The sequence below is a fragment of the Lancefieldella parvula DNF00906 genome (genome assembly GCF_000758945.1).
In the GTDB taxonomy this organism is placed as follows: Bacteria; Actinomycetota; Coriobacteriia; order Coriobacteriales; family Atopobiaceae; genus Lancefieldella; species Lancefieldella parvula_C.
This window is the reverse complement of sequence record NZ_JRND01000014.1, coordinates 1-115,343: the sequence shown is the minus strand read 5'-3', so window position 1 is coordinate 115,343 and position 115,343 is coordinate 1. Positions and strand designations below refer to the sequence as shown.

General features: G+C 48.5%; 96 protein-coding genes, 7 tRNA genes and 1 riboswitch (1 of these 104 running past the window's edge). Of the genes, 85 read left to right on the top strand and 18 right to left on the bottom strand.

Annotated features, from left to right (window positions below):
• The 38 genes from alaS to HMPREF1647_RS02530 form a co-directional block, all read left to right on the top strand.
• Nucleotides 1-1,045, top strand: the 3' end of a protein-coding gene (gene alaS / locus HMPREF1647_RS02715) for an alanine--tRNA ligase (protein ID WP_035431834.1). The gene continues 1,601 nt to the left of window position 1, outside the view; only the last 1,045 of its 2,646 coding nucleotides appear in the window; the start codon falls outside the window, past its left edge; the stop codon is at nt 1,043-1,045.
• Between the two features lie 3 nt (nt 1,046-1,048).
• Complete coding sequence (ruvX, locus tag HMPREF1647_RS02710) at nt 1,049-1,471, top strand: Holliday junction resolvase RuvX (protein WP_035431832.1); 423 nt, start codon at nt 1,049-1,051, stop codon at nt 1,469-1,471.
• Nucleotides 1,472-2,782 carry an endolytic transglycosylase MltG gene (gene mltG / locus HMPREF1647_RS02705; protein WP_035431830.1) on the top strand — a complete coding sequence of 437 codons (1,311 nt, stop codon included), beginning with the start codon at nt 1,472-1,474 and terminating at the stop codon, nt 2,780-2,782.
• Between the two features lie 11 nt (nt 2,783-2,793).
• Nucleotides 2,794-3,291 (top strand): YqeG family HAD IIIA-type phosphatase, encoded by a 498-nt coding sequence (locus HMPREF1647_RS02700; RefSeq protein ID WP_035431828.1) that lies wholly within the window; start codon nt 2,794-2,796, stop codon nt 3,289-3,291.
• 64 nt (nt 3,292-3,355) lie between these two features.
• Complete coding sequence (locus HMPREF1647_RS02695) at nt 3,356-3,904, top strand: shikimate kinase (protein WP_035431826.1); 549 nt, start codon at nt 3,356-3,358, stop codon at nt 3,902-3,904.
• Entirely contained in the window at nt 3,901-5,037 is a 1,137-nt protein-coding gene (locus HMPREF1647_RS02690; protein ID WP_035431824.1) for a 3-dehydroquinate synthase, read from the top strand. The genes HMPREF1647_RS02695 and HMPREF1647_RS02690 overlap by 4 nt, the downstream gene beginning before the upstream one ends.
• A 91-nt stretch (nt 5,038-5,128) precedes the next feature.
• The gene (locus HMPREF1647_RS02685; RefSeq protein ID WP_035431822.1) at nt 5,129-6,253 is read left to right on the top strand and encodes a M24 family metallopeptidase; all 1,125 of its coding nucleotides are present in this window, start codon (nt 5,129-5,131) and stop codon (nt 6,251-6,253) included.
• Nucleotides 6,254-6,502: 249 nt separating this feature from the next.
• Nucleotides 6,503-7,504, top strand: a complete 1,002-nt coding sequence (locus tag HMPREF1647_RS02680) for a PTS sugar transporter subunit IIB (protein ID WP_035431820.1) — start codon at nt 6,503-6,505, stop codon at nt 7,502-7,504.
• A gap of 16 nt (nt 7,505-7,520) precedes the next feature.
• Nucleotides 7,521-8,336, top strand: a complete 816-nt coding sequence (locus HMPREF1647_RS02675; protein WP_035428020.1) for a PTS mannose/fructose/sorbose transporter subunit IIC — start codon at nt 7,521-7,523, stop codon at nt 8,334-8,336.
• A 21-nt stretch (nt 8,337-8,357) separates the two neighbouring features.
• The gene (locus HMPREF1647_RS02670) at nt 8,358-9,275 is read left to right on the top strand and encodes a PTS system mannose/fructose/sorbose family transporter subunit IID (RefSeq protein WP_035431819.1); all 918 of its coding nucleotides are present in this window, start codon (nt 8,358-8,360) and stop codon (nt 9,273-9,275) included.
• Nucleotides 9,276-9,362: 87 nt separating this feature from the next.
• The gene (locus tag HMPREF1647_RS02665; RefSeq protein ID WP_035431818.1) at nt 9,363-9,770 is read left to right on the top strand and encodes a DUF956 family protein; all 408 of its coding nucleotides are present in this window, start codon (nt 9,363-9,365) and stop codon (nt 9,768-9,770) included.
• A gap of 136 nt (nt 9,771-9,906) precedes the next feature.
• Nucleotides 9,907-10,470 (top strand): elongation factor P, encoded by a 564-nt coding sequence (gene efp, locus HMPREF1647_RS02660; RefSeq protein ID WP_012808557.1) that lies wholly within the window; start codon nt 9,907-9,909, stop codon nt 10,468-10,470.
• Nucleotides 10,471-10,550: 80 nt separating this feature from the next.
• A complete protein-coding gene (locus tag HMPREF1647_RS02655) occupies nt 10,551-10,916 on the top strand; it encodes an Asp23/Gls24 family envelope stress response protein (RefSeq protein ID WP_035428027.1) in 366 nt (121 codons plus the stop codon).
• Between the two features lie 2 nt (nt 10,917-10,918).
• Nucleotides 10,919-11,422, top strand: a complete 504-nt coding sequence (nusB, locus tag HMPREF1647_RS02650; protein ID WP_035431817.1) for a transcription antitermination factor NusB — start codon at nt 10,919-10,921, stop codon at nt 11,420-11,422.
• A 2-nt stretch (nt 11,423-11,424) separates the two neighbouring features.
• Complete coding sequence (locus tag HMPREF1647_RS02645) at nt 11,425-11,772, top strand: exodeoxyribonuclease VII small subunit (RefSeq protein ID WP_035431816.1); 348 nt, start codon at nt 11,425-11,427, stop codon at nt 11,770-11,772.
• A complete protein-coding gene (locus HMPREF1647_RS02640) occupies nt 11,772-12,578 on the top strand; it encodes a TlyA family RNA methyltransferase (protein WP_035431815.1) in 807 nt (268 codons plus the stop codon). Before HMPREF1647_RS02645 ends, HMPREF1647_RS02640 begins: the two co-directional genes overlap by 1 nt.
• A gap of 117 nt (nt 12,579-12,695) precedes the next feature.
• The gene (locus HMPREF1647_RS02635) at nt 12,696-13,553 is read left to right on the top strand and encodes an NAD(+)/NADH kinase (protein ID WP_035431814.1); all 858 of its coding nucleotides are present in this window, start codon (nt 12,696-12,698) and stop codon (nt 13,551-13,553) included.
• Between the two features lie 11 nt (nt 13,554-13,564).
• Entirely contained in the window at nt 13,565-15,196 is a 1,632-nt protein-coding gene (locus HMPREF1647_RS02630) for a DNA repair protein RecN (protein ID WP_035431813.1), read from the top strand.
• 134 nt (nt 15,197-15,330) lie between these two features.
• Complete coding sequence (locus HMPREF1647_RS02625; RefSeq protein WP_035431812.1) at nt 15,331-16,980, top strand: CTP synthase; 1,650 nt, start codon at nt 15,331-15,333, stop codon at nt 16,978-16,980.
• 28 nt (nt 16,981-17,008) lie between these two features.
• Nucleotides 17,009-17,917: a site-specific tyrosine recombinase XerD gene (gene xerD, locus HMPREF1647_RS02620; RefSeq protein WP_035431810.1), complete on the top strand. Its 909-nt coding sequence runs from the start codon at nt 17,009-17,011 to the stop codon at nt 17,915-17,917.
• 435 nt (nt 17,918-18,352) lie between these two features.
• Entirely contained in the window at nt 18,353-18,802 is a 450-nt protein-coding gene (locus HMPREF1647_RS02615) for a division/cell wall cluster transcriptional repressor MraZ (protein ID WP_232215582.1), read from the top strand.
• 36 nt (nt 18,803-18,838) lie between these two features.
• The gene (gene rsmH / locus HMPREF1647_RS02610; protein WP_156095539.1) at nt 18,839-19,801 is read left to right on the top strand and encodes a 16S rRNA (cytosine(1402)-N(4))-methyltransferase RsmH; all 963 of its coding nucleotides are present in this window, start codon (nt 18,839-18,841) and stop codon (nt 19,799-19,801) included.
• A 58-nt stretch (nt 19,802-19,859) separates the two neighbouring features.
• Nucleotides 19,860-20,279: an FtsB/FtsL family cell division protein gene (locus HMPREF1647_RS02605; protein WP_035431806.1), complete on the top strand. Its 420-nt coding sequence runs from the start codon at nt 19,860-19,862 to the stop codon at nt 20,277-20,279.
• A 16-nt stretch (nt 20,280-20,295) separates the two neighbouring features.
• On the top strand, nt 20,296-22,095 hold the full coding sequence (locus HMPREF1647_RS02600) for a peptidoglycan D,D-transpeptidase FtsI family protein (protein ID WP_262363795.1): 1,800 nt from the start codon (nt 20,296-20,298) through the stop codon (nt 22,093-22,095).
• An 8-nt stretch (nt 22,096-22,103) separates the two neighbouring features.
• Complete coding sequence (locus tag HMPREF1647_RS02595) at nt 22,104-23,540, top strand: UDP-N-acetylmuramoyl-tripeptide--D-alanyl-D-alanine ligase (protein WP_035431804.1); 1,437 nt, start codon at nt 22,104-22,106, stop codon at nt 23,538-23,540.
• Nucleotides 23,540-24,571 (top strand): phospho-N-acetylmuramoyl-pentapeptide-transferase, encoded by a 1,032-nt coding sequence (gene mraY / locus HMPREF1647_RS02590; RefSeq protein WP_035431802.1) that lies wholly within the window; start codon nt 23,540-23,542, stop codon nt 24,569-24,571. The genes HMPREF1647_RS02595 and mraY overlap by 1 nt, the downstream gene beginning before the upstream one ends.
• A 29-nt stretch (nt 24,572-24,600) precedes the next feature.
• Nucleotides 24,601-26,004, top strand: a complete 1,404-nt coding sequence (gene murD / locus HMPREF1647_RS02585; RefSeq protein WP_035431800.1) for a UDP-N-acetylmuramoyl-L-alanine--D-glutamate ligase — start codon at nt 24,601-24,603, stop codon at nt 26,002-26,004.
• Complete coding sequence (gene ftsW / locus HMPREF1647_RS02580) at nt 26,004-27,533, top strand: putative lipid II flippase FtsW (protein WP_035431798.1); 1,530 nt, start codon at nt 26,004-26,006, stop codon at nt 27,531-27,533. The genes murD and ftsW overlap by 1 nt, the downstream gene beginning before the upstream one ends.
• A 23-nt stretch (nt 27,534-27,556) precedes the next feature.
• Nucleotides 27,557-28,690: an undecaprenyldiphospho-muramoylpentapeptide beta-N-acetylglucosaminyltransferase gene (gene murG, locus HMPREF1647_RS02575; RefSeq protein WP_035431795.1), complete on the top strand. Its 1,134-nt coding sequence runs from the start codon at nt 27,557-27,559 to the stop codon at nt 28,688-28,690.
• 81 nt (nt 28,691-28,771) lie between these two features.
• On the top strand, nt 28,772-30,187 hold the full coding sequence (murC, locus tag HMPREF1647_RS02570) for a UDP-N-acetylmuramate--L-alanine ligase (RefSeq protein WP_052039105.1): 1,416 nt from the start codon (nt 28,772-28,774) through the stop codon (nt 30,185-30,187).
• Nucleotides 30,188-30,197: 10 nt separating this feature from the next.
• Nucleotides 30,198-31,112 carry a UDP-N-acetylmuramate dehydrogenase gene (murB, locus tag HMPREF1647_RS02565; RefSeq protein WP_035431793.1) on the top strand — a complete coding sequence of 305 codons (915 nt, stop codon included), beginning with the start codon at nt 30,198-30,200 and terminating at the stop codon, nt 31,110-31,112.
• Between the two features lie 7 nt (nt 31,113-31,119).
• Nucleotides 31,120-32,178: a cell division protein FtsQ/DivIB gene (locus HMPREF1647_RS02560; RefSeq protein WP_035431791.1), complete on the top strand. Its 1,059-nt coding sequence runs from the start codon at nt 31,120-31,122 to the stop codon at nt 32,176-32,178.
• 247 nt (nt 32,179-32,425) lie between these two features.
• Complete coding sequence (gene ftsZ, locus HMPREF1647_RS02555; protein WP_187468907.1) at nt 32,426-33,562, top strand: cell division protein FtsZ; 1,137 nt, start codon at nt 32,426-32,428, stop codon at nt 33,560-33,562.
• A gap of 35 nt (nt 33,563-33,597) precedes the next feature.
• Nucleotides 33,598-34,374: a purine nucleoside phosphorylase YfiH/LACC1 family protein gene (locus tag HMPREF1647_RS02550; protein ID WP_316244788.1), complete on the top strand. Its 777-nt coding sequence runs from the start codon at nt 33,598-33,600 to the stop codon at nt 34,372-34,374.
• Nucleotides 34,375-34,450: 76 nt separating this feature from the next.
• Nucleotides 34,451-35,212, top strand: coding sequence for a YggS family pyridoxal phosphate-dependent enzyme (locus HMPREF1647_RS02545; protein ID WP_262363794.1), 762 nt, complete (start codon nt 34,451-34,453; stop codon nt 35,210-35,212).
• A gap of 61 nt (nt 35,213-35,273) precedes the next feature.
• Nucleotides 35,274-35,954 (top strand): cell division protein SepF, encoded by a 681-nt coding sequence (locus HMPREF1647_RS02540; protein WP_035428059.1) that lies wholly within the window; start codon nt 35,274-35,276, stop codon nt 35,952-35,954.
• A 12-nt stretch (nt 35,955-35,966) separates the two neighbouring features.
• The gene (locus tag HMPREF1647_RS02535) at nt 35,967-36,245 is read left to right on the top strand and encodes a YggT family protein (RefSeq protein WP_035431786.1); all 279 of its coding nucleotides are present in this window, start codon (nt 35,967-35,969) and stop codon (nt 36,243-36,245) included.
• A gap of 78 nt (nt 36,246-36,323) precedes the next feature.
• Nucleotides 36,324-36,959: a DivIVA domain-containing protein gene (locus tag HMPREF1647_RS02530; protein WP_035431783.1), complete on the top strand. Its 636-nt coding sequence runs from the start codon at nt 36,324-36,326 to the stop codon at nt 36,957-36,959.
• Nucleotides 36,960-37,042: 83 nt separating this feature from the next.
• Here the strand turns inward: HMPREF1647_RS02530 and HMPREF1647_RS02525 are convergent, their stop codons facing one another.
• On the bottom strand, nt 37,043-38,095 hold the full coding sequence (locus tag HMPREF1647_RS02525; RefSeq protein WP_262363793.1) for a TIGR03915 family putative DNA repair protein: 1,053 nt from the start codon (nt 38,093-38,095) through the stop codon (nt 37,043-37,045).
• On the bottom strand, nt 38,028-39,437 hold the full coding sequence (locus HMPREF1647_RS02520; protein ID WP_035431781.1) for a putative DNA modification/repair radical SAM protein: 1,410 nt from the start codon (nt 39,435-39,437) through the stop codon (nt 38,028-38,030). The genes HMPREF1647_RS02525 and HMPREF1647_RS02520 overlap by 68 nt, the downstream gene beginning before the upstream one ends.
• Before the next feature lie 178 nt (nt 39,438-39,615).
• Between HMPREF1647_RS02520 and HMPREF1647_RS02515 the strand changes: the two genes are divergently transcribed.
• The 3 genes from HMPREF1647_RS02515 (at nt 39,616) to metK (ending at nt 43,349) form a co-directional block, all read left to right on the top strand.
• Nucleotides 39,616-41,040, top strand: coding sequence for a CCA tRNA nucleotidyltransferase (locus tag HMPREF1647_RS02515; RefSeq protein WP_262363792.1), 1,425 nt, complete (start codon nt 39,616-39,618; stop codon nt 41,038-41,040).
• Between the two features lie 131 nt (nt 41,041-41,171).
• Nucleotides 41,172-41,897, top strand: a complete 726-nt coding sequence (locus tag HMPREF1647_RS02510; protein WP_262363791.1) for a TetR/AcrR family transcriptional regulator — start codon at nt 41,172-41,174, stop codon at nt 41,895-41,897.
• A 189-nt stretch (nt 41,898-42,086) separates the two neighbouring features.
• Nucleotides 42,087-43,349, top strand: a complete 1,263-nt coding sequence (metK, locus tag HMPREF1647_RS02505; RefSeq protein WP_035431775.1) for a methionine adenosyltransferase — start codon at nt 42,087-42,089, stop codon at nt 43,347-43,349.
• Between the two features lie 5 nt (nt 43,350-43,354).
• Here the strand turns inward: metK and HMPREF1647_RS02500 are convergent, their stop codons facing one another.
• The 6 genes from HMPREF1647_RS02500 to HMPREF1647_RS02475 all read right to left on the bottom strand — a co-directional run bounded on the left by HMPREF1647_RS02500 (nt 43,355) and on the right by HMPREF1647_RS02475 (nt 50,310).
• Nucleotides 43,355-45,511 carry a DUF6541 family protein gene (locus tag HMPREF1647_RS02500; RefSeq protein ID WP_035431773.1) on the bottom strand — a complete coding sequence of 719 codons (2,157 nt, stop codon included), beginning with the start codon at nt 45,509-45,511 and terminating at the stop codon, nt 43,355-43,357.
• Nucleotides 45,512-45,666: 155 nt separating this feature from the next.
• Nucleotides 45,667-45,743 (bottom strand) — tRNA-Glu (locus tag HMPREF1647_RS02495).
• Between the two features lie 19 nt (nt 45,744-45,762).
• Nucleotides 45,763-45,836 (bottom strand) — tRNA-Gln (locus HMPREF1647_RS02490).
• Between the two features lie 117 nt (nt 45,837-45,953).
• Nucleotides 45,954-47,603 (bottom strand): L-serine ammonia-lyase, iron-sulfur-dependent, subunit alpha, encoded by a 1,650-nt coding sequence (gene sdaAA / locus HMPREF1647_RS02485; RefSeq protein ID WP_035431771.1) that lies wholly within the window; start codon nt 47,601-47,603, stop codon nt 45,954-45,956.
• Nucleotides 47,604-47,735: 132 nt separating this feature from the next.
• On the bottom strand, nt 47,736-49,250 hold the full coding sequence (gltX, locus tag HMPREF1647_RS02480) for a glutamate--tRNA ligase (protein ID WP_035431769.1): 1,515 nt from the start codon (nt 49,248-49,250) through the stop codon (nt 47,736-47,738).
• Nucleotides 49,251-49,341: 91 nt separating this feature from the next.
• Nucleotides 49,342-50,310, bottom strand: a complete 969-nt coding sequence (locus tag HMPREF1647_RS02475; RefSeq protein ID WP_035428071.1) for a 3'-5' exonuclease — start codon at nt 50,308-50,310, stop codon at nt 49,342-49,344.
• Nucleotides 50,311-50,463: 153 nt separating this feature from the next.
• Between HMPREF1647_RS02475 and HMPREF1647_RS02470 the strand changes: the two genes are divergently transcribed.
• Together HMPREF1647_RS02470 and HMPREF1647_RS02465 are read left to right on the top strand one after the other, a co-directional pair.
• Complete coding sequence (locus HMPREF1647_RS02470; RefSeq protein ID WP_187468906.1) at nt 50,464-51,822, top strand: M18 family aminopeptidase; 1,359 nt, start codon at nt 50,464-50,466, stop codon at nt 51,820-51,822.
• 73 nt (nt 51,823-51,895) lie between these two features.
• The gene (locus HMPREF1647_RS02465) at nt 51,896-52,651 is read left to right on the top strand and encodes a spermidine synthase (protein ID WP_035431767.1); all 756 of its coding nucleotides are present in this window, start codon (nt 51,896-51,898) and stop codon (nt 52,649-52,651) included.
• Here the strand turns inward: HMPREF1647_RS02465 and HMPREF1647_RS02460 are convergent.
• The 4 genes from HMPREF1647_RS02460 to HMPREF1647_RS02445 form a co-directional block, all read right to left on the bottom strand.
• Nucleotides 52,626-53,888, bottom strand: coding sequence for an MFS transporter (locus tag HMPREF1647_RS02460; protein WP_035431765.1), 1,263 nt, complete (start codon nt 53,886-53,888; stop codon nt 52,626-52,628). The two genes, HMPREF1647_RS02465 and HMPREF1647_RS02460, sit on opposite strands and share 26 nt — an antisense overlap.
• 119 nt (nt 53,889-54,007) lie before the next feature.
• On the bottom strand, nt 54,008-55,600 hold the full coding sequence (locus HMPREF1647_RS02455; RefSeq protein ID WP_035431763.1) for a DUF438 domain-containing protein: 1,593 nt from the start codon (nt 55,598-55,600) through the stop codon (nt 54,008-54,010).
• A 158-nt stretch (nt 55,601-55,758) separates the two neighbouring features.
• Nucleotides 55,759-56,037 (bottom strand): type II toxin-antitoxin system RelB/DinJ family antitoxin, encoded by a 279-nt coding sequence (locus tag HMPREF1647_RS02450; protein WP_035431761.1) that lies wholly within the window; start codon nt 56,035-56,037, stop codon nt 55,759-55,761.
• Between the two features lie 119 nt (nt 56,038-56,156).
• Nucleotides 56,157-57,332, bottom strand: a complete 1,176-nt coding sequence (locus HMPREF1647_RS02445; RefSeq protein WP_156095537.1) for an endonuclease/exonuclease/phosphatase family protein — start codon at nt 57,330-57,332, stop codon at nt 56,157-56,159.
• 77 nt (nt 57,333-57,409) lie between these two features.
• On the opposite strand from HMPREF1647_RS02445, the gene HMPREF1647_RS02440 reads away from it, so the two are divergent.
• The 13 genes from HMPREF1647_RS02440 (at nt 57,410) to rplT (ending at nt 71,950) form a co-directional block, all read left to right on the top strand.
• Nucleotides 57,410-58,561, top strand: a complete 1,152-nt coding sequence (locus HMPREF1647_RS02440) for a pyridoxal phosphate-dependent aminotransferase (protein WP_035431760.1) — start codon at nt 57,410-57,412, stop codon at nt 58,559-58,561.
• A 32-nt stretch (nt 58,562-58,593) separates the two neighbouring features.
• Nucleotides 58,594-58,758: riboswitch (Lysine riboswitch) on the top strand.
• A gap of 31 nt (nt 58,759-58,789) precedes the next feature.
• Nucleotides 58,790-60,094 (top strand): diaminopimelate decarboxylase family protein, encoded by a 1,305-nt coding sequence (locus HMPREF1647_RS02435; protein ID WP_035431758.1) that lies wholly within the window; start codon nt 58,790-58,792, stop codon nt 60,092-60,094.
• 15 nt (nt 60,095-60,109) lie between these two features.
• A complete protein-coding gene (gene dapA / locus HMPREF1647_RS02430) occupies nt 60,110-61,003 on the top strand; it encodes a 4-hydroxy-tetrahydrodipicolinate synthase (protein ID WP_035431756.1) in 894 nt (297 codons plus the stop codon).
• Complete coding sequence (dapB, locus tag HMPREF1647_RS02425; RefSeq protein WP_035431754.1) at nt 60,996-61,712, top strand: 4-hydroxy-tetrahydrodipicolinate reductase; 717 nt, start codon at nt 60,996-60,998, stop codon at nt 61,710-61,712. Before dapA ends, dapB begins: the two co-directional genes overlap by 8 nt.
• 54 nt (nt 61,713-61,766) lie before the next feature.
• The gene (gene dapD, locus HMPREF1647_RS02420; RefSeq protein WP_035431752.1) at nt 61,767-62,468 is read left to right on the top strand and encodes a 2,3,4,5-tetrahydropyridine-2,6-dicarboxylate N-acetyltransferase; all 702 of its coding nucleotides are present in this window, start codon (nt 61,767-61,769) and stop codon (nt 62,466-62,468) included.
• A 10-nt stretch (nt 62,469-62,478) separates the two neighbouring features.
• Nucleotides 62,479-63,696, top strand: a complete 1,218-nt coding sequence (gene tgt, locus HMPREF1647_RS02415) for a tRNA guanosine(34) transglycosylase Tgt (RefSeq protein ID WP_035431750.1) — start codon at nt 62,479-62,481, stop codon at nt 63,694-63,696.
• Between the two features lie 194 nt (nt 63,697-63,890).
• Nucleotides 63,891-67,253 (top strand): single-stranded-DNA-specific exonuclease RecJ, encoded by a 3,363-nt coding sequence (gene recJ / locus HMPREF1647_RS02410; protein ID WP_035431748.1) that lies wholly within the window; start codon nt 63,891-63,893, stop codon nt 67,251-67,253.
• On the top strand, nt 67,246-69,591 hold the full coding sequence (locus tag HMPREF1647_RS02405) for a RelA/SpoT family protein (protein ID WP_035431746.1): 2,346 nt from the start codon (nt 67,246-67,248) through the stop codon (nt 69,589-69,591). Before recJ ends, HMPREF1647_RS02405 begins: the two co-directional genes overlap by 8 nt.
• Nucleotides 69,584-70,360, top strand: coding sequence for an MBL fold metallo-hydrolase (locus tag HMPREF1647_RS02400; RefSeq protein WP_081933304.1), 777 nt, complete (start codon nt 69,584-69,586; stop codon nt 70,358-70,360). The genes HMPREF1647_RS02405 and HMPREF1647_RS02400 overlap by 8 nt, the downstream gene beginning before the upstream one ends.
• Before the next feature lie 73 nt (nt 70,361-70,433).
• Nucleotides 70,434-70,517 (top strand) — tRNA-Leu (locus tag HMPREF1647_RS02395).
• Between the two features lie 248 nt (nt 70,518-70,765).
• Nucleotides 70,766-71,347, top strand: a complete 582-nt coding sequence (infC, locus tag HMPREF1647_RS02390) for a translation initiation factor IF-3 (protein ID WP_035428086.1) — start codon at nt 70,766-70,768, stop codon at nt 71,345-71,347.
• A gap of 1 nt (nt 71,348) precedes the next feature.
• Complete coding sequence (rpmI, locus tag HMPREF1647_RS02385) at nt 71,349-71,549, top strand: 50S ribosomal protein L35 (RefSeq protein ID WP_012808612.1); 201 nt, start codon at nt 71,349-71,351, stop codon at nt 71,547-71,549.
• 41 nt (nt 71,550-71,590) lie between these two features.
• Nucleotides 71,591-71,950 carry a 50S ribosomal protein L20 gene (rplT, locus tag HMPREF1647_RS02380; protein ID WP_035428088.1) on the top strand — a complete coding sequence of 120 codons (360 nt, stop codon included), beginning with the start codon at nt 71,591-71,593 and terminating at the stop codon, nt 71,948-71,950.
• Between the two features lie 574 nt (nt 71,951-72,524).
• Here the strand turns inward: rplT and HMPREF1647_RS02375 are convergent.
• Nucleotides 72,525-73,727: a glycosyltransferase family 4 protein gene (locus tag HMPREF1647_RS02375; RefSeq protein ID WP_052039102.1), complete on the bottom strand. Its 1,203-nt coding sequence runs from the start codon at nt 73,725-73,727 to the stop codon at nt 72,525-72,527.
• Nucleotides 73,728-74,228: 501 nt separating this feature from the next.
• Here HMPREF1647_RS02375 and HMPREF1647_RS02370 point away from each other — a divergent pair.
• The 13 genes from HMPREF1647_RS02370 to HMPREF1647_RS02310 all read left to right on the top strand — a co-directional run bounded on the left by HMPREF1647_RS02370 (nt 74,229) and on the right by HMPREF1647_RS02310 (nt 89,494).
• Nucleotides 74,229-74,304 (top strand) — tRNA-Ala (locus HMPREF1647_RS02370).
• An 81-nt stretch (nt 74,305-74,385) separates the two neighbouring features.
• Nucleotides 74,386-75,423 carry a radical SAM protein gene (locus tag HMPREF1647_RS02365; protein WP_035431742.1) on the top strand — a complete coding sequence of 346 codons (1,038 nt, stop codon included), beginning with the start codon at nt 74,386-74,388 and terminating at the stop codon, nt 75,421-75,423.
• A gap of 2 nt (nt 75,424-75,425) precedes the next feature.
• Nucleotides 75,426-75,869 (top strand): hypothetical protein, encoded by a 444-nt coding sequence (locus HMPREF1647_RS02360; RefSeq protein WP_052039099.1) that lies wholly within the window; start codon nt 75,426-75,428, stop codon nt 75,867-75,869.
• Nucleotides 75,870-75,929: 60 nt separating this feature from the next.
• Nucleotides 75,930-77,426 (top strand): nicotinate phosphoribosyltransferase, encoded by a 1,497-nt coding sequence (locus tag HMPREF1647_RS02355; RefSeq protein ID WP_035431741.1) that lies wholly within the window; start codon nt 75,930-75,932, stop codon nt 77,424-77,426.
• Nucleotides 77,427-77,494: 68 nt separating this feature from the next.
• A complete protein-coding gene (gene argS / locus HMPREF1647_RS02350) occupies nt 77,495-79,339 on the top strand; it encodes an arginine--tRNA ligase (protein ID WP_035431739.1) in 1,845 nt (614 codons plus the stop codon).
• Between the two features lie 329 nt (nt 79,340-79,668).
• Nucleotides 79,669-80,349: a MarR family transcriptional regulator gene (locus tag HMPREF1647_RS02345; RefSeq protein ID WP_035431737.1), complete on the top strand. Its 681-nt coding sequence runs from the start codon at nt 79,669-79,671 to the stop codon at nt 80,347-80,349.
• A 240-nt stretch (nt 80,350-80,589) separates the two neighbouring features.
• Nucleotides 80,590-82,695, top strand: coding sequence for a transcription termination factor Rho (gene rho, locus HMPREF1647_RS06795; RefSeq protein WP_052039098.1), 2,106 nt, complete (start codon nt 80,590-80,592; stop codon nt 82,693-82,695).
• Nucleotides 82,696-82,993: 298 nt separating this feature from the next.
• On the top strand, nt 82,994-84,397 hold the full coding sequence (locus HMPREF1647_RS02335) for a hypothetical protein (protein ID WP_035431735.1): 1,404 nt from the start codon (nt 82,994-82,996) through the stop codon (nt 84,395-84,397).
• Nucleotides 84,398-84,596: 199 nt separating this feature from the next.
• Nucleotides 84,597-85,778: an ABC transporter substrate-binding protein gene (locus tag HMPREF1647_RS02330; RefSeq protein ID WP_035431733.1), complete on the top strand. Its 1,182-nt coding sequence runs from the start codon at nt 84,597-84,599 to the stop codon at nt 85,776-85,778.
• Nucleotides 85,779-85,793: 15 nt separating this feature from the next.
• Nucleotides 85,794-86,666, top strand: coding sequence for a branched-chain amino acid ABC transporter permease (locus HMPREF1647_RS02325; protein WP_035428101.1), 873 nt, complete (start codon nt 85,794-85,796; stop codon nt 86,664-86,666).
• A gap of 10 nt (nt 86,667-86,676) precedes the next feature.
• Nucleotides 86,677-87,894, top strand: a complete 1,218-nt coding sequence (locus HMPREF1647_RS02320) for a branched-chain amino acid ABC transporter permease (RefSeq protein ID WP_035431732.1) — start codon at nt 86,677-86,679, stop codon at nt 87,892-87,894.
• 5 nt (nt 87,895-87,899) lie between these two features.
• Entirely contained in the window at nt 87,900-88,745 is an 846-nt protein-coding gene (locus HMPREF1647_RS02315; RefSeq protein ID WP_035431730.1) for an ABC transporter ATP-binding protein, read from the top strand.
• On the top strand, nt 88,745-89,494 hold the full coding sequence (locus HMPREF1647_RS02310; RefSeq protein ID WP_052039097.1) for an ABC transporter ATP-binding protein: 750 nt from the start codon (nt 88,745-88,747) through the stop codon (nt 89,492-89,494). Before HMPREF1647_RS02315 ends, HMPREF1647_RS02310 begins: the two co-directional genes overlap by 1 nt.
• Before the next feature lie 420 nt (nt 89,495-89,914).
• On the opposite strand, the gene thrB is transcribed toward HMPREF1647_RS02310, so the two are convergent.
• Both thrB and thrC read right to left on the bottom strand, forming a co-directional pair.
• Nucleotides 89,915-90,844, bottom strand: a complete 930-nt coding sequence (gene thrB, locus HMPREF1647_RS02305) for a homoserine kinase (RefSeq protein ID WP_052039096.1) — start codon at nt 90,842-90,844, stop codon at nt 89,915-89,917.
• Between the two features lie 22 nt (nt 90,845-90,866).
• On the bottom strand, nt 90,867-92,411 hold the full coding sequence (gene thrC / locus HMPREF1647_RS02300) for a threonine synthase (protein ID WP_035431728.1): 1,545 nt from the start codon (nt 92,409-92,411) through the stop codon (nt 90,867-90,869).
• A gap of 296 nt (nt 92,412-92,707) precedes the next feature.
• Between thrC and HMPREF1647_RS02295 the strand changes: the two genes are divergently transcribed.
• Genes HMPREF1647_RS02295 through HMPREF1647_RS02285 form a run of 3 tightly spaced genes read left to right on the top strand, consistent with a single transcriptional unit; the run spans nt 92,708 to nt 96,203 of the window.
• Nucleotides 92,708-93,847 carry a homoserine dehydrogenase gene (locus tag HMPREF1647_RS02295; RefSeq protein ID WP_035431726.1) on the top strand — a complete coding sequence of 380 codons (1,140 nt, stop codon included), beginning with the start codon at nt 92,708-92,710 and terminating at the stop codon, nt 93,845-93,847.
• A 2-nt stretch (nt 93,848-93,849) separates the two neighbouring features.
• Nucleotides 93,850-95,178, top strand: coding sequence for an aspartate kinase (locus HMPREF1647_RS02290; protein ID WP_035431724.1), 1,329 nt, complete (start codon nt 93,850-93,852; stop codon nt 95,176-95,178).
• Between the two features lie 2 nt (nt 95,179-95,180).
• Nucleotides 95,181-96,203, top strand: coding sequence for an aspartate-semialdehyde dehydrogenase (locus HMPREF1647_RS02285; RefSeq protein WP_035431722.1), 1,023 nt, complete (start codon nt 95,181-95,183; stop codon nt 96,201-96,203).
• A 531-nt stretch (nt 96,204-96,734) separates the two neighbouring features.
• Here the strand turns inward: HMPREF1647_RS02285 and HMPREF1647_RS02275 are convergent.
• Nucleotides 96,735-96,811: transfer RNA gene (locus tag HMPREF1647_RS02275), tRNA-Arg, on the bottom strand.
• A 146-nt stretch (nt 96,812-96,957) separates the two neighbouring features.
• Between HMPREF1647_RS02275 and HMPREF1647_RS02270 the strand changes: the two genes are divergently transcribed.
• From HMPREF1647_RS02270 to ptsP, 5 genes are all read left to right on the top strand, one after another.
• A complete protein-coding gene (locus HMPREF1647_RS02270) occupies nt 96,958-98,148 on the top strand; it encodes a MalY/PatB family protein (RefSeq protein WP_035431718.1) in 1,191 nt (396 codons plus the stop codon).
• 263 nt (nt 98,149-98,411) lie between these two features.
• A tRNA-His gene (locus HMPREF1647_RS02265) sits at nt 98,412-98,487 on the top strand.
• A gap of 15 nt (nt 98,488-98,502) precedes the next feature.
• Nucleotides 98,503-98,578, top strand: a tRNA-Lys gene (locus HMPREF1647_RS02260).
• A 130-nt stretch (nt 98,579-98,708) separates the two neighbouring features.
• Entirely contained in the window at nt 98,709-99,722 is a 1,014-nt protein-coding gene (locus HMPREF1647_RS02255) for a 1-phosphofructokinase family hexose kinase (RefSeq protein ID WP_035431716.1), read from the top strand.
• Between the two features lie 289 nt (nt 99,723-100,011).
• Entirely contained in the window at nt 100,012-101,715 is a 1,704-nt protein-coding gene (ptsP, locus tag HMPREF1647_RS02250; RefSeq protein WP_035431714.1) for a phosphoenolpyruvate--protein phosphotransferase, read from the top strand.
• 177 nt (nt 101,716-101,892) lie between these two features.
• On the opposite strand, the gene HMPREF1647_RS02245 is transcribed toward ptsP, so the two are convergent.
• Nucleotides 101,893-102,822, bottom strand: a complete 930-nt coding sequence (locus HMPREF1647_RS02245; protein ID WP_035431712.1) for a diacylglycerol/lipid kinase family protein — start codon at nt 102,820-102,822, stop codon at nt 101,893-101,895.
• 173 nt (nt 102,823-102,995) lie between these two features.
• Between HMPREF1647_RS02245 and HMPREF1647_RS02240 the strand changes: the two genes are divergently transcribed.
• Nucleotides 102,996-103,880, top strand: coding sequence for an ABC transporter permease (locus HMPREF1647_RS02240; RefSeq protein ID WP_035431710.1), 885 nt, complete (start codon nt 102,996-102,998; stop codon nt 103,878-103,880).
• Between the two features lie 7 nt (nt 103,881-103,887).
• Here HMPREF1647_RS02240 and HMPREF1647_RS02235 read toward each other — a convergent pair whose 3' ends face one another.
• Nucleotides 103,888-104,607, bottom strand: coding sequence for a GntR family transcriptional regulator (locus tag HMPREF1647_RS02235; RefSeq protein ID WP_035431709.1), 720 nt, complete (start codon nt 104,605-104,607; stop codon nt 103,888-103,890).
• Nucleotides 104,608-104,903: 296 nt separating this feature from the next.
• Here HMPREF1647_RS02235 and HMPREF1647_RS02230 point away from each other — a divergent pair, with 296 nt between their 5' ends.
• The 7 genes from HMPREF1647_RS02230 (at nt 104,904) to HMPREF1647_RS02200 (ending at nt 115,179) form a co-directional block, all read left to right on the top strand.
• Nucleotides 104,904-106,214, top strand: coding sequence for an ABC transporter substrate-binding protein (locus tag HMPREF1647_RS02230; RefSeq protein WP_035431707.1), 1,311 nt, complete (start codon nt 104,904-104,906; stop codon nt 106,212-106,214).
• 83 nt (nt 106,215-106,297) lie between these two features.
• Nucleotides 106,298-107,152: a carbohydrate ABC transporter permease gene (locus tag HMPREF1647_RS02225; RefSeq protein WP_035428119.1), complete on the top strand. Its 855-nt coding sequence runs from the start codon at nt 106,298-106,300 to the stop codon at nt 107,150-107,152.
• The gene (locus HMPREF1647_RS02220; RefSeq protein ID WP_035431705.1) at nt 107,152-107,991 is read left to right on the top strand and encodes a carbohydrate ABC transporter permease; all 840 of its coding nucleotides are present in this window, start codon (nt 107,152-107,154) and stop codon (nt 107,989-107,991) included. The genes HMPREF1647_RS02225 and HMPREF1647_RS02220 overlap by 1 nt, the downstream gene beginning before the upstream one ends.
• A 49-nt stretch (nt 107,992-108,040) precedes the next feature.
• Entirely contained in the window at nt 108,041-109,234 is a 1,194-nt protein-coding gene (locus HMPREF1647_RS02215; protein ID WP_035431703.1) for an ABC transporter ATP-binding protein, read from the top strand.
• A 61-nt stretch (nt 109,235-109,295) separates the two neighbouring features.
• A complete protein-coding gene (gene malQ / locus HMPREF1647_RS02210; RefSeq protein ID WP_035431701.1) occupies nt 109,296-110,789 on the top strand; it encodes a 4-alpha-glucanotransferase in 1,494 nt (497 codons plus the stop codon).
• Nucleotides 110,789-113,053: a glycogen/starch/alpha-glucan phosphorylase gene (locus HMPREF1647_RS02205; RefSeq protein WP_035431699.1), complete on the top strand. Its 2,265-nt coding sequence runs from the start codon at nt 110,789-110,791 to the stop codon at nt 113,051-113,053. The genes malQ and HMPREF1647_RS02205 overlap by 1 nt, the downstream gene beginning before the upstream one ends.
• A 236-nt stretch (nt 113,054-113,289) precedes the next feature.
• Complete coding sequence (locus HMPREF1647_RS02200; protein ID WP_035431697.1) at nt 113,290-115,179, top strand: SpaA isopeptide-forming pilin-related protein; 1,890 nt, start codon at nt 113,290-113,292, stop codon at nt 115,177-115,179.
• Nucleotides 115,180-115,343 lie beyond the last annotated feature (164 nt).

Genomic DNA, 115,343 nt, shown 5'->3' with positions numbered 1-115,343 from the left:
TGGCGTGGTAGAGGAGGGCACCATCTCTGTTGGTGACTCTGTCACCGCAACTATCGACGCTGGTCGTCGTGAACTTATCCGCCGCAACCACACGGCAACTCACCTGCTTGACGCTGCACTTAAGAAGGTTTTGGGCGACCACGTTAACCAGGCTGGTTCTCTTGTTGCTCCAGATCGTATGCGCTTCGACTTTACGCACTTTGAGGCTCTTACTAAAGATGAGCTTGATCGCATTGAGGGCATGGTAAACGCAGAAATCTTTGCTGCTAAGCCTGTTGTTACTCAGATTATGAGCATTGAGGATGCAAAGGCCGCTGGTGCTGTTGCACTCTTTGGCGAGAAGTACGGTGATGTCGTACGCGTTGTCTCTGCTGGTGCAGAAGACACTCCATTCTCTCGTGAGCTCTGCGGTGGTACTCACGCACGTAACACAGCAGACCTTGGCCTCTTTAAGATTATTTCTGAGAGCTCCGTTGGTTCTAACTCAAGGCGTATTGAGGCGGTAACTTCTATGGGCGCTATCGAGTACGTTGATGAGCGTCTGGCTCAGCTTGATGAGGTTGCCGCAGCTCTGAAGGTTCGTCCTTCTGCTGTTGCAGACCGCGTTGAGCAGCTGCAGCAAGATCTTCGCACTGCAAACCATAAGCTTGAGGCCGCTCTTACCGGAGCAGGCAGCAACCAGGTAGCAGAAGCACTTAAGTCTGCTGTTCAGCTTAATGGCTATAGCTGTGTAATTGCTAAGCTTGAGGGCCTTTCTGGCAAAGAGCTCCGCTCTGCTTGGGATGGCATCCGTGATGCATCTGACGGCCAGCCTGTTGCTTGCGTCATTGCATCCGCAACCGCTGGCGGTAAGGTTTCCCTGCTTGCAGGTGCCACTGATTCTGCAGTTGCAGCGGGCTTCTCGGCAGGAGATATTGTCAAAGAGATTGCAGAGCTTGTTGGTGGCCGTGGTGGCGGTAAGCCAGCAATGGCGCAGGCAGGCGGCTCAAATGCTGCAGGAATTGACGCAGCGCTTGAGGCTGCAAGAGCAAAGCTTGGTGCGTAACGTTTGCGTGTTTTAGCTCTAGATATTGGTGAAGTGCGCATCGGGGTTGCTGTAAGTGACCCCGATGGTGCTATTGCGTCACCTGTTTGTGTGCTTCCTGCGCAAGAGGTGCTCTCACATGCGCGTACGTTTAAAGCTGTGCTTGAAGATTGGGAGCCAGAGCTACTTTTGTGCGGTCGTCCTAAAACGCTCGCCGGCGAAGATGGACCACAGGCCCAAAAAATTACCGCTCAAGCTGAGCAAATTGCGAAGAACTGCCAACTTCCATTAGAATTTACTGACGAAAGACTTTCTTCTGCGGAAGCGAAGAAGATTCTTCGAGCGCAAGGTTTATCTGAGAAAGCCATGCGTGGAAAAGTTGACATGGTTGCTGCTTCGCTCTTTTTGCAATCATGGCTTGATGCACAGATGAATAAGGGAGACTAAATGCCCACCCTATCCAATGGTTCTTCTCCGCGTCGTCAAGGCGCACATTTTTCTTCTCCTGTACCAGAAGGACAGGCTCAGGAAGAGCAGACTCAGCAGGAACAGATCACGCAGCCTTCAGTTGAGGCTACAGGATCGCTGCCTGCACTTACTGGTGGCAAGCTTTCTTCAAGAAGCGCTCAAGTCACTCATATGGCAAAGAACAAGCAGGTAAAGCATAGAGATAAGAAGGCTTCAAAGCGTTCTCGTATTTTTGCGGCACTTATTGCTTTTATCATGGTTGCGGCCCTTGGCATCTTTGTATGGAAAGTGGCGCTTCCAGAGCTTTCTCGTGCTAATTCCGACACGCAAGAAATTACCGCTGGTCAGCAAGTTACCGTTACTATTCCAGATGGTGCTGGTGCGCAGGAAGTGGCAAAGATTCTTTTTGAGAACAAGATTATTGCCACTAAGAGTGAGTTCTTAAACCAGGTAAAGCGCCAGGATGCTGAGCAGAAAATTAAGAGCGGTATCTATGTTATTACCACTGGCGCCAAACCAGCTGACATTGTAAATCTGCTTGTTTCTGGTCCTAATGCTCCTGGTAGTGGCTTTGTTGTACCAGAAGGCTATACCGTTTCTCAGGTTGCAGATTTGGTTCAGAACTACTTTGGCATTTCTCGTGATGATTTCTTGAATCAGGCAAAAGCATCCAATTATGTTGCCGACTATCCGTTCCTTGCAGGTGCGGTAGATGCTAATGATTCTCTTGAGGGCTACTTGTTCCCCAAGACCTATACCTTTACAGAAAGCAATGTGACTGCCGATACGGTCATCCGTGCCATGCTTGATCAGTTTGAGACAGAGACAGCTAATCTTAACCTGGATGCCGCTCGTATTACGCTCAATAAGCGTTACAACTTGAATCTTACTAACGAGCAAATCATTATCATGGCATCGATTATTGAGCGAGAAGCCCTGACTGATGATGACCGTCCTAAGGTTGCATCTGTCTTCTACAACCGCCTGTACGATGATATGTACCTGCAGAGTGACGCAACTCTTGCTTATTCCCTGGGTAGGGAAGCTACCGCAGAAGAGCTCAGCTCGATGACAAGCGACCCCTATAACACGTACGCGTTTAAGGGTTTGACTCCTACGCCTATTTGCTCTCCAGGCTATGCCTCCATTAAGGCGGCTATGGATCCAGCAGCAACCAATTATTACTACTTCTGGATTACCTCCGATGAGCACGTCTTCTCTGAGACCTATGACGAGCATCAGCAGGCTATTGAAAACGCACGTGAGCGTGAAGCCGCAAGCAAGCAATAGTTGGTGTGGGCATGAGCTTGATTAAAGCAACACAATACGTTTCTGCTGTTGAGCATATCTCAATAGAGGATTTGGTTCAGCAGGGGATTAAACTTGTGCTCTTAGATCGCGATAATACCTGTGTGCCCCGAGACACCAAGATGGTGCCGCCAGAGGTTTCTGCTTGGTTTGAGAAGGCTCATGCGGCTGGATTAACGCTCTGTCTCATCTCCAATAACATTCACCTCAATGAGGTCCAGCGTAGCGCTCACGAGCTGGGAATTGAAGGAGAAGGCTTTGCGTGTAAGCCGCTTCCTCGCGTGCTAACTGCTGCTATGAAGCGTTTCTCGGCAACTAAAGAGCAAACCGTGATGGTGGGAGACCAGATTTTTACCGATGTTATTGCAGGTAATTTGGCTGGTGTTTCAACTATTTTGGTAAAGCCGCAGTCCAATGAGGATCTTTGGTACACCAATATCATTCGTCACGTCGAGCGCCGCATTTTAAAAAATGTAACTTTTACGTCATAACAAGACGGCTTTAGTTTACTTGCTCCAACTCGATGATAGAATCATCTTGAAAGGCTGGAGGAGTATGGAGCTTCGCGATTCAAGATACGTTGTACATGAGGGCTGTGATCATATCTTTTTTGTAGGCTTTCTGGGTGCCGGAAAGTCCACACTCGCACGTAATTTGGGCGAGCTGTTTCACCGTCGTTATGTTGACACCGATCGCCTAGCAGAGCGTATAGCAGGTAAATCACTGGCAGAAATCTACGAAGATGACGGTGAAGAGCTTTTTAGGCAGGCAGAAACTGAGGTTTTACACACGCTTAAGTCTAAGAAGTCACTGCTCGTAAGCTGCGGCGGTGGAATTGTCGAGAAGGACGTCAATCTTGCGCTTATGCGTGAGATGGGAGTCATTGTGTTTCTCGACGGCGATCTTTCTGACTCGCTTCGCCAAATTCAGCGCACGGATAGGCGTCCCGATCTGGGAAGCTTTGAAAACGCTACTCAGCTCTATAGACGCCTGCGCCCGCGTTATGAGGCCGCTGCTGATATTACTATTGATATTCGTGAGAAAACGTTTGAGCAGGTAGCCATTGATTCTGGCAAGCTGCTTTGGGAAAGAGGTCTTCTATGAGTGACAATGTCCAGGCTGAGCTTGAAGAGGAATTGCCACCTGTTCAGATTAAACAGTGGGTTTCTATTCCTGGTGGCTCTATTGCACTTCGTTCTGGTGCAGGCGTTCTTTCAAACTTTGGTACTGAGCTCAGAACCGCAGTGGGAAGACCTCATCGCTGTGCTTTTCTTGTCAGCAATCAGGCAGACGAAGACCTTGCTGAGCTGCTGCGTAGAGACCTCACCACCATCGGTTTTCTCGTCACACGTGTAGATGTAGAAGATGGCAAGGCAGCAACTACCGTGGCAACTGAGGCACAGGTATTGTCTGCTTTGGCAGAAATGCACCTGACAGCTGATGATTTAGTAGTTGCCGTGGGCCACGAGGGCGTCATTTCTCTTGCTAACCACGTGGCAAACAAGTGGTGTGGGGGAGTCTCCCTTGCTACTGTTCCGCTTGATCTAGCAGCTGTTATTGTCTCGTCCATTACTCCTCGCGCGCTTGATACTGACGCTGAGCATCAGCGTCTTGTTACCACTAAGCCTTGTGCTCGTTTCTGCTTTGCAGATCTTGAGGTTATGGATCTTTGCGATGACAGCGCTAAGGTTGCCCAGGTATGTATGGTTGCAACGGCTATGTCTGATAACGAGGCGGAGTTTGGACGCATTTGGGATAGAGCAGATAACCTCTCCTCTGGAGTTGCCGATATAGTTGCAGAGCAGCTGGCAGAGTCTACTAAGACCCGTGGCCGTCTCTCTGATTCTTCCGCTATTGCTATTCAGCAGTCTGTCCCTTACGGTTGGGTTTTTGTGGAGGCACTTCGCCCGCTCATCCCAGCTGATCAGCCTCTTTCTGCACTTTATGCAGACGCACTGCGTTTCTCGGCAAGAATTGCAGTAGCTAAAGAGGCGCTTTCTTTTGACGATATGCTTGCCCAAGACGAGATTCTTGAGCGCTTGAATATTGGTTTTGTTACCTGTGACATTACTTCTGAGCAGCTTATCGAAGCGCTCAAACAAGAATGTTTCCATTCTACTAATCGTTTTATGTTGCCGATTCCAATGTCTATTGGAAGGGTAAGATTAGCATCGGTCGACGAGGAACTTCTCGCCGAGCATGCCCGCGCTTGGTGTGAGGCTCACGCTTCGCATTAAAGCGCCGCATCTTGCAGTAAGGAGCCTGTTTGCTGATGCGGCTCCACTAGGTGCAACTCTTTGTTGTAAACATCTCGAGAAGGGATTTGAAATGGCAGATTTACAGGCAGCAGCAAAGCGCGTTGCGCGCTTTCGCGAGGTAATGGCTCAGAGGGGTTACGACGCTGTTGTTCTACGTCACAACCCAGACCTTCGTTGGTTGACTGACGCTGAGCGTGTCTTTGACTTTGAGCAGGCACATACTGCATTTATTACGCAGGATGGGCTCTTCATGCACACTGACTCTCGTTACTACAACACATTCCTGGAGCGCCTTGGTGCTGATTCTCCATGGAAGTTTGACCAGGAAGTCGCTACTCCTACCGAGTGGGTTGCCGCTCATATTGCTGAGGCTCGTGCTCGCGTAGTTGCTATTGAGGACACCGTTGATCTTGCGTTCTTTGATGGCCTTGAGCAGGCATTGCGCGATCGTTCTGTTGCTGCTTTGCTTCCACGCATGCATGGTGATATTGCTGAGCTGCGTATTGTTAAAGACCCAGCTGAAATTGAGCTTATGAAGCACGCTCAGTCAATTACTGACAAGGCGTTCCTCCACATCTGCAAGTACATTAAGCCAGGTCTTACTGAGCAGCAGATTCGCGCAGAGCTTGAGAACTACATGCTCTCTAACGGTGCAGATGCCCTGTCCTTTGATTCCATCATTGCTTCTGGTCCTAATGGTGCTAATCCTCATGCACAGCCAGGTGAGCGCGTAGTTCAGACAGGCGACATGATTGTTATGGACTACGGTGCAGGTTACCTGGATTACCACTCAGATATGACCCGTACTGTTGTTGTTGGCGCACCTTCCGAGGAGCAGCAGCACGTCTTTGACGTTGTCCGCAAGGCAAACGAAACTTGCGCGGCAGCTATTCATGCAGGTGTCACTGGTTCTGATATTCATAACCTTGCAGTTAAGGTTATCTCTGAGGCTGGCTATGGTGAGTACTTTGGCCATGGCCTTGGCCACGGTGTTGGCGTTGAGATTCACGAGCGTCCATTCTTCAACCCTCGCTGGAACAAGGTTATTGCAGCAGGTTCTGTTGTTACTGATGAGCCTGGCATTTACCTGCCTGGCAAGTTTGGTATCCGCCTTGAGGACTTTGGTGTTGTTACTGAGGACGGCTATGACGTCTTTACTCAGTCCACGCACGATCTTGTGTCCGTTGGCTGCTAACGAGCTACGATATACAGAATTTTTGCGGTCAGAAGCTTTAGGTTTCTGGCCGCATTTTTTGTTCACCTTTAGGGCGAGAAGGTCTTCTCGCCCTAAAATTGGCTTATAAAACCTAAAAAATCTAAAAAGAGTTAGGTTAGTGAAGACACGCTTCAGATATATGTAATAAAATCAGAAAAGTAAATGTTATTTTCATTGTTATGTTTACAGTTTCATTTGTTTTATTAGGTAGAAAAGAAGGAGGTAGAAGTGGTTAGTATCGTTCTAGCCAGCCATGGCAAATTTGCCGAGGGCATCAAAGATTCTGGCGGCATGATTTTTGGACCACAGGAAGGCGTTGTAGCTGTAACGCTTACTCCTGATATGGGCCCAGATGACCTGCATCAGAAGATTCTCGACGCAATTGCCACGCTTGAAGATCAAGAGCATGTCTTGTTCTTGGTTGACCTATGGGGTGGCACCCCCTTTAACCAGATTTCTCGCGTTCTTGAGGAAGAGGGTAAAGAGGATTGGGTTGCTGTTACTGGCCTTAACCTCCCAATGCTTATTGCAGCTTATGGCTCTCGTCTTGGCGTAGATACTGCGGCTGAGGTAGCAAAAGAGATTTACTCTGAAGCTCGTATGGGCGTAAAGATTAAGCCAGAAGAGCTTGAGCCACAAGAGGCAACACCTACTGATGTTCCTGCTGCTCCAGCAGCACCTCAGGGTGCAATTCCTGCGGGTACTGTTATTGGTGATGGCAAGCTTAAGATTGTTCTTGCTCGTATTGATACCCGTCTTCTGCATGGTCAGGTTGCAACTACGTGGACAAAGATGACCAAGCCAGATCGCATTATTGTCTGCTCTGACGGTGTTGCTCAAGATGAGCTCCGCAAGACCATGATTATTCAGGCAGCTCCTCCAGGAGTACATGTTCACGTTGTCCCTATTAAGAAGATTATTGAGATTGCTCACGACACTCGTTTTGGTAATACCAAGGCAATGCTTCTGTTTGAGACTCCTCAAGATATGCTTCGCGCAATTGAGGGTGGCGTAGAAATCAAGGAAGCAAACCTTGGTTCTATGGCTCACTCTGTTGGCAAAGTTGTTGTTACCAACGCAGTTGCTATGGATGAGGACGACGTAAAGACCCTTGAGGCCATCCGCGAGTGCGGTACAAAGTTTGATGTTCGTAAGGTTCCTGCAGACAGCGCAGAGAACTTTGAGGCAATGCTTAAAAAAGCTAAGTCCGAGCTTGGCGCCCGTAAGTAACTAGAAGGAGGTAGAAATGACACCTATCACAATACTGCTTGTCGTAATTGTTGCTCTTCTCGCTGGCATGGAAGGTATTCTTGACCAGTGGGAGTTCCACCAGCCCCTGGTTGCTTGCTCACTAATTGGCCTTGTGACTGGTCACCCTGCTGAGGGAATTATCCTCGGCGGTTCTCTTCAGATGATTGCTCTTGGTTGGGCAAACATCGGAGCTGCAGTTGCACCAGACGCAGCTTTGGCATCTGTTGCATCTGCAATCATCATGGTTTTGGCACTTAACGGTGGAGACACTGACACCACCGCTGCTATTAACACCTCTATTGCACTTGCAATTCCTCTGTCCGTAGCAGGCCTGTTCCTCACCATGATTGCTCGTACCATCGCAACTGGTATTGTCCATGCAATGGATGCAGCTGCCGAGAAGGGCGATTTTGCTGCAATCGAGCGTTGGCACATTGTGGCCATCTTTATGCAGGGCGCACGTATTGCTGTTCCTGCAGCTGCTCTTTGCTTCATTGACCCAGCTATTGTCACTGACGCTCTGAACGCAATGCCTAAGTGGCTCACTGGCGGTATGGCAGTTGGTGGCGGCATGGTTGCTGCTGTTGGTTATGCAATGGTTATCAACATGATGGCTACTCGTGAGGTTTGGCCATTCTTTGCACTTGGCTTTGTCTTTGCAGCTATTAACCAGCTCACCCTTATTGCTCTTGGTGTTATTGGCGTTTGCCTTGCTATTCTCTACATTGGTCTTAAAGACCTTGCTAAACAGGGCGGCGGCTCAGGCGGTGGATCTGGTGATCCGCTCGGCGACATCATTGATAACTACTAATTCTGAAGGAGTGTGATAACAATGGAGAATAAGATTCAGCTTTCTAAGAAAGACCGTATGTCTGTTGCTCTTCGTCACCAGTTCCTTCAGGGTTCTTGGAACTACGAGCGTATGCAGAATGGTGGTTGGGCATTCTCAATGATTCCAGCCATCAAAAAGCTTTATCCAAACAAAGAGGATCAGGTAGCAGCTCTTAAGCGTCACCTTGAGTTCTACAACACTCATCCTTATGTTTCTGCACCAGTCATGGGTGTTACCCTTGCACTGGAAGAGGGACGTGCTAACGGTGAGCCTATTGACGACGTTGCAATTCAGGGCGTCAAGGTAGGCATGATGGGCCCTCTGGCCGGTGTTGGTGACCCAGTCTTCTGGTTTACCGTCCGTCCAATTCTTGGAGCACTTGGCGCATCTATTGCTCTTGGTGGCTCTGCACTTGGCCCCATTCTCTTCTTTGTTCTGTGGAACGTTATCCGCCTTATCTTCCTGTGGTACACCCAGGAGTTTGGTTACAAGGCAGGCGCTTCAATTTCTTCCGATCTTTCTGGCGGCATGCTGGGCAAGATTACTGAGGGCGCTTCTATTCTTGGTATGTTTATCATTGGCGCCTTGGTACAGCGTTGGGTTTCAATTTCATTTACCCCAGTTGTTTCTACCATTCCTCAGCAGGCAGGTGCTTACATTGACTGGACAAGCATTCCTTCAGGAGTAGACGGAATGTATCAGGCTTTGAAGCTTTACTCTGTTCTTGGACCAAATGGTCTTGATCCAGTGAAGGTAACCACACTTCAGTCCAACCTTGATTCCCTTGTTCCTGGACTGGCAGCTGTTGGTCTGACACTGCTCTGCTGCTCACTGCTTAAGAAGAAGGTCTCTCCAATTGCTATCATCCTGGCTCTCTTTGCCGTTGGTATTATTGGTCGACTCCTTGGCTTTATGTAATGAGTAAGCGTACGCTCTAGTACTTAAAGTCGCACGAATATGGGTCGCGCTCTATAATGGGTGCGACCCATTTTTTGAAAGGATTGTATGGCTCAGTCTCAAAACAGTACGGTTGACTTCACCGCAAAGGCAACGTCATTCCACGGGCTAGCTACGTATGGCGATATCCTTATTGGCAACAAGGCCTTTGAGTTCTACAACCAAAAAAATCCCGAAGATTACATTCAGATTCCCTGGGATCAGATAGATCATGTGGCTGCCTCAGTTATGGGACGCACCAAAAGCATTTCTCGCTTTGCCATTTTTACTAAAAGCAATGGTAATTATTCGTTTTCTACGCGAGACAACAAGGCAACACTGAGGGCAATTCGCGCCTATATAGGGGAGGAGAAACTCGTGCGTTCTCCAAACTTCTGGTTTGTCTTTAAGCACGGACTTATGGCAATTCCACAGCTTCCTCGCCTTATTAAAGAGAGTTTTATTAAAAAGAAGTAAGCAAATTTTGCATTTTCACAAGAGCCGCCAGCACGGAAGGCGTGAAACTGATAAAATCCAACATGCATATACGTGTCGCGGGTAGTTTGAAAATTCACGTTCTTCTCGCGACTTTATCGAGTGAAAAGAGTTAGACGTGGCAACTATCAGCACCGCAGATTTTAAGAACGGCCTTGGCCTTAAGATTAACGATAAGTACTACACCATCGTTGAGTTCCAGCATGTAAAGCCAGGTAAGGGCGGCGCTTTTGTCCGCTATAAGATTCGTGACCTTCGTTCTGGCCGCGTTATTGATCAGACCTGCAACGCTGGCACCAAGTTTGAGAACGTTCTTCTGCTCACCAAAGAGATGCAGTACCTCTACAACGACGGTGAGTCCTTCTACTTCATGGACAATGAGACTTACGATCAGGTAGCCGTTCCTGCTGATTTCATTGGCGAGAAGAGCGTCTGGTTCAAGGAGAACGATAACGCACAGCTTCTCTACGCAGACACTGAGCTTCTTGGCGTTGAGCCTCCAATGTTCATTGAGGCAGAGATCACTGAGACCGACCCAGGCTTTAAGGGTGACACTGTTCAGGGTGGTACTAAGCCAGCAACTATTGAGACTGGTGCAACGCTTCAGGTTCCAATGTATCTGAACCAGGGTGAGCGCATTAAGGTTGACACCCGCGACGGCAAGTTTGTTTCTCGCGTTTAATGCATTTTCTTTGGGCACATAAGCGCCCAACAGTATTAAGTAATTATTGCAAAGACAGTTTGTCTTTTTAGGGGGTAGACATGGCTGAAACAGAGCTTCGTATAGCAGGCATCGGCATCTCAAAAGATGTAATTTCAACGGTTGTCTCCGGCGCAGCTGGAAGTGTTGAAGGTGTTGCCTCCGTTGGCGGAAACGATACCCTGGCATCCAACCTTATTAACGTCTTTACCAGCAGAAGTCTTGCACCAGAGAAGGCTGTTGAGGCAGGCGTAGAGAACGGTCAGCTTCATCTTGGAGTTCACCTTACCGTTTTCTATGGCTATCCTTTCACAAAGCTTGCTTCTGAGGTAAGACTTGCTGTTGCAACTGCCGTAAACGAGCAGATTGGCGTCAGCATTGCTTCCGTTGATGTTTACATTGACAGCCTTGTTTTTCCTAAGGAGTAGGCTTGAGCGTTAAGTTTTTTGGACGTACCCGCGCCCGTAGCCAAGCACTACAGCTTTTGTTCCAGGCTGAAGCCACTAATCGCAGCGTTCTTGAGGTCCTCGACGGAGACTACACGCTCTCCGAGGGACCTCTTGACGAGTATGCACAGTCACTGGCAGTAGGAGCAGATGGCATCAGAGATGATCTTGACGACATCATTGCTGCTTACTCAAAGGATTGGGCAATAGATCGCATGCCTTCTGTTGACCGCAATCTTCTAAGAATTTCTCTCTACGAGATTCTGGAGGTTCCAGAGGTTGACGTTGCTGTTGCTATTAACGAGGTAGTTGACCTTGCTCGCGCCTACTGTGGTGACGATTCTCCTCGTTTTATTAATGGTGTTCTCGGCCGTATTGTTGACGATGTTGAGGCTGGAGAAGATATTTATTCTCTGTGCCATAAGCAGTCTGCTGAGCAGGACAATTCTGAAGAAGAGCCAGTAAGCTCTGTGGAAGATGCAGAGTAGCCATGGCAAAAATCGATACGTCTGAATATCAGAGTTTTGACCAGATAACCGCAAGGCTTGATTCGATTGTTGATCAAGTTCGCGATAAGAACGTCTCGCTGGAACATTCCCTTGACCTCTTTGATGAGGCAATTGCTCTAGGTTCAAAGGCTGTCAACATGGTTGACACCACAGAGTTTACGCCGGAAGAGGAAGAGCGTCTGGTTCAGGCTCAGGCAGCAGGGGATGCAGCTTACGCAACTGGCGCAGCAGCTACCACTGGTGAGCAGGCTTCTTCTGAGCAGGTTGAGGCTTCAGCTGCAGATGAAACGTCGTCTGATGACGCGGTTTCAGAAAGCGATGAGCACTAGTGGCTCAACGCATTTCTCGCCAAAGGCTCGATAAAGAGCTGGTTAGGCAAGGATTTTTCAAGGACACTCAAGCTGCATTACGTGCAATTCTTGCGGGTGATGTTTCTACGCGTGACAGAAGATTAACTTCAGCAGGAGAGCTTGTTCCTGAGGGATTGTTTCTGCACGTAAAAGGTGCTATTCCATACGTGAGCCGAGGCGGACTTAAGCTCGAGCGTGCCTTTGAAGTTTTTGATTTTACGGTTCAACAGAAAAAATGTTTAGATATTGGCTGTTCAACTGGTGGTTTTACCGATTGTCTGCTTCAACATGGAGCTGCTTCGGTTACCTCGGTTGATGTTGGCTATGCGCAGTTTGATTGGTCGCTCAGAAACGACAGCAGGGTTGAACTGATCGAACGTACAAATATTACGTCCCTGCCAGAAATGGGCTACTCGCACGTTTTTGATGTTGCTGTGTGTGACGTATCGTTTACGTCAATCTTGTCAATTCTTCCTTCTGTTTTAGATGTTCTAGCTCCTGAAGGAGCCTTTGTTACGCTGGTCAAACCGCAGTTTGAAGCTAAGAGGGAAGAAGTGGGTGAGGGCGGTATTGTGACTGATGCCTCCGTGCGTCTGCAAACGCTGCAAAAGGTTTCCGATGCGTTTAAGGAAGCTCGGATGGGTCCTTTGGGCGCGTGTGAAAGTCCTATTCACGGTGCTAAGGGCAACGTGGAATATTTACTGTTTGGACAGCTTGAGGCAGGTTCGCATGATTTGGATCTTGTTTCAGTGGTATCGAGTCATTCTGTAGAAATAGTGAAATAGAACGAATGTTCTATTTTGTAGTATTGTTTGTAGTTTTTTAGGTATACTAAGTACATCGAATCAGACGCTTTAACTGTTTCAGTTGTGCAATCAAGCAAAATCGGGAGAGTGGTTTGCGTGAAGGTGCTTCTTGTTCCAAATTATTCAAGAGAAGTTGCTGTTTCTGGTGCACGTGAACTTGAAGAATGGCTCTTTGAGCAGGGCTGTGATGTTCAATGGGCACACGATAAAAAGCTGTTCCCGGATAAAGTTGTAGATTGTTCTGATTGCCAGCTTGTTATTTCTCTTGGTGGAGACGGAACGCTTCTGAGGGCCGCCAAAATTGTTGAGTATTCAGAAATTCCAATTTTGGGCATCTCTTATGGTCACCTTGGCTTTTTAACCAGCGCAACTCCTCATCAAATGATTGAGATGGTAGCTGATGCTCTTGCTGGAGAGCTCCATGTATCTAGAAGAGCAACACTTGCAATAGAAACAGAGTATGAGCTTCCATCTGGAGAAACTTACGTCGAGAAGACCTTCTCGCTCAATGATTTTGCAGTTTCCAGAGGTGGAGCAGGCGATATGGTTGAGTTTACGGTTTCTGTATCAGGCAACCATATTGATAAGCTTCGCGGTGATGGTTTTGTTGTTAGTACGGCAACTGGATCCACCGGCTATGCTCTTGCTGCTGGTGGCCCTATTGTTACGCCAGAGTTCTCGGGAATGGTTTGTGTGCCAATCGCACCACATACTATTTTGGCTCGTGCATTCCTTACCTCTCCTTCTGATGTGGTTGAAATTACCATGTCAAAAGATAGACCAGCAACATGTCACTTCTTCTCTGATGGACAAAACATTAAGCATCCAGAAGAGGGTGTGGCTACCAAAGCTCGTATTAGCCGTGGACCAGGAGATATCATTCTGCTTGATAGAAGCGCTGATAGTTTCTATCGTTCAGTTTCTCGAGTATTTTACGGTAAAACTGGTCAGTAAGCAGGTCGCATATGCTTGATGAACTTCGTGTGCAAAATGTCGCACTTATTGAAGATGCTTCTCTTGCACCCGCCTCAGGTTTAACTGTTTTAACAGGAGAGACAGGTGCTGGTAAAACCGCTCTTTTATCTTCCATTAAGCTTTTAGTAGGAGAGCGCGCTGATGCTTCTGCAGTAAGAGAAGGAACAGACGCTCTTAGGGTTGAGGCACGCTTTTTTACCTCGCCAGAAGATCAAGAGGGCATTGTAGTCTCTAGAAAAGTCTCTGCTGATGGCAGAGGCAGAGTAGAGATTGATGGCCACATGGCATCAGTTAAAGAACTGGCCGGAGGTATTGGAACATCAATTGATCTTTGTGGTCAGCATGAGCATCAAAGACTACTTGACGTAAAAAATCATGTCAGCATGTTGGATGCATGGATTGGATCAGATATTCAATCTTGTCAGACAGAGTATGTAGACGCTCTTCATGCTTACCATGCTGCAATCGCTGAACTTCAACGAGTTATTGAAGTAAGCCAGTCTAGCAATGCAAAGATTGATGAAGCGGCATTTCTTGTTCAAAGAATTGATGAGGTCTCTCCTAAAGAAGGGGAGCTAGAAGACTTAGAAGAGCAACTTCCTCGGTTTGAGCACGCAGAGGCTCTTCTTCAAGCTGCAGGAGGAACACATGAGTTGCTCTCAGGAGATGAGGGCGTTATTGATTCTCTCTCTGATGCAGTTCAGATGCTTCAAAGTGCTGCAACGTTTGATGCTACGCTAGGTAACTATGCAGAGTCTCTTTCAAGTGCACTTATAGAGATTGAGGATGTTTCTTCAGAGCTCAGAAGCTATGTTGGATCTCTCGATTTTGATGAAGAAGCACTTGAAGAGATGCAAAGTCGTATGGCTCGTCTTCAGGGTCTTATGAGAACGTATGGCCCTGGTATGAAAGATGTATTTAAAAAATACCAGGCAGCTCAAAATCTTCTTGAGGTTACAAGAGACACAGAAAAGCTTGTCCGTGAGGCACAGGCAGAAGTAGATAAAGCAAAAGAAACTCTTACCGTAAAGGCTCAGGCACTTAAAAAGGTTCGTGTTGCTGCAGCTCCAAAACTTTGTGATGCTGTTACTAAGCAAATGAGTCATCTGCAGATGGGTTCAGCTCAGATTGAATTGAACTTTGAAGATCTTCCTTTTGAGCAGTGGAATAAAGTTGGCTCTACAAAGATTGAGCTTATGTATAAGCCTTCAGCTCAGATGACTGCTCGTCCGCTTAGAAAGATTGCCTCTGGTGGTGAGGTTTCTCGTGTCATGCTCGCATGTAAAGTGGTTCTGGGAGAGTCTGACGTCTGCGATACGCTCGTATTTGATGAGGTTGACGCTGGCGTTGGTGGAGCTACTGCCGTTGCTCTTGCAGAGGTTTTAGCGCAGCTTGCTAAAACACATCAGGTGATTGTGGTAACTCACTTGCCACAGGTTGCTGTTATGGCCTCTAAACAGTATGTAGTCTCAAAGACAGAAGAACATAACGCGCTCCCTGTAACTTCTCTTACAGAGGTTTCTGGTACTCAAAGAGAAGAAGAGATTGCACGCATGCTTTCAGGCTCTATAACTGAGGCTTCTTTGGCTCACGCGCATGAGCTGCTGTCAGAAGTCCGCTAGATTTTTCAGAACTATATGGACATAACAATGTATTTGTTTGGAGATTAAATTTCTCGGCACTATGGGCCTTAAAGCGGAATAATATAAAGACCCGTAGAAATGTAATTGGCTAATCTTACCTACGGGAGTAATCCATGACCAAGCACATATTTGTAACAGGTGGCGTTGTTTCCTCTCTTGGAAAAGGAATCACTGCTGCATCTCTCGGCCGACTTCTTAAGGCTCGTGGCTATAAGGTCATGATGCAAAAGGCTGACCCATATCTCAATGTTGACCCAGGCACTATGAGTCCTTTCCAGCATGGTGAGGTTTTTGTCACTGAGGACGGTAAAGAGACTGACCTTGACCTTGGTCATTATGAGCGCTTTATTGACGAGAATCTTACCAGGGAGTCTAACTTCACCACTGGCCTCATTTATCAGTCTTTGATTCAGCGTGAGCGCGCTGGAGACTTCCTTGGTGGTACAGTCCAGGTTATTCCTCATGTAACTGATGCAATTAAAGCTCGTTTTGCCCGCATTGAAGAGGTTACTAACGCAGATGTAGTCATTACAGAGCTTGGTGGCACCATTGGCGATATTGAGTCACAGCCTTTTGTTGAGGCAATTCGCCAGTTTAGAAAAGAGCGTGGTGCAAGCAACGTGGCTATTATTCACGTAAGTCTTGTTCCTTATATTGCAGCAGCTCATGAGGTTAAGACTAAGCCTACGCAGCACTCCGTAAAAGAGCTTCGCTCCCTTGGTATTCAGCCAGACTTTATCGTCTGCCGTTCTAGCCATTCCGTGGATGAATCTATTCGCGAGAAAATCGCTAATTTCTGCGACGTCGATGCAGATTGCGTTTTTGAGAACAATGATCTGCCTTCAATTTACGATGTTCCAGCACATCTGGCAGCACAGGGATTTGACAAGAAGGTACTTGAGCGCCTTGGTCTTGAAGTCCGTCCAAGTGATCTTGGCAGCTGGGAAGCATTTACTTCCGCTATGCATAAGGCAAATGCGCTTGAAGACGCAACAAGAATTTATGTTGTCGGCAAGTATACGCAGTTGCCTGATGCCTACCTTTCTGTTATTGAGGCACTTCACCACTCTGGTATTTTCTACGGCAGACACGTTGACATCCGCCTGGTAAATGGTGAAGAGCTGACAGAAGAAGACGTAGAGCAGGAGCTTGCTGGTGCAGATGGTATTTTGGTTCCTGGCGGCTTTGGTCTTCGCGGCGTAGAGGGCAAGATGGTTGCTATTCGTCGTGCTCGTGAGCTCAAGATTCCTTACCTTGGTGTTTGCCTTGGTATGCAGATGGCTGTTACTGAGTTTGCTCGTGACGTCTGCGGCATGGAGGGTGCAAATTCAGCAGAGTTCGGTCCAGATACTCCATACCCTGTCATCGATCTTATGCCTGATCAGGAGGATATTACTGACAAGGGCGGTACCATGCGCCTTGGTTCTTATCCTTGCAAGGTTGTTGAGGGAACTCTTGCCCATGAGGCATATGGCAACAACTTGGTTTACGAGCGTCATCGTCACCGCTATGAGGTAAGCAACGTATTCCGTAATCAACTTGTTGAAGCTGGTCTGGTAGTTTCTGGTGTTTCTCCAGACGATCGCCTTGTAGAAATGATTGAGCTTCCAGAGTCTGTTCACCCATGGTTTGTTGCAAGCCAGGCACATCCAGAGTTTAAGAGCCGTCCAACTCATCCTGCACCTTTGTTCCGTGAGTTTGCACGTGCCGCAATCGCTCATCATGAGGGTGTTGACCGTCATGATGTAAATCAGGCTCTCTAAGCAGAATTTTTAATAGGGAAGAATACTTATGGACCTCGCTCAGGCGCGTACAGAATTTTTAGCGTACGTCGCTGTTGAGCGAGGTCTTTCTGTAAATACGCTTGATGCCTATACCAGAGATTTAGAGGGTTATTTGCTTTGGCTGAATGGCAAAAAGATTACTTTGCCCAGCCAGGTGACTCGCTCCGATGTTGAAGAGTACATAGGCTCTCTTAGAGATTTAGGAATGGCTCCAGCTTCGGTTGAGCGCCACACTGCGGCACTTAGAAACTTCCACAAGTTTATGGCTGTTGAGCAAATTTGTGAGTCATCTCCAGCTGAAGATTTACCTACCGCAGCAAGAATTCAAAGGCTTCCTGATGTTATCTCTCAAGAGAAGGCAGAGGAGCTGCTTGACCAGCCGTTCCCTAATTCGCCCCTAGGCATTCGCGATAGAGCAATACTTGAGTTGCTGTATGGGTGTGGGCTTCGTGTGTCTGAGCTTTGCGATCTTGAGGTTCGAGGTGTCCTTCTAGAAGATGAACTCTTGCGTGTTTTTGGTAAGGGTTCCAAAGAGCGCGTAGTCCCTGTGTTGGGCTCTGCGTATCGTGCACTTAAAACATACCTTTATGAGGCTCGCTCGCTTTTGCTTAAGCATGGTCAGGTGTCTGAGGTGTTTGTAAACGCCAGAGGTGGACGTATTTCTCGCCAGTCGGTACATAAATTGGTGGCAAATTACGGCAGGGTAGTGGGAATTGAAAGATTGCACCCTCACACACTACGCCACAGTTTTGCCACGCATCTGCTAGAAGGCGGTGCTGACCTTCGCTCGGTGCAGGAGCTTTTGGGACACGTTGATATTTCAACTACACAGCTCTATACGCACGTAGATAGGTCTCACATTAGAGATGTGTATCTTGAGGCGCACCCAAGAGCTCACGTTCGTACGGACAAATAGACGAGCTTGATGCAACCGTGACTTGCGCTTGACGCAAGCGTGGGACAGGTGTGGGGCAAAGTGGTGACTTCGTAAAAGCAAGACGAAGGTTTTGTTTGAGTAACGTGTGATTTTCGCCACGAGTTCACCACAATTTCCCCAAAAATTTTCACTTCATAAAAAATTTAATAAATCGTGTCTAAGACTAAGAAAATCCGTTCTTTTGTAGTTCGGATTTTTTTAAACACTACATATTGTGGTCTTGCTCTATCAATTCACATCTACGTTAAACCCCAGCTAGACCATAAGAAAAATACTTGGTGTTGGAAAGTGTTTTCTAGTGTGTGTAAGTGTCGGAATGAGTTATATTTATTTCACGTTCAATCGACGGACTATGCCCAAGCGTTGCCGCGCACACACAACACAAACACAGCCCGCGCGGCAAGGGGCGCCAACGTGAAAGGGGGAGACATGCTTACTGGTCAGTATCAGCGCTCGCTGGACTCCAAGATTCGCGTGACTCTTCCTGCACCTCAGCGCAAGCAGCTTGGCGATGTCGTCATCTTGCTCCGTCGACAGGACGCGCTTTACGGCTACTCACCTGAGGCGTATGAGGCTTGGATTGCAAGTCTGAACCTCAACCCAAGGAACCGCGACGACGTCACAGCACTTCGCATGCTGAACGCAGCAGCAACAACCGTCGACATTGACTCGGCCGGCCGCGTTGCTCTGGGAAAGATTGACGAGTCCGATCCACAGGCTAGGGAGAAGCTCCAGCTTGACCGCGACGTCACCATTGTCGGTAACGGCGACCACTTTGAGATTTGGAACACCAACAAGTGGAACAGCCTCTTCTCGGCAGATGACCGCGTTGCAACGCTCGAGGACCTCATCTTTGGCGCCTAGTGAGGCGAGAAGATCGTGAAGGTAGAAGACGGTAACTTGAAAGTCGAATATCGGCACCAACCAGTAATGCTTGCAGAAGTGCTGCGCGAGCTGGACCCCAAGCCAGGTGAAGTTGTTTGCGACTGCACCTTGGGAGGAGCGGGTCACACCGTAGAGATGGCAAAGCTGATTGCTCCAGACGGTCTTTCCATTGGAATTGATCAGGACGCAATGGCTCATCAAGCAGCAGCTGCTCGTCTGAAGCAAGAAGTACCAAACGCGGAGTTTTTGCCGCTTAAGGGAAACTTTGGCAATCTCGATGAACTTCTCGTCTCTGCAGAAGTCCCCGGAGTTGACTGTTTCCTCTTTGACATTGGTGTTTCTTCTCCTCAGCTTGATATCCCAGAGCGAGGCTTTTCGTACCACGAAGATGCCCCGTTGGATATGCGAATGGACCCGGGCAAACAAACTCCAACTGCACAAGAGGTCATCAACACCTACAACGAAGCCGACCTCGCCCGAATCCTTCGAATTTACGGAGACGAGAAATTTGCCTCACGCATTGCACGACGCATTGTACAAACGCGAGAAAAGCGTCCCATCCAAACGACGCTTGAGCTTGTTGAGGTAATCAAGGCGGCAATTCCCGCAGCAGCGCGTCGTCACGGCGGACATCCCGCCAGAAAGACGTTCCAAGCACTTCGTATTGAAGTGAACCACGAGCTTGAGGTTTTGGAGCGCGGACTACGCTGTGCAATTGCCTGGGCTAATCCAGGAGGCAGGATTTGCGTTATCTCGTACCACTCGCTTGAAGATCGCATTGTCAAGCACGTGTTCTCCGAGCTCAGTCAAGGTTGTATCTGCCCGCCAGACCTTCCGGTTTGTATGTGCGGTCAAGTGCCGATAGTTGACGTGATTACGCGCAAACCTCTTGTGGCAACTCCAGAAGAGATTGAGCGCAACCCAAGGGCGAGAAGTGCCCTGATGAGGGTAGCGGTTAAACGCGACCCAGAGAAATGAAGTACCCCATAGCACTTGTTGCTTGTTGTGAAGAAGTTTTTGAAGGGATTGAAGTTTAATGGCACGTTACGGATCAGAAGCTGTAGCACGCACAACTCAGTTTGAGCATGAGTACGCTCCTGAACAGAGCACTCGCTCATCTTTTGAGGTTGTCCCTGGTGGCGGCCTTGATGCTGATGCTCGCCGTGGCGTAAGCAGCCAGTTCATTCAGCGTGTCAAGCTTATTGCTGTTGCTGCAGCACTCTTCTTGACGCTTGGTGTTGTCCGTATTGGTATCTCTACCGCTACGGTTTCAACTCTTCAGGCTAACAACGTCATCAGAAATGAAATGCGCGCAACAACCGCAACTAACGATTCCCTGCGCGTTTCTCGCTCCCTGCTTGCAAGCACTACACGTATTGAGCGTATTGCTACTCAGAATTACGGCATGACTCTTGAGACAAATCGTCCTGTTGTAGATGTAAGCGACAACGCTTAGGCGTAAAATATACGTTGTGAGTACGCAGAATCGACATACTCGCGCATCGCGCAGAAAAACTCCTGAGGCCTCGTACGACGAGGCCTCTCGTGTGCATTTTCGTGGTCATCGTGGTAGCAGCGGTGGCTCGGACGGTGTTGGCCATGAAGGCAGACTCCGTCGCGTAGCAGCTGCTATGGCTATTATGGTGGCAATTGTCGTCTTAAGGCTTGCATGGCTGCAAATCTTTACGGCAGCAGATCTTGCAAAGGGTGCCGAGAATAACCGCACAAACGATATTGTCTTGCACGCTCGCCGCGGTACCATTTACGACCGCAACGGCAACGTCTTGGCCATGAGCGTTGATTGCAAAGACATCTACGCCAATCCTTCAGAGATCAAAGACGCCAGCACTGTAGCTCAGGTTTTTGCCTCGCTTCTAGGCGGAAGTCCTTCAGACTATCTTGGGGACCTGCAGCAAGACACCACCTTTGTTTACGTGCGTCGTCGTGTTGACACGGATACCGCTTCCAAGATTGAAAAAGCACTTGACGAGAAAAACCTCAAAGGCGTCTATTTTGTTAACAACACCAAGCGTGTCTATCCATATGGCAACGTTGGCGTTCAGATTCTAGGCTTTGTAAACGCTGATAATGAGGGCGCTTCTGGCCTGGAGTATTACTACAACGATATCCTTGCGGGCACTAACGGTCACATGATTGTAGAGACCGGCGCTGGTGGTACGCCAATTGCGGGCGGTACTTCAAACATCACTGAGGCACAAAACGGCCAGGATATTGTTCTTTCCATTGATATTGAGCTGCAGAAGAAGGCAGAAGAGCAGCTGACTGCTGCAGTAAAAGACTTTGAGGCCCAGCAGGGTGGCTCAATCATGGCTATGAATCCTCGTACCGGAGAGATTTATGCCGCAGCTTCATACCCTCTGCCAGATTTTAAGAGCGATAACGGCGTTGACTACGAATCTCTCAACCTCAAGCTTGTCTCAAGTATCTATGAGCCAGGCTCCGTATTTAAGGTAATTACTACCTCAATTGGTATAGATGACAACCTCTTTGGTCCAAATTCAACCTTCAATATCCCAACCGAGCTCAAAGTTGGCGATAACAAGGTTACCGACGACGACTGGCGTACCAGCGCCATGGACATGAGCGTAAGAGAGATGCTCAGGCGTTCTTCTAACGTTGGTATGGCTTTCCTTGAGACGCAGCTCATAGGTGATGAGCGCTTCGCGGCAGGAATTGATAAGTTCGGCATTGGACACACCACAGGCATTGACTTCCCAGGAGAGGCTACAGGAATTGTTCGCTCTCTGGACGAATACGAGGGTCCAACTGGCGGAAACATGGCATTTGGTCAGGGCCTTGCAATTCCATTTATCCAGGTTATTCGCGCGTACACCGCTGTTGCCAATAAGGGAACTATGGTGACTCCGCATTTTATGGTTTCAAAGGGCGGTCAAGAGGTTACCTGGCCTACTAAAGACGTTATCTCCGCTTCCACAGCTTCAGCCGAGCTTGACATGATGACCACTGTTGTCAAAGAAGGCACCGGTGTTCGTGCAGGCATCTATGGCTATACCGTTGCTGGTAAAACAGGTACTGGCCAGCAGGTTGTGGAAGAAACCGGCTCGTACGGCGAGAATTCCGGTTTTGTTGACTCTTTCTGCGGTATCGTGAACCCTTCAGAATCTGACCTGATGGTTTACGTTGGTCTTAACGATACCCACCAGCTTGCATCGCAATCTGCTGCTGTGGTCTTCTCGCAATTTGCAAAAGACGCAGCTACACGCCTTAATATTCAACCAATCAATAACTAGGAGAGCTCATGGTTAAGCTTTCGGTTGAACAGATAGTCGCAGCTACTCACGCACAGCTGCTCCACCGTGGAACTCGCGAGGTTGCGGGCTCGGCCGTCATTGACTCCCGCGAGGTCCAGGACGGCTCGCTCTTCGTGGCCTTTGCTGGCGAGAAGGTCAATGGAAACTCGTATCTTTTATCTGCTGCCCAGGCGGGCGCTGCTGTTGTAGTGGCATCTGAGCCTGTAGCAGACAATCTGCTCGACAACCTGGCCGCCACCGGAGTCAGCGTTCTTGAAGCCGCTGATGATGACTGTGAGGCGTTCCTGCTGGCTCTTGCCGCTGCCTGGCGAGAAGCCCATCCAAACTGGCTGGTTGTGGGCGTAACTGGATCGGTTGGTAAGACTACCACCAAAGAAATGCTCCGTCGCGGCATCGGCGCAACCCGTCGCGTACATGCTACCGCCGGCAATCACAACAACCTTATTGGCCTGCCACTCACGGTGCTTTCTACTCCAGAAGACACTGAGGTACTTGTGCTTGAGCTGGGCATGAATCATGCCGGTGAGATTACCAGGCTTACCTCTGTTGCCCGTCCAACAGTGGCGGTCATTACCAATGTTGGTACCAGCCACATCGGTCTTCTCGGCAGCAGAGAAAACATTGCGCGCGCCAAGGCAGAGATTGTTTCTGGCATGTGCGCATTTGGCTCAATTGAGCCTACGCTTATTCAGGCTTCGGCAGGGGATTACACCAAGTTCATTGCAGACGAGTTTGCTCGCCCTGCTCACGTTGTTTGCAAGACAGTGGGCGCAACAGAGGCTGACGTCATGAGCGCACAGCAGGTTACGCTTGACGAGGAAGGCCTTCCAACTGCCACCATCGTTGCTGCGTCCGGCTGGTCACGCACGGTAACCCTTGAGGTACCTGGGCGCGTTGTGGTAGACGACCTTCTTTTGGCACTTGAGGCTATAGAGACGCTTGGTCTTGATCTTGACGCTGCTGCAGAGGCTATTGAGCAGATGCCTGCCACTCGTATGCGTCTTTCGGTACTTGACGCACCCTGTGGTGCCAAGATTATTGACGATTCTTACAACGCAAGCCCTAACTCAACAGCTGCAGCGCTTGACGTGTTGATGCAGATGCCAGCGGTAGGTCGCCGCATTGCTCTTATCGGAGAGATTGGTGAGCTTGGACCAGAGGAGAAGCGCCTTCACGGTTATGTGGGTGCCTATATTGCTGCTAAGAACCCAGACCTTGTTGCCTTTGTAGGCACGGGAGCCGCGCGTGAAATGGTTGAAGCTGCGCGCGTTATGGGATTCTCGGAAGATAAAATTGAACAGTTCAGTGATGTCAACGAAGCACTTTCCGTGCTCGGACCAGTACTTGCGCAAGGAGACGTTCTTCTCGCCAAGGCATCGAGGTCTGCCCAGCTTGATATTTTTGTAAAAGGAGTTACTGAGTAATGTTTTACCAGACTATTTACCCAACATACCAGGTGTTTGTTGCGCTTGGTGTCTCCTGCATCATCACTTTGGTCTTAATGCCGCTCTTCATCAAACTGATGAAGAAAGAGGGAGTGGGTCAGCAGGTTCGTGCTGACGGCCCTCAGCAGCACCTGGTCAAGCAGGGTACTCCTACTATGGGCGGCGTCGTTATGCTGGTAAGCATTGTGCTGACCTGTATTGCACTTGCTCAGTGGAACACCGACCTCATTCTTGCTATGGCAGCTATGCTGCTCACAGGCTCGCTTGGTCTTCTGGACGATATCGAGTCTGTTGCTCATGGTAGAAGCCTTGGCCTTACCGCATCTCAGAAGATGGCTGGACTTATTACCATTTCTGTGGCATTTTGCCTGGCAGCAGTCAATATTTGGGGTATTACTCCTATTATTGCGTTCCCCGGTGGCCTTGATATCAACCTGGGCATCCTCACTACTACGGTCAATTTAGGTGGAAACGTACTTTCTATTCCTTGGCTGTACCTGTTCTTTGTCTTTTTGCTCATGGCAGGCCTTTCCAACGCTGTCAATCTGACCGACGGTCTTGATGGCCTGGCTGGTGGCTGCGTTATGGTTGTCATGATTTTTATGGCGGCGGTAGCTTTCCGCTATGGCGAGAGTAGCCTTGCTGTTTTTGCCGCATCTATCGCCGGCGCTTGTATTGGTTTTTTGTGGTTTAACAGCTATCCTGCAAGCATTTTTATGGGCGATACCGGCTCTCTTGCCTGGGGTGCTGCCTTTGCAGCTCTGGCCGTTCTCACTAAGACCGAGGTAGTTTCCCTGGTCATGGGTGGTCTTTTTATCATCGAGGCACTGTCCGTTATCATTCAGGTTGTCAGCTACAAAGCAACTAAAAAGCGCGTATTCTTGATGGCTCCACTGCATCATCACTTTGAGAAACTTGGCTGGAACGAGACAAAAGTTGTCTTTAGGTTCTGGATTATTTCTGGTGCCTTTGCTGCTCTGGGATTTGCCCTGTACTTCCAGCTTCATTAAAGGTATTGCCCTAGGAAAGGATCGCCTGCGTGTCGCTTCTAGAAACACTTGGAAATGTATGTGTTCTTGGTTTTGGTAAGACCGGCGTCTCTGTCTGCACGTATTTGCTGCAGCAGCCAGAGGGTCGTGTGTCTTCCGTAACTCTTGTGGGCGGCGCAGATGCTACTGTTGGCGAGAAGATCCAAGAGCTTGCAGACTCAGGCGTACAGGTACAATGCGGCTCTGATCAAGTTAAGGGTACCTTTGACTTGACTATTGCATCTCCTGGTATTCCAGACACCTCTGAGCTGTTCTTAAGTGCAAAGGCAGCTTCTAAGCAGATTATGGGCGAGCCAGAGTTTGCCTATCAAGAGAGTCCTTCACAGTGGATTGGTATTACCGGCACAAACGGTAAAACTACTACCACAAGCTTGACCACGTCTATTCTGCAGTATGCGGGTCTTGATGCAAGCGCTGTTGGCAATATTGGTCTTACTATTACTGACCAACTTGCAGAGAGAAAGCCTAAGAGCTGGTTTGTAGCAGAGCTTTCAAGCTTCCAGCTTGCTACTACTCAAAAATTGCATCCTCACGTTGCAATGCTTTTAAACATTACGCCTGATCACCTTGAGTGGCATGGTTCACTCGAGGCGTACGCAGCAGCTAAAGAGAAGATTTTTGCCAACCTTGATGCAAATGACCTGGCAATTGTTTCTGACTTGGATGAGTTTTGCCAAGACGTGTCTTCTCGCCTTGAGGCTCGAGGCATTGCCGTATGCCATCTTGCTCAGACAGATCCCGGTACACAAAACGCCGCCTTTGTACGCACTGGTGCGCTGGTAGTCAGGCTATCTGGTAAAGAGATGGAGCTTGTAGCAGCTGATGCACTCCACATTAGGGGAGCGCACAATGCACTCAACGCTCTTGCTGCAGCTGCATGTGGCCTATTCCTGGGACTTGATATTGTTTCTATTAGGCATGCCCTGTTGGACTTTATGCCGCTTGAGCACAGAATTGAGCCAGTTGATACGGTTAATGGTGTTTTGTACGTTAACGATTCCAAAGCAACAAACACTGATTCAGTTGAAAAATCATTAACTTCGTTCCCAGGTAAAGACGTTATTTTGCTACTTGGTGGTCACGATAAGGGCACAGAGCTTGATGAGTTCGCTCAGAAGGTGTCCGCTACCTGTGCATACGCAATCTGCTTTGGAGAGGCAGGTCCTCGCTTTGCAGAGGCGCTTCGCCGCGTTTCTGGCGGCCATGCAGAAGTGGTAGAAGAGCCTCATATGCATGAAGCTTTTGACCGTGCGGTAGAGCTTGCTCGTCCAGGTTCTGTAGTGCTTCTCTCACCAGCATGTTCCTCATTTGACGAGTTCACAGGCATGGCTCAGCGTGGTCGTGTCTTTAAACAGCTGGTGGCAGATCTTGCTCAAAAAGAGAGCGGTCGATAATGGCTACCAGCAGAAACAGAACAGGGGAGCGCGCGCAGCAACCACGTACTTCTCGCCAGAAATCTTCCGAGGGCTCGCAGGCTAAAGGCCGCTTTGGTGCTATTCCAGAGCGTTTTATGCAGCCTCGTCTGGTGCTTCTGGTATCAACGGCTATTCTGGTGTGCTTTGGCCTGGTAATGATTTATTCCGCATCCTCGATTTCTGCAATGACTTCTGAGGACATGGGCTATAACCCCTTCTACTACGTGCAGCGTCAGCTTGGCTTTGCTGCGGCAGGAGTTGCGTTAGCGTTTATTGTTTCTCGCATTGACTACCGTGCAGTAGTAAGAAATCTCCAGGTACCTATCTGGGTTGTGACCATTGGAATGCTGGCAATTATTTTTACTCCTATTGCTGGCGCTGATGCATATGGTGCAACCCGTTGGATTTCAATTGGACCGTTTTCTTTCCAGCCGTCTGAGTTTGCAAAGATTACCATCTTAATTTCTGTCTCGTACCTGGCTCAGCAGTACTTTATCGATCAGACCATAGATCAGATGGAGTTCTTTAAAAAGTTTGCTATTGCTGCGCTTGCGCCACTGCTTCTTATTTTGGCCCAGCCAGACAAGGGCTCCACATTGATTATTGTGGGAACACTTTTGGTCATTGGCTACCTTGCCGATGTTGACCGAAGGGTTCTGGCAACTATTGCTGTTGCTGGCTTTATTGGCTTTGTCTTCTTATCTCTTAAAGATGATTATTCTCGTGCTCGCGTTGTGACTATGTTCAACCCTTGGGCCGATTATTACGGTGCAGGTTATCAGCTTGCACAGGGCTTTTATGCCTTTGGCTCTGGCGGTATTTTTGGTGTTGGCTTTGGTTTTTCTCGCCAGAAATATTCCTATCTGCCTATGGCTCACAATGACTTTATTTTTGCGGTTATTGGAGAAGAGCTGGGCTTTATTGGCGTTTTGGGTCTTTTGGCTGTATTTGGCGCACTGGTGTGGGCAGGCTTTAAGATTGCTCGCTATGCACCAGATTTGACCGGCAGGCTTATTGCTGCAGGTTGTACCTCTATGTTTATCATTCAGGCCTTTGTTAACATCGGTGGTGTTTTGGGCCTTTTGCCTCTTTCTGGTAAGCCTCTGCCGTTTATCTCATACGGCGGTTCAACCATCATGTCTAGTATCTTGATGGTTGGTCTTTTGATGTCTGTTTCAAGGCAGTCAAGGCTTCCAGAAACCGAGTACGATAGGCAGCGCGCTTCTTGGAGCATAGCTGAAGAGCAGGATACCTTTGATGCTCCAGGTTTTGCTGGTCTTACCATGGTTGACGGTGGGGTAGGAGTAGGCATGCCACTCCCACGTTCTTCTCGCCCTAAGAGCAGCGCACAAAGCTCCGCGCGCCCATCACGAGGCGTTTTGCGCTCAAGAGATGACGACACCCCTCAAGGCCGTATTACGACAGACGCCTCCGGAAGGCGCAGAATTGATTTAGGACCTTCTGCATCGGACAGGCTTCGTGGAAACAACGCCAGGCCTCGCCGATAGCTGATTTCTAGGAGATGGATTGCATGGCAGAACAGAAGAAACTCTCTGTTGCAATTGCTGCAGGTGGAACCGCTGGTCACATTAACCCAGCTCTGGCTCTAGCTGAGGAGCTTCGTGAGCGCGGTCACCAGGTTACGTTTTACGGTCAGCCCAACAAGCTTGAAGGTACGCTGGTACCTGAGGCAGGATTTGAGCTGGTACCTATCCATGTAAATGGCTTTGACCGCAGACGTCCTTGGACGCTCATCAGCGCGGCATACAATCTTGAGCGCGCAAAGATGCAGCTGCACAAGCGCTTCAAAGAGCAGGGTGCACCTGATGTTGCTATTGGTTTTGGCGCCTATGTTGAGCTGCCTTTGCTTCAGCTTTGCGCAAAGCTACACATCCCGTATTTGATTCATGAGCAGAACTCAGTAACTGGTCTTGCTAACCGAGTATCTGCTGGTAAAGCATCTAAGGTGTGCATTGCATTCCCAGAGGCTCGTAAGGCTTTTGAGGGTCACGTAAAGGCTCAAGACTCCATTGTGGTTACCGGCAATCCTGTACGTAAGAGTGTTCTTTCTGCTGACAGAGCCGCCTCGAGGCAAGAGTTGGGTATTGCAGACAATCAGACATTGCTGCTTATCTTTGGCGGTAGTTTGGGCGCGCGTAGCATCAACGAGACGTTTGCTGCGCTTAAGCAGGAGCTTCTTGACCGTCCTAACCTGCGCATCATTCAGTCAACAGGCCAGAAGCTCTACGACGAGGTTGTCTCGCTTATGAAGCTTTCTGACGAGGAGGCTGCTCGCTGGGAGATTAAGTCCTACATCTCCAACATGGGTGCCACCCTTGCTGCGGCTGATCTGGTGGTTTCTCGCTCCGGAGCATCTTCTGTGGCCGAGATTGCGGCGCTTGAGCTCCCCAGCATTTTGGTGCCGTACCCTCTGGCAACAGCAGATCACCAGACTACTAACGCGCATTTGTTGTCGGACGCGGGAGCAGCTATTCTGGTGCCAGATAACCAGGTGGACACCACGACCTTCTCGACAGCTCTGTTTGAGCTGGTAGATAGTGCGGACCTGCGCAAAAAGCTCTCCGAGGCAGCCGCTACACTTGACCAGCGCAGCGCCGCATCTCTTGTGGCTGACGCTGTGGAAAGTGCCGTTTGTGGCGCATAAAACATTCGGTTTTGCGTTAGAGTAAACATGTCTTGGTATGCCCAAGACTCAAACGATAACAATACTTGGAAAGGCTCTCTTATGGCAGATTCCATGGGCGAGAAGACCATCTCGCGTGCACATTTTATTGGAATTGGTGGCGCAGGTATGAGCGGAATTGCGCTTGTTCTGCACGAGCGCGGCTGCACCGTTACCGGCTCCGATCTAAAGAGCTCCCATTATGTTAGAGAGCTTGAAGATGCAGGTATTCAGGTAAGCATCGGCCACACCGCAGCCACTATTGACGCTGTGATGCCTGATGTCATTGTTACCTCAACCGCAATCCCAGAGACAAACCCAGAGGTTATTCGTGCGTGCGAACTTTCCATTCCCATTTGGCCTCGCGCTAAGATGCTCTCGTATTTGTCGCGCGGCCGCAAGACCATTGCTGTTGCGGGCACTCACGGCAAGACCACCACATCTTCTATGGTTGCTACCATGCTGGATAAACTTGGCGCTGATCCATCATTTTTGATTGGTGGCGTTGTTGAGGGCTACGATACCAACGGTAAAAACGGTAACGGCCAGTACTTTGTCTGCGAAGCGGACGAGTCTGACGGTTCGTTTATGTTCCTTAACCCTAACGTGGTTGTTGTCACCAATATTGAGGCAGATCACCTTGACCACTACGGCTCTCTCGAGAATATCGAGAAGACCTTCTGTGAGTTTATGAGCTTGCTTGATAAGGAAGAAACCGTTGTTATCAACGGCGATAATCCTCATTACGTTGAGCTTGCTCAGTCAACTGGTAGGCACGTGGTCACCTACGGCTTTGATTCAAGCTGCGATTTTGTTTGCACACAGGAGGAGAGAAAAGCTGGAATTGAGAATCCTCTTACCATCAAGACTCCTTCTGGTCAGACTATCTCTGTGGTACTTCCAGCTAACCCTGGTAAGCACAATGTTGCTAACGCAACCGCTGCAATTGCCGTTGCCGATGCCCTTGGCTTTGATCTTGAGGAAGCTGCTGCGGCGCTGTCGCAGTTCAAGGGCGCACGCCGTCGCTTTACGCACGTAGGCGACATCAACGGTATTACCGTCGTAGACGATTACGGCCACCATCCAACCGAGATTGCAGCAACCATGTCTGCAGCTCTACCTCTTGGCTTCAAGCGCGTTGTTGTTGTTTTCCAGCCACACCGCTACAGCAGAACGCAAGATCTGGCAGATTCGTTTGCACACGCGTTTGACGGCATTGACGTTTTGCGCGTCATGGATGTCTTCTCCGCAGGTGAGCTACCTATTCCAGGTGTCTCGGGCAAGACTGTCTCTTCAAGGGTTGAGGCTGCTCATACTGTTTCTGACGTGCGTTACATCCCTTCTCGCCGAGATCTTATCGCAGACCTTCTTGATACGGTTAAGCCAGGAGATCTGCTGATTACTCAGGGCGCAGGTGACGTCACTCAGATTGGACCAATGTTTATCCGCGCACTCAAAGAGCGTCTTCAGAACCACTAGGACCTCTGCCGTGAGCTTGTTTAACGCCTATGTAAGCCTTTCTGGGGCCCTTGATGCAACAATCAAGCAAGATGAGCCGCTGAGCCACCATACCTCCTTTAGGATTGGTGGTAAGGCGTCGCTTTTTGCCGCTGTTCACAGCCATGCGGCGCTGGTGCGTGTACTTGAGGTGCTTGCAGCTAATCGAGTTGATTGGGTGCTTTTGGGCAAGGGTTCAAACATCCTTGTCTCTGATAAGGGCTACAACGGCTGCGTTATTGTGCTCGACGATGAGCTTTCTACCATTTCAGTTGGCGAGAATAATCTCATTACTGCAGGTGCAGGTGCGCTTACGGCACGCGTATGCAATGAGGCCATGAAAGCAGGCCTTTCTGGCCTTGAGATGTGTGCTGGTATCCCCGGAACTATCGGCGGCGCTCTTTCGATGAACGCAGGTACCAGGCATGATTGGATTGGTAAAGCCGTCCGTGATTGCGTGGTGCTAAAGCCTGGTAAGGGTCTTGTACGTTACGATGCCTCCGAGATTGAATGGGGTTATCGCTACACTACGTTTGCACCAGATGAGATCATTCTTGAGGCAACGTTTGCGCTGACAGCATCTAATCGTCCTAAAGTTGCTCTTGGCATGGATACACTCTTGCAGCGTAGAAGAAATACTCAGCCAACTGGTCAGCTTTGCTGCGGTTCTGTTTTTAAGAATCCAGGTAGTAGGTCTGCTGGTGCACTTATTGAAGAGTGTGGTCTTAAGGGAGCTACTGAGGGCGGCGCACAAATTTCTGATGTTCATGCCAACTTTATTGTGAATACCGGTAACGCCACCGCCTCAGATGTCATTGCACTTATGCGCAGAGCACACGATGCGGTCCAAGAAAAGTTTGACATTGATCTTCAGCCAGAGGTTAAACTTCTGGGTTTTGGGGCATAGGGAAGATATGGCAGAAGATACTTCAAAGCAAACAACACGCCGTAAGGGCACAAAAAGGGAGCCGTTATCGTCTGGTTCTACTCAGACGGCAGGGGCTACTAAGCCTTCTTTTATGAGTAAGGCCTTTAAGCCTAAGCCAAAGGTTGAGGCTACAGCTTCTGATGCCAAGCCTTCTGCTAAAAAGATTTCTGCCAAAAAGCCAAATAACGCTACAAAAACTGCAGCTCAAGCTCGTGCTGAGCGTATTAAACACAGCAGAAAGGTATCGTTTAAGGCAGTACGCACGGCCTTTATCGTTTTGCTTAGCCTTGCCCTTCTCGCTGGCATTGCTTTTCTCGTCCTACGTTCTTCCTCAGTCTTTGCTATTACCAACATTCAGGTAGAGCCAACAGAGCACGTCTCTAACGAGCAAATTCAAAAACTCATTGCAGTAGAAGAGGGAACAACGCTGCTCAATATGGATGAGTCCCTTATTACCCAAGAACTTCAGAAGGACCCTTGGGTAGCTTCTGCAACGTATGAGAGACAGTTCCCTAATACGCTGCGTATTACCATTACAGAGCGTAAAGTCACAGCCGTTGTGGCGCTTTCTTCTGGTCCCGTTGCATGGTATTTGGGCGAGAATAACGTCTGGCTTGAGGCAGATCAGCTCAACGTTCCAGAAGGAAAAACTACCGCTACTGTTGCGCTTGAGAAGGCAACCTCAGAAGGCGAGCTGCTCATCACTGATGTTCCCGCAACGGTTTCTCCTGTAGCAGGCACCACAGCAACAGACGCAGAAATTCAAGCGGTTATGCAGTATCAGTCTACGTTCTCGTCAGAGCTCACGTCACAGATTGTGAGTTACTCGGCTAGTAGCGTTGATGCAATCTCTGTCACGCTTACCAATGGTGTGCAGGTTGCCCTAGGCTCTCCAACACAGATTGCTGACAAAGAAAAAGTGATTCTGGCAATGCTTAAGCAGTTCCCAGGAGAGCTTACGTACTTGAACGTAAGAACGCCTGCAAGCCCAACCTATAGGCGCGTTTCTACCGGAAACGTTCAGTCTGGCTCTGGTGTTTCGTAAGTAAACGCGCAAACAACGTGTGCCGTTAGGGAATAGTTTCCTACCGTTTACCAGCTTTCTTCACAATTTCTACATATTATTTGACTTGTATGGGTCAGTTGTGCAAATATACCCCGCTTTGCATGAAGCGTAAGCCTTAACTTGAGGTTTAGGGTTTTATACAGCGGTTCTGCGAGCGCATAAACGTAGCCTAAGCGCAGTCGCGCTCCGGGACAAACGGGCACAAGCGTGCCTCAAGGAGGAAGACATGATTAAGGACACCGATACCCTTAACAACTATCTTGCTGTTATCAAGGTTGTTGGCGTTGGTGGCGGCGGAACTAACGCTGTCAACCGCATGATTGAAGAAGGCATCCGTGGTGTTGAGTTTGTTGCTGTAAACACCGATGCACAGGCTCTTGCAATCTCCGATGCTGACATTAAGGTTCACATCGGTACTGACATCACCAAGGGTCTTGGTGCTGGCGCTAACCCTGAGGTTGGTAAAGAGGCAGCAGAGGATAGCCGCGACGAGATCAAGGCTGCACTTGCTGGCGCTGATATGGTCTTCATCACTGCTGGTGAGGGTGGCGGTACTGGTACCGGCGCTGCTCCAGTTGTTGCTGATATTGCAAAGAATGACGTTGGCGCACTGACCGTTGGCGTTGTTACTAAGCCATTCTCCTTCGAGGGCCGTCGTCGTTATGGTTCTGCAGCTGACGGTATCAAGACTCTTTCCGAGAATGTTGATACTCTCATTGTTATTCCAAACGATCGTCTGCTTGATCTTTCTGAGAAGAAGACCACCATGCTTGAGGCATTCCGCATGGCTGACGACGTTCTATGCCAGGGCACCCAGGGTATTACCGACCTCATCACTGTTCCTGGTCTGATCAACCTTGACTTTGCAGATGTCTGCACCATCATGAAGGGCGCAGGTAGCGCAATGATGGGCATTGGTATTGCTGCTGGTGATAACCGCGCTGCAGATGCTGCAACAGAGGCAATTTCTAGCCGCTTGCTTGAGAGTTCCATCGAGGGTGCAACCCGCGTTCTTCTCTCTATTGCTGGTAATAAAGACCTTGGTATTCAGGAGATTAACGAGGCAGCTGACCTGGTTGCTAAGAACGTTGATCCTGATGCAAACATCATCTTTGGTACTGTTGTTGATGAGTCTCTGGGCGATCAGGTTCGCGTAACCGTTATTGCAACTGGTTTCAATGACTCTAACGTTCAGCAGCAGCTTCCAACTCTGAACACTCAGAGTACCACCCGTCCAAGCCGTCCTGCTCAGCCACAGCCAACTCGTCCTGTGACTGCTCAGCCACAGCCTGCTCGCACCAACAACTCTTCTAATGAGAAAGAGTTTGATATTCCAGACTTCCTTAAGCGTAGCCGCATCTAAATATGTGCGCGCTGAATAGACAGTGCTTACACGGCGTGACCCTGCTCATGGATCCTGAGGTTCCATGCGGGGTCACGCTCGCATTTACCGAGCGTACCGGTGGTTTTTCAGAAGGGGAGTTTGCTTCCCTCAATCTGGGAAGTAGATGCGGAGACAATCTGCAACAGGTGCAAAAGAACCGTCAGCTGGTCTTAGAGGCTCTTGGAGCTGGCGAGCTTTTCTCGCAACTCCTTATTCCTCATCAGGTGCACGGAAGCAAGGTAGTTTGTCTGACTTCCAATACATCAGGGGCTTTTGAACTGGCTCAAGCTGAGGCAGAAGCTGGTGCAGACGCCATAGTATGTACGGTTAAAAACACGCCTGTGATGTTGGCGTTTGCCGATTGTGTGCCCGTAATTCTTGTAGCTCCCGGCGGATTTGCGGTGGCACATTCTGGCTGGAAAGGCACAATTGCTCGCATTTCTGCGCGCGCAACCGAGGCGCTTTGCCAGGCAACTGGAGCCAAATCTTACGAGGTCAAAGCCTATATTGGTCCGCACATTGGCAGCGCTGACTACGAGGTTTCTCCGGAGCTCATTCAGATGTTCTCACAAGAGTTTGGTTCCGGCGTTGTAGACCGCGCATCTGGCGAGAGGTACTTAGATCTTGGATATGCTGTCAGAGTTGCACTGGTAGATGCTGGCGTACGAGAGTCTGCTATTGAAGAGGTTACTGACTCGACGGCCTCTACCACTGAGAGGTTCTTCTCGTACCGAGCAGAGCATGGCAAGTGCGGAAGACACGCGGCTGTTGCTTACATGGCGTCAAAGTAGGGTAGAAGACGTTTAGCGCTATCGGAGAAGACGTTTAGGTCTACAAAAAAGTCGTTAAACGTTACGTAAGATGTTGATGTATTCACCGCAAGAGATGATGGCTATGACGTACGATTCAGACGAATATCTTGAGTTTATAAAGGCTCGTAGAGCTCAGATTGAGTCACTTGTGGCGGATGCTGCAAAAAAGTCCGGCAGAAGCGCCTCTGAGATTGAAATTGTAGCTGTCTCCAAAACCGTACCTGTTGAGGCCGTCCTTGCAGCTTATAAGGCAGGCTATAGGGTTTTTGGCGAGAATCGCCCACAAGAGCTGACACATAAACTGACGTGTTTATCTGAAACTCCTTTTGCGTCTGAGATATCTTTTGACATGATTGGTAATCTTCAGAAGAACAAGATTAACCAGGTAGTTGGTAAGGTTCGCTACATTCATTCAATTTCTTCCGAACATCTTGCAGAGGCGGTTTCAAAGCGTGCTGAGGTAAAGGGTACTGAGGAATCTGTTTTACTTGAGGTAAACGTCTCCGCTGAAGCCTCAAAATCGGGTTTCTCGCCAGAAGAAGTGTCTGAGTCTATTCAAAAGATTGTTGAGCTTCCGCACATTTCTGTTGTGGGTCTGATGACTATGGCACCAAAAGATGATCCAGAGCGCGCCAAGAGAACATTCTCAGGACTTCGAGAATTGCGTGATCGCTTGAGCCAACAAGTTGGTTTGAAGTTAGATGTTCTTTCATGTGGTATGAGTGATGACTTTACGTATGCCATTGAAGAGGGTTCTACGACTATTCGCCTGGGTCGAGTATTGTTTGACCCAGCCTATACGTTGAGTAGGCACTAAAATAGTTGCAAGTTTTTGATACAGTAGTAAGAAGTTACGTGCGTTACAGAAAGGCACAATGATGAGCATTCTTGATACGCTAAGAGCAAAGCTTCGTGGTGGTCAGGACGATGAGTACTACGACGATGAGTATTATGGCGACGAAGGCTATGACGAGGTAGACGAAGCTTCTCCACGTTCGTACGATGATCGTGCACAGCAAGGCTCTTCCAATAGACTGCTGGGTAATCCATCCAGACCAGAGGCAGAGAGTGTTTCTGTGTATACGCGCTCTGGCAAGCCAATCAGCACCAATCCAGCCGCTTCTTACAATCCTCAGCAGGATATGCGCTCCCGTGCTTCTGCGTATGCATCTCGTCAGGAGCCTTCTGGATACACTCCTTCTTACGAGCATACTGTGAGCCCAAATCTGCCAACTCCTGGTGATATTGGTCTTCGTCCTGTGAGCCGTACAAGCTATTCCGGACAGCTGCCACCATACGTTCTTCGTCCTGTTTCTTATGACGATGTTCAGTCGGTAGTTCGTCGTGTTCGTACTGGTCAGCCAGTTGTCCTTATCTTTAAGAACACCAACATTGAGGTTGCTAAAAGAATTTTGGACTTCAGTTTTGGTCTTTCTTATGGACTTGACGGCGCTGTTGAAGAAGTTGCTGACCGCGTTTTTGCTGTACTTCCTCATGGCATTTCTTTATCTCAGTCTGATCTGGATAAGCTTGCTGATGAGGGTGAGATTACCAGGTAACTGGAGGTTTTTGTGTTTTCGTATTATGTCTTGAACTCGCTCTATACTTTGTTGAGGATTTACAGCTTCTGCATTGTGGTATGGTGCCTGTCCTCTTGGATTACCGTTTCAAATGATTCGGTTAAGAACATTCTTGAGGCAATTGGCAAAATTGTTGAGCCATACCTCAGTGTGTTTAGGAACGTAATTCCTCCAATTTCTGGCGTTGATCTCTCACCGATTGTTGCACTTTTTGTGCTTAATCTTGTGGGACGTTTTGCCATTTCGACGCTGGGCTTTATACTAATATAGAAACTAGTTTGTCTTTGAATACAAACTGAGTAGTTATGATGTGTGGTACGTCTACTCGCAGACTGAAAGGGAACAAAGATGGCAATCACACCAGCAGACATCGAGCAGCAGACATTCTCTCCTGCTGAGACCGGCTACAATCCAGAGGAAGTTGACGCATTTCTTGAGCAACTCGCTTCTGAGGTTGATGCAATGCTTCAAAAGATCGCTGATCTTAAGGGCCGTCTGACCAGCACTGAGCAGCAGCTTGCTGCAGCGCAGGCACAGGTTGCAAACCTTGAGGAGAATGCAAGCGTTCCTTCTGTTGAGGAGACAAACGCTGCTGCTATTGCTGCATCCGAGCACCAGATTTCTCAGGTCCTCATTGTTGCTCAGCAGAGCGCAGATAAACTTGTTGCAGACGCTCGTGCAAACGCTGAGCGTATCCGCAACGAGGCAGATCAGAAGGCTCGTGAGGTTATCCGTCAGGCTCTTGCAGAGAAGCAGACTGAGCTTGATGAGATTGATCGCCTCAAGCAGTCCCGTGAGGACTTCCGCGCTGAGTACCGTAAGCTCCTCCAGCACTTCCTGGATGACGCAGACTCTGTCTTCCCAGAGACCGTTCTTACCAACAATGCTCCAACTGGTTCCCAGAATGCTGCTCAGCCTGCAGCTCAGCAGACTCAGATTTCTGCACCTGCACCTGCAGCTGGTGACTTCAACGACCTTGACTAAGTCTTAGGTCATTACCTTTGTACTGATAAGCGCTCAGCTCTGCTGGGCGCTTTTTTTGTTATCAGTCGTCTTAAGCGGCAGCTTTATAACCCAGAAGTAAGCTCTTTGCAGAATGTTTGCTTTTGTTCTATATGATGCACATCCTTTCTGTTTTCTCGCCCCTGATAGCGAGCGGGTACGCCTTGGCTACGCGCAGCTTCTGCATTTGTACTTGCAGTGAGTTCAGGGAGCCCTTGCCATACGCGTTTTGGCATCCAATGGGCGCGCAAGTCATATCCTCTTTCTGCAGGTCCACGACCCTCTAGACCAACTCCCTCATAGAAGCGCCTCCACATGGCTTGCACGTATTTCTCATCAGTCGCAAGGTCTGTTCTAGAGAGCAGTTCTTCCAAAGAGGCATCGTCCAGCTGAATGGTTCCAAAGGTCTTCATTTCTGGTGCATAAAAACTGACTATATGATGAGCTGGATCAACAATAAAAAACCGCTCTGTACTCATCCGTTTGACAAAGTAATTGCAGGTTAGTGGCACTACGTTTGCATTAGGTTGAAATACAGACATAAAAGAGCCATCTGACATGCGAGAAAACCGCACAAATTGCCGCGTATGCTCTCGTTCAGTTTCTACCTGCCTAGCCAGCGCATTAAACTCTGCCACGGTTGGGTCTGCAATATCTTCAAGGGCTCCTACACCATAGGAGAATGCAAGACGAATGTATCGATGCACAATCTCCGGCATAGTATGAGCATCTGAAGCACATGCCAAAACAATGCGACGTGTTATTTCTCTTGTGCCTACTTTCTTCTCTAGTCCAGTTAGAACTCGTTTAGCCAAGGCTACTACTGAGTCATCAGAAGGGTCTGGTCCACAGAGAACATGCTCCCCAAGGCTAGGCTGACAAAAGTTTTCTCTAACAAGACGTACGTGTGCCGGGTTAGCATGTGAGAGATAAGTGAGCCCTACAGCCCCTACAACGCCTTCTAAGCTTGGATTACAGGAGATAACAACCTTCTGAGGCTTGGAGAGTCTTGTAAGCCTCTGAACAAGCGAGACAAGCTCTACGCTCTGATCAGAAGAGCCTGAGTTGAGAGGACTCAATACGGCGTCTTGTTTTGTTGTACGAACTTGCTTTGGCATCAGCAATTACCCTCTGTTTAATCAGTTCTTGGTCAAGTGGAGCTGAGGCATCTCTTACGCCACAGCAGGTGAGAAAGTGATGAGATCGTTTGAGCTGTATTCCCAGCCGTTTCAGATCATCAAAGGTGAGGCGAGACCGTCTTCTTGCAGCAATAATTCTTCGTGCGCCGGTGGGGCCAATACCGGGCACTCGTAAAAGTATTTCTAGTGGTGCATCCATAATCTCTACAGGAAATTGATTAAGATGTGCCAGCGCCCATCCAAGCTTTGGATCAATTTCTAAATCAAGCCAAGGTGCTTCTGGAGAAACTAGCTCATCAGGAGAAAACGCATAGTAGCGCATAAGCCAATCAGCCTGGTAAAGACGGTGTTCTCTACGCAGGGGAACAGGAGTGTCCAACTCAGGAAGACGATGGTCTTCTATAACAGGAATATAGGCAGAGAAGAATACTCGTTTCAATTCAAATTGTTGATAAAGCGCTTGCGATAAGTGCAATATTTGATTGTCTGATTCTGGAGAAGCTCCAATAATAATTTGCGTTGATTGTCCGGCAGGCGAGAAGGACCTCTTGCCTGAAGACACCCTTGATGAGCGCATAAAGGTATTCTTCAAGCAGTTTGAACGAAGGGCTAAACCTTCTTTTATGATCTGCTTCTGAGTAGGAATAACAATGCCCTTAGATTTGCCAGCAGACTTCACAATGCCCGTTGATGCATTTTTAGCTTCAAGCAATTGCCTTTCTTCAGAGACGCGTAGGCGGTGAATGAAAGACATGGGTTTAGTAACCGTTTCTGCATTTTTATGAGGGCAAAGTTTAGTAAGCGAGGCCGAGCTAGGCAACTCCAGGTTGACGGAGAGTCTATCCGCTAAACGGCCAATAGTATCAATAAGACCTGGATCTGTTCCGGGAATTACTTTTGCATGAACATAGCCGTTAAAGAGCAACTCATTCCTAAGGTAGGAGAGGCATTCAATCATGAGTTCTGTGGTGTGGTCTGGCGATCCTATAACACCTGAGGAAAGAAAGAGCCCCTCTATGTAATTTCTTTTATAGAAATCTACGGTAAGTTCTGCTAGTTCCTGTGGTGTAAAGGTAGCCCGCTTGGTTTGTGCAGAAGATCTATTGACGCAGTAAGCACAGTCATAACAACAAGCATTAGAAAGTAAAACTTTTAGCAGCGTAATGCAGCGGCCATCAGGAGCAAATGAGTGGCAACAGCCGGCCGCTGAGGCCATTCCTACCTTTCCTACCTGCGGATCTCTGTCTACACCAGAAGAAGTGCACGCCGCGTCAAATTTGGCTGCATCTGCAAGTATGATGAGTTTATCAAGAGTATCCATGGCAGCAACTTTCTACTTGAAAATAGAACGTCTGTTCGTATACTTAGACTATCACGAACGGGGAAGAAGTAAAGAAAAATCTAGAACAAATGTTTGTCATTTTAAAACCGCAGGAAGGATGTGAATGACGTGTGAAGGATGTATACTTTTCCCATCAACAACTGCGGAAGGAATGGCCATGAGCATACAGAAAAACAGCTCTTCACCATGCCTTTCTCGCCCCGTGAATTTACAAGTTCCCACCTACGCGTTGCGTGCATTAGAAGTTCTTGAAGATGCCGGATTTGAGGCGTGGATTGTAGGCGGCTGGGTACGAGATGCCCTACGCGGCTCATTTGCCCATGATATTGACATCACAACATCGGCAACGTGGCAGCAGAGCAAAGCGGCTTTTGAGGCTGCAGACATTCCTGTGCATGAAACAGGTATTGCATATGGAACTGTTACTGCTGTTGTCGAGAAGCACCCTATTGAGGTCACAACGTATCGCTGTGACGGAGAATACTTGGACGGTCGTCGTCCTGATTCTGTGCAGTTTGTCTCTTGTATAGAGGAAGATCTTGCTCGTAGAGACTTCACTATTAATGCAATGGCATATCACCCAAAGAGGGGATTGCTTGATCTTTATGGCGGTCAAGAAGATTTATCTGCACGTGTAATTCGCGCTGTTGGGAAGCCTAAGGTTCGCTTTACTGAGGACGCGCTTCGCATGCTTCGGGCAATAAGGTTTGCATGCAGACTCTCGTTTTCAATTGAGGAGAAGACACATCAGGCACTTACTGAGTGTGCGCTACTACTCTCTCAGGTTGCATCTGAGCGCATTGGCTCGGAAGTGGCTCAAATTGTTGAGGCTGGCCATACTGCCCATGCTATCAAGCTGGGATTTCCTGTTCTAGCGATAGCAATTCCAGAGCTCTTACCACTTCAAAACTTTGATCAAAGAAGTCCGTATCATGCTTATGACGTGCTGGAACATACAGCTCGAGTCTGCTCTGCAACAGAGGCTCTTACAGCAGGGTGTGCTACTCCCGCTCTTAGGTGGGCTGCTCTTCTACATGATATTTCAAAGCCAGAAATGTTTAGCGTAGATGTAGATGGTAGAGGTCATTTTTACGGTCATCCAGAAAAAGGCGCGGTTGTGGCAAAGGCGCTGCTCAAACGATTAGCTTTATCGCAACACTTGAGTAATGAAGTTTGTGCTCTTGTGGCATTGCATGACTATGATGTGGATGTTACAACCTCGTCGCTTAGGCATATGGTTGCCCTGTTAGCCGAGGCGAGTAAATCGGACGGCATTGCTCTTGCGTATGACCTCTTGACGTTAAAGCAGGCAGATGCTCTGGCAAAGGCAAATCCGTATCGTAGCTATGCGGTAACGCTTGAGGCTATGAGGACCCTTCTCTTACATGAGGCAAAACGGGGAATTGCTCAGCATCCGCAAGAGCTGTGCGTTTCGGGCGCAGAAATTATGGAAGCACTTTCTCTTCAGCCAGGACCTGCTGTCGGTGTGTGTCAACGTAGGCTTTTTGAGCTTTATTTAGCAGATCAAGTGAAGAATAGAAAAGAAGATCTTCTCGCCATTCTTGCTCAGGGTAATTGGTAAAAATAATAAAGAGTGCCAGATTTAATCAATAAAAAAGTAAGGCCTTTGTATTTTTCTAGATTCGGTAAAACGGTATAGTAGGCATAAAAAATTATCAGAGAGGCGTCATTTTATATGACGGATAGTGTCGTATGGGGGAGTTCATGGGCGAGAAGCGCGATTATATTACGTTAGAAGTCATACACCATAATGCTTATGAACAACAGCCTGCAGAAGAACCTGAAGCTCCAGCGCCTTCCATTTCTCATATTCGTGCCGAAGCTCGTACTAAGAAAAGCGCAGCTACACGTAAGCGTATTATGCACGAGACAACTAAGCTCATGCTTGCTCGTGGAAATACCAACTTCAAAATGAGTGAGATTTCTGATAGAGCTCGTCTTTCAAAGGGCGCGCTGTATTACTACTTTTCTGATAGAGAAGCTCTTTTGCAGGCAATCTTTGACGAGAGCGTTGATGAGCTTGCAAAAGATATTGCGCATACCATTGGTAATAAGCCTGCCTCAAAAGAGACGCTTCATGCAATCATCGCTCAACTTGCTGCTCATATTTTGCCTGACTCGCCTTTGGTTTTGGCTTTGATTAATAAGCTTGCAAGCTCTGAGCAGGCGCTTATTACCAACATTGAGGGGCCGCTTTCTCGCGTGGTTGTTCTTCTTGCTAATCAGCTTGAGATGGGAAAATTGCAAGGCTTTATTCGTCAGGGTGTTGATTCAAGACTTGCTGCCTGTTCTATTACGGGTGCATTGGTTCTCTCGGCCATTGGCCTGATGGGAGAGCGCCACGGTGCGGAGGGTTCTGATGAGCTTGCACAGAATCTGCTAGATATGACACTTGCCGGCATTGGAATAGGCGAGTAATCATACGAGTTTTTGCATAATGCCAGTTTAACTATGCAATTTAAAGAGCGCCCTTGTGGTGCTCTTTTTCAAATTTTCTTGACTGATCCTGCTCAAAAGTGTCTTTGGTGGGTATAGTAAGAGTGGTTGCGCGTAGAAGAACGCAAATATTCTGCATAAGCAGAGAAGCCATGCGTGAAAGGACAGTTCATGGCACACAAAAACTATTTGTTTACCTCGGAAAGTGTTACTGAGGGACATCCAGACAAGGTTTGCGATCAGATTTCTGACGCAATTCTTGATGCAATCCTGGCAAAAGAGGCGGAGCTTGAAGAGCGTGGGTACGTTTCTCCAAGTGGTGTTCCAGCTTGCTTGGATAACGTTCGTTGTGCATGCGAGACCTTTGCTACTACAGGAACAATTGTGGTGGCAGGAGAAATTCGCACTCAATCCTACGTTGATGTCCAGGAGATTGTTCGTAACACCCTCAGAAATATTGGCTACGACCGTGCTAAGTATGGTTTTGACTGCGAGACCTGCGGCGTTTTGAGCCTTATCCATGAGCAGAGTCCAGATATTGCTCAAGGTGTTGATCAGTCCTATGACACGCAGGCAGGACGCACTACAGATCCGCTTGATCTTATCGGCGCAGGCGATCAGGGCATGATGTTTGGCTTTGCCTCTGATGAGACCGATGTTCTTATGCCAATGCCTGCTTACCTGGCTCAGCGTCTGGCTCAGCGCCTTTCAGAGGTGCGTAAGTCTGGCGAGGTTGAGTATTTGCGTCCAGATGGCAAAACTCAGGTTACCGTTCGTTATGAGGACGAGAAACCCGTTGAGGTCACAGCTATTGTTGTTTCCACGCAGCATGCTCCAGAGATTGAAGACATGTCCGTCATCAAGCAGGATATGATCGACCACGTTATTGCACCTGTTATGGGTGAGGTCAACATTGCTTGGGATAACGCAGACATTTACGTCAACCCAACTGGCCGTTTTGTTGTTGGTGGACCTATGGGAGACACAGGACTTACCGGTAGAAAGATTATTGTTGATACCTATGGCGGTATGGGTCGTCATGGTGGCGGAGCTTTCTCCGGAAAGGATTGCACCAAAGTTGACCGTTCAGCAGCATATGCAGCACGCTGGGTTGCCAAAAACGTCGTAGCAGCAGGCCTTGCAAAGAAGTGTGAAGTTCAGCTTGCCTACGCCATTGGTGTTTCTCATCCACTGTCTATCATGGTTGATACTTTTGGCACTGGCATTGTTGACGATGCTGTTATTGAGCAGGCTATCGAGAAGGTCTTTGATCTTCGTCCTGGTGCCATTATCAGAGACCTTAAGCTGCGCCGTCCTATCTTCTCTAAGACAGCAGCATACGGACACTTTGGCCGCAAAGACCCAGACTTCACATGGGAAGCAACTGATCGTGTTCAGGAGCTTAAGGACGCAGTTTCTGCAATTCAGGCATAACGTTCTTACAAGGTAATCTTGTACAACCTCATAGAACCTTCTTCCAGCACCACCTCAAAACCTGGGGTGGTGTCTGTTATTTGCGTGATACCTCTGAAGGTTCCAGGTTTGTAGGTACTGGTAACAGCGTTGGAGTAATCAACAACGTTGTTCAGAATAAGGACGTATTGTACGTTAAGGTCGCGTACCGTCTGAAGCACCTCAGGGTCGCTCGCAATGCGATTAAGGCGTTTACGAAGAATTGCACTTGCAGGACGTTCTGAAGCGTCATAGCCGTTAGGGAAGCGCCAGAGCACATGTAAGTCGTTAGTGCCATACGCCCAGAGACTGCCATCTTGAGGTAGGTTTGCAATAACAGCACCTGCAGGAACGGTAAGCTCCACGCGACGTAAAAACTCTAATTCTTCCGATGTCAAAATGTAGTGATCGCCATAGGCCTTCTCGGAAGCCTGTTTAAAGGCAGTAGCGGCAGGAATTGGCTCTTCCGATTTAAGGTTTGGCATGGGGACTACATAGTTGAGCACAACCACACACGCAATGACCGCTCCCACAATCAGAGGTTTAGCCCAAACAGTACAAAAGACGCAGGTTTGAGCTTTGGTCTGAGCCTGAGAAGCTTTTTCTCTCCAGGAGGCAAACGTTTCCAGCGCAGCTTCGGCAAGAGTTGCCAGGCCAAGCGCTGCCAGCGGAATCGCCATAATGACGCAGCTTGCCGCAATGCGGAACGGATCGGTATACCAAAATCCCGAGAGATATCCCTTCAGAGGAACGTCAAACGTAATAATAAAAATGCAGAGTATAGACAGGTACATAAAGGCAGATACCATCCATCGAGCCTGCTTGTGCTTAAACGTCCATACAGCGCCTACAAGCACGCAGATTGAAAGTATCGGTTGTGGAGAAACAAGCTCTCCACCTGCGTACGACTGTCCAATAAAGTCCATGCCAAGGGCGTGCAAAATAGCATCTTGCAGGCTCGAGTAGGCGCTCCACCAGAAATTGAGAGCCACGCCTCGAACAATCAAAACGTAGTAGAAAACAGACCAAATAACCAGCGCAAAGATAAAGAATACGTATGCCAGCGTGACAGGCTTGATTTGTTTTCCAAAGAGAACAACTCTGCGTTTTGACTCTCCAATACGTGCAAAACTCCAAGGTAAAAGCACAACAATTGACGAGAAAATCGTGGAAGGATGCAAGATAAAGAGGGTAATCAAGCCAAGAACAAATATGACAATAAGCCAGATGAGGTCGTGTTTTGGTGTTTTTGAGCGAGTCATCTGCATAAAAATCCACCAAATAGAAGGCATTACACAGAAGGCTACGGTGTTAGGAAAGATTGGTCCATAGATGAGAAGCGACCAAGGGAAAACAAAAAATGCTAGGCAAACAAAAGCTCCACTGATAAGCGCAATACGATGTTTAGGAAGAACTTTTGCAATAAGTGAGCAGATTGAGAGCGGAAAGATAATTGCTGCACTGACAAAGTTGAGTGCATTACCTGCAATAGGAACGGTTGTAGAAACAAGCTGCGTTGTTAGTGCAACAATGATGTTCCAGCCTGAAGGATAAAATCCCGAAGTCCCCGGTTCCCAAGGGGTAATTGAAGCTTCTACGGTGCTGTAAAAGTCATAGTGAATTGATGAGTACTTTTGAGACTCAATCATTGCCTGCGTGACATCTAAGTGATGCACAATGTCCCAGCCCTGAACAAAGGAGCTGGCAGACGGCAGGGTAGGTAAGAAGAGAAGACCTACGGTAAGAAGACCAATTGCAACGTACAGAAGAGGTATCCAGAAGGGGAGTTCTTCGCAGATAAATGCTGGTACAGGGCTAGTTGATTGCTTGCCAGCGCGTATTGCTTCGGATTTGTTGGGTTTCTCGCTCCTGAAATCCTCTTTGTGTTTGGGTGCAACATAATAAACGTAGCCATTGACTAGAACTGCGATAAGCAGCGGAACAAGAACCATCACAGCTAAAGGAACAGGGATGTTCAGTGCGCTAAAGATCTCTCCCTCAATAAAGAAGAGTGCGCAGCTTACCAAAGGAGCACTAACAAGTGCCCAGGGTTTTGGCATGCCGGAAGCATGCAACAAAATGACGCCCGGTACGTAGAGCAGGGCAATAATGACAACTACACTTTGGAAGAACTCAAGCCACATCCTGATCCAATCAAGGTGTTAGTAAAAATTCTTATACTTCTGGGTCACACGACTGGGCGTGACAGTTATTTCAAACAGACTGGTCTATTTTACGATAGAAGCAAAAGTGGTGTTGAGATAAACAAAAAGGACTTCCGAAGAAGTCCTTGAACATTTGGTAGCCCGTACCAGATTCGAACTGGTGATCTCCGCCTTGAGAGGGCGGCGTCCTGAACCGCTAGACGAACGGGCCATGTATGACTGGGAGGACATGGCTGGGATAGAGAGAGTCGAACTCCCGTTGACGGAACCAGAATCCGCTGTCCTACCACTAGACGATATCCCAAGATGTCATCCGTGCGCATCAGCGCGAGAAATAACTATAAAGGAGACTCGTCAGAGATGCAAGCAATAATTTCAAGAAATTCTGTTTGCAGCAAAAAATATTATACAAAACGCATCTCTAAGCGCAAGGAACGTCTCTCGTATTTGAGCTGAGCATGCGTTCTGCATCAATAAGCGCCTGGTCAAGAGGGGCACAGCCGGTGCAACTTGCGCATGCGGTAGGAGCGCTTGGAGTTGCGGCAAGACCACCTTTAGCTGTTTCTCTAAGAGAAACAGGAAGCGCGGCGCCAACTTCTGCCATAGCGTGTGCAACCTCATCAAACGGAATTGGGTTACCAACGCCCGCAAGAGCAAGCTGAGAAGAGCTTACGGCAGCGGCTACACCAATAGCGTTTCTATCTTGGCAAGGATACTCAACCAGTCCTCTGACCGGGTCACAGACAAGTCCTAGAAGGTTAGAGATGGCAATAGAAGCAGCGTCCAAGCACTGTTGAGGAGTGCCACCCAAGAGCTCGGTCAGTGCAGATGCGCTCATGGCAGCAGCAGATCCAACCTCTGCCTGACAGCCGCCCTCAGCGCCAGAAACACTTGCGTTGGTGGTTAGGATGGCTCCAATAGCACTTGCATTCCAAAGCGCAGAAATAACTTGCTCGTCGGTGGCACCAATCTCTTCTGCTACCGAGATAAGCGATCCTGGTACAACGCCAGAAGCGCCTGCAGTAGGAGCGGCTACGATAACACCCATGGTTGCTGAGCGCTCAAGCACGGCCATAGCGTACGCAACGGCTCGTGTTTGCGTGGTGCCCATAAGCGCACTTGAGATTGCAGCTGGGGTGTTAGCTACGGTTTTGGCCTGGCCGTTGAGCAGACTACCAATGGACTGACGAGGCGTCTTGATAGTGTCGTGAACCTCATCGCGCATAATCTCAAGAACATGAGCCATCTCGGCGTCTACGTCGGCATCTGGTCGCAGGTCCTTCTCGCGCTGGCGCATAATCTGGCCAATAGAGGCTCCTGTCTTGGAGCACCTGGCGAGAAGATCTGCGCCGTTGTCAAAGGCTCCTGAAAGCACGTCGTTTGTGACCTGTGGAGCTGCTCCTGGAATGGAAACCTGAGCGGCATACGAAACGTGAGGTGCCAGCTGGAAGAGGTCGAGGACTTTCTGCTCAATAGGCTCGTCAATCTCAAAGACAGTGTGGGCAAAGCCGCCGCGCTCTGAGCGGAAGGTGCGCATAGTTGCAACATTGATGTTTTGTGTAGCCAAAATAGTAGTGAGAGCTGCAAGAACACCGGGTTTATCGCGATGTGAAACAAAAATAGTGGGCATATCGCCAGACATGCGAATGCGCACGCCGTTAACACCAGAAATACGAATACGGCCGCCACCTACGGACTCGCCCATAACAGAAACATGAACGTTATCTGCACCGTAGAGGTGAATTTCTACGGTGTTTGGGTGCAGAGTTTCGTCGTCGCCCTTCTCAATAACGCTGTAGTTAAGATGGGCTTCTTCTGCCAGGGTAAGTGCTTCACGGACGCGCGTATCGTCTGGAGCAAGGCCTAAGATTCCTGCAATCAGAGCATAATCAGTGCCGTGACCAAGGTGGGTATGAGAGAAGGAGTTGTAGAGCCAAAACTCAACGCGCTCCAGCTGCTTTGGCGCAAGCGAGCGTGCAACCAGAGCAATGCGCAAGGCTCCTGCTGTGTGCGAGGAAGAAGGACCCACCATAATGGGGCCAAGGACCTCAAACGCAGACATAGAAATCATAGTTACTCCAAAACTAAACAAACGGTAACGATAAAAGAGCTGCAAAACCATCTGTTTTACAGCTCTTGTGTGGTTTTACTTTTGATACCCACTTACGCTTGGAAGAATACGCGGCAACCGCGCATTCACGCGTTATTTGCAAAGCTCCAGAGCGCGGTCAAGGCGAGCAAGGCAAACTTCACGACCAAGAAGCTCCATAGACTCTCCAAGAGGAGGGGAGACCATGTTGCCGCACTCAGCAACGCGAATGGACTGGAAGACAATGCGCTTCTTAAGGTCAAGCTGCTCTGGAAGCACCTCAAGGGCAGCGTCAATTGCCGCAGCCTTCCACTCGTCCTCAGAAACGCCCTCAAGAGCAGTCTTTGCAGCCGCAAGGACGGTAGCACTCTGAGCAGCGTCTTTGGTAAGACCCTTCTCAACGCTCTTCTGATCAAGGGTGACGTTTGCGCCTTCATATAGGAAGCGGGACTTCTCAATGACGTCTGGGCTTACTGTGGTACGAGGACGAAGAATCTCGGAGAGCAGGTCATACCAGCCTGGACGAGTTGCGTAAATCTCATCTGCGTCAGTTGCATTGCCCTGAACAGGCTCTAGACCTGCGCCCACAAGCTCTGGAATCAGAACCCTCTTTGCAAAGGTCTGGTTGTCCATATTGGCAAGATACGTTGCATTAATCCAGTTCAGACGCTCTGGATCGGACTTAGCAGGGTTCTTGGAAACGTGGTCCAGAGAGAACTGAGATGCCAAAACGTCACGAGGAACAATGGTTGTCTCGCCATCAAGTGACCAGCCGAGAAGAGCCAGGTAGTTGACAAAGGCATCTGCAAGATAGCCCTGGTCACGATACTCTTCAACAGAGGTTGCTCCATGGCGCTTGGAGAGCTTCTTGCCGTCAGGACCCAAAATCATGGAGATGTGTGCGAAGGTTGGAACGGGTGCGCCCAGAGCCTCGTACACCATAATCTGACGAGGAGTGTTGGACAGGTGGTCATCGCCACGAATGATGTGGGTAATGCCCATGCCAGCGTCATCAACAACGGTGGCAAAGTTATAAGTTGGGGTGCCGTCAGAACGGAAGATGATAAAGTCATCAAGCTCGCGAGCATTAAAGGTTACGTCACCGTGAACAGCGTCGTGGACAATAACGTCGCCGCGGTCCAGAGGAACCTTGATGCGGATGGTATAAGGCTCGCCAGCATCAATGCGGCGCTGTGCCTCTGCAGGATCAATGTTTCTGCAGGTACGCTGATAGCCCTGGAAGGGGTCGTGGCGCTCTTCTGCGGCCTTCTTGTCTTCAGCAAGCTTCTCTGGCGTGCAGAAGCAAGGGTACGCCTTGCCCTCTGCCAGCAGTTTATTTGCTGCCTCACGATACAAATCAAGACGCTCGGTCTGGCTATAAGGGCCGCAATCGCCGCCCTTGTCTGGACCCTCGTCCCAATCAAGACCAAGCCACTTCATGGCGCGCAGAATAATCTGAGTGTTTTCCTCAGTTGAGCGCGTAGGATCTGTGTCATCAATACGAAGAATAAACTTGCCACCATTTGCGCGAGCAAAAGCCCAGTTATAGATAGCAGTACGCGCACCTCCGATGTGCAATTTACCTGTTGGGGATGGCGCAAAACGTACTCTAACCTGCTTCTCTGACAAAACTCCTCCTTGGCAGTTATTTTCTAGCGAGAAAATCTAGTTTATGCACTCTTTAGTATAACGCTTGAACACAGATGACCGACAACGTTGCCTAGTCTTCAAACATATTGTGGTCTGCAAACTCTGCTTGAACGGTGCGAATCATAAGGTCTACGTCTTCAAGTCCTAAGTGACGTTCCTTCTCGTCCGCCGCAAGCGTGTGCCTACGACGCGCCCAGTTCTCAAGTGCGGCTGGGGAAGACTCACGGGGAAGAGACCTAATTTCTGGGTCCAAGCGACGGCAGATATCACGGGAGTCAATAACAATAATCTTGCCCGCTTTTCTAGCTTCTGCGTAGCCATCAATGTTGAACATGAACCAAGAATCCTCAAAGGCGGCATTGTGGGCCATAAAAGGAATCTTTTTCATAGTTGCCAGCAGGGCCTCTTGGGCTTTTTTATCGTCTCTAAATGATTTTTTGCCCTCAACATCTTTCCAGGTAATCTGGTGAATATCGGCAAGAGGGACACCCTTTTCTTTGTACATCTCTGGAATGCCAAAGTAGGCGGTGTGAGGCTCTACGGCAACGGTATTGCGACCAAGATTCCAGAACTCAAAGCCCACGTTAACAATGTAACCCAGCTCAGGGAAGCGCGACGTGGTCTCAATATCAATGCCCAGCACCGTGCCAGAAACACTCTTCTCGACATAGGCAATTTGCAAGTCGTTAAGAAGAGGGCCTGCGGTTTTAAAGACAGCCTTAGGACGACGACGCTGCATCTTTGCAACAGCAGCCGCAAGGTCGTCGTTTGAAAGACCGCGAGAAAGACCAACGCCTCGATGGTTTCTGAGTCTCTCCACACCGTAGGTATCGCAGAGTGAGCGCGTTCTATCTGCAAGTTGTTGAATGACAGAAAACTCTACAGGCTCTTGACCTAGAGGAGCTTCCTTCCAGGCATCAAGCAGCGTTTTAATGGCATCACAGTTTTTATTGACCTCGCCGATAATGGACTGATCATCAACAAGAAGGCCAGGTATGACAAACGCATTAGCGTGCTCAATAGCTTGATTGATATCCATACACTCTCGCTTTGGTGGGTGAGAATTAGTTCAACATATAAGTATCTACCCTGAAGCGCGTATTCTTTGCGTCATTTTCTAGAAAGTGCGCGCCTCACCAAAAATGCGTGCTAGGCTGTTGAGTGCAACACAGTTCTATGAAAGGTTTTACGCATGTCTGATTTGAATGAGTCACTTGCTCTTTCTGAGGAGCTCCTTGCTTTTATTAAGCAGAGCCCTTCTATGTTTCATACCACGCAAACCATCAAAGAGTACCTGTTAGAGAACGGTTTTACCTATCTCTCCGAGGGTTCTTCTTGGGATGTTCAGCCTGGCGGCGCTTACTTTACCACGCGCAACAATTCTTCAATTGTTGCCTGGAAAGTTGGCGAGAAGTACCGTGAGCCCCAAACCACAAGCGCTGATGCTCCTTATCACTTCCAGCTTGCTGTTGCCCACGGCGATTCTCCAACCTACAAGGTAAAAGCTCAGCCAGAGCTTACCGGTGAGGGCAACTCGCTTCGTCTGAACACCGAGGCATACGGCGGCATGCTTGATCACACGTGGTTTGACCGTCCTTTGGGTATTGCCGGTCGTGTGCTGGTCAAGGTAGGAAACAAGGTAGAGTCTAGGCTGGTCAACATTGAAGACGATGTTGTTATGATTCCAAGCTTGGCTATTCATCTTGAGCACAAAAATGGTCTCTCGCCAGAGTTTAATCGTGCTAAAGATTTGATGCCGCTCTTTAGTGCTGGAGAGCTTAATCCTGGCGCCTTTAACGCCCTGGTAGCAGACGCAGCAGGCGTGTCTCAAGAGGACATTCTTTCTCGCGATTTGTTCTTAGTTGATCACACGGGCGGCCGCATTTGGGGTGCTAAGAAGGAGTTTGTTTCCGCTGGTCACCTAGATGACCTTCAGTGCGCCTTTGTAGCGCTTAAGGCCTTCCTTGCTTCCTCAAATGAGCAGGACATCTCTGTGTATACCTGCTTTGACAATGAGGAAGTTGGTTCAAACACCAAGCAGGGCGCTCAGTCCACATTTCTTAAAGACACCTTGCAACGCGTAAACGCCACGCTTGGCTTTACACAGGACGATTACTACCGAGCGCTCTCGGCATCTTTGCTGGTAAGCTGCGATAATGCGCATGCGGTACACCCCAATTATCCCGAGAAGCACGATGCGGCCAACAAGCCTTATCTCAATGGCGGCATGGTTATCAAGGAAGCAGCCCGTCAGTCGTACTGCACCGATGCGTTTAGCCGCGCCATTGTTGAGGCTATTTGGAAGCAACAAAACATTCCTTACCAGGTTTTTGCCAATAGAAGCGACATGCCAGGTGGATCAACGCTGGGCAACCTCTCCAACATTCAGGCCAGCATGCACGCCGTTGACGTAGGTCTGCCACAGCTTGCTATGCACTCCGTCTACGAGACCGCGGGCACCAAAGACACGCTTTTAGGGTACCGATCGCTCAGGGCGTTCTATGACACCTGCGTCTGCATCACCGATGCCGATTCGTTTGAGTTGAGGTAGTACCTGGCGAGAAACCCCGTGTACTAGCTATACTTAGACATACCGCATACAACACATTACTCGAAGGAGCTCCATGTCAGAAAAACAGCTTACTGCTCATGATATGGAGCTCCTAACTTGTGCAGGTATTTGCGTTGAACCTCAGGCACTGAATGGCCCTGCGCTGGTGTTTCCTATCTCAGATGGTGAAGGTGGAGAAATACGTGTGTTGTGGCAGGGCGGCGCCTATGAAAGTGCAACGTACACAGATTCAAGAAAGAACCAGCTGGTATTTCCTTATCTTGAGCTGTACGACTTGTTGTTTGAAGCTGCCTGTCCCGTACACTCAGTCTTAATGTTGGGCGCTGGTGGTTGCTCGTATCCTCGATATTTAGTGGCTCATTATCCAGAGGTTTCTTGTGACGCACTGGAGCTTGATCCTAAAATTGCAGACCTTGCTCGCAGCTATTTCTTTGTGGATGAAGCTATTAGAGAGAGTAATGGTAGGCTTCAGGTACAGGTAGCTGATGGCGTTGAGTATATAAAGAGCCTAGCTACCTCTGATAATAGGCGCTATGACGCTATCTTAAATGATTGCTTTAGCGGAGAAGTTCCTCCAGCGGCTATGATGACCAGCGAGTGGATGAGCCTGGTGGCACATTGTCTTACTCCTGGTGGAAGATATCTCACAAATGTAGTTTCTGCACAGGTAGGAGAGGGAGCGCATCAGCTTGAAGTGCTTCTAGATGCTGCTCGCACAGTGTTTGAAGAGGTAGAGGTTATTCCTTTTGATCCAGAGGCAGACCCAACAGAGCCAGATAACCTTATGCTCGTTTGTCAGCGCGCTTAAGTGCAGCGAGCGCTAGGGCAAGACAACTACTCATCAGCACAATACCAATGCCAAAGAGCACCAAGAAACCGTGGGCTGAACCATCTACAATCAGGCTCCAAATAATGAGCGCACAAGCAGAGACAAAGCTGCTTACACCTGCAATTCTTGAGTAAATAAGAGTGGAATCTTTTTTACCAAAGACCGCACGTACCAAAAGTGGAGATCCGACCGTTGTAAGGGCATAGGCAATTCCAAAAAGGAAGGTTCCTGCCAGCAAGAGCGGCAACACCGGAAGTTTAACTCCCAGCAAAAGTAAGCCAACAATACCCGAGAAAATTCCTACAAAGCAAGCAAGCTTCACGGAGATATCGCTTAAAGCACCTAGAAGCACTTTTCCAATTGCTTGACCCAGCATAGTTGTTCCAGCAAGAAGGCCTGTGGCAGCGGCAATGGCAGGAGCAGTTTCTGCAAAGGTTGCTGCATAGCTTGGGAAGTACTGAGAGATTTGCTGGTTAAAGGTAATGAGCGCGTAAAACGCAGCGACCATATAAAACTCTGGATATTTCATTGCGTCATCAGCAGAGATGTCGGTTGAAGAAGTCTCTGCAACCTCAACGTTTTTCTCGTCAGTAGAGGAGAAGGTAAGAGGGGTAAGGCCAAGGTCTTGGGGTTTCTCGCGCACCACAAAAAGGGTGAAGGGGAGTGTTCCTACAAGCATAACCAGGGCAAAAATCAGATAGCAAGCGCGCCAACCTTCAGGGCCAGAGGAGATAATGGCAGATCCAATGGGGTTAAAGACAGTGCCGCCAATGCCGGTAAATGCAAAGCAGAGACCCATAAAAGTACCAACGCGCTGGTCAAACCAATCGTTGATGAGGGCAGGGACACACAAGAACATGAGCGCAGGTACGCCAATACCAAGTCCCACTGCGCAGAGATAAAAATGCCACATCTCTTGAGCTGCTGACATAGCTCCATATGAAATTGCACAAATGATAACGCTTGCAGAAAGCACAAGGCGCGTGTCGTGCGTTTTATAGAACTTGCCTATGAATGGCAGAACTACCGTCATGGCAATGCAGAGCACCGAGAAGACCGCGGAGAAGGCAACGCGGGGAACGCCAAAATATTGTGAAACTGGTGTGATAAAGATGCCAAAGCACGTAAGGATAATGGCGCACGGCAAAAACATGATGACAATACAAGTTGCAACGATGGCGTATGCATATTTAGTGCCGAGTAAACGATGTAGCACTGAGGCTCCTCTCTTTTGGCCAGAAATAGTGTAGGCGATGTGCCTTAAAAAGGACACATCGCCTACCAAGTCGTACAAAATTTTTAAGAGGCAACTCAGGGTTTTACGCGCGCAAGATCTTAGCTGTCAGAACCTCTGCGGTTCTCACCCTCAAGAGCGCGGATTGGTCCGATGTCCTGAGTGGTCTCAAGAGCGCCCAAGTAATTGCCCTCTTCATCGCGAACAGCAAAGTAACGGACATAGAGGAACTTATCCCTGACCTCAAACCAGAACTCAGAGGAGTCGCTACGACCGCTCCTGAACTCGGTGAGGATGCGACGAACAGCCTCTTGGCTCTTTGGTGGATGACAGTCATATACGTCGCGGCCAAGGCAGCTCTTAGGACGAGGGAAAGCACGGGTGTCGCCGTGGCTGAAGTAACGTGTCTTGTCATCAGCGTCAACAAAGGTAATGTCGAGCGGAATAGTTGCAAAGACAGCCTCAAGCTGCGGAATGGTGAACTCACCGGTAGAGAGCTTAACCTTACCGTCAGCAGAAATTGCTTCCTCTTCTGCTTCAGCGTTATTCTCGTCCATAGCGGCTGCGGCTTCCATCTCTTTAAGCTTGTCGTTTGCAAGCTCAAGAGGATCTGCGTGCCATGAAGGAGGATTGACGCCAAATGCGTGGCCAAACTCGTTCTCTTCAGCAGCAATCTGGGTCCACTGAGTAGCAGTTAGGTGCTCAAGGGAAAGTGGAATGAGGACGTTTTCTTCCTTGGATGCCATGGACTCAGCACCCTCAATAGCCTCATCCAGATAGTCAGCAACGGCTGCCATAAGGCCTGCATCATACTGGCCGTACGCAGTCTCAAGCAGAGCCTCTGCACCGTTAACAGCGTTTCTTACCTCGTCGTCCTTACCCCACATAACCTTTGAAGGACCGGTGATATCGTGGCGCTCTAGGTGAGGGAAGAGCAGCTCTTCCTTGCGCTTGTAGTGAACAAAGACCTCGTCAAAGGCGTCCATATCAGCCTTCAGAATTGCTGCAACGCCAGCGCACTCTTCGTTGCTGGAAGACTCGGTAAGCGTACGAGCACGCTTCACATCTGGAGCAACGCGGTCGTGGATAAAGGCAAGAATGCGGTCGTTCTCTTGGCGCATGGTCCAAACAGGATGGCCAGGAGTCTCTTCAACAGCACCTGTTGGTGCGCAAGAAACCTTGCCTTCAAAGAGAGCGGCGTGAACGTCACAGAGCTTCAGGACCTTCTCCATAGGAACGCCACCAGCAATAAGCTCCTGCTCGGCATTGGAAATCTCTGTGCCAGAAACGTCCTTGAAGTTGCGGGTAAAGTCCTCGCGAACAGCCTCGATGTCCTCACCGTTGTTGAGGCGCTCAAGATATTGGGCGATAAGAGCTTTGCGCTCCTCGGGGGTCTGCGCAATAGGTGTGTTCTCTGCCTCTGCGGGTTTCTCGTCAGCTGGGGTTTCTGCTGCTGCAGGCTCCTCATCACCAAGAATGGTAAAGCCGTGAGCGCGGAAGATCGCTTTGAGCTCTTCAAGGTCTACGCCTTTGTGGTCGCAACCTTTAGGGATGGTCATAAAACGACCCATGGTCTGAAGACGGCCTGGCTCGGTAATCTCGGCAAAGCCATTTTCTGCCATGAGGCCTTTAATAACGGGATACTTAGTGCAAATCTCATAAACGGATTTGCTTAAATCAAGAACCTGTGCCATACGGGCTCCTCTCGGATGGGTTTAGAAAGTCCACTTTGGCTTACTTTATACCCAAAGTGTGACAGGACTTCCATATGGCTTTTGTTGTGGTTACAACAAAACAGAAATTATTCTTTAGTTTTAAAAGAGATCAGAATGAGAACCGGTTCTAAAAGATTTCAAGCATCTAGGACCTCCGACATTGCGTCGGAGAATGAGGCATAGTGCTTGTAATTTTCTGGATGCTCTTTCATGTTGGTGTATTCATTAAGAGCCTCTATAGTTTGAGCATTAGGAATTTCTCGCTTGATTTCAAAAGGGATTCCCTGCTCACGAACAGTCTGACGAAGAAAAATGGTAATAGCAGTAGTAAGATCCATGCCTAAATCTCTGAGAAGCTCCTGAGCATTCTTTTTAAGGGTTGGATCCAAATTTATATTTGTGCTTACTTTTGCCATGATTACCCGCCTTTCTTGTAGTTTTGTTATACAAGATAATCACGGTAAAGTCAATAAATATGTGCGCATCATAGGTACAACACGCACATAATATGGAATATATCGAAGGACAGATAACCCTATTCTGCGCTCTTTAGGGTAAATGACAACAGAACCGGGTTGTGGTCCGAGTAAGCAAATTGCGTGTCAATGTTTCTGGCGGTTGCAATAACGTTATCCGAGACAATCCAGCCATCAACTGTGGTGGTGTATGTCTTGTCCTTCTCGTATGGAATGTCATCTCCACGGCAGGTAGGAACGTTGGTAAGGTTGTCTGGAGCTACAACACTAAAGCCTTCTGGCAAATCAGAATCTTTGAGTTCTGCTACCCAGTCTGGTACCTGCTGAACAGAAGGATAGAGTGTAAGCGAGCCCAAAATGGCATGGTTCCAGTCGCCACCCGCAATAACGTAATTGCCCTTAGCACGCTCTTCGGACATAACTTTGGTCAGAAGTGCAAGCTGTTGAGCGCGGCTGGTGCCGCCTTTGTCGTAGGCAGACATGTGGCTGTTAATAAGTACCAGCTCATGACCATCGCTGGTAGGGTAGCGTGTAATCATAAAGCAACGGTCTAGGTCAAAGAATTTTGTGGGAAAAGACTCGTCAATGGGGTAGGTACGACGAGTTGCGCTTGAAGCAAGTACGTTTGAAAGCGTCAGAATACCCGAGTTGGAGGTTCCGTGGAACTCCGTAAGTGGATAGGCGAGAAACGCGGTGTGGAAGTTCTGCGCAAAATATGATGCGTAGGATCCAAAGCGGCTCTCTGCTTCAGAAACTTGATTCACATGCCAACTTCTGTCAGATGAAGTATCAATCTCTTGGAAAAGAATAAAGTCAGGGGCTGTACCGCCATTCAGAGAAGAAACGGTGTTCAGGGCACCGTTTGTGGTGTAAAGAACGGAGTTTCTGCTTACCGCGCGTCCGTGAGTTCCTACGGTGCGTGTGCCATCCTGCATGATGCCTTCATCCATAAAGAAGGTGTAATCAGGGGTGTAAGCACCAAAGCCAATGTTGTAGGTCGAAGCTGTGTAGGTTTGGCCTACCTGTACGGTTGTAGCCTCAGGAGAAGCACCTTGATTAGATACGGGAGTATTGTCAGGAATGCGATAGTAAGTAAACTGCAGGTAGAGAACGTATCCACCAAGAATCAGTAAAGCTAGAACAAAAAGCCCGCCTACAAATTTGAAAAGTGGTGCAAGAACCCTTTTTAGAAGGCCAGTAATAAGCTTAAAGCCAAGAGACAAAACTCTTTTCATGCGAACCTCGTATCAGTCAAGTGTCGTATGATTTAAATGATAACTATTATGGATTGAAAGTATGTTGAGGAGTTTGTATGTCGCTATCAAGAAATACAACACTAGAGCTTTTCAAACCCTCTGGTATCAGGCGTTTCTCGGCACTTGCTGCTGCAACACCAGGATGTATTTCTTTAACTATTGGAGAGCCAGGAGAAGACACTCCAGCTCCTATTTGTAACTTAGTAGACAGAGAACTTGCAGCTGGAAACACGCATTATCCACCTAACATCGGTACTCCTGAGCTTAGAAGCGCTATTGCCGATTGGGAGTCTGCTCGTGGTATGAAGGTCGGTCAAGATGGTATTGTCGTTACCGTGGGAGCTGCGGAAGCCATTTCTGCAACTATGCTGACCCTTATGAATCCAGGTGACGAGGTTATTATTCCTGAACCAGCGTATCTGGTATACAGGACACTCTGCCAGCTTAATCGTGGTGTAGTTGTGTCGCTTGATACCAGCGCCAATCATTTCCAGATTGATGTTGAGCAGCTTAAATCAAAGATTTCAGAGAAGACAAAGCTTATTGTGCTGACTTCTCCCAACAATCCTACGGGATGTATTTATACAAAAGAGTCGCTTGATGCGGTGGCAGAACTTGCCCGTAAACACGGCTTTTATGTTTTATGCGATGACGTTTATAGAGAACTTACGTATGTTCAGAATGTTCCTCGTTTTGTAGAGCTTTATCCAGACTTAGCTGATCGCTGCATTGTGACAAATAGTTTCTCCAAACCATGGGCAATGACGGGTTGGAGACTTGGTTGGGTTGCTACCTCTGATGAGCTTGCAGCAGATATTGGAAAGGTCCACGCCCAGCTGGTGTCTTCTGTTCCTTCATTTTTGCAGCCAGCTGCTCTCTATGCACTTTCTTACGATGTCTCGCCTATGCGCAGAAACTATCAAAAGCGCAGGCAGATTGTACTTTCTGCGCTTCAAGATATGAAACTTCCTGTTGAAGAGCCAGAAGGTGCCTTCTACGCATTTCCATCAATCAAGGAATTTGCCCTTGATTCTGAGGCGTTTTGTGAGCGAGCAATCAAGGAGTTTGGTATTGCACTGGTGCCTGGCGTTTTCTTCGGCGCTGAGGGCTATGTACGTATTAGTTACGCTGCCTCAGACAAGAATCTGACAGAAGGTCTTTCTCGCCTTAAGACTTTTGTTAATACTTTGCGAGAAGAACAAAACTAGCCCAAATACAGAGCTTTCTGTGGTAGGGTTTTACTGTCAATAGAGGAGCGAGCACGATGGGTTCTGGGTTAGTCGGCAGGCAGTGACCCCAGAAGGAGGCGAGGTTCGCCGAACTTGGCAATCAGGCGTGGTTGTCAGGTGGGCTTGTATGAAATACATGCAAGACTGTCCGAGATTTCGGGGGTGCTACTTTGACGGTGTATTGCGCCCCCAATTTGAGGGGGAGCTTTGAGTAAGAAACCGTTTGTTTCTGTAGATGCCCTAGAGGCAATCACTACGACGTATCCAACGCCATTTCACCTGTATAACAAGGCAGAGATTGTTCGCCGCGCAAAGCTGTTACAAGAGGCTTTTAGCTGGAACGCTGGCTTTAAAGAGTACTTTGCGGTGAAGGCTACGCCAAATCCATACATTGTGAAGTTGCTTGCAGAACTTGGCTGTGGCTGTGACTGTGCAAATGCTACCGAGCTCACGCTTGCAAAAGCCTGTGGAGTTACCGGCCAAAACATTATGCTCTCGTCAAATGACACTACGGTGCTTGACTTTGCTCGCGCTCATGAGCTGGGAGCCATTATCAACTTGGACGCTGGTGGCGATATGCTTACAACGCTTGAAGAAGCGGTGGGAAGCAACATGCCCCAGGTTATGTGTGCACGCCTTAATCCTGGTGGCGTGTTTGAGTCGCAAAATGGCATTATTGGAAATCCCGATGACGCTAAGTTTGGCATGACAGAAGAGCAGCTTTTCCAGACGTTTGCGTATCTTAAGGCCAAGGGCGTGACCGAGTTTGGCCTTCATGCGTTTTTGGCTAGTAACGCTCAGGAAGAGGACTACTATCCAAACCTTGCACGCGTCCTCTTTAAGCTGGCTGTTAAGCTGCACAAAGAACTTGATATTCATATTGGCTTTATTGATCTTTCTGGTGGTATTGGTGTGGCGTATGAGCCAGACCAAGTGGAGCCCGATGTCTTGGCCATTGGCCAGGGCGTAAAGCGCGCCTTTGAAGAGGTTCTAGTTCCTGCAGGTATGGGAGACGTTTCTATCTATACCGAGCTTGGACGTTGGCTTTTGGGTCCTGCTGGCGCACTTGTTACTCGTGTTCTGCACCAAAAAGAGACGTACCGTCACTACCTTGGCGTGGACGCTTGTGCGGCAAACCTTATGCGACCCGCAATCTACGACGCTTATCACCACATCACCGTTATGGGCAAAGAGGATGCTCCCGCAACTCATACGTACAACGTTGTAGGCGGACTTTGCGAGAATAACGATCAGTTTGCAAAGAATCGCCAGCTCCCGGAGGTGTCCGTGGGTGACCTTCTGTTCATCCACGATACGGGCGCTCATGGTTTCTCGATGGGCTATAACTACAACGGCCGTCTGCGTTCTGCTGAGCTGCTGCTTCTAGAAGACGGATCCGCGCAGCTTATTCGCCGTGCCGAGACAGAAGCAGATTACTTTGCAACGCTTGCATTTGACGGCTCAGACTTTTCAGATCTTGCACAACAAACAACTATAAACACCACACGTTAGAGGGCGAGAAAAACTATGGACATGAAGAACGTAACTGGCGCAATTACCGCTTTAGTAACCCCATTTGATGCACAGGGAAATGTTGACTTTGAGGCACTTGAGCACTTTGTTGATTTCCAGATTGAGCAGGGAATTGACGGTATTTTGGCCCTTGGTACTACTGGCGAGTCCTCAACCATGACAGACGAGGAGGACATCGAGGTAGTTAAGGCCATTCTTGCACGAGCCCAGGGCAGAGTTCCTGTTATTGGTGGTGCTGGCTCCAACTCTTCTGCTGAGTCTTTGCGCAAGGCAGAAGCTCTAGAGAAGGCGGGCGTTGACGGTCTGCTGCTAATTACCCCTTACTACAACAAGAGTAACGAAGAGGGTATCTACCAGCACTTCTCGTATGTACTGGACCGCGTTGATGTCCCTTGTATTTTGTATAACATCCCAGGTAGAACGGGCTGCTCAATTTCTGTGCGCAATGTTCAGAGACTTGCTGCACATCCAAATGCTTGGGGTATCAAAGAGGCTTCTGGCGATATTGCATACGCAACAAAGGTTGCTCGTTATCTGAGCGACGACTTTACTATGTGGTCAGGAAATGACGACATGATTGTGCCTTTGCTTTCTCTGGGCGCATCTGGTGTTATTTCTGTTTGGTCTAACCTGGATCCAAAGATGGTTCATGACCTGGTAGCTGCATGGCATCGCGGAGAGGTTTCTCTTGCTCGTGAGCTCCAGCTTCAGTATCTTGACCTGGTTCACGCTCTCTTCTGTGAAGTTAATCCAATTCCTGTCAAGGCCGCATTGGCCCGCATGGGACTTATGGAAGAGAATTATCGTCTGCCTCTGTGGAAGATGACTGATGAGCACGCAGAGGTGCTTGAAAACGCTATGAGAAAGGCTGGTCTTCTTGATGCCTAGTGCAGTAGTAATTGGTACCGGCAAGATGGGAAAGCTCATCGAGCAAACCCTGATTGCTCACGGTTTTGAGGTGCTTGGTGCGTTTGGTCACGAGAATATCAATCAGTTGAATACCATTGAGCAGACGCCTGATGTGGTTGTGGATTTCTCTGGCGTTGCTGCCTTTGATGCTGTTGTCGGCTTTGTACGTGAGCGCGGGTGCGCACTTGTTTCTGGCACCACGGGTTTCTCGCCAGAGCAGCTTTCAGAGCTGAAGCAGCTGGGGGAGAGCGTGCCGGTGATTCACGCGGCAAACTATTCGGTGGGCGTTGCCGTGTTGAGGCGCGCGGTGGCAATGGCTGCTGAGGCGCTTAACGGCTGGGATACCGAGATTGTGGAGACGCACCACAACCAGAAGGTTGACGCTCCGTCCGGCACAGCAAAGCTGCTGCTCGCCGCTATTGACCCAGAGGGAACTCGTCCCGTTGTTTCTGGCCGCGAGGGCTTCTGCGGAGCTCGCACCAAAGACGAGATTGGCGTGTTTGCGCTCAGAGGCGGCACGGTGGCTGGCACTCATGAGGTGCACTTCTTTGGACAGGATGAGGAAGTCTGTCTGACTCATCGCGCAACATCACGTCAGATTTTTGTGAACGGTGCCGTTGCTTGTGCTGAGAGATTGCTTACAAAAGCTCCAGGTTTTTATACCTTTGAAGAGTTGATTTTTGGATAACCGCATGTGCTGACCTGTATAGGTTAGCATCTGTTTGATTGAGAAAGGACGTGCATGGACGCCCAGGAAATTATTAACTACATTGCTACGTCAGAGAAGAAGACCCCCATTAAGCTCTTCGTCAAAGAGCGTGAGGGTGCTTCTGTGTCTTACGGCTCTTCTCGCGTGTATGGTGAGGGCACCTCAAAGGTAGTCTTTGGTGACTGGTCCGAGCTCAAGAGCGTTGTTGAGCAGAATGCAGACGCATTTGAGTATTTTGACATCGAGAATGACCGTCGAAACTCTGGTGTTCCTCTGCTTAACATGAAGGACGTAAACGCACGTATTGAGCCAGGTGCACTGATTCGTGAGCGCGTTGAGATTGGTAACAATGCCGTCATTATGATGGGTGCTGTTATTAATATTGGTGCTGTTATTGGTGAGGGCACCATGATTGACATGGGTGCTGTTCTTGGCGGCCGTGCAACCGTTGGCAAGAACTGCCACATTGGTGCTGGTACTGTTCTTGCTGGTGTTGTTGAGCCTGCATCTGCTACGCCAGTTATTGTTGAGGATAACGTCCTTATTGGCGCAAATGCCGTGGTTATCGAGGGCATTCGTGTTGGAGAGGGCGCTGTTGTCGCAGCAGGTGCTGTAGTAGTTGAGGACGTTCCAGCAAACGCCGTGGTAGCGGGATGTCCTGCACGTGTGATAAAAATGAAGGACCAGAAAACAGAGGGCAAGACAGCTTTGGTTGATGCTCTCCGCACGTTGTAATCGAGGTTACATGCCAGACGGCTCCAAAAAAGCACAGGGTTTTACCACCAACATTTCCTGCGTACACACAGAAAATTGGGCAGAGAAAAAAGAAGATTCTTGGTTTACCTACGAACTTCTCGCCGAAGATCCTAAGACGCATGCACGCGCCGGCATCTTCCATACGCCTCATGGTGATATTCCAACGCCTATTTTTATGCCGGTTGGTACTAAGGCAACCGTTAAAGGTTTGATGACCGATACCGTTCGTGACCTTGGTGCCAAAATTATTCTGGCAAATACGTACCATCTGTCTCAGCGCCCAGGAGATGAGCTGGTTGCACAGATGGGTGGCTTGCATGACTTTATGCAGTGGCATGGACCAATTCTGACGGATTCAGGCGGATTCCAGGTCTTTAGTCACGAGGAGTTCATGAAGCTCTCTGACGAGGGCGTTAAATTCCGTGCGGTAGATTATGACGGCGCATGGTCGTACTGGACGCCAGAAACTAATATGCAGATTGCGCAGAACCTTGGTGCAGACATTGTTATGCAGCTTGATCAGTGCGTAGGCTATCCTGCCGAGCGCAAAAAAGTTGAGCGCGGAGTTGAGCTTTCAAGCGCATGGGCCGAAAGGTGCTTTAAGACTCATACCCGTCCTGATCAGGCGCTCTTTGGCATTGTTCAGGGTGGCATGCATCTTGATTTGCGTAGGCGCTCCATTGAGCACCTTGAGTCGATTGGCGATTTCCCTGGTTATGGCATTGGTGGCTATTCCGTTGGAGAGCCTCACGAGGTTATGTTTGAGACGCTGGCGCCACTTTGCGCCGATTACATGCCACGTAACAAGCCTCGCTACCTGATGGGCGTTGGTAATCCGTCCACGCTGATCCGCGGTGTTGCTTGTGGCATTGATATGTTTGACTGCGTGCTTCCAACGCGCACCGCACGTATGGGTACCGCGTTTTCCCATGAGGGCCGCATGAACCTCAAGAACGCTAAGTACTTTGCTGATGCGGGTCCTATTGATGCTCAGTGCACCTGCCCTGTCTGTACGGGCGGTTATTCTCGCGCGTACATCAATCACCTGGTCAAGCAACATGAGATGCTAGGCGGTCAGCTGCTTTCTATGCACAACATTTACTTCCTGCTTGAGCTTATGCGCCAGGCACGAGAAGCAATTCTCGCAGGTACCTACAGCGATTTTGTTGAGGAGTGGGAAAACTCTGACGGCGTGGTTGATTTCTAAGTTCGCCTGGCGAGAACCCCGTCTTCTTGATAGCCCTGCGCAAGCAACTTTGATTTAAATTTTTTATGACTAGCTCACTAATTTGTGGGCTAGTCATTTTTTGTCCGGTGACATGGGTAGAATAAAAGAGATAAACATTCGCGGGCGCCCGAGGTGCCCCTGGCTGGCTCTGCCGCCACAGAAAAGAGGACATGATGCCCGGCATCGAGAAAAGCACTCGTTGGAGTGTTCTTACACAAGACGTATATCTAGAGTCGCTGTTTAAAAAAGAATTGCACGTTACGCCACTTGTTGCTCGTGTATTAGTAGCACGTGGATTCACTGATGTAGCCACAGCTCAAGAGTTTCTCTCGCCATCCTTGCAAAGGGATTGGCTTGATCCACAGTGTATTCCTGGAATGGCTGAGGTTGCCGCCCACGTTCATAAGGCAATTGTTGAGCATAAAAAGATTGCCGTTTTTGGTGATTTTGATGTTGATGGAATGAGCTCAACGTGTTTGCTTACCCTGGCTTTACGTCGATTGGGAGCAGATGTTTTGCCGTATATTCCGCATCGTTTTGGTGAGGGATACGGACTTTCAAAAGAGGCTCTTGCAAGAGTTTTGCAGGATAGGAAGCCAGATTTAATTATTACGGTAGACAATGGCATTGCTGCTGCTCAAGAGGTTGCTTGGCTTTTGCAGCAGGGGATTGATGTTGTTGTTACCGATCATCATGAGCCCGCAGATCTGGTGCCCCAAGGTGTTCCAGTCACTGATCCAAAGCTTGTTGAAGATTGTCCTTCTAGAGAACTTGCTGGTGCAGGCGTTGCCCTTAAGCTGGTGCAGGTTTTAGGGCAGCTTCAAGATCAGCCTCAGCTTTGGCTTGATTACATTGATGTTGCTATGTTGGGCACGCTGTCTGACATGATGATGCTCAACAAAGAGAATCGTGCACTGGTTTCTGAAGGTGTTAAGCGTCTCCAGAAAGGTCTTCGTCCAGGTCTTGTGGCTCTAGCTGCTGTTGCTGGTCAAGATATTGCCCAGATTTCTGCAGATAATCTACCGTTTTCTATTATTCCTCGCCTTAATGCAGCAGGGCGCATGGGTACTACTGATATTGCTCTTGACCTTCTTCTTACAGAAGACGCTGAAGAGGCAACGATTCTTGCCGGCAAGTTAGAAGAGATTAATGCTGAGCGTCGTGCTATTGAGGCAAAGCTTACCGACGAATCTCTTGAGCAGGCAAAAGAAATTTACGACGGCGGCCACGCAATTGTGCTTGCCAAAGAGGGTTGGCATGAGGGTGTAAAGGGCATTGTTGCTTCAAGAATTGTTAATCGCTATCACGTGCCTTGCATTCTGTTTACCATCCAAGATGGAGTTGCTCGCGGTTCTGGCCGCTCTGTTGGTTCCGTTGATTTATTCCACGCCGTTGAACAGTGTGCAGACCTTACCGTCCGTTTTGGTGGCCACCAAGGAGCCGTTGGCGTAACGGTAGAAACAGCAAAGATTGACGCATTTAGAAAGCGTTTATCAAAGGTTATGGCAGAGCTTCCAGAAGAAGAGTTTGAGGCTTCAGGAGAAGTTACTGCCCTGGTAAACCTTGATGAAATTACCATCAACTCCATTGACGCCCTTGAGGCACTGCAACCTTTTGGTCAGGGTAATAAAAAGCCGCTCTTTGGCGTCAAGGGTGTAGTGATGAAGAATCGCTCGCGTGTTGGCGCAGGCGGAGCTCATCTTTGCTTTATGGCTTCAAATGGTATTTCTTCAATTTCATCCATCATGTTTAGAACACCTCATGTTGAGGCGGCAGCTGAGTATGACGGTGCTGTTGATTTGATTTTTGAAGCAGTTAACGAGACCTGGCAGGGCAGAACTAAGCCAAAACTCATGGTCAGAGATATTCTCTACAGAGACTTTACCGATGAAGATGACGGCCCCATTGAAGCAGATCTTCTTGGCAGTGCTGCTGACTTGCCCCTTGTGGTTACCAAGGAGACTACAGAGGCTGATGAGGCCTCCCAAGAACAAGCGCAGCAAAAGCGCCGTGAGCTGGAGAGTCTTTCTTCTGAGGAGCTTACCCAGACCCTGGTCACGTCCATGATTGGTTCAAGAGAGCTCTTGCCTCTGCAAAAGAAAACGCTAGAGGTTCTCTCTCAAGGAACGTCTTGTCTCTCTGTTATGGCAACAGGTAGAGGTAAATCGCTTATCTTCCAGGTTCATGCTGCTCGTGTTGCGCTGCTGCAACATAAAATGAGCGTGTTTGTCTATCCGCTGCGCGCCCTCATTAACGACCAGGTTCAAAGCATAAAAAACACCTTTGAGCCTCTAGGAATTTCTGTCGAGGTACTCAACGGAGAAACAGACCTTTCCAGCCGAGAAGACCTGTTTGCTCGCATGACAAACAATGAGCTTGATATTGTGCTGACTACTCCAGAGTTCTTCTCGCTCCACGCTGATCAATTTGCCAAGGCGCAAAACATCTCATTTGTAGTGTTTGACGAGGCACATCATGTGGGCATGAATGCTTCTGAGGGCAGACTTGCGTATGCACACATGCCGCAGGTACTAAAGATGCTTGGGAGTCCGCAGATACTTGCCACAACAGCTACGGCTACCACGCAGGCAGCCCAGAATATCTGCGAGCTTCTCTCCATTGAAGCAGAGCATGTATACAAAGACAAAACGGCTCGTACTAACCTTGAACTCAGGGACCTTCGTGGTGCTAAGGATAGGGAATGTGCGCTGCTTTCTCTTGTGTCAGATGGCACAAAAACGGTTGTCTACGTCAATTCAAGGGAGCAAGCGCAGGCACTGACGCGTATGTTGCGCCATCGTATTCCAGAACTTGGTCATAAGATTGCGTTCTATCATGCGGGTCTAACACCTCAGATACGCAAGAACGTTGAACGCGCTTTTAGGCGTGGAGACGTTTGTTGCATCATTGCTACCAGTGCATTTGGCGAAGGCGTCAATATCTCTGATATTCGCCAGGTTATTCTGTATCACCTGCCGTTTGGTCGCGTTGCCTTCAATCAGATGAGCGGACGCGCAGGTAGAGACGGTAAGCCTTCTGTAATTCAGATGCTATTTGATGCGCATGATATGCGCGTTAACGAGCGCATCCTTTCTTCTCATGCACCACAGCGAGAAGCCCTGGTAGCTGTCTACCGCGCGCTTACGGCACTGCAGCCAAAGCTTGGTGCTCAGACAGCCGATTCAGCACTCACTGATGAAGATATTGCGCAGATGGCGCTAGAAATTGACCCGCGATCTAAGGCTGACGAGCAAACCGTTCGTGTTGCACTTGACGTTTTTGCTGAGCTAGGGTTTATTAGCATTGAAGGATTTGATCAAACGCGAACAATCTCCGTCAATAGTCAAGCTTCGCACATGGACTTGCTGGAGTCCGCACGCTACGCTGAGGGGCTTAAAGCGCACGCTGAGTTTGAATCATTTGCTGAATGGGTACTTTCTGCTTCACCAGATGAGCTGGCAGATGCTATAACAAAACCCATCGTTCCAGAAATTGGTTCAACGTTTGATGGGGGAAGGGAGTCCTCTGATGAGTGATGAGAGGACCACAAAAGAGGCCAAGGCGCCAGGCGCGGATAATTACCGTCTGCTTGAGGGAGCCGTGCGCACATATTTACCTGAGGAAGCTCAGGCAAAGATTGCTGCTGCATATGCCTTTGCTGCTGACTATCACAAAGATCAGCGTCGTCGTTCTGGCGAGCCTTATATTAACCACCCAGTTGAAGTGGCCCTTATTCTTGCGCACGATCTTCATATGGATGAAGACACCATCTGCGCTGCCCTTATGCACGATACCGTAGAAGATACGTCTGCCTCACTAGATGAAATTTCTTCTCGCTTTGGTGAGTCAGTGGCTGAGCTTGTTGACGGCGTCACAAAACTTACGTCCATCGAAGTCAGTTCAATGGACGAGAAACAAGCGCTTAACCTGCGTAAAATGTTCCTTGCTATGTCAAAGGACATCCGCGTTGTTATCATCAAGCTTGCCGACCGTCTTCATAACATGCGTACGCTGGCAGCACTTCCACCGGATCGTCGTCTGTTTAAGGCGCGAGAAACCATGGACGTGTATGCACCACTTGCTGACCGTCTGGGTATCTCTTCGGTTAAGTGGGAGCTTGAGGATTTGTCTTTCTTCTGGCTTGAACCAGAGGAGTACCAGCGTGTTGCTCGCATGGTCTCTGACTCTCGTGCACAAAGAGAGAATGACCTCAACAACGCTAAAAAGACTCTGACAGATGAGCTTAATGCCGCTGGTCTTACTGACTTCCAGATTACGGGACGTCCTAAGCACCTGTGGTCCATTTATCAAAAGATGGTCCGCAAGGGCAGGGAGTTCTCCAACATCTACGATCTTATCGCCTTGCGCGTCATTACTAAAAACGTAGGCGATTGCTATTCAGCACTTGGCGCTATCCATGCACTGTGGCATCCAATGCCTGGTCGTTTCAAGGACTACATTGCAACACCAAAGGCAAATCTCTATCAGTCCTTGCATACAACGGTTATTGGCCCTGATGGTCGCCCTATTGAGATTCAGATTAGAACCGCCGAGATGCACGAGGCATCTGAGTACGGTATTGCTGCTCACTGGCTGTATAAGGAGCAGGGCAATTCAAAGGGCAAGATGTCCTCTGAAGACAAGCTTATTGATTCAACTATCAACTGGATTCGCCGCAGTCTTGACTGGGCTGTTGAAGACGATATTGACGACCCTCACGAGTTCTTGGATAACTTGCGCGTAGACCTCTTTGAGCATGAGATTTTTGTTTTCACGCCAAAGGGCGAGGTCATGAGCTTGCGTGTCAATTCAACACCTCTGGACTTTGCTTACGCTGTCCACACTGAGGTTGGTAATCACTGTGTTGGTGCGCGCGTTAATGGTTCTGTAGTTCCACTGACGCATACGCTTCAGATGGGCGATCGCATTGAGATTTTGACTAACAAGAACGCTCGCCCTTCTCGCGACTGGATGACGCTGGTAAAGACACCGTCCGCGCGCGCAAAGATCCGCAAGTATTTCTCGCAAGAGAACAAGTCTGATGATGCTGAGCGTGGCCGTTCTGAGCTTGCAAAAGAGCTGCGTAAGCGCGGTTATGGCATCAGTGCCACACGTACCGTCAAGGCGCTTGACCAGCTTACCGAGCAGTTTGATTATCGCAGCGTAGATGACCTGTTTGCAGGAATTGGTGCAGGTAATCAGTCTGCTAAGCAGGTTGTTAATCGCGTGAGCGAAATCTTGGAGAAGAAAAACCCCGAGGTTGTTACTGAGCAAGAGCGCAATGCCGCGCGACTTCAGGAGAAGAACAAGGCAATTGCAAACGATCAGCCATTGGTTCGCTCGTACGTTATTTCTCGTACCGCTAAGGGAAGTCGTCCCAAGAAATCTAATTGCGGCGTTGTGGTAAATGGCGATCCAGATTTGCTTGTTCATCTTGCGCATTGCTGCAATCCTGTTGCAGGTGACGATATCGTGGGCTTCATTACGCGCGGTCGCGGCGTTTCTGTTCACCGAGCTAATTGCCCTAACGTTAAAGACCTGCTTAACGATCCAAAGCGCATCATTCCTGTTTCTTGGGATGCCAGTGGTGCTACAGAATTTAGGGTTGAGATTGTCGTTGAGGCAGCGGACCGTATGGGTCTTCTCAAAGACGTTACGGTTGCGTTGTCTGACGCTGGCGCAAACATTCTTTCTGCTGCTACACAAGTAGGCGAGCAGGGCGTGGTACGCATGCGCTTCTTGGTTTCAATCTCTGATACCAGCTTGCTCGATACCTTATTTGCATTTGTAACTCGCGTGCCTTCCGTCTACGACGCTCGTCGTATTATGCCAGGTGAAGGCGCTAATCAGATGAGAAGGAGACTCTATGGCTAACCAGAATGAGGGCTGCTCCTGCGGCGGCCATCACCACGACGAAGAGCACGGACATGGCGGCTGCTGCGGCCATCATGGCGTGCACGGCCACGGTGAGCATGGTCACGGTGGATGCTGCGGTCATCATGGTCACGGTGGATGCCATCACGCAAAAGACCAGATTGGCATCTTTAAGGTAGGCCCCCTTGAGACCAACTGCTACATCTATGTTTCTGGTAATGAGTGCATGATTATTGACCCCGGTGCATCGGGTGCAGAGATTGCCGCTCAGCTGTTAAATCTTCAGCTCAAATACATTGTTGCTACTCACGGCCATGCAGACCATGTAGGCGGCGTTAAGGCTTTGAAGCTTGCGGTACCTGGCGCTCAGTATCTCATTAACGAGGCAGATAATGAGCTTGCACATAAGGCTCATAACTCAAACGAGATTTATGATGATGCTCCAGAGCCAGACGGTTTTCTCCACGAGGGAGATGTTCTCTCTGTTGGAACCGCTCAGTTCAAGATTATGGAAACGCCTGGTCACACTCCTGGCGGCATCGTTTTGGTGGGAGAAGGAACCGCTACTGGCGCCGTTTTTGTAGGCGACACGCTTTTCCAGGGCTCTGCTGGAAGAACTGACCTACCAGGTGGCAACTTTGAAACCCTCAAGGCTTCTTTGAATCGCATCAAGACTGAGCTTGATCCAACATCTGTCATCTTGTCCGGACACGGAAATCAAACATCTTTAGAGGCAGAGTTAGCAACTAATCCATTCTTACAGGATTAAATCAGCTACAACTTTGATGATTTAGCAAGACAGATTTGCATAGGTGCGGTATAGTACCTATGCAAACTTTTTAGCCCGAGTGGCGGAATGGCAGACGCGGAGGTCTCAAAAACCTTTGAGGAAACTCGTGTGGGTTCAAGTCCCACCTCGGGCACCAGCTAAAAGTTTAAGCTAGATGTGAATTTCTCGTCATATCTAACTTGGTACTTGTAATGTCTTCTTGTTAGAGGTAACCTTACAAGGTACTTTTGAAGCGGGATTGAACGTGAGTCCCCACCTACACAGCGCAAAAGCAGCTGTCTGGTCAGACAATTTAACCTTCGCACGCTACCTGTGCGTATTGTCTCCCAGTTGCTTGTGCACTGGGTTTTTTATTGGCGGACAAGCAATTGTCCAAGAGGGAAGGTGTACAAGATAGCCAAGAACGATGGTCCTCGCATTAATGAGGAAATCACTGCTCGCACGTGCCGTCTTATTGACGCTGATGGTAGTCAGCTTGGTCTTTTTGGCGTCAATGATGCAATGAAGAGAGCTCGTGAGCACGGTCTTGATCTCGTAGAGATTGCTCCAAATGCCGAGCCTCCTGTATGCAAGATTCTTGATTACAGTAAGTTCAAGTATGAGCAGGCTCGCAAGGCCAAGGCAGCTCGCAAGAACCAGGTCAAGATCGAAGTCAAAGAGATGAAGTTCCGCCCAAAGATTGATGTGGGCGATTACGAGACCAAGAAGGGTCACGTACTGCGCTTCCTCAAGAAGGGAGCACGCGTCAAGATCACCATCATGTTCCGTGGACGCGAGATGGCTCACCCAGAGCAGGGCCGTATTGTACTTGATCGCCTTGCTGAAGATTTGAAGCCTTTTGCCACAATTGAGCAGAAACCGCTCATTGAAGGCCGTAACATGCACATGCTCGTTGCTCCAATCAAGGGAGCGTTTGACGAGAAGCCCGAGGGTGCTGAGGATGGCACCACACAGGAGGAGAAGTAGTATGCCTAAGATGAAGACGCACAAGGGTTCGGCTAAGCGTTTCCGCCGCACCGGTACTGGCAAGATTATGCGTGCTAAGGCTTTTAAGAGCCACATTCTTACCAAGAAGTCCCAGAAGCGTATCCGTGGCTTCCGTAAAGAAGCTGTTCTTTCCGCTGGCGATGCAGCAGTAGTTTCTCAGCGTATGGGCGCTAAGAACTAAGCGCGCCATCCACCAGATCAAATAACAAGGAGTGATTAGATATGGCAAGAGTTAAGCGCGCAGTTGCTGGCCGCAAGAAGCGTCAGACGCTCGTCGAGCGCACAAAGGGTTATTACGGAACTTCCTCTCGTACCTTCCGTGGTATGAAGGAGCAGGCACAGCATTCTGGTCAGTATGCTTACCGTGACCGTCGTAACAAGAAGCGTGATTTCCGCGCACTGTGGATTCAGCGTATCAACGCTGCAGCACGCATCAACGACCTTTCTTACAGCAAGTTCATGCACGGCCTCAAGCTCGCTGGTGTTGAGCTTGACCGCAAGGTTCTCGCAGAGATTGCTTACTCTGACGAGCAGGGCTTCGCAGATCTTGCAGAGATCGCTAAGAAGGCACTTGCTGAGTAACCTCGGTTTGCACTGAGCAATTTTATTACAGCTAGATAGCTAGACCCCGTATGTCCTTTTGGATGTGCGGGGTTTTCTTTTGGCGAGAATTTCGCTGGGGGGCACGAACGGTCGAGGTCATGGCGCGCACAGTTGAGGTCACGACGCGCCTGATTTTCTCGCCATGTCTGAACGATTTGCCGGAAAAGTACACCATATCTGAGCTAATTGCCGGTTTTTCTCGCCATGTCTGAGTAAATTTACTCAGACATGATGCAGCTTTCAGGCTCAAAAATTTAGGGCTGAAGCGCCTATCTTTCATGCGCCTGATTTCATAAAAGAATCTGTAAATTTTGCCTAAAAATGCAAAAGAAACTGTGGATTTGCCTGATTTTGTTAAAGAATCTGTACCTCAAATACAGATTCTTTGCACTTTTCAGGCGCGCAATGTTGGAAAGTCATCCTTAGTGAGAAGAGCATGTCATTTGCGCACTTGGCGAGAAGAGCGCGCGGTTCAGAGGCCGAGAAATCCGTGTAGTCACAGCTTACATGGCGATCGATGTGGGTGCGGGAAGAGCTCAGCTGTTTTCCCGACTTATTCGCTCTTGTGGTCTCTGTGAATGAGCTCTTCGATGTGCTCATGCTCTTCTTCGTGGAGCTGCTTAATTTCTTCATCGAAGCCTGGATCTTTAGGGGTAATGAGTTCGTCTTCACCAGTCTTTGGATCAGTATGGTGAAGCAGAACAGGCTCAAAAAGATGCAGGTACTTTGCAAAGAAAGCAGACATAGTAAGTAGCATGACAAAAATTGCAATACGAGGCATCGTATTGACCTGCGTCATAATGAGCGAACCAACGCACAGAAGGGCAGTCCAACCGTACATCAAAAGAACTGCTTGGCGCTGGTTATAACCGTGAGCCATTAAGCGGTGATGGATGTGTCCACGATCAGCTGTGGCAAAACTAACATGTGCGCGTGTGCGGCGGACAATTGCCGAGAACGTATCAATAATTGGAATACCTGCAACGACGAGAGGAACAATGATGGTTGTGAGTCCCGCCCAACGAGTGACAGACAAAAGCGAAATTGTTCCCAAAGCAAATCCCAAGGTTAGCGAACCAGAATCGCCCATGAAGATTGTTGCAGGATAAGAGTTGTGAACTAAGAATCCCAGCGTGGTGCCAGCGATGGCTGCACTTAAAAGAGCTGCATCGAAGCGACCTGCCCAGATAGAAAGCACAAACATCGTGGTTGATGCGATGCAAGAAATACCTGCAGAAAGTCCATCAAGACCATCAATGAGGTTGATGATATTGGCGTAGGCAACCAGGTAGATGACAGTCGCTGGGTAGGCGAGCCATCCAAGATCCACAAAGCCGTACGCGGAAAACGGATCAACAACGTTACCGATAATCAGGCCACCCGCAGCGGCGATGCATGCAGCAATTACCTGACCAGCGAGTTTCTGAATAGGCTTGAGAGAAAAAATATCGTCGAGCAGGCCGGTCAAGAAAATTACCGCAAATGCAGCGCCAACAATCCAGAAGTTGACGTTGAGATAATAGCGAGAAGAAAGGGTGATTTCTGCATGTCCAAGGATTGCTTCAACGCCATAACGCACCAGCATAGCAACGGCTAACCCAAAGAAAATTGCAACGCCGCCCATGCGAGGAATAGGTTTTTTATTGACTCGACGTGCAGAGGGTTTATCGACAACTCCAAGCTTCCAAGCCAGTTGACGAACGGCAGGGGTAATCAGAGCTGAACCAAGACCAGCCGAGAGGAAAACACAAAACATGGTTACCCAGAGGTTCAAGCTACATACCCTCCAAAAAACAGTATTTAACTGCTAAAATCCACACCATTTAATTGTGCTTCTCATTAAAAAACAAGTCAAGACTTTAATCTTTTTATAATTTCTTTATAGTAAAAATTGTCCTTCTCCCGCGGTCTAAACTGGGTGAACCGACAAGTTTTTTCAGGGAGCCTAATCTCGTGTTCAGTACAGGCATCCTTCGTTGTTAAGGAAGCTGGAACGCTCGAGCGCGGCACCCACCTTATGAAGGTGGGTTCATAGATGACTGCGGGGAAGGATATTTTTGTGCCTCGGCAGTCTGTGTTTAAACTGTGAAGGCTCGCGGAGAGTCGCGACGGCTCACGGAAGAACACTGACAGTCCGCGGAAGAGCCGCAATGGTCCGTGGAAGCGTTGCGCGCCTCAGCACAAGTCTACAGCTACTCATTCCGCTCGCATAATCATTGACATACCTGCTCCTGATTGCCACAATAAGTACCGCAACGGGGATATAGCTCAGTTGGGAGAGCGCTGCCTTCGCAAGGCAGAGGCCGAGGGTTCGAATCCCTTTATCTCCACCATGACTTTGACGCGCGCAGAGACCCTGCGCGTTTTTTATACCACCATCTGCCTGAGCAGATACGACGGGAGGCGAGAAACCCTTGGGTAGTGCACCATCACCTCATGCCCTTACGTTTTCTGCCTACGACGTCTGTGAACTCTGCCCAAGGCGCTGCCATGCTCAAAGAAACGCTGGTAAAGCGGGCCTTTGTGGAGCTTCAAGCACCATTCGTGTGGCTCGTTCTGCGCTACACTTTTGGGAAGAACCTCCTATTTCGGGCGAGGCCGGATCAGGTGCAATTTTCTTCACAGGTTGCCCGCTCAGATGCGTGTTCTGCCAGAATCACCAGATCTCGCAAGAAGGTTTTGGCAAGCCAGTCACAACTGAGCGCCTAGCCCAGATGATGCTTGAACTGCAAGCTCAGGGTGCGCTCAACATCAACCTTGTAACTCCTTTGCACTTCTCGCCACACATAATTGAAGCAGTGACGCTGGCAAAAGAGGCGGGATTGACGCTCCCAATAGTGTGTAATACCTCGGGATATGAGCTGCCAGAGGTCGTACAGAAAGTTTCGAGCGTTATTGATATTTGGCTGACGGACGTCAAGTATGCAGACCCCGCGCTGGCAAAGGAGCTCTCGTACGCAGCAGATTACCCCGAGATGTCTATGGCCGCGCTTGAAGTTATGCATGACTCGGTGATGAGTCGTGGCGGGCGCAAGCTGGATGATGACGGTCGCATGTTGCAGGGCATCATTGTGCGCCATCTGGTCATGCCCACGCACGCGGATGATTCCTGCGAGGTGCTCAACCGCGTGTGGAATCTTTGTCATAATGATGTAGACGTATCAATCATGAATCAGTACACGCCCAACGAGCGCATGCGCGCGGCTGGCGGTCCGCTTTCTGGAACGCTTTCTGACGAGGAATACGAGTTGGTGCTCTGTCATGCGGATGACCTGGGCTTTGAGAACCTGTGGTGGCAGGAGGGTGGAACCGTCTCCGAGAGTTTTGTGCCAGCCTTTGACGCAACAGGCGTTGAGGGTCCCGCGCTCAAGCTCCGCTCGGCTCGCAGCAACGCTACCGACGCTTCAACCCGCACTACCACCAGCATCCCCGATACGCAAACCGAGGAGTAACCATGTCTGTCGAGAAACCCGAAGAGCTCCAAACCACCCCAGCGCCACAGGCGGCTGCGCTCACGGACGCGGAGCGCGCCGAGCTGGAAGCGCTTCGCGCAGAGAAAGAGCGCAGGGAGCTCGAGGCTCTTCGCGCAGAGAAGGAGCGCGCTGAGCTTGAGACGCTTCGTGCAGAGAAGACCCGTGCTGCCCAGGCAGAAGCTGCAGTTCAGGCAGAGGTGGATGCAGTAGCGGAAAGTGAAGCTCAGCAGCGTGCCGCACGTCAGGCAGCTCAGCAGGAGGCTGAGCAAGTCCGTCGCATTCAGGAGCAGCGCGCAAAGGGCCGTGCTCTCATGGAGCCCGATGAGGACGACGAAGACATCAAAATGCCTCTGGGGCAAAAAATTGTTATTGGAACTGTGGTAATTCTCGCAGTTGTCTTTGTTGTAAGCCAATTTATTTTGTAGGACTGCTACTCTAGATATATCGTCTCACCGTCAGTTTTTGACCAACCGAAAAGAGCAACTATGTCACTCACTGATCGTACCAAACCCTCAGACGTTAGCCTTAATACAGACTTGTATGAGCTCACGATGGCTCAAGGTTATTGGGAAGCCGGTCTTGTTAATGCAGAGGCATGCTTTACCGCATTCTTCCGCGAGAATCCCTTTAATGGTGGATTTGCAATTTCTTGTGGTACTGGTCAAATTGCTGACTTAGTTGAGAACTTTATCTTTGAAGACGATGATATTGACTACCTAGCAAGCATTAACTCTCCTGGTGGCGGTCGTCTCTTTAAGCCAGCGTTTTTGGAGTTTTTGTGCAACCACAAGCTCAATGTAACCATTGATGCAATCCCCGAGGGAGAGCTTGTTTTCCCACGTGAGCCTATGGTCCGCGTTGAGGGCTCCATTGTTGATTGCCAGCTCATTGAGACCGCCCTGCTTAACCTGGTCAACTTCCAGACTTTGGCAGCAACTAAGTGCGCTCGCGTTATCAAGGCTGCTCAGGGCAATCCCGTCTCTGACTTTGGTCTGCGTCGTGCGCAAGGTCCAGATGGTGGCTTGGCTGTTGCTCGCGCTTCCTATATTGCAGGTGCTTCAAGCACTTCAAATGTCCTTGCTGGCAAAATTTACGGCATTCCTGTTTTTGGTACCCACGCACACTCTTGGGTAATGTCGTTTGATACTGAGCTTGATGCCTTTAGGGCGTTTGCAAAATCTAGCCCAACTAACTGCTCACTTCTGCTTGATACTTATGATGTTCACGAAGGCATCAAGAACGCTATTATTGTGGCAAAAGAGATGGAAGAGCGTGGCGAGCGCTTGAATGCTGTTCGTATTGACTCCGGAGACCTTGCGCGCCTTTCTAAGGAAGCTCGCAAGGCTTTTGACGAGGCTGGCCTTCCTTACATCAAGATTTCTGTTTCAAATGATCTTGACGAGTACACCATCCAGTCGCTCTTTGCTCAGGGCGCACCTATTGACGCCTTTGGTGTTGGTACCAAGCTTGCCACCTGCGATCCTCAGCCTTCGCTTGGCGGCGTCTATAAGCTCACCGCTCGTCGTCAGTCTGCTGCTGAGCCTTGGACTCCTGTTATTAAGCTGTCCGAGATGGCTTACAAGCGTACCGTCCCAGGCATTCAGCACATTCGCCGCTTCTATGATGCAAACGGCTGCCCTGCAGGCGACATGATTTTTGACCCAGATTACCTGGTAACCAAGAGTCCAGAGTCTAAGGCAACTGTTGTCGACATTATTGACCCGTATTCAACCCACAAGCTTGAAGGAACTTCTCGCGAGCTGATGGTAAGGCTGGTAGAAGGCGGCAAGCGTGTAGGGGAGAGCGAGTCTATTGAGGTTGCGCGCGATCGCTGTCACGCAGCGCTTATGCGTCTGGATGCAGCGTATACACGTTTCTTGAACCCTCAGATTTATCCTGTGGGTCTTGAGCGCGGTCTGGCCAATTTGCGTCACGAACTTGCTGCTCAACATCAGGTAAAATCTTCCGAGGAAACTGAGTAGTCCTTTAGAAGCTACACAACCAACTACGTAATTACGCTGCACACGTGCATTGAATTTAAAGGAGAACCATGCGCGAGAAGATCGAGGAACTTGTACGTCAAGCCTTGGCAGATGCCCAGGCTGCGGGTGAGTTGCCTGAATTCCAGATTGATGATGTGGGACTTGAGCGCCCACAGGACTCATCAAATGGAGACTGGTCTTCTACGGTTGCAATGCGTTCTGCAAAGCTGGCACATAAAGCACCGCGCGATATTGCAGCAGCTCTTGTGGCACATATTGCCAAAGATGCTCAGATTGAGCGCGTTGAGGTTGCAGGTCCTGGCTTTGTAAACTTCTATCTGTCAACTGCTGCGGGCAATGAGATTTTTAATACTGTTCGCGAGCAGGGCGCAGACTTTGGCCGTTCTTCTTTTGGCGCCGGTCAAAAGGTCCAGGTAGAGTACGTTTCTGCAAATCCCGTGGGCCCTCTGCACATTGGTCATGGTCGTTGGGCGGCGCTTGGAGATTCTCTAAGCCGCATTCTTGCCTTTGCAGGCTATGACGTTGAGCGCGAGTACTACGTCAACGATCATGGCTCTCAGATGGACGTCTTTGGTCACTCCATATCTAAGCGTTATCTGCAGCTCATTGATATTATGCAGAAGCGCGACATTGACGCTGATGCAGCCGCACAGGTGCTTGCAGAAGATCGCAATGCTTACGTTGCAGATGAAGATGATGCTCATCCAGAGGAGCATCCGTTTACTGACGAGTTCATTAACTCTCTTGGCGGTAATGCATACGCTGGAGATTATATTGTTGACCTGGGACTTTTCTTCCTCAAAAATGACGGAGAGGTCTGGGCAGACAAATCTGAAGATGAGCGCATGGCAGAGTTCCGCGAGCGTGGTTACAAGATGATGCTCGAGTCCATCAAAAATACCTGCCACAACGCCCGCGCTGACTTTGATGTTTGGTTCTCTGAGCGCTCTCTATACGTTAAGGACGACCAGGGTAAAGATGCCGTTGATCGTGCGCTTGATGCTCTGGATAAGCTTGGCTACCTGTACCGTTCTGATGAGGGCGCGCTGTTCTTCCGTTCCACTGATTTTGGTGACGATAAGGACCGTGTACTCATCAAAACAAATGGTGAGTATACCTATTTTGCTTCCGACGTTGCGTACCACTGGAACAAGTTCCAGCGTGTCGACCACGTTATTGATATTTGGGGAGCAGATCATCACGGATATATTCAACGAGTCCGCTCTGCTGCAACGGCTCTTGGTTACCCAACTCAGTTTGAGGTTTTGCTTGGACAGCTTGTTAACCTGCTCAGAAACGGTGTCGCCGTCAGAATGTCTAAGCGCAAAGGAACTGGTATCCATTTTGACGAGCTTCTCGCCGAGGTTGGTGTTGATGCAACGCGCTACACCCTTGTTTCAAAGTCTTCCAACCAGATGATTGACTTTGACATTGAGCAGGTAAAGCGTCAGGACAGCTCTAATCCTGTGTATTACGTTCAGTATGCTCACGCTCGTATTTGTTCTATTTTGCGCCGTGCTGCTGGCGTTGACCTTGATGAGGCAAAGGCACTTGGTATGGACGCTGTTGCAGATAAGGCTATTGGCTCTGAGGTTGATCTTGGGCTGCTCTCTGAAGACGCTGAGCAGGCTCTTGCTCGTAAACTCTTTGAGTTCCCAGGTCTTGTTGAAGGCTGTGCTCGCGATAGGGCACCATTCCGCATTACGCACTACATTGAAGAGCTTGCTGGTCAGTTCCATGCATTCTATACCGTCTGTCAGGTGCTTCCTTCTGAAGGACGCCCACTGGACGCAGAGCTTTCTAAGGCTCGTCTTGCTGCGTGTGATGCAACCCGTCGCGTACTTGCAATTGCTCTTGATCTGATTGGTGTTTCTGCTCCTGAGGCAATGTAAACGATAGCTAACTATGTTGTTTTGTCATGATACCGTGCAAGTATTGAATACCTGCACGGTATCTTTAGTGAATTCCTCCAGATAATTTCCACATTTCTGCGTTATGTAAAAAATTTTTTAATGTATAAAAGAGATAATAAAATTAATATTTATTACTTAAATTTTATATTTCAGCATATAAAAGCCTATTTTGATGTCATATAAGCACCATTTTCTAACATATTTTTGACTAACTATTGTTTTGTCCCCACGTTAACACGTGTTTTTTAGGGGTATACTCATTATGCGAGCAAATAGTAAATGGTTCGGGCATAAGAGTGGAGGTCTCTATGGAACTTCGCGAGTACATGTCCATTCGCAGGTCTTACAACTTGGTTAGAAGAGTGGTGCCTGCTAACAGACGACTCACGTTTGAAGAGTTTGCTATTTTGTGTCGCCTCAATGTGAAGGGCGCCCCTGTTAAGACTTCAGAAATTGCCGAGTATCAGAGTGCTCTTCGTCCTACGATTACTCATCGTACCTCGCACCTGGCAAGGCTTGGTTTCATCAAGAGAGATGAAGGCGCCATTGATCGACGCAACGTAGTGTGTATCATCACAGAAAAGGGTGTAGAAGCAGTTGAGGAGCTGTCCAAGCTTACCTGTGCTCGTATTGCACCCGGCCAGGCGCTTTCACGTACTTCGTTTGAGCGCATCGTCATGTATGTTGACGCTATGGGAGCGCTGTATTGCAGGGCAGCAGATATGGTGCTTCTTGCAATTCTAGATTCTCCTAAAGACGCTCTTTCAATTACAGAGATTGTTGACGCGCTTGGTCTTTTGCAGCCAACGGTTTCTATGTCTCTTACTGCTTTGGCAGAAAGTGGCCTGGTACAGCGCAAACATGACGATGCTCTTTCAAGAAGAGTAACTATGGTTGGGCTCACGCCTCAAGGCAAGACATATATCAAAGAAATCGTTCAGCAAATTGAAGATATTGTTGTAAAAAGAAAGAGCCGTACAGCTGTTTAAATTATTTATGCAGATTAAAGAAATCTAGAAGATGGGTTTCTCGAGGTTTAAGGGTTAGTGGTATAAATCCCCATTTGCCCGTTTTATGGTGAATTTTATTATTTTTTCATCATAAGGCGGGCATTTTCGTGGTATATTCCTTTTGGATTTGCACCTATTTGATTTTGTTTGTTATCCCTTCATCATATTTCTCACGTATTTTTACAGATTATTTTGATGAGCAAACAGAGAGGTTTGTACATGTCGGACGAAACATCTTCGGTCCAAAATGATTCTTTAAATGATGTAGAAAATACTCCAGCACCACGTAGGCGTGGTAGACCTCGTAAGAGTGAAAATAGTAATTCAGAAAATTCAACTTCAGAAAATACCAATTCTGAGGCAACTGAAGAAAAGGCCTCTAATTCATCTGCTGCAAAGCGTCGTCGTGGTCGTCCAACTAAAAAAGAGACTGAGGCTCGTCGTGCAGTAGAGGCTGTTGTGGCAGAGGCTATGAACGCAGCAGGCATTACAGAGCCACCAAAGCGCCGTCGTGGCCGTCCTAGCAAAGAAGAGATGGAAGAGCGTGCTCTTCATGAGCGTGCCCTTGAAGTTGCACAGGCAGAGGTTCTCGCTCAGGTCCAGGCAGGTGGCAAAGTTTCTTCTGACGTTGTAGATACTGATCGCCTTACCAAGATTGTTCAGGACGCAACTCAGCCTTCTGCAGAGGTAACCCCGGTTCCTGCCTTCACTAAAGCAGAGGCAGAGGGTGCAGTTGGCCAGAATGACAATGCGGGTCAGAAGAACTATGCTGAAGAGCAGGGAAGTGTTGAGCAGCAGGATGGTGCAGCTCTGGAGCAGACTTCTGGTGCAGTAGCAGATTCCGATGCAGCTCCAGCAGAGCGTCCAGGGCGTTCTCGTACGGGCGCAGCACGTCGTCGACATCGTAATGCTGAGCCAAAAGAAGCGGCTCAGGAGGGCGAGAAGACACAGGAAAACGCACACGCCAACAACCAGGAGCGTCCTTCTCGCGATCGTAGACAGAACAACCAGCGCAACAAGAATCGCAAGCAGGGCCAGGCAAGCGAGCCATCGCTTTCCAAAGAGGCTCTGCAAGAGATGAAACTTTCTGAGCTTCGTGCTAAAGCAACTGAGCTGGGCATTGAGTACGCAGGCGTTCATAAGTCTGATTTGATTGAGCTTGTATACGCCGCATCTGCAGCTGCTGAGGGCTTTAAGACTGTTGAGGGTATTCTTCAGATTAGCAACGAAGGCTACGGTTGGATTCGTACAGGTAATTACATGGAAGGCGACGACGACGCCTTTGTCCACCAGCAGATTATTAGAAATCTTGGTCTGCGTCCAGGTGATAGCGTTTTGGGCATGGTGGGACCTGCTCGCGTAAATAGCAAATATCCACCACTGCTTAAGGTTACCCAGGTCAACGGTGGGGAAGTTGAGGGTCTTAAGGACCGTCCTCGCTTCAAAGACCTGACTCCAATTTTCCCAGATCAGCCTCTTACAATGGAGCACGGTAAAGACTCCATTACAGGTCGTGCAATTGATTTGGTGGCTCCTATTGGTAAGGGTCAGCGTGGTTTGATTGTCTCTCCTCCAAAGGCAGGTAAGACCACCATTTTGAAGCGCATTTGCCAGTCTATTACCACCAACAATCCTGAGGTCCACCTCTTCTGCCTCTTGGTAGACGAGCGCCCTGAGGAAGTTACGGACATGGAGCGCTCCATTAAGGGCACTGTTGTTGCTTCAACTTTTGATATGCCAGCAGAGAATCACACCGTTGTCTCAGAGCTTGTCATTGAGCGAGCAAAGCGTCTGGTTGAGATGGGCCAGGACGTTGTGGTTATTCTGGACTCCATCACACGTCTTGCTCGTGCATACAACCTGGCTATTCCTGCTTCTGGTCGTATTCTTTCTGGTGGTGTTGACTCCGCAGCTCTGTATCCACCAAAGAAGTTCTTGGGTGCAGCTCGAAACATCGAGAACGGCGGCTCGCTTACTATTATTGCGTCTGCCCTGGTAGACACAGGCTCCAAGATGGATGAGGTTATCTTCGAGGAGTTCAAGGGCACTGGTAACATGGAGCTCAAGCTTGATCGAGACCTGGCAGATCGCCGTATCTTCCCAGCTATTGATCCTGTTTCTTCTGGTACTCGTAATGAGGATCTGCTTATTAAGCCAGAGCTTCAGCCTATGGTATGGGGCGTTCGCCGTATTCTTGCAGGCTTCAATAACACTGAGCGTGCAACTACTGCTCTTATCAGTGGTCTTAAGCAGACCGACAATAACCAGGACTTCCTGATTAGATCTGCAAAGAAGGCTGCACAGTCTGACTATCCACAGAATTAGTCAGATTTAAAGATGACGCAAGAAGTGCTTTCCAATCTATGTTGGGAGGCACTTCTTTTTTCTCACCATTTTTGGTGAATAACTGCCGAAGAATTATGAAAAAGTTTTAAAGACGCTGTAAAAAATAATGAATTACGCTATAGTCATTTCTAACAGCACAATTATGTGTTGCAGCGGATTATACAAAGATGAAATGAAGCCCACCCGTTGCTCACGTCGCCCGTATTGGGTTTAGTAGCATATGCAAATTTAGCGTGTGTCTTCATACATCTTCTTAGCGTTTGTAGGGGGAGTTTGTATGACAGAAGGTAGGAATCCGGCAGTAGTCGCCGGCCTGCTCAGTGGACTGGTTCTGGTAGCAGAGCCAGCATCTGCGTATGCCCTTACCGCTAATGAAATTCGTCAAACGCCTCTTGGTGCAATCTTTACAGGCATTGGAGTGGGACTTGCTGCGGTTGCAGTCATTTCTGGTGCGGCCTTGGTAGTTTCTCGCGCGGTAAATCGTGGCGAGAAAATCGATGAAGTAGAAGCAAAGGGCCAGTCAGCTGCAACGTTCCGGAGCTCAGATGAGGCTCTATCTTCAAAGCAGGTCTCAGCTGCATCGAACTTCTCGCCAGAAGAGAGCATTGTGATTCCGCTGGACTCTTCAAGGCGCTCGATTGCTGCGTACAAGCCAAAGCACATGAGGGCTTCTCAGTGGGATATGACTGGTTCCATCCGTGTTCAGTCTGCTGAGCTGCCTGTCCAGCCTGCCAAGTTACCTGCAAAGAAGGCGCAGATTGTAAGCACGACTGCTGAGGGTGTTCTTCCCGTTCGTGCAAAGAAGGCTCCTGCGCACTCTACAAACGACTACGCGCAGATTGCAGAGAACTACACCAAGCTTTTGAGCTGGCGCGAGCGTACCGTTGCACGTGCAAAGGGTGCTGCTGCGGTACTTCTTGAGCGCTTAGGACAAGATCCTATGGACGGCCTGCCTATTATCGAGCGTGCTGACGGAACAGTTGGTGACGTTGGTACTGCTTGGTGGACTAAGGCTGTGGGCGAAGAGTCCATTACGCGCGATTTTGGTATTGCTGAGATTGGTGCCGAGGCTATTCCTGAAGACTTTACTAACCATGCTGCTGATATTTCTAGCCGTATCTCTTACGTTGACCAGGGAGTATTCCCTGAGAAGCGTACGATTGACGAGCTTGAGCATGCTGATGATTGGACGCTTGCGCTGGCTGCAATGGATGAGCACCTGGCTCGCCATGATCAGCAGCAGATGTGCAAGTACCATCCAGTGCAGCTGCCGCTCATTGGTCAGGCTGCTGCTGAGGCAGAAGCTGCAAGCTCGGTGGAGTTGTCGGGTGCAAAACCTGCTACGTCTCACAAGGTTGCCGCAGCTCAGATGCGTCCTTCTCGCGAGCCAAACTACGCTGGTGTGGTTGCGCAATCAACCGCAATGCCGCTGATCAAGGCTACAAACGATACGTCATCGCATGTTCAGGACATCTTTGACGCGGTTGAGCGCGAGATGGCAGCTGAGCTTCAGGCGGCTGACGAGAGACCAACGCGCGAGCTGCTTCGCCTTATTGAGGGTGGCACCAGCAAGATGAAGAAGATTTCTTCGCTTGATCTTGGCGAGAAGACCAGCGCAGACAAGGCCTCTTACAAGCCTCGTCACTTTGCTGGTGAGCTTCCGCTGGTACGTGAGGCGTAAGTAGCTCACGTAGGCTAGCTGCGGGTAGTCAGAAGACAACCTCGCAACCGTCGCGAAAAGCTGGAGCTCGTAGAAACATCCGGTTTCTCTAAAATTATTTCAAGTTAGATAACATTTTTTGGCTGTGGTTCTTTTTTAAGGGCTGCAGCCATATTGTGTTGTGTCACATACTCAACGCTATGGAGAAAAGGAGATGAATATGGCACATAAGCTAACGCGACGACGCTTTTTGGAGGTGGCCGGGACCATTGCGGGGTCGTTTGCTCTAGCAGGTTGTTCGCCAAAGAACCAAGACCCTAACTCCATTTACGTTGGCGTGATGGGACCGTATACCGGCGACGTTGCCCAGTATGGCCTTGCGGTGCGTAGCGGCATTTTGCTGTACCTCAAGGAATTCAACAAGAATGGTGGAGCTGGTGGCCGCAAGATTGTCCCTATTGCAGAGGACGAGAAGGGCGATTCAACTGAGGCTATTCTTGTTTATAACAAGCTGCTTGACGAGAACGTCTGTGCAATTCTAGGTGACGTTACCTCAACGCCAACCATTGCACTGGCACAGAAATCGGTTCTGGACAACATTCCTTGCGTAACGGCATCTGCAACAGCAGAAGACGTTGTTGCTCACGGCAATAACATGTTCCGCGCTACTGTCACCGACCCATTCCAGGGCGTTGTTCTTGCAGAGTTTGCTAAAAAGCAAGGCTATCAGCGTGTAGGAACTATCTTTAACTCTGGTGGCGATTACGAGATTGGCGTAAACAACGCATTTGTCCAGAGGGCTCGTGAGTTGGGCATTGAGGTTGTATCCCAGCAGGGCTATCCAACGGGAGCTGTTGACTTTAACGCCCAGCTTACCAGCATTATTGGACTGGATCCTGATGCCATTTTGGCTCCAAACTATTACCAGGATAACGGCAAGATTGTGACGCAGGCTCGCCAGCTTGGCTGCAAAAAGCCTTTTATGGGCGCAGATGGTTGGGCAGGCATCATTGGCGGCGAGCAGGACTATGCTTCTGCGGCTGACCTTGAAGGATGCTTCTATTGCTCTGCCTTTGTTGCTTCAAACCCAGATGAAAAAGTTCAGCATTTTGTTAAGGCTTATACCGAGGAATACGGTGAGGCTCCAACTAACTTCTGTTCTTTGGGCTATGACGCCGCAATGATTCTTTGCTCCGCTCTTAAGACTGTCGAGAAACGTGGTTATACCTATAACTCTAATGAGTATAGGCAAGCCACTATTGATGCGATTGCATCTGGTGTGGTCGAAGGTGTTACTGGAACCCTTTCATATCAGGGAACAGGTGACCCAGTAAAGTCCACCTTGATCATTACCTTTAAAGATGGCAAAGAGTCCATCTATGACACGATCAATCCTTCATAGAAAAGAGAACCTCAGATGTTTTTGACTCAGGTGCTCAATGGACTTCAATTGGGCAGTATTTACGCACTGGTGGCGCTTGGTTACACAATGGTGTACGGCATCATCTTGCTTCTTAACTTTGCACATGGTGACATCATCATGTTTGGCTCCTACGTTGCTTGGATTGCGCTTGTTCAGTTAGGGCTCAATCCTGCAATCGCCGTTCTTCTCGCCATTTTTGGTTGTGTTGTGCTGGGCGTTCTTATTGATAAGGTTGCCTATGCACCACTCAGAGAAGCTCCAAGGCTTTCTATTCTGATCACCGCAATTGGTGTCTCTTACCTGCTTGAGAACGGCGTTCAGCTACTCCTGGGTGCTGACGCTAAGGTTGTCCCAAGCATCATTGACCTGGGAACTGTTCAGGTATTTGGTTCGACACTCTCCGGCACTGCACTTTTGACTGTTGCCGTTACTATTGTGGCAACCGTTGTTCTGACCCTTTTGGTTCAGAAGACTCGTCTTGGTAAGGCAATGCGTGCCGTTTCTGAGGATATGGGCGCTGCTCGTCTGATGGGTGTCAACGTCAATAGCACTATTAGCTTTACCTTTGCAGTTGGTTCCGCTCTGGCAGGCATTGCAGCTATTCTGTACTCCATGGCATACCAGCAGGTTTCTCCTACCATGGGCGTCATGCTGGGCACCAAGGCATTTGTTGCAGCAGTTCTTGGCGGCATTGGCTCCATTCCTGGCGCTGTTATTGGCGGCCTTATTGTTGGCTTCTCCGAGGTCTTTGTTGCGGCCTTTGGCCTGTCTGTCTGGCAGGATGCAGTAGTCTTCTTACTCTTGATTCTTGTTCTTGTTGTGAAACCAACTGGCCTGCTTGGCCGACCAGTTACCGAGAAAGTGTAAGGAGGCTCACATGACTAAAATGTATCCACGCGATAATAACCACAACCCCGTAATTGTCACTGGTTTTGGTGGAAAAGATGGTCAGCGTCGTGAGCTCACTATGCCTGCTCGCTATGCCATCAATGCAATTCTTGTTGCACTCTTTGTCTTTGGTGGAAACTTCCTGGTAGGAGAGGGCCTTATTTCTCGCTATCAAACCGTTGTTTTTGAGCAAATTGGCGTGTATGTTCTGATGACCGTTTCTCTGAACATTGTTACTGGTTATCTGGGACAGCTTCCTTTGGGCCACGCTGGCTTTATGTCCATTGGTGGTTATGCCTGCGCAATCTTTTTCATTCGCATGATGCCACTCTTTGGCCTGGATGCTCAGTCCATGGCCTCAGGCTCTACACCTGCAGTTATTCTTTTTGTTGTGGGCCTTTTGTTTGGCGGCATTTGCGCCGCTCTGATGGGCGTGGTTATTGGTATTCCAGCACTTCGTCTTCGCGGTGATTACCTGGCCATCATTACTCTGGGCTTTGCAGAGATTATCCGCGTTGTCCTGGTAAACATTGACTCTGCTCTTGGCTTCAAGCTTACTGGTGGCGCATCTGGTCTCACGGGTATTCCTGCATATACGGGTTACCTGAACACAGCAATTGTTGTTTCGCTTGCCATCTTTGCTATTCATACTCTTATGAAGTCTAGACATGGACGTGCTATTCTCGCCATCCGCGATAACGAGATCGCTGCAGAGGCATCAGGCGTTAACACCACGTATTACAAGACCCTTGCCTTTGTTTTCTCTGCATTTCTTGCTGGTATTGCAGGCGGCCTTTACGCGGGCTGCATCGGCGTTATGGCGCCTGCCAAGTTTGGCTTCATGAAGTCCGTTGAGATCCTTGTTATGGTTGTTTTGGGCGGCATGGGCTCTATGTTTGGTTCCGTTGTGTCCGCAACTGTCCTGACCGTACTCCCAGAGGCTCTACGTGCCTTTGCTGACTACCGCATGGTTGCTTATGCAATCGTGCTGATTCTGGTCATGATCTTCAGACCAGAGGGTCTGTTTGGCTCCTATGACTTCTCGCTGTCTCGCATTATTGAGCGAGTCATGAACAGGGACTTCCCTTGGAACAATGATGACTCGGACGAGCAGACAGACGTGCAGGTCAACGCGAAGGCAGGCGTTCAGGCAAATGAGCAGGCGGATACGCAGGTAGAAGCCACAACTGATTCGAAGGAGGCGTAAGAGCGATGGCAACTAAAAACACTACAAAACTTATTAGGCAAGAGTCTCCTAACCTCATTCCTGAGCGAGACCTTGGTGCAATTCCAGTTCTTCAGGCTGAGCACCTTGGCATTGACTTTGGTGGCTTGACTGCTGTTAACGACTTCAACATTGCTCTTGGTCCTACCGAGATCTCTGGCATCATTGGTCCTAACGGTGCAGGTAAAACAACTGTTTTTAACTTGCTTACCTGTGTCTATAAGCCAACCCGTGGTACCGTAATGATTGACGGCTACGACCTTGCTGGTAAAAGCGTTGTTGAAGCAAATCATATGGGTATTGCCCGCACCTTCCAGAACATTCGACTGTTCAACAACATGACTGTTATGGAGAACATTCAGGTTGGTCAGGGTAGCCACATGACGTCTCATTTCTTTGAGGACGTCCTTCGTCTTCCAGCTCACTGGAAGCAGGAGAAAGAGAGCGCCGATAACGCCCGCGATCTGCTGCGCATTTTTGGTATGGAGAACCTTGCAAATAACCTTGCAGGCAACCTGCCTTATGGTGCTCAGCGCAAGCTTGAGATTCTTCGCGCTCTGGCAACGCAGCCTAAGATTTTACTGCTTGACGAGCCAGCTGCAGGTATGAATCCAGCAGAGACTGACGAGCTTATGGAGAATGTCCTTAAGATTCGTGATGATTTCAAGATTGCTGTTCTTCTCATCGAGCATGATATGAAGTTTGTTATGGGCATTTGCGAGGGTTTGGCCGTTCTTGACCACGGCAACATCATCGCAAAGGGAACGCCAGAAGAGGTTCAGAACAACCCTCGCGTTATCGAGGCATATCTTGGAAAGCAGGAGGTGCGCTAATGGCCGCTGAAACTACAAACACCCAGGCAGCAGGCGCAGAAAAAACCCTGCTGTCCGTCAAGGATCTTAATGTTTCTTACGGTGCTATCCGTGCAGTTCAGGGTATCTCTTTTGACATCCATGAGGGCGAGATTGTTACCCTTATTGGTGCAAACGGTGCAGGTAAATCAACTACGCTGAACACCATTGCTGGTTTGGTAAAGCCTGACTCTGGCACCATTACGCTTGACGAGAAAAACCTTGTAGGTCAACGCGCTCACAAGATTGTTGAGGCCGGCCTGGCATTGTGTCCTGAGGGCCGCCGTGTGTTTTCTCGCATGAGTGTTGCTGAAAACCTTGAGATGGGCGGTTATACACAGCCCGATTCACAGAACGCTAAGACCGTCAAGATGGTCTACGAGCATTTCCCACGTCTTCGCGAGCGCAAGAATCAGCTGGCAGGAACGCTGTCTGGTGGCGAGCAGCAGATGCTTGCTATGGGTCGTGCTCTGATGAGCAGGCCAAAGCTTTTGATGCTCGACGAGCCTTCCATGGGTCTGGCTCCTCTTCTGATTGAGGAAATCTTCCAGATCATTCGCCAGCTCGGCGATGCAGGAACCACCATTTTGCTGGTTGAGCAGAACGCTAATATGGCACTTAAGGTTGCTGACCGTGCATACGTTCTTGAGCTTGGTAAGGTTGCTAAGCATGGCACCGGCCAGGAGCTTCTCCACGACGATGACGTTCGTAAGGCTTACCTCGGCGCATAACGGCGACTAATGGCAAATGTGCTTTGACGTCAACGTACCTTAAACGTTAGCCCGGCTCCCACACAACGTAGGAGCCGGGTTTTGTTGTCATGTCTGAACAGTTTGCCTGAAAAGCGCACCATATCTGAGCTATTTGCCGGTTTTTCTCGCCAAGTCTGAGTTAATTTACTCAGACTTGATGTAGTTTTCAGGCTCGCAAAATTTGGCGCGGCGCAGCCTTTCTTCACGCGCCTGATTTCTTCAATGAATCTGTAACTTTTGCCTAAATACGTAAAAGAATCGGTGGATTTGCCTGATTTCATCAAAGAATCTGTGCCTCAAATACAGATTCTTTACACTTTTCAGGCGCACCTGGCGAGAAACCCGTGTTGTCGCAGGCGTACTTGTTAGTACACGCATTGACCGAGCGCAGTTGTCACGTTAGATTTCGTCGAAAGTGTTGTGGTGTTGCTGACCGTCGTCCAAGGTAAGGACGGTACCCAGAAGTGCTGGTTCAAGAATCTGAATCCAGAGATCGCCTCTGACCTGCTTGGCATTCTCGGCAACAGCGCGAGCAGTAACAGGGGAGTCGCAGATGGCAACCATGGTGGAACCTGAGCCCGAGATAACAAAGGCGCAAGCACGAGCAAGCTTAGCTACCTGTTTGAGCTCTTCGTAATCAGGAATGAGCTCCTTGCGGTAGGGCTCATGGAGTTTGTCGTTGCAGGCAGCTGCCAAAAGACCTCCATTGCCTGTTTCAAGTGCGTGAGTGACAGCAACGGTGCGTCCCATCTGGTAAACGGCCGTTTCAAGTGAGACATTCTGCGGAACCACCTTGCGCGCGTCTTCGGTGTTGACCGTGTACGGCGGTGCAATTGCAACAAAAGAAAGTCCGCGCGCTACGAGCCTTCGAGTACAAATGGTATGCCCGCCCTCAACAAATGACGAGGTCAGGCCACCGTAAATTGCAGGAGCAACATTATCTGGATGGCCCTCAAAATGACAGGCAAAGTCGAGCGCACGCTCAGGATCCCAGCCACCATGAGACTCAGTCATTGCGGCTGCAATACCAGCAATTACACAGGTAGAACTTGAGCCAAGTCCACCAGAAAGCGGAATAGGCGAGTCGATAGTGATGTGCTTAGGAGTAGGCTCTTCGCCCAGCTTTTCGCAGGCTCGAACATAAGATGTCCATACAAGGTTGTCATCGTTTCTGAACTGCTCGGGACAGCCGTCAATAATGAGCGTAGGAGATTCCCTAAACGTAATTTTTGCGCGCAGGTTAAACGCAAGACCCAGCGTATCGTAGCCGACGCCAATGTTTGCAGAGGTAGCAGGTACAGATACGGTCAAGATGGTGTTGTCGAGCATGTAGAACCTGCTTTCTCAGAGTCTAACAAGCAAAAATACGCCCGCATGCTTCGGAAACGTACGAAGCAAGTTGTTCCTTCTCGCGAACGTCAGTATGAATGATAACGTTATCATTCAGCGATGAAAGCTGGATTGGCGGATTAGTGTCCGTGATTTCGGCGAGCGTATGCATGCATGCAAAGTCATCCAGGCCAGCGGTCGAGTGGCCTAGCGCGGCAAGCACGTCGGACGAGAACTTATACGGGCTAGCAGTAGACAGACAAACGCGCACGTTACCCGCCTGGCGAGAAACCCTGTCAAGCACGTGTTTTGCGACGGCTGTGTGAGGGTCAATCAGCACACGACAATTCTCCCAGGTAGAACGGATAGTCTCACGCGTCTGGTCATCGGTGGCAAAGCCAGCATCAAAGGTTTCGCAGATGGTGTCCATCACCTGAGCAGGAACCGTGTAGATACCCTTGGTTACCAGCTTGTTCATCAGATAGCTGACAAGCTCGGTGTCTTTGCCGGACGCAAGATAGAGGAGTCGTTCAAGGTTTGATGAAACCAGAATGTCCATCGACGGAGAGATAGTCTTTTCAAATGCACGCCTGCGATCATAGACGCCTGTTTCCAAGAAATCAGTCAGCACCTTATTGCTGTTAGAAGCCACAATGAGGCGCTCAACAGGAAGTCCCATCTCTTTTGCAAAGTAACCTGCGAGGACGTCGCCAAAGTTGCCGGTTGGCACGCAGAAAGTAACTTTTTGACCCTGAGTGATGGCACCCTTGGCAACAAGCTGGGCATATGCGTCAAAGTAGTAGGTTACCTGTGGGGCTAAACGACCAATATTGATGGAGTTTGCGCTGGAAAGTACTGTGTCCTTACCGGCCAACTCATGTGCCAATTCCTTGTTAGCAAAGATTGCTTTAGCTGCGTTTTGAGCGTCGTCGAAGTTTCCCTTAACTGCGCAAACAGCTACGTTAGAACCTTTTTGAGTCACCATCTGCAGGCGTTGAATATCAGAAACCTTGCCTTCAGGGTAAAAGACGGTGATGCCCATGCCAGGTACGTCTTTGAAGCCCTCAAGTGCAGCTTTACCAGTGTCTCCGGAGGTAGCGGTCACAATCATGATGTTCTTGCCGGCGGTGGCAGCCACGCCCGCAGCACCCTTAGCGTCGACAGCACCAGCTACGTCCGCGTCCTCGCGAGCAACACTCATCAGGCGGGGGAGCATCTGAAGCGCAACGTCTTTGAAAGCCGACGTTGGACCATGGAAGAGCTCAAGCAGCCAGTCTTCTCCGATAGCAGAAACAGGCGTGATAGCCTGGGTGTCCCACTGAGAGCCATACGCTCCCTCAATACAGCGAGTCAGCTCTTCAGCAGAGTAGTCGTCCAGCAGAGCAGAAAGCACATCGAAAGCAGTAGCTTTAAAGCCCTGAGAACAAACCTTTGCAAGATCGAGGGGTTTCTCGTCAATTGAATCTTGGATATAAAGGCCGCCGTCGGGAGCAATTCCCTGCAAAATGGCTTGTTTAGCCAAAACGGTATGGTCAGAGCTTCTTGTGCTGTGATATGCGACGGCCATGAAACCACCAATCTTTAGAACGTGTCGCGTGTTGTGCGCGTGCAAATTGCGCGTCTCGCGTGTTGCGTTTCTATTATTTTAACAGTGAGAAGTAAATGTCGCTTGTAACATAGAATTGTTCATAGCATTATGAAGACGAGAAAAACTGTCGATTAGATTCTGTCTAGGTTTTTGGTAGTTTTTGTCTATGAGATTGTTATCAGTGCAGTCACTTTTGCGTGTGGTTGTCCTTGCTCTGCAATTAGTCTTGCAGACAATCGGTTTTCTCGCAAAATGACTGCTAGATTTGGAGTTATATGCAAAACGTTGCCCTACTTGGATTTGGAACGGTTGGCGCTTCAGTTGCGCGCATTCTTGATGAGCGCGTTTCTGACGTTAACCTGACGTCCATCTTGGTTAGAGCTGGTAAAGAGCACGTTGACCCTCGGGCAACATCTGATTTTGATGCGCTCTTGTCTGACCCTGCGCTCGATACCGTTGTTGAGTGCATGGGTGGCCTCACGCCAGCCTATGAATACATCAAAGCTGCGCTGACTGCTAAGAAAAATGTAGTCACCTCAAATAAAGCCGTGGTATCTGCTCATTTTGAGGAGTTTATGACACTTGCCGCTGAAGCGGGTGTCAACCTCAAGATCGAAGCATGCGTGTGCGGTGGCATTCCTTGGATAGCAGGAATTCAGAAAGTTCGTCGTATTGACGAGATTTCTTCGTTCTGGGGAATCATGAATGGAACCACCAACTACATTGTCTATTCCATGCTCAAAGACGGAACGGACTTTGCTGAGGTTCTGAGCAAGGCTCAGGAGCTGGGTTACGCCGAGCGAGACCCGTCAAGCGATATCGACGGCATTGATGTTCGCTCTAAGACTATGATTTCTGCATCTATCGCCTTCGACGTAATCTGCACAGACCAGATTCCTATGTCTGGTATCAGAAACTTAACTAAGCGCGATCTTGCCATGTTTGGCAGTCACGATATGACAATCAAGCTCTTTGGTCGTGGTGTTTCTGACGGTTCATCGTATGCGGTAGCTGTTGAGCCAGTTGCGGTTTCGCTCTCAACCATAGAGGCTAACGTTCCAACTAACTTTAACGTTGCAACTGCCGTGGGAAATACCATTGGCGAGCTCAAGTTTTACGGTCAGGGTGCCGGTGGCGACCCAACGGCAAACGCCGTCGTGCAGGATATTATTGACTGTGCCGCGGCTCCTGCTGGGGGTCAGCAGACCTTCTCGGCAGGTCTTTCGTATAATCCTGAGCTGCTTGTTTCTGATTACGTGTTTAGGACGCAGGCGGATGTCCCGGGCGGTACGTTCTGGGAGCCAGGCGCTCAGTTGGTTAAAAATCTAAGTGCCGAGAAGGCCCGTGAGCTTCTTACCAGCGCACTTTCGCAAGACCCTACAACCTTTATGGCTGCACTTGAAAAGAGGAATTAGAAATGATCAAAATCGCAAAATTTGGCGGCTCAAGTGTTGCTTCTGCAGAGCAGTTCAAAAAAGTTAAAGCTATTGTTGAAGCTGACCCTGATAGACGCTTTATTGTTTCGTCTGCAGCGGGAAAGCGCCATTCGACTGATAACAAGATTACTGATCTTCTGCTGCTGGTAAATGCTCACATTGAGTATCACGTTGATTGCACGTCTTTACTTGCAGACATCGAGGCTCGCTTTGTGGAGATTGCTGATCAGCTAGGAGTTGCGTGGCCTGTTGCTGAGGAGTTTGAGAAGTTCGCTTCAAACATCAAGTCCTTCTCGCCAGAGTATGTAGTAAGTAGGGGCGAGTGGTTTACCTGCCAGATTCTTGCCGAGTACCTTGGCCTGCCTTTTGTTGATGCCGCCGACGTCATGCTGTTCCATCATGACGGCACCATTGATATGGAGCGCACCGCTTCTAGGCTTAAGGAAGTTGTTGCTCGCAGCGGCTCGTTTGTGCTGCCTGGTTTCTATGGCGCTACCGTTGACGGCGCAATTAAGCTGTTCCAGCGTGGTGGTGGCGATATTACCGGCGCTATTGTTGCTCGCTGCTTAGACGCAGATTTGTACGAGAACTGGACTGACGTTTCCGGCTTCCTGTCTGCTGATCCTCGCATTGTTCAGAATCCACGCGCTATTGGCCGTATTACCTTTGACGAGATGCGCGAGCTTTCTTACATGGGCGCTTCCGTTCTTCAGGAGGAGGCAATTTTCCCTGTTCGTGAGGCAAATATTCCAATCCAGATTAAGAACACCAACCGTCCAGAAGACACGGGCACGGTTATCCGCGAGACCGCAGAGGGTGATGTTAGCGAGCACCTTATCACCGGTATTGCAGGCAAGAAGGACTTCTTGGCTATTCACGTTAAGAAGGCTCACATGTCCAACGAGGTTGGCGTCATCAGCCGCGCACTCAATATTGTTGAGCGCTATGGCGTCTCTGTGGAGCACATTCCAACAGGCGTTGATTCGTTTGGTATTGTGGTAAATGCCTCCGACGTAAAGGATACGGTTTATTCCATCATCAGCGATATTCGTCGCGAGATTGAACCTGATGACATTACGATGGTAGACCGCTTAGCTCTTGTTTCTGTTGTTGGTCGTAATATGTCTAGGCGTTCCGGCACCTCTGGTAAGATCTTTGGCGCGCTGGGCAATGCGGGCGTCAACATTCGCATGATTACGCAGAGCTCGGAAGAGATTAGTATTATTGTGGGCGTCGATAATGCCGACTTTGATCGCACAATTGGCGTCATTTATAACGGATTTGTTCGTGACGAAATGGTTTCGAGGTAACTATGGCTTTTGATCCAAACGGTAAGGTTGTTGCAATTCTTGGTGCTACCGGCGTTGTTGGTGCCCAGATGATGCAGTGCCTTGAAGAGCGTAATTTTCCTATCAAGGAGCTGGTGCTTCTGGCATCCGCTCGAAGCGCTGGTAAAACTATCGAATTTGCTGGCCAGCAGATTGTAATTCGCGAAGCAACACCAGAGGCTTTTGAGGGTGTAGATATTGTCCTTGGCGCAGCTGGCGACGAGCAGGCAAAAGAGCTGCTCCCTAAAGCAGTCAAGCGTGGATGCGTCTGCGTTGACAACTCCCATGCATTTAGAATGGACCCAAACGTTCCGCTGGTAATCCCAGAGATTAACGCTGAGGATATCAAGAACCATAACGGCATCATTTCTAACCCAAACTGTGCAACCATTATTGGCTTGGTACCTCTGTATCCTTTACATAAGGCAGCAGGTGCAAAGCGTATTATTGCTTCTACCTATCAGGCTGCATCAGGCGCTGGTCTTCCTGGTCTCACCAGCCTGAAGAATCAGATGGCTGACGTTGTTGCAGGTAGGGAAGTAACCGAGACCGCTCCTTTTGCATACCAGCTGGCAGTTAACCTGATTCCACAGATTGGCGGCTTTGACGAGGTTGGCTACACTTCCGAGGAAATGAAGATGCAAAACGAGGGTCGCAAGATCATGCACCTTCCTGAGCTGCGCGTTAACTGTACCTGTGTCCGAGTTCCAACGATGCGCTCACACTCTGAGTCCATCACTGTTGAGTTTGAGCGTCCTTTGAGTCCAGATGAGGCTCGCGCTATTCTTGAGGATGCTCCAGGAATCAAGGTTGTAGACAACCCAGCAGAGCTTCAGTACCCAATGCCTCTTGATACTTCTGACCAGGACCTTATCTATGTTGGTCGTATTCGCGAGGATCTTTCCGCTGATAAAGATACTCATGCGCTGACATTCTTCTGTTGCGGAGACCAGATTAGGAAGGGTGCCGCAACAAACGCTGTCCAGATTGCAGAGTACCTGTTGTAATATCTGAGGTACAGCCTCGCTTGCATCATTTTCGTTGACCAAGTACCCGTTCGATTCTATTTCGTGGAATCGAACGGGTATTTTTGTGCGTCTGAGTGAAATTTTTCAGCGATAGAGTGCCATTCGGCGGCAAAGTGGTAAAAAATGCGTTTAGTTGGAGTATCCAAAAATGCTCGAATTTTATGCAAGCTCTCTACCAGCAATTTTACGTGGACAAAATTACGGAAATTATCACAAAATTTCTGAACTGGAAAAACGTAAGAGCCAAAACTCCGAAGTCCAAAAATTATCCCCAACTAAACGGGTTTTTTACCCAAAACAGTACCTCTAGTTAGACATATCAATTTCTTGATTAGTTTTCCTGCATATTGGCAAGTGTTTATGCAAAAATCGCCTATCTAGATAGTTAAAACTTTTATTCGAACAGGTATTCTACTTTTACAGTAGCCATACAGTTTGGGGGCAAAAAGGGTGCACTTGTAAAAAAATTAAATAAAAAAGGTAGACAGCAAGCCATCTACCTTGGGTTTTTGGTGCCTCCTGCGCGATTCGAACGCGCGACCTGCGGTTTAGAAGACCGACGCTCTATCCAGCTGAGCTAAGGAGACATATAGCGTCGTTCATTATAGCAATAAGGATTGCAAATACGTCGTGCCATCAAAGATTTTCTTATCAGAAGAATGACAAAGGAAAAGAAAAGTAGCTACACTAAAAGCAGCTACACTGATTACAGGCTTACGTGAATGGAGACACTATGTCTTACGATTTTGAATCACGCGTTGATCGCGCTGGTACTGGTTCTAGAAAATGGAACGTCATGTATGACGTTAATCCTGATGTAGCTCCTGGTATTCCACCTTTTTCTGTTGCTGATATGGAGTATCACACGGCCCCAGAGATTGTTGAGGGCCTCAAGGAATACATCAATGACGCAATCCTTGGCTATTCCGTGCCAACCAATCAGATGAAGCAAGCTGTGTGCAAGTGGATGAAGACCCGCCACAACTGGGATGTAAAACCAGAGTGGCTGCTCAACTCTTCAGGTGTGGTGCCTGCGCTCTTTGCATCTGTTGCCGAGTTCACCCAGCAAGACGAGGGTGTCATCCTGTTTACCCCTGTCTACCATCCGTTCTACATGGCAGTTGAGGAGAATAACCGTGCGCTGGTAGAGTGCCCGCTTGTCCTGTCAGAGGGTCCTCACTACGACATTGACTTTGACCTGCTTGAGAAACTTGCTGCCGAGCCAAAGAACACCATGGTCATCCTGTGTTCACCCCACAATCCAAGCGGTCGCGTGTGGACCAAAGAAGAGCTCACGCGCATCGCAGAGATTGCGGTTAAGCACAACCTCATCGTGGTCGCTGACGAAATCCACCACGACCTCATCATGCCAGGCTCTACGCATACTGTCTTTGAAACAATTTCTGATGAAGTCGCAGCGCGTACCATTACCTGCACTTCTGCTTCAAAGAGTTTCAACCTGGCTGGCACGCAGTTCAGCAACATCATCGTGAGCAATCCAGAACTGCGCAGCCGCCTCGAGATGCGCCTGCAGACCCGAGAGACCACCTCATGCAATCCAATCAGCTTCAAGGCCTGTGAGCTGGCTTATAGCAAGGGTGGGGCATGGCTGGACGCATGCATCAAGGCTGTTGACGATAACCAGAAATTGGTCCTGGACTTCTTCGCCGCCAAGCACCCTCGGGTGAAGCTTGCACCAATCACGGGAACCTACCTCCAGTGGCTCGACTTCAGGGACCTTGGCCTTACTCCAGAAGAGCTCGACCACCTGTTGCAGTTTGAGGCCCAGATTTTCTTCACCGACGGAGTCTTCTTTGGCGAGGCAGCCCAGGGCTTCAAGCGTTGGAATTTGGCAGCCCCTCGTGTCGAGATTGAAGAAGCGCTGGATCGCCTGGATGCAGCACTTACGGCTCACGGTTTCTAGACACAGTCTGCGGCTTTAAGCGAATTGATTGCGGTTTCTTGACACCGCACCACTGCCATACCGCCATATACCTGCGCGTTTAGCGCATGAAATCACCTGCGGAGAAGCTCGTTCTTCTCCGCATTTTGTTTGGCGAGAAACCCGTTGCACCGGCAGATTTCTAAGAAAATCAAAAAAGAGTTCGAAAAATCTGCGTTTCTCGCTTGCATCTTTTTCTGATTCTGTAATAATGATTTAGCTGCGTTTCATGAGGTGGCCAAATGGTGGGAGTAGCTCAGTTGGCAGAGCGACGGACTGTGGCTCCGTAGGTCGAGGGTTCGAGCCCCTTTTCCCACCCCATTCGAAACGTTAATTGGATCGTTAGCTCAGCTGGTAGAGCAGGGGACTCTTAATCCCAAGGTCCAGGGTTCGAACCCCTGACGATCCACCATTTAAATTTCAAACCCCGGCTTGCGTCGGGGTTTTTATTTTTTGTGAGTCGCTAGATTCTAATTGTTTGTTGAGAGTGATTGCGTCATACTGAAGTCTCCATGATTTTATTGTAGTTCGGAGGACTCGCCGTGATTTACACAATGACGCTTAATCCCGCGCTTGACTATGTCATGCATCCAAACACATTGGACATGGGCTTTACCAACCGCTCCTCCTCAGAAGAGTTGCACTGCGGTGGTAATGGTATTAACGTCTCCACTCTCTTAAATGAGCTTGATAAAGTCACCGTTGCCATGGGTATTGTTGGTGGCTTTACTGGTGAATACCTGCTCAGTGACCTGCAGCGTCAGGGAATTCCAAGTAACTTTGTCAAGCTGGATTCTGGCTTTACTCGCATCAATGTCAAGCTCAACGGCATTGTTATGACCATGGTCAACGGCAATGGTCCACGCATTCCAGAGAAAAAGGTTGATGAGCTGCTGGAGCGCATGGATGTTGTTGGCGCAGGTGACACCCTGGTTCTTACGGGATCTATTCCAAGCTCACTTCCAGAGGATATCTATACTCGTCTTATGGCTCAGCTTGCAGGTCGCGGTATTCAGTTTGTTGTTGACGCTCCTGGTCAGCTGCTTATGGAGGCCATTAAGGCTCAGCCATTCCTGATCAAGCCTAACAACCACGAGGTTGGCCGTATCTTTGATGCCAATCCAGAGACCCCAGAAGAGTGCATTCCATTTGCAAAGAAACTCCAGGATGGCGGTGCTCGCAACGTTATCGTTTCTTGTGGTGGCGCAGGCTCTCTGCTTCTGGACGAGTACGGAACCGAGCACATTGTTCCAACCGCTAAGATTCGCCTGGTTAACGCAACTGGCGCTGGTGACTCCATGGTCGCAGGCTTCCTTGCAAAGACTACTGCTGGCTACGATTACGACACCGCGCTTATTTACGCTTCAGCTTGTGGTACTGCAACTGCAGCAAGTCGAGGAATCGCAAAGCGCGCAACCATTGATCGCGTTGTCACCGCTCTTTACAAGAAGATGGGCCGAGAAATGCCTGCTTCTATCGCAGAAGAGATTCAGCTTGCTCGCCAGAAAGAGGAGAGCCGCGAGGCTAAGTCTTCTTGGCTTGCAGATTCTGAGTAGTAATCGCAGCTAGAATGCATAGTTCTTTTGGCGAGAAACTCTCAGATGGTGCACTCTTACCGCGTGGAGTAAACAGAGTGTCTTTACTATCATGAACGTACAAACACTTGGCAAGAAGGATTTTCTCGCCAAGTGTTTTTTATTGAAATTTATTTAAAGATACTCACAACGTAACAGGTCAAAAAAATGTTACTCTGTACAAAGATAGGTTTGACTCTGCGACTGTTGTCCTTTTGGGCAGTCATGCAGAACTATACGCACCGCTAAGCGGACAATGATAGGAGCAAGTATGTTTGAGGGAGTCAATGCGTCAAACGGAATCGGAATCGGTACTGCTCAGGTTGCCGTAGATCCAGACCTCACTTTTACTCCGCACACTGTTAAAGACACAGCTGCAGAGAAGGCTCGCTATGCAGAGGCTGTAACTAAGTTCATCGCACAGACAAATGCGCAGATTGAGCGCATGACCAAGACGGTGGGCGAGGAAGCTGCTGCAATTATGGGTGCTCACATTGAGTTTGCTGAGGATGAGGGCATCAAAGAGGCTGTTAACGGTGCAATTGACGGTGGCACCTGCGTTGAGCAGGCTGTAAGTGACGCATACGACATGTACTACAACATGTTCCTGGGCATGGAGGATGAGCTCTTCCGTGAGCGCGCTGCAGACGTTGCTGACGTAAAGACCGGTCTTCTCGCTGACCTTCTTGGTAAAGAGGTTGTTGATCTCTCCACACTTCCAGAGAACTCCGTCATTGTCTGCCATGAGCTGACTCCTTCAATGACCGCAGACATCGATAAGGACCACGTAGCAGGTATTGTTACCGAGACTGGTGGTCGTACTTCTCACTCCGCAATCATTGCTCGTGCTCTTGAGATTCCTGCAGTTCTTTCTGTCCCAAACATCACTTCTGAGGTTGCAACTGGCAACGCTATTGTTGTTGATGGCACCAACGGCAAGGTTGTTGTCAATCCTTCTGAGGCTGAGCTTGCCGAGTACAAGGCTCAGGCTGAGGCTTATGCTGCAGAAAAGGCCGCTCTTGAGGCTTATCGCGGCAAGGAAACCGTAACTGCTGACGGTATTAAGGTTCTGCTTGTTGCTAACATCGGCAACCCAGATGACGCCAACGGCGCAGTTGACGCTGACGCTGAGGGCATTGGTCTGTTCCGCTCCGAGTTCCTGTTCATGGACGCAAAGGAGCTTCCAAGCGAGGAAGAGCAGTTTGCTGCTTACCAGAAGGTTGCTCTTCGCATGAAGGATAAGCCTGTCATCATCCGCACTCTTGATGTTGGTGGCGATAAGGAGATTCCTTACCTCAACATGAAGGCTGAGGAGAACCCATTCATGGGCTTCCGCGCTATCCGTTACTGCCTCAACAATGCTGAACAGTACAAGGTTCAGCTCCGCGCTCTTCTCCGCGCATCCGCATTTGGCGACATCAAGATTATGCTTCCTCTTGTTACCACTGTTGACGAGGTCCGCGAGGCAAAGGCTCTTATTGAGGAGTGCAAGCGTGAGCTTGACGCTGAGGGCGTAGCTTACAATAAGGACATTGAGGTCGGCACCATGATCGAGACCCCATCTGCATCTCTGATTGCAGATAAGCTGGCTCGTGAGTGCGACTTCTTCTCCATTGGTACCAACGACCTTATCGGTTACACCATGTGCGCTGACCGCGGCAATGATCGCGTTGCCTACCTCTACGAGGTTTACCAGCCATCCGTTCTCCGTTCCCTCAAGTTCCTCATTGGCGAGGGCAACAAGGAGAAGATTATGGTTGGTATGTGCGGCGAGGCAGCTGCAGATCCACTGCTCATCCCAGTCCTTCTTTCCTTTGGTCTGGACGAGTTCTCCGTCTCTGCACCATCTGTCCTGCGTACCCGCAAGACCATTGCTGCTTGGACAAAGGCTGAGGCAGATGAGCTCACTGCTCGCGTTATGGAGCTTGATACCGCAGCTGAGGTTAAGGCTCTGCTTGAGCGTGAAGCTCGCTAAGTTCTAGTCGTAAAGTCTTAGCTTACACGATACAAATTCAGGGGCATCTGCGCTGGCAGGTGCCCCTGTTTCTTTAATGCTAAACCTTTTGGCGAGAAGACCGGTCTTCTCGCAATGCGCAACCGGCAAAGCCCGAGCCTCGAAACGCGACCTACGGCGCAGGAGTCGCTCTGTGCGCTAGGGAACAATCACGGAAAGTGCAGCGGGAATAACCTCAATGACAAACTGTTCTGCAAAGGGGAGTTCCTCGCCATCAACCTGAACGGGGACAGGCTCGTGGAAGGTCACTACTGCATGTTTAAGGTGACGCTCCTCAATGATGCGGGAGTTGATGTGTTTACCGGCTCTAGCCAGGCCAAACAGAGCTAGCAGGTGAGGAATGATAGGCACTTTAGTGTTGTAGCAGACGGTAAGAAGGCCATCGTCAGGCTGCGCATGCGGGCAGACCTTAAAGCCGCCACCATACGTAGGGCCAATCTGGAAGGCCATGATAAGCGCTTGAAGATCAATATCCTTCTCGCCATCAAACGAGACGGTGCAAGGGTAACCCTTGCTACCTGCAGCCATAAACTTGAGACCCGAGGTTAAGAAGAGCGCCTCGCCCTCGGTAGAAGAGTTGTTCGCGCGGCGTTTTGTGGTGTCGGCTGCAATTGCTGCATCAAGTCCAAACGACATGGTCTCCATGAAGTAGACGTCGTTGATGCGACCAATTTCTAGCTGCTTAACCTTGCCGCGAACAAGCTGAGCAAATGCGCCTTCGGGGTCGTTAATTTTCATGCCCAGAGTGCGTGCATAGTCGTTTCCCGAGCCCATAGGGATAATGCCAAGCGCTGGACGCACCTCTGGCGATAAGGTCATGAGGCCGTTGACCACCTCGTGGATGACGCCATCTCCGCCAAGTGCGACAACCGTGTCAAAATCTGCGGCTTCTGCGGCCATGATACGAGCGTCTCCCATAGCTGTGGTGAGCTTGAGTTCGTATCCATCCGTTGCTGCTGAATAGCTGGTAAGGAAATGACGGGCAAACTCTGCACCAGCTGCGCCTTTACCGCTATGAGCAGCCGGATTAGCAATGATAAGCGTGCGTCCAAGAGGGGATTGAGACATTTTGCACCATTTCTACAAGCGCTGCTGTTGAGCGCGCTGTTACTAAATAGTCTTGTCACCACATATCAAAATAAAATAGTGGAGAAAACAGTTCAACAACGTTTCAAGTTTAAACGGCTTTGTCTGTCTGTGCTAGGATAAACCATACAGAAATCGGTAGAAAAGGATAGCGCGTGAGCGAGTCTTCAACACAAACTAATAATGCGCAGGACACAAGTGTAGTTTCTGCAAATACTAATAGTGCAAGTGCAAGTCTTGTTGCTGTTTCTGCTCGAGATGCATGGTATCCAACACATCAGCGTGACCAGTTCATTTTGCGTCAGCTGGTAAGTAAAGACTTCAAGCTCAAATATCGCCGTTCCATTTTGGGCGTTGTGTGGTCAGTTTTGAACCCACTTTTGATGATGACCGTTATGGCAGTTGTCTTTTCTACTTTTTTAGGCAACCGCGCCGAGGATGTTGTGAACTATCCTTTGTATCTTATTCTGGGTAACACAGCGTTTCAGCTGATGAACGATGCAACCACTATGGGAATGCGCTCAATTATTGATGCATCTAGCTTGCTTAAGAAGGTTCGCATCAATCGTGTTGTTTTCCCTGTTCAGAAAGTGCTTTTTGCGGTTGTAAACTATCTTTTCTCGCTCATTGCTGTTGGCATTGTTATGCTTGTCTTCCGCATTCCGCTGACAATTTATTCATTGCTCACACCTGTTGCTTTGCTGCTTCTGGCTTGTTTTTGCATCGGTCTTGCAATGCTTCTCTCGGCCCTTGCAGTCTTTTTTAGAGACGTTATTCACCTGTGGAGCGTTGTAACCACTGCCTGGATGTATGGTACACCGCTCTTTTACTCCGTTAATATCATGTCGCCTTGGATGCTTCAGATTGAGCGTTTTAATCCAATGTTCCACTTTGTAACATTTATTAGAGACTGCCTTCTTTTCCAGAAGTTTCCTGCAACAAGCACCATTTTAGGCTGCCTTGTTTCTGCAGTTCTTGCCCTCGTAATTGGCTATATCGTCTTCCATAAACTAGAGAAGAAATTTATTCTGCACATTTAACCGCAGATTATCTTTTTGAAATAACCTTATAGCAGAACGTTTCTGGATGACTACGAGTTTGTGTGAAGCCAAACATAACGCCTTTTGAGTTGAATGAATGGCTTTCCACCACTGCAACGCAGTTAAAATCTCCAAGCTCTAAATGTTGCTGGTCATCTTCAGTTGCCAGCTCAACACTGATGGTTCTTTTGCTCTTTAGAATTTTCATATGAAGCGTGTTTTCTAGGTATGCATAAATAGACGTTGATGCATCAGCAATGGTTAGATTTCCAACGGCAGATGCTAAAAGGTAGTCGTTGTCTATCTGGCGAGAAGATCCGTCGAGTTTACGGATTCGAACAATGTGGATAAGTTCTTCTCCTGCTTTAAAACCAGTTTGATGAGAAATACTGTCTGTGCAAGGAACGTGCTCAAAGACAATGACATTTGTTTCAGGTACAAGATTGTTTCTGTGGGCATATTCTTGAAAGGACTCAAGTCCTTCTAATGAGCCAATAACCTCACTTGGTTTTTTCTGCCAAATAACGCGTACGCCTCTACCGTGAATAGGCTGAAGAAAAGCTTCATCGGACAGAAGTGTGAGCGCACGTCGAACGGTGTTTCTGGAGCAGGAATATATCTTAGTAAGCTCCATCTCGGTTGGTAAATAGGACTCATACGCATATGTCCCGTCTAAGATCTTATTTTTTAAATCATGATAAATCGTATTAAACCGTGCGCTTGGCATATTATTTTCCTTAACGTGCTGTTGAAGGTTGGAGTTGCATGTTAAAATTGCTCTTGATTAGATAGTAGCTTTATAAAAATGAAAGTTACATAAAATGATTCCATTCATACCATTTACCGATAATTTCATACCGCTCAGAAGTAAGTTGTTTAAACAACTCGCTAGTACTAATATACTATTACTTTGTAGACGTAAGCAAAATTGTTTTGAACGTGTGTCAAAGCATGGCTTATGAAAATCATGAGAAGAGATGCAACCTAGCAAAGGGTTAGGAGCACTCTCTAAGGAGGAGTCTTATGTCCGGTATCAATCGTAGGCAGTTTGTCACCTTAAGTGCATCAGCTCTTTGCTCACTGGGTCTTGTTGCTTGTGGAGGAAATAACGACAAAAAGCAGGGAGGGTCTGATTCTGCAAACGGTTCAGTTTATTTCCTGAACTACAAGCCTGAGGCTGATCAGCAGTGGAAAGATCTTGCAGCTAAGTATACTGAGGAAACAAAGGTTCCTGTAAAGGTAGTAACTGCTGCTTCTGATACCTATGCACAGACATTCCAGTCTGAGATTAACAAGGACGCTTCTGTAGCTCCAACACTGTTCCAGACAAATGGTCCTTCTGGTCTTATTGGTGTAAAGGATTACTGTATTGACCTAAAGGGTGCCAAGATTCTGGATGAGCTCACCAATGACGCTCTTAAACTTCAGGAGGATGGCGTTGTCTACGGTGTTGACTATGTAGAGGAAGACTACGGCATTATCTACAACAAGAAGCTGCTTGAGAAGGCTGGCTATAAGGGAGACGACATCAAGGACTTTGCCTCACTGAAGAAGGTCGTTGAGGATATTCAGGCTCGCAAAGCAGAGCTTGGCGTAAAGGGCGCATTTACCAGTGCTGGCCTTGATTCCAGTTCTGACTGGCGTTTTACCACACACCTTGCAAATCTTCCTCTGTACTATGAGTTCAAGGATACTGGTAATCCTGAGGCTAAAGAAATTAAGGGAACGTATCTCCCTAACTACAAGCAGATTTTTGATCTCTATATCAACAATGCCACATGCAGCCCAACAGAGCTTTCTGGCAAGACTGGTGATGACGCTGTGGCAGAGTTTGTTAACGGCGACGCAGTCTTCTACCAGAACGGTACCTGGGCATACAATGACATCAAGAAGCTTGGTGACGATGCTCTTGGTATGATTCCAATTTATATTGGTGTTAAGGGTGAAGAGAAGCAGGGTATGTGCTCCGGCGGCGAGAACTATTGGTGCGTAAGCTCCAAGGCAGACGACGCTTCCCAGAAGGCAACGCTTGACTTTATCTATTGGTGCGTAACTTCTGATACAGCTACCACTGCAATTGCTGAGGAGATGGGCTTCACCATTCCATTCAAGAACGCAAAGGCAACTAAGAATGCTCTTGCAAACATTGCAGCTGAGTATGCAAAGAAGGGTAATGAGTCTGTTGCTTGGGACTTCATTTACATTCCTTCTCAGGAGTGGAAGAACAATCTCTCCAGTGCACTTAAGGGCTATGCAGCAGGAACAGAGGACTGGGATGCTGTTAAGTCTGCATTTGTTGACGGTTGGAAGACTGAAAAAGAGGCTAACGCATAGTAGTCCTTCTAGTAATGCTTTGATTGGTGAGAGACGAGAAGAGAGATCTCTCTTCTCGTCTCTTGTTATTGGAGGGTATCTCTATGGCTAAGATGTTGAAGCGGTGGTGGCCATTATTTGTTCTGCCTACTGCGCTATCTTTTTTGTTTGGCTTTATGATTCCGTTTGTGCAGGGATTTTATCTTTCGTTTTGTAAATTTATTACCATTAGCGATGCTAAACCAGTTGGTCTAGATAACTATGTAGCAGCGTTTTCTGACCCACAGTTTGCTAATGCTTTTTGGTATACCGCATTATTTGCATTAGTCTCAACAGTTCTTATTAATGTATTAGCGCTCGCAATTGCGCTTGCCTTAACTAGAAAAGACCTTAAGGGTACCAATTCATTTAGAACTGTCTTTTTTATGCCTAATCTTATTGGCGGCATTGTTCTGGGATACATCTGGAATATTTTGATTAACTGCGCGCTTTCTATTGTGGGCGAGCAGCTTCTTGCGCTTAATAGCACTGCTGGATTCTGGGGAATGATTCTTCTTACTCTTTGGCAGCAAGTTGGTTACATGATGATCATTTATATTGCTGGCCTGCAGTCTATCCCAAGTGATTATCTTGAAGCAGCGAGAGTTGATGGAGCAAATGCTTGGCAGACACTTTGGAAGGTAAAAATTCCAAACCTTATGTCTACCATTACTATTTGTCTTTTCTTGACGGTAACAAATGGCTTTAAATTATTTGATCAGAACTTAGCACTTACTGCAGGTGAGCCTAAGCACGCAACCGAAATGCTTGCTCTTAATATCTACAATACCTTCTACGCTCGACAGGGAGCAAAGTGGATGGGTATCGGCCAGGCTAAAGCTGTTATTTTCTGCATTCTAGTTATTTGTATTGTCATGATTCAGCTGAGAGCCACCAGGTCGAGGGAGGTGCAGCAATAATGAAGCGCGATAAAATCATTAATAAAATTCTTGCTGTATTCTTTACCATTCTTTCTCTTGCATGGATTTATCCAATGGTTATGATCTTGATGAATTCATTCAAAGAAGAAACAACTATTACTACATCCACGGCGTTTGATTTTGTTACATCAGAGAACTCTGCAGGCTTTGCTAACTACATTGCCGCTTTAGAAAAGCAAGGTTTCTTAGCAGCCTTTGGATATTCTCTAGTAATTACCATCACATCTGTAGCACTGATCTTGGTTTGCTGCTCAATGTGTGCATGGTTTATTGTTCGTGTAAAAAATCGCATTAGCAACATTTTGTACTACCTGTTTGTCTTCTCGATGGTAGTGCCTTTCCAGATGCTTATGTTCACGCTGTCCAATATGGCAAACACGCTTGGATTTAATACTCCTTTCAATATTTGCTTCATTTACTTGGGCTTTGGCGCTGGATTAGCAGTATTCATGTTTGCTGGATTTGTTAAGACCATTCCTCTTGAGATTGAGGAAGCTGCAACTATTGATGGTTGCAACCCACTTCAGACATTCTTCCATGTTGTTTTACCTATTATGAAGCCAACGTATATTTCTGTTGGTATTCTCGAAACCATGTGGGTCTGGAATGACTATTTGCTTCCATACCTCGTACTGGATAGAACCAAATACCAAACTATCCCAATTCTGATTCAGTACTTTAGAGGTGGATATGGACGCGTAGAGATGGGTCCAATGTTTGCCTGCATCATGATGGTTATTGTCCCAATTGTCATTATGTATTTGCTGTGCCAGCGCTACATCATCAATGGTGTCATTTCTGGCGCGGTAAAAGGCTAAATCTCAATGTATTGCAGCAAGCTATAGGCATTTCTGAAAGGTTTTTATCATGGCAGAAATCGTTTTAAAGAATATAAAAAAGATTTACCCAAATGAGAAGAAGAGCAAGTCTCTCTTTGGTAAGAAAACTGAGCAGAAAAAGAGCAACCTTGAGGTGACTGAAGAGGGTGTTGTCGCTGTTCAAGACTTCAATCTCACTATCAAGGAGCACGAGTTTGTGGTGCTTGTTGGTCCTTCGGGCTGCGGCAAATCTACTACGCTTCGCATGATTGCAGGCCTAGAAGATATTTCTGCTGGCGAGCTTTATATTGATGGAAAGCTTGTCAATGATGTTGCACCAAAAGATCGAGACATCGCAATGGTCTTCCAAAGCTATGCGCTGTATCCAAATATGACCGTTTATGACAACATGGCGTTCACCCTTAAGCTTAAGAAGGTTGACCCACAAGTAATTGATCAAAAAGTCCGTGCAGCTGCAGAAACATTAGGCATCACGGCATATCTTGATCGTAAGCCAAAGGCACTTTCCGGTGGTCAGCGTCAGCGTGTTGCAATTGGTCGTGCAATTGTTCGTGATCCAAAAGTCTTCTTGATGGATGAGCCACTTTCAAACCTTGACGCAAAGCTAAGAAACCAGATGCGTACAGAGATTATTAAGCTTCGTCAGAAGGTTGATGGAACCTTTGTCTATGTTACACATGACCAAACAGAGGCAATGACCTTGGGCGATCGCATTGTCATTATGAAGGATGGCTTTGTTCAGCAAATTGGAACACCACAAGAAGTGTTTAATAGACCGGCTAATCTCTTTGTTGCTGGTTTCATTGGCATGCCTCAAATGAATTTCTTTAACGCACATCTTATTCGCGTGGACAATGAGTTCCATGTGGAGACAGATAACATGTCATTTGAAATTTCTCCTGAGATGGCTAATCTGTTAGCGCAGTCTTGGGTTGCTGCACCAGCAACAGATGTCATTGTCGGCATTAGACCCGAGCAAATTTATTTGACTGAGCCAAATGGAATTGGCGCTTTTAAGGGCAATCTTGAGGTAAGCGAGCTTATGGGCTCTACTGTGCATCTTCATGTTCATACTGATGACGGCAACTTTGTTCTTATCGTTCCAGCAACTGAGTTTGCTAAACGAAACCTCAAAATTGGAGATGAAGTGTGGTTTAAATTTGAAGACAATGCTGTTCATCTCTTTGATAAGAATACACAGGATAATCTAGTTAAGTATTAAAGCTTTGTACTGGCTTATCTTGAAAAGATAAGCCAGTACTCTTTTTGTGAAAGAGGCAACTATGGGACGAGCAAGCGGAGTACTTATGGCCGTTTCTTCTCTTCCAAATTCATATGGGATTGGCACGTTTGGCAAAGAAGCCTACGATTTTATTGATTTTCTCGTCAGGACAAAACAAAGGTATTGGCAGGTTTTGCCTCTTACTACCACAAGTTATGGTGACTCTCCTTATCAGTCTTTTTCTGCTGCAGCGGGAAGTCCTTACTATATAGATTTAAAAAATCTTGAGAAACTTGGCTATTTAAAGTCAGATGACTTTGAAGATATTTCTTTTGGAACTAGCAATACTTGTGTTGATTATGGTGCACTTTTTGTAAATCATCGTCGTTTACTTAATCGTGCCTTTGATAGGTTTATGCAAGATGTTCCTGCTGATTTTGAGAAGTTCTGTCATGATCATGCAGAATGGCTTGATCCATATGCGGAGTTCATGTCTCTAAAGGAAGAGTTTGGACATAAAGCCTACTGGGAGTGGCCAGAACTTTATCAGCACAGAAACGAGACTACTGCAAAAGAAATTAAGAAACTGCAAAAGTCAGTTTTGTATCACAAGATGACTCAGTATTTCTTCTTTACTCAATGGGCAAAGGTTAAGACTTATGCCAATAAAAGGGGAGTACTTATAATTGGTGATCTTCCCATTTATGTCTCGCGCGATTCTGTTGAGATGTGGGCACAGCCAGAACTGTTTAAAACGGATGAAACAGGACGACCTATTACGGTTGCGGGCACTCCTGCTGATCAATTTTCTTCCACCGGTCAATATTGGGGAAATCCCATTTATAACTGGGAGTATATGAAGAAATCGCACTATTCATGGTGGGTTTGGCGTGTACAGACAAATCTTGAGATGTTTGATGTGCTTAGAATTGATCATTTTAGAGGTTTTGAAGCCTATTGGGAGATTCCTTACGGAGCTGCAAATGCTACAGAAGGCAAATGGACTAAAGGGCCAGATTTGGAGCTGTTTAAGGAACTGGAAAAGCAGCTGGGTAAGCTTCCAATCATTGCGGAAGACCTTGGCTTAATTACACCAGAGCTTATCGCCATGCGAGACAAAACTGGTTTCCCAGGAATGAAAATCTTGCAGTACGGATTTGATGGAAAGCATGATTCAAGAGATCTTCCTCACAATTACACTGCAAATTCCATTGCTTATGTGGGAACGCATGATAATCCAACTGCTCGTGGTTGGTATGAAACTCAGGCTACTGATAGAGAGCGTGAACAGGCAGATATTTACCTTCATCGCTCAAAAGATGAGCCAATTGGTGAGGCGCTTTCACGTGGAATTGCAGCTTCTGTGAGTGACACTTGTATTCACACCATGCAAGATCTTCTCGGCTTAGATGATTCTGCACGTATGAATGTTCCAGCCACTGTTGGAGGTAACTGGTGTTGGCGTATGAAGCAAGGAGCCATTACGCGTCACATAGAAGATTTTTTAAGAACTATTACTGAGATGTACTTCAGAGTGTACAAAGAGGAGAAGTAATGAACTTAGACACTTTGTCTCTTCAACAATTTAACCAACCTCTGTCTGAAATTACTGACAGGCAGGTTTTTGAATTACTGCTTCAAGTGGTTAAGAGTAAGTCAGAAGCTCTTCCGTTAAATAATGGTAAGAAGAGGCTCTATTACATCTCCGCTGAGTTTCTTATTGGCAAGCTGCTTTCAAATAACCTCATCAATCTGGGAATTTATAACGAGGTAAAAGCGCAGCTTTCTAAAGCAGGCCATTCGCTCGAAGACATCGAAGAGCTTGAAGTTGAGCCTTCACTTGGTAACGGTGGTCTTGGTCGATTGGCGGCATGCTTTATCGACTCCATGTCAACACTTGGTCTGCCAGGCGATGGTGTAGGCCTTAAGTATCATTTTGGACTCTTTCATCAGCAGTTTTTAGATAGACAGCAAACTGCCGTTCCAGATGCTTGGCTTGCTGATAATAGGTGGCTTGAAGACGAGAAGACATCATTTACCGTGGAATTTAGAGATTTCTCGGTGACATCTGAGCTCTATTCCATTGATGTTTTGGGATATGGCCGAACAAAGAAAAACAGACTTCGTTTGTTTGACCTGCAAAGTATTGATGAATCACTAGTTTCTGATGACGCTATTGATTTTGATAAGACTGCTTTAAAAAAGAATCTAACGCTCTTTTTGTATCCCGACGATTCGGACGAAGATGGTCAGCTTCTTCGTGTGTATCAGCAATATTTTATGGTTTCAAATGCTGCACAGTTGATTGTTAAAGAGGCGGTTGAGCGCGGCAGTAATGTTCATGACCTCGCTGACTATGTTGTGATTCAGATTAACGATACGCACCCCACAATGGTAATTCCAGAGCTTATTCGTATCTTGACTGAGAAATACGATATCTCGTTTGAAGAGTCTGTAGCCATTGTTTCTTCACTTGTCGCATATACAAATCATACAATTTTGGCAGAAGCTCTTGAAAAGTGGCCTCTTAAATTTATCGAGGAAGTATCTCCAAAGATTGCTTCAATTATCAAAAAACTTGACGAGCGTATCCGCAGTACCGTCGCTGATCCAAGTGTACAAGTCATCATTGATAAGAAAGTTCACATGGCTAACCTTGCCATTCATTACGGCTTTAGCATCAATGGCGTTGCAGCGCTTCATACTAAGATTTTGGAAGAGACAGAGCTCAAGTCATTCTTTGATTTGTACCCAGAGAAATTCTCTAACAAAACTAATGGAATCACTTTCCGTCGCTGGCTCATGGGTTGTAATCCCGAGCTTGCCGAGTATCTTGATGCGTTGATAGGAGATAGCTGGAGAACAACTGGTAATCTCGAGGGACTTTTAGAGTATCAGAATAACGATGAAGTTCTTAATAGGCTGCAAGAGATAAAGCATATAGCCAAAGATAGAATGAGCAAGTTTTTGCTGGACAATCAAGATACAAAAGTTAATGCCGACTCCATTATTGATGTCCAGGTGAAGCGTTTCCACGAATATAAGCGTCAGCAAATGCTATTGCTTTATTTGATTTGGAAATATTTTGATATTAAGTCTGGACACCTTCCAAAGCATCCTATTACTGTCATTTTTGGTGGTAAGGCTGCACCAGCATACGTGGCTGCTCAAGATATCATTCATGCAATTCTTGTTCTCTCATCTTTGATTGCAAACGATGCAGATGTTTCACCATATCTTCAGGTGATAATGATCGAGAATTACAACGTTACCGCCGCTGAGCACGTTATTCCAGCAGCAGATATCTCTGAGCAGATTTCACTGGCTTCCAAGGAGGCTTCTGGAACTTCCAACATGAAGTTCATGCTTAACGGCGCTGTTACCGTTTGCACAGTTGATGGTGCAAATGTAGAAATTGCCGACTTGGTAGGCAAGGAGAATATCTACGCGTTTGGTGCTTCAAGTGATGAGGTTGTAAGCCTTTATGAGCACAAAGGTTACAAAGCAAAAGAGTTTTATAAGAAACCCCAGATTAAACCACTCGTTGATTTCTTAATTAGCCCAGAGTTTATTTCTCTTGGAAATGAGGAGCGCCTAGAGCGTCTCCACAAAAACTTGTGCTCAAAAGACTGGTTTATGACGCTGCTTGATTTGGAAGCATACATTTCAACAAAAGAGCACGTGTTCGATGATTATGAGGATAGGAGAGCGTGGCTCCAGAAGTCTCTTGTAAATATTGCTATGGCAGGAACGTTCTCATCGGATAGGACTATTGCTGAATATAACAATGAGATTTGGCACCTTACTCCTGACAAGTAATGTAAGCAGTACAGACAAGTAAACCACTGCTTAAGCCTAAGCCAGCGGTCTAATGCAGTCTTAACGAGTAATCTAAGCGAGCGGCCTAGACAAGTAGTCTAGGCCGTTTGAATGTGTCCCTTTAGCGGTTTAATGTACGAAAATGATAATTGATATGTCCTCATCTGCACGAGAATGTATGAAATGAGCTATGGTATATGCATAAATATTCACCCTTCACGTTGAAAGAAGGATGTATGAACGGTACTTCTGTTAGAAGCGTAAGAAGCGCTTGGTTTTCTCGCTTTACGGTTTTAGCAATTTGCATGCTTTTTGTGGGCGCAATTCTGGCGTTTGCCCTTCCACGCACGGCATTTGCTGCTGATCCAACAGTTTATTCTGAAGATGTGGATGGTGCTCCGCTGGACGGAACACATACCTCGGCAAATCCATTCCCAGATTTTATCTCTGATGCCGAGATTCAGGCAGAGATTAATGCTCAGGCTGCCAAGCCGCGAGAGGACCGTACAGGTGTTATCGCGCGTTATTACTGGGTAAAGCCTGATGGCACTGCGCTCAAGCTGGACATGGATCCAACTAAATATTCCGTTGCGCAGATGATTGCTGAAGGCGGAGAAATTCGTGCGTACTACGTCCTTCTCGGCGATGCAGAGAATCTGATCAACTTCCCACAGAACGATCCAAATGGTTATGGCCTGCACAAGGTAGCTGTCTCGGCTCATGCTGCCGTTGATACCTACAAGCCAATGGATGCAACAGGTGCTCTTTCGGGTGGTGGTCCAAAGACCAATTTGATGTTTACTGTCAAGGTAAATGGCCAGTCCATCATGGGTGGTAATTCATATGAGGAGCCCGCTGCTGTATTTACTGCACCAGTTACAGCTCGTCAGTACATTGAGTTCTCCGCGCCATTGAACATCTCTGATAGGTCTTATCAGCTGGGAATTCAGGGTGGCATTAAGAAATCTTGGGGAGGCACTCACGCATACACCAAGCGTTATCCTGCGCGAGTTATTGATACCGCAACAGCTGTGTATCACTATGTCGATGACCTTGCGTACAGGCAGCTTAACGGCCTTGGCCTTAGTGACCCTATTGCACAAAGAAATGCTGGTCTTCCTATTTATGGTAACGGCGCAGTAAGCGTTCTTGGTCTTGATGATCTTGCTGCTACGTATACAACTTCTGCAGCGTTTGAGGATCGTCAGGTGTCTGCTCGTTACAACACAAAGGGTCATGTCGTGTATATGCCTGAGTATGCTGGCGTTACTGCAGATGACTCTGTTGCTGGCGGTAATAAATTTGAGACCGATCCATCAACCAACATGTTGCTGACTACTGTTCGCAAGTCAGTCGACGAGATCAAGGCTGCGGGACCTGGTGATTCTTACGTTTATATTGCAAACGATATCGACGTTCCAGAGGGAACATCTCTTGCAATTGGTACGTATAACTCTGGTCCTTGCGATAATTCCGTTTTGGCTCCTGGCTTCAATGCGGACGGTTCTGTAAACCGCACCAGGCAGTATTACCTCACGTATCGTGCAGTTCCATCTCCTTTAAAGCTTGTGAAGACTGACTCTGACGATGCTTCCAAGCCTGTTGCTGGTGCAACCTATAGCCTATACAAGGCTGATGGCACACTGGTTAAAGAGGGGCTTACTACTGGCGCAGACGGTACCTTTACATCCGGAGATGTTCTTACAAAGACTGAGCTGACTACATTGGTTCAGAACACTGCGGCAACTGCAGATTTGCTGACTAAGGGTATCTATCAGGATGGAGATAAATTCTATCTGACGCCAGGCGATTATTACCTGGTTGAGACTGCATCTCCAGAGGGATATGAACTCAATGCAAATCAGATTCCATTTACGGTAGCTCTTGCAACATTCAATGCTGCAGACCAGACCATTGTTCCTGTAGAAGTTACTACGGCAGATAAGCCAATCACTCCTACACCAACCCCAACGCCGGAGCCTAATCCAGAGCCAAAGCCTAAGACTCCTAAGAAAAAGAGGTCTAACCTGCCAGATACTGGCGATGCAATGTCCATTGCAAGCGCACTTGCAGCTGCAGGTATTATTGCTTCTGGTATTGCGTACTCTGTAAAGGTTCGTCGTTAGTTTTGACGTATAGATCACAAGTGCAAAGAAGGCTGTGCTTCGCACAGCCTTCTTTTTTGCTGGTAAAGCAGAGTGGGGTAGATGCTTAGTTGGGCGTTGGTCTGCGCAGTCTGTGTAATCAACGCTGTTTGAGGCAAAACATATCCTCAAGTGGTAAAAAATCC

What these genes read in the sequence shown, in the direction of transcription:
- mltG (WP_035431830.1), top strand. Translation starts at nt 1,472, where the DNA reads ATGCCCACCCTATCCAATGGTTCTTCTCCGCGTCGTCAAGGCGCACAT.
- HMPREF1647_RS02700 (WP_035431828.1), top strand. Translation starts at nt 2,794, where the DNA reads ATGAGCTTGATTAAAGCAACACAATACGTTTCTGCTGTTGAGCATATC.
- HMPREF1647_RS02695 (WP_035431826.1), top strand. Translation starts at nt 3,356, where the DNA reads ATGGAGCTTCGCGATTCAAGATACGTTGTACATGAGGGCTGTGATCAT.
- HMPREF1647_RS02690 (WP_035431824.1), top strand. Translation starts at nt 3,901, where the DNA reads ATGAGTGACAATGTCCAGGCTGAGCTTGAAGAGGAATTGCCACCTGTT.
- HMPREF1647_RS02685 (WP_035431822.1), top strand. Translation starts at nt 5,129, where the DNA reads ATGGCAGATTTACAGGCAGCAGCAAAGCGCGTTGCGCGCTTTCGCGAG.
- HMPREF1647_RS02675 (WP_035428020.1), top strand. Translation starts at nt 7,521, where the DNA reads ATGACACCTATCACAATACTGCTTGTCGTAATTGTTGCTCTTCTCGCT.
- HMPREF1647_RS02670 (WP_035431819.1), top strand. Translation starts at nt 8,358, where the DNA reads ATGGAGAATAAGATTCAGCTTTCTAAGAAAGACCGTATGTCTGTTGCT.
- HMPREF1647_RS02665 (WP_035431818.1), top strand. Translation starts at nt 9,363, where the DNA reads ATGGCTCAGTCTCAAAACAGTACGGTTGACTTCACCGCAAAGGCAACG.
- HMPREF1647_RS02655 (WP_035428027.1), top strand. Translation starts at nt 10,551, where the DNA reads ATGGCTGAAACAGAGCTTCGTATAGCAGGCATCGGCATCTCAAAAGAT.
- HMPREF1647_RS02645 (WP_035431816.1), top strand. Translation starts at nt 11,425, where the DNA reads ATGGCAAAAATCGATACGTCTGAATATCAGAGTTTTGACCAGATAACC.
- HMPREF1647_RS02630 (WP_035431813.1), top strand. Translation starts at nt 13,565, where the DNA reads ATGCTTGATGAACTTCGTGTGCAAAATGTCGCACTTATTGAAGATGCT.
- HMPREF1647_RS02625 (WP_035431812.1), top strand. Translation starts at nt 15,331, where the DNA reads ATGACCAAGCACATATTTGTAACAGGTGGCGTTGTTTCCTCTCTTGGA.
- xerD (WP_035431810.1), top strand. Translation starts at nt 17,009, where the DNA reads ATGGACCTCGCTCAGGCGCGTACAGAATTTTTAGCGTACGTCGCTGTT.
- HMPREF1647_RS02605 (WP_035431806.1), top strand. Translation starts at nt 19,860, where the DNA reads ATGGCACGTTACGGATCAGAAGCTGTAGCACGCACAACTCAGTTTGAG.
- HMPREF1647_RS02595 (WP_035431804.1), top strand. Translation starts at nt 22,104, where the DNA reads ATGGTTAAGCTTTCGGTTGAACAGATAGTCGCAGCTACTCACGCACAG.
- mraY (WP_035431802.1), top strand. Translation starts at nt 23,540, where the DNA reads ATGTTTTACCAGACTATTTACCCAACATACCAGGTGTTTGTTGCGCTT.
- ftsW (WP_035431798.1), top strand. Translation starts at nt 26,004, where the DNA reads ATGGCTACCAGCAGAAACAGAACAGGGGAGCGCGCGCAGCAACCACGT.
- murG (WP_035431795.1), top strand. Translation starts at nt 27,557, where the DNA reads ATGGCAGAACAGAAGAAACTCTCTGTTGCAATTGCTGCAGGTGGAACC.
- murC (WP_052039105.1), top strand. Translation starts at nt 28,772, where the DNA reads ATGGCAGATTCCATGGGCGAGAAGACCATCTCGCGTGCACATTTTATT.
- HMPREF1647_RS02560 (WP_035431791.1), top strand. Translation starts at nt 31,120, where the DNA reads ATGGCAGAAGATACTTCAAAGCAAACAACACGCCGTAAGGGCACAAAA.
- ftsZ (WP_187468907.1), top strand. Translation starts at nt 32,426, where the DNA reads ATGATTAAGGACACCGATACCCTTAACAACTATCTTGCTGTTATCAAG.
- HMPREF1647_RS02545 (WP_262363794.1), top strand. Translation starts at nt 34,451, where the DNA reads ATGTATTCACCGCAAGAGATGATGGCTATGACGTACGATTCAGACGAA.
- HMPREF1647_RS02540 (WP_035428059.1), top strand. Translation starts at nt 35,274, where the DNA reads ATGAGCATTCTTGATACGCTAAGAGCAAAGCTTCGTGGTGGTCAGGAC.
- HMPREF1647_RS02530 (WP_035431783.1), top strand. Translation starts at nt 36,324, where the DNA reads ATGGCAATCACACCAGCAGACATCGAGCAGCAGACATTCTCTCCTGCT.
- HMPREF1647_RS02525 (WP_262363793.1), bottom strand. Translation starts at nt 38,095, where the DNA reads ATGCCAAAGCAAGTTCGTACAACAAAACAAGACGCCGTATTGAGTCCT.
- HMPREF1647_RS02520 (WP_035431781.1), bottom strand. Translation starts at nt 39,437, where the DNA reads ATGGATACTCTTGATAAACTCATCATACTTGCAGATGCAGCCAAATTT.
- HMPREF1647_RS02515 (WP_262363792.1), top strand. Translation starts at nt 39,616, where the DNA reads ATGAGCATACAGAAAAACAGCTCTTCACCATGCCTTTCTCGCCCCGTG.
- HMPREF1647_RS02510 (WP_262363791.1), top strand. Translation starts at nt 41,172, where the DNA reads ATGGGGGAGTTCATGGGCGAGAAGCGCGATTATATTACGTTAGAAGTC.
- metK (WP_035431775.1), top strand. Translation starts at nt 42,087, where the DNA reads ATGGCACACAAAAACTATTTGTTTACCTCGGAAAGTGTTACTGAGGGA.
- HMPREF1647_RS02500 (WP_035431773.1), bottom strand. Translation starts at nt 45,511, where the DNA reads ATGTGGCTTGAGTTCTTCCAAAGTGTAGTTGTCATTATTGCCCTGCTC.
- sdaAA (WP_035431771.1), bottom strand. Translation starts at nt 47,603, where the DNA reads ATGATTTCTATGTCTGCGTTTGAGGTCCTTGGCCCCATTATGGTGGGT.
- HMPREF1647_RS02475 (WP_035428071.1), bottom strand. Translation starts at nt 50,310, where the DNA reads ATGGATATCAATCAAGCTATTGAGCACGCTAATGCGTTTGTCATACCT.
- HMPREF1647_RS02470 (WP_187468906.1), top strand. Translation starts at nt 50,464, where the DNA reads ATGTCTGATTTGAATGAGTCACTTGCTCTTTCTGAGGAGCTCCTTGCT.
- HMPREF1647_RS02465 (WP_035431767.1), top strand. Translation starts at nt 51,896, where the DNA reads ATGTCAGAAAAACAGCTTACTGCTCATGATATGGAGCTCCTAACTTGT.
- HMPREF1647_RS02455 (WP_035431763.1), bottom strand. Translation starts at nt 55,600, where the DNA reads ATGGCACAGGTTCTTGATTTAAGCAAATCCGTTTATGAGATTTGCACT.
- HMPREF1647_RS02450 (WP_035431761.1), bottom strand. Translation starts at nt 56,037, where the DNA reads ATGGCAAAAGTAAGCACAAATATAAATTTGGATCCAACCCTTAAAAAG.
- HMPREF1647_RS02445 (WP_156095537.1), bottom strand. Translation starts at nt 57,332, where the DNA reads ATGAAAAGAGTTTTGTCTCTTGGCTTTAAGCTTATTACTGGCCTTCTA.
- HMPREF1647_RS02440 (WP_035431760.1), top strand. Translation starts at nt 57,410, where the DNA reads ATGTCGCTATCAAGAAATACAACACTAGAGCTTTTCAAACCCTCTGGT.
- dapA (WP_035431756.1), top strand. Translation starts at nt 60,110, where the DNA reads ATGGACATGAAGAACGTAACTGGCGCAATTACCGCTTTAGTAACCCCA.
- dapB (WP_035431754.1), top strand. Translation starts at nt 60,996, where the DNA reads ATGCCTAGTGCAGTAGTAATTGGTACCGGCAAGATGGGAAAGCTCATC.
- dapD (WP_035431752.1), top strand. Translation starts at nt 61,767, where the DNA reads ATGGACGCCCAGGAAATTATTAACTACATTGCTACGTCAGAGAAGAAG.
- tgt (WP_035431750.1), top strand. Translation starts at nt 62,479, where the DNA reads ATGCCAGACGGCTCCAAAAAAGCACAGGGTTTTACCACCAACATTTCC.
- recJ (WP_035431748.1), top strand. Translation starts at nt 63,891, where the DNA reads ATGCCCGGCATCGAGAAAAGCACTCGTTGGAGTGTTCTTACACAAGAC.
- HMPREF1647_RS02405 (WP_035431746.1), top strand. Translation starts at nt 67,246, where the DNA reads ATGAGTGATGAGAGGACCACAAAAGAGGCCAAGGCGCCAGGCGCGGAT.
- HMPREF1647_RS02400 (WP_081933304.1), top strand. Translation starts at nt 69,584, where the DNA reads ATGGCTAACCAGAATGAGGGCTGCTCCTGCGGCGGCCATCACCACGAC.
- rpmI (WP_012808612.1), top strand. Translation starts at nt 71,349, where the DNA reads ATGCCTAAGATGAAGACGCACAAGGGTTCGGCTAAGCGTTTCCGCCGC.
- rplT (WP_035428088.1), top strand. Translation starts at nt 71,591, where the DNA reads ATGGCAAGAGTTAAGCGCGCAGTTGCTGGCCGCAAGAAGCGTCAGACG.
- HMPREF1647_RS02375 (WP_052039102.1), bottom strand. Translation starts at nt 73,727, where the DNA reads ATGTTTTGTGTTTTCCTCTCGGCTGGTCTTGGTTCAGCTCTGATTACC.
- HMPREF1647_RS02360 (WP_052039099.1), top strand. Translation starts at nt 75,426, where the DNA reads ATGTCTGTCGAGAAACCCGAAGAGCTCCAAACCACCCCAGCGCCACAG.
- HMPREF1647_RS02355 (WP_035431741.1), top strand. Translation starts at nt 75,930, where the DNA reads ATGTCACTCACTGATCGTACCAAACCCTCAGACGTTAGCCTTAATACA.
- argS (WP_035431739.1), top strand. Translation starts at nt 77,495, where the DNA reads ATGCGCGAGAAGATCGAGGAACTTGTACGTCAAGCCTTGGCAGATGCC.
- HMPREF1647_RS02345 (WP_035431737.1), top strand. Translation starts at nt 79,669, where the DNA reads ATGGAACTTCGCGAGTACATGTCCATTCGCAGGTCTTACAACTTGGTT.
- rho (WP_052039098.1), top strand. Translation starts at nt 80,590, where the DNA reads ATGTCGGACGAAACATCTTCGGTCCAAAATGATTCTTTAAATGATGTA.
- HMPREF1647_RS02335 (WP_035431735.1), top strand. Translation starts at nt 82,994, where the DNA reads ATGACAGAAGGTAGGAATCCGGCAGTAGTCGCCGGCCTGCTCAGTGGA.
- HMPREF1647_RS02330 (WP_035431733.1), top strand. Translation starts at nt 84,597, where the DNA reads ATGGCACATAAGCTAACGCGACGACGCTTTTTGGAGGTGGCCGGGACC.
- HMPREF1647_RS02325 (WP_035428101.1), top strand. Translation starts at nt 85,794, where the DNA reads ATGTTTTTGACTCAGGTGCTCAATGGACTTCAATTGGGCAGTATTTAC.
- HMPREF1647_RS02320 (WP_035431732.1), top strand. Translation starts at nt 86,677, where the DNA reads ATGACTAAAATGTATCCACGCGATAATAACCACAACCCCGTAATTGTC.
- HMPREF1647_RS02315 (WP_035431730.1), top strand. Translation starts at nt 87,900, where the DNA reads ATGGCAACTAAAAACACTACAAAACTTATTAGGCAAGAGTCTCCTAAC.
- HMPREF1647_RS02310 (WP_052039097.1), top strand. Translation starts at nt 88,745, where the DNA reads ATGGCCGCTGAAACTACAAACACCCAGGCAGCAGGCGCAGAAAAAACC.
- thrB (WP_052039096.1), bottom strand. Translation starts at nt 90,844, where the DNA reads ATGCTCGACAACACCATCTTGACCGTATCTGTACCTGCTACCTCTGCA.
- thrC (WP_035431728.1), bottom strand. Translation starts at nt 92,411, where the DNA reads ATGGCCGTCGCATATCACAGCACAAGAAGCTCTGACCATACCGTTTTG.
- HMPREF1647_RS02295 (WP_035431726.1), top strand. Translation starts at nt 92,708, where the DNA reads ATGCAAAACGTTGCCCTACTTGGATTTGGAACGGTTGGCGCTTCAGTT.
- HMPREF1647_RS02290 (WP_035431724.1), top strand. Translation starts at nt 93,850, where the DNA reads ATGATCAAAATCGCAAAATTTGGCGGCTCAAGTGTTGCTTCTGCAGAG.
- HMPREF1647_RS02285 (WP_035431722.1), top strand. Translation starts at nt 95,181, where the DNA reads ATGGCTTTTGATCCAAACGGTAAGGTTGTTGCAATTCTTGGTGCTACC.
- HMPREF1647_RS02270 (WP_035431718.1), top strand. Translation starts at nt 96,958, where the DNA reads ATGTCTTACGATTTTGAATCACGCGTTGATCGCGCTGGTACTGGTTCT.
- ptsP (WP_035431714.1), top strand. Translation starts at nt 100,012, where the DNA reads ATGTTTGAGGGAGTCAATGCGTCAAACGGAATCGGAATCGGTACTGCT.
- HMPREF1647_RS02245 (WP_035431712.1), bottom strand. Translation starts at nt 102,822, where the DNA reads ATGTCTCAATCCCCTCTTGGACGCACGCTTATCATTGCTAATCCGGCT.
- HMPREF1647_RS02235 (WP_035431709.1), bottom strand. Translation starts at nt 104,607, where the DNA reads ATGCCAAGCGCACGGTTTAATACGATTTATCATGATTTAAAAAATAAG.
- HMPREF1647_RS02230 (WP_035431707.1), top strand. Translation starts at nt 104,904, where the DNA reads ATGTCCGGTATCAATCGTAGGCAGTTTGTCACCTTAAGTGCATCAGCT.
- HMPREF1647_RS02225 (WP_035428119.1), top strand. Translation starts at nt 106,298, where the DNA reads ATGGCTAAGATGTTGAAGCGGTGGTGGCCATTATTTGTTCTGCCTACT.
- HMPREF1647_RS02220 (WP_035431705.1), top strand. Translation starts at nt 107,152, where the DNA reads ATGAAGCGCGATAAAATCATTAATAAAATTCTTGCTGTATTCTTTACC.
- HMPREF1647_RS02215 (WP_035431703.1), top strand. Translation starts at nt 108,041, where the DNA reads ATGGCAGAAATCGTTTTAAAGAATATAAAAAAGATTTACCCAAATGAG.
- malQ (WP_035431701.1), top strand. Translation starts at nt 109,296, where the DNA reads ATGGGACGAGCAAGCGGAGTACTTATGGCCGTTTCTTCTCTTCCAAAT.
- HMPREF1647_RS02205 (WP_035431699.1), top strand. Translation starts at nt 110,789, where the DNA reads ATGAACTTAGACACTTTGTCTCTTCAACAATTTAACCAACCTCTGTCT.
- HMPREF1647_RS02200 (WP_035431697.1), top strand. Translation starts at nt 113,290, where the DNA reads ATGAACGGTACTTCTGTTAGAAGCGTAAGAAGCGCTTGGTTTTCTCGC.